Origin of the sequence: Neptunomonas phycophila (assembly GCF_001922575.1) — a bacterium.
GTDB lineage: Bacteria > Pseudomonadota > Gammaproteobacteria > Pseudomonadales > Balneatricaceae > Neptunomonas > Neptunomonas phycophila.
This window is the reverse complement of record NZ_MRCI01000001.1, coordinates 2191519-2306861: the sequence shown is the minus strand read 5'-3', so window position 1 is coordinate 2306861 and position 115343 is coordinate 2191519. Positions and strand designations below refer to the sequence as shown.

100 protein-coding genes, 1 other RNA gene and 2 pseudogenes (2 of these 103 only partly in view) are annotated in these 115343 nt (G+C 45.3%); 64 read left to right on the top strand and 39 right to left on the bottom strand.

Annotated elements, in window-relative coordinates:
* Nucleotides 1–323, top strand: the 3' end of a protein-coding gene (locus BS617_RS10440) for a hypothetical protein (protein ID WP_075172745.1). It extends 868 nt beyond the left edge of the window; the window shows 323 of its 1191 coding nt (coding positions 869–1191); its start codon lies off the left edge, out of view; it ends in the stop codon at nt 321–323.
* A gap of 84 nt (nt 324–407) precedes the next feature.
* Here BS617_RS10440 and nhaD read toward each other — a convergent pair whose 3' ends face one another.
* A complete protein-coding gene (nhaD, locus tag BS617_RS10435) occupies nt 408–1652 on the bottom strand; it encodes a sodium:proton antiporter NhaD (RefSeq protein ID WP_212667427.1) in 1245 nt (414 codons plus the stop codon).
* A 168-nt stretch (nt 1653–1820) separates the two neighbouring features.
* On the opposite strand from nhaD, the gene BS617_RS10430 reads away from it, so the two are divergent.
* The 9 genes and pseudogenes from BS617_RS10430 to BS617_RS10395 all read left to right on the top strand — a co-directional run bounded on the left by BS617_RS10430 (nt 1821) and on the right by BS617_RS10395 (nt 9288).
* Entirely contained in the window at nt 1821–2108 is a 288-nt protein-coding gene (locus tag BS617_RS10430) for a GIY-YIG nuclease family protein (protein WP_075172743.1), read from the top strand.
* 133 nt (nt 2109–2241) lie between these two features.
* Nucleotides 2242–2958 (top strand): ZrgA family zinc uptake protein, encoded by a 717-nt coding sequence (locus BS617_RS10425; protein WP_075172742.1) that lies wholly within the window; start codon nt 2242–2244, stop codon nt 2956–2958.
* A gap of 23 nt (nt 2959–2981) precedes the next feature.
* Nucleotides 2982–3707: an ABC transporter ATP-binding protein gene (locus BS617_RS10420; protein ID WP_075172741.1), complete on the top strand. Its 726-nt coding sequence runs from the start codon at nt 2982–2984 to the stop codon at nt 3705–3707.
* A complete protein-coding gene (locus tag BS617_RS10415) occupies nt 3697–4950 on the top strand; it encodes an ABC transporter permease (RefSeq protein WP_075172740.1) in 1254 nt (417 codons plus the stop codon). The genes BS617_RS10420 and BS617_RS10415 overlap by 11 nt, the downstream gene beginning before the upstream one ends.
* 30 nt (nt 4951–4980) lie before the next feature.
* Nucleotides 4981–5580 carry a DUF3299 domain-containing protein gene (locus tag BS617_RS10410; RefSeq protein WP_249263594.1) on the top strand — a complete coding sequence of 200 codons (600 nt, stop codon included), beginning with the start codon at nt 4981–4983 and terminating at the stop codon, nt 5578–5580.
* Nucleotides 5581–5762: 182 nt separating this feature from the next.
* Nucleotides 5763–6161, top strand: a pseudogene (locus BS617_RS18405) (ATP-dependent zinc protease family protein); the annotation flags it as partial.
* A gap of 81 nt (nt 6162–6242) precedes the next feature.
* Nucleotides 6243–7166, top strand: a complete 924-nt coding sequence (gene rimK, locus BS617_RS10405) for a 30S ribosomal protein S6--L-glutamate ligase (protein WP_246283359.1) — start codon at nt 6243–6245, stop codon at nt 7164–7166.
* Between the two features lie 132 nt (nt 7167–7298).
* A complete protein-coding gene (locus BS617_RS10400; RefSeq protein ID WP_075172737.1) occupies nt 7299–8447 on the top strand; it encodes a pyridoxal phosphate-dependent aminotransferase in 1149 nt (382 codons plus the stop codon).
* 52 nt (nt 8448–8499) lie between these two features.
* The gene (locus BS617_RS10395; protein WP_075172736.1) at nt 8500–9288 is read left to right on the top strand and encodes an amidohydrolase; all 789 of its coding nucleotides are present in this window, start codon (nt 8500–8502) and stop codon (nt 9286–9288) included.
* 6 nt (nt 9289–9294) lie between these two features.
* Here the strand turns inward: BS617_RS10395 and BS617_RS10390 are convergent, their stop codons facing one another.
* The 3 genes from BS617_RS10390 to BS617_RS10380 all read right to left on the bottom strand — a co-directional run bounded on the left by BS617_RS10390 (nt 9295) and on the right by BS617_RS10380 (nt 11240).
* Entirely contained in the window at nt 9295–10257 is a 963-nt protein-coding gene (locus BS617_RS10390; protein ID WP_083609998.1) for a ChaN family lipoprotein, read from the bottom strand.
* Between the two features lie 60 nt (nt 10258–10317).
* Nucleotides 10318–10719 (bottom strand): ribosome hibernation-promoting factor, HPF/YfiA family, encoded by a 402-nt coding sequence (gene hpf, locus BS617_RS10385; RefSeq protein ID WP_075172734.1) that lies wholly within the window; start codon nt 10717–10719, stop codon nt 10318–10320.
* A gap of 197 nt (nt 10720–10916) precedes the next feature.
* Complete coding sequence (locus BS617_RS10380; protein ID WP_075172733.1) at nt 10917–11240, bottom strand: hypothetical protein; 324 nt, start codon at nt 11238–11240, stop codon at nt 10917–10919.
* A gap of 113 nt (nt 11241–11353) precedes the next feature.
* Between BS617_RS10380 and BS617_RS10375 the strand changes: the two genes are divergently transcribed.
* On the top strand, nt 11354–11830 hold the full coding sequence (locus BS617_RS10375; RefSeq protein WP_075172732.1) for a DUF2947 domain-containing protein: 477 nt from the start codon (nt 11354–11356) through the stop codon (nt 11828–11830).
* Between the two features lie 90 nt (nt 11831–11920).
* Here the strand turns inward: BS617_RS10375 and BS617_RS10370 are convergent, their stop codons facing one another.
* Nucleotides 11921–12292, bottom strand: a complete 372-nt coding sequence (locus BS617_RS10370) for a SpoIIAA family protein (RefSeq protein ID WP_075172731.1) — start codon at nt 12290–12292, stop codon at nt 11921–11923.
* A gap of 57 nt (nt 12293–12349) precedes the next feature.
* Nucleotides 12350–12973, bottom strand: a complete 624-nt coding sequence (locus BS617_RS10365) for a TetR/AcrR family transcriptional regulator (RefSeq protein ID WP_075172730.1) — start codon at nt 12971–12973, stop codon at nt 12350–12352.
* 82 nt (nt 12974–13055) lie between these two features.
* Here BS617_RS10365 and BS617_RS10360 point away from each other — a divergent pair, with 82 nt between their 5' ends.
* The 3 genes from BS617_RS10360 to BS617_RS10350 all read left to right on the top strand — a co-directional run bounded on the left by BS617_RS10360 (nt 13056) and on the right by BS617_RS10350 (nt 18137).
* On the top strand, nt 13056–14126 hold the full coding sequence (locus BS617_RS10360; protein WP_075172729.1) for an efflux RND transporter periplasmic adaptor subunit: 1071 nt from the start codon (nt 13056–13058) through the stop codon (nt 14124–14126).
* Nucleotides 14127–14140: 14 nt separating this feature from the next.
* Entirely contained in the window at nt 14141–17197 is a 3057-nt protein-coding gene (locus tag BS617_RS10355; RefSeq protein ID WP_075172728.1) for an efflux RND transporter permease subunit, read from the top strand.
* 64 nt (nt 17198–17261) lie between these two features.
* The gene (locus tag BS617_RS10350; protein WP_075172727.1) at nt 17262–18137 is read left to right on the top strand and encodes a DNA ligase; all 876 of its coding nucleotides are present in this window, start codon (nt 17262–17264) and stop codon (nt 18135–18137) included.
* 43 nt (nt 18138–18180) lie between these two features.
* Here the strand turns inward: BS617_RS10350 and BS617_RS10345 are convergent, their stop codons facing one another.
* On the bottom strand, nt 18181–18801 hold the full coding sequence (locus BS617_RS10345) for a DNA-J related domain-containing protein (RefSeq protein WP_170870340.1): 621 nt from the start codon (nt 18799–18801) through the stop codon (nt 18181–18183).
* 134 nt (nt 18802–18935) lie between these two features.
* On the opposite strand from BS617_RS10345, the gene BS617_RS10340 reads away from it, so the two are divergent.
* Both BS617_RS10340 and BS617_RS10335 read left to right on the top strand, forming a co-directional pair.
* Nucleotides 18936–19466: a DUF3465 domain-containing protein gene (locus tag BS617_RS10340; RefSeq protein WP_212667426.1), complete on the top strand. Its 531-nt coding sequence runs from the start codon at nt 18936–18938 to the stop codon at nt 19464–19466.
* Nucleotides 19467–19564: 98 nt separating this feature from the next.
* On the top strand, nt 19565–20038 hold the full coding sequence (locus BS617_RS10335; protein ID WP_075172726.1) for a peroxiredoxin: 474 nt from the start codon (nt 19565–19567) through the stop codon (nt 20036–20038).
* Nucleotides 20039–20165: 127 nt separating this feature from the next.
* On the opposite strand, the gene BS617_RS10330 is transcribed toward BS617_RS10335, so the two are convergent.
* Together BS617_RS10330 and BS617_RS10325 are read right to left on the bottom strand one after the other, a co-directional pair.
* A complete protein-coding gene (locus BS617_RS10330; protein ID WP_075172725.1) occupies nt 20166–20750 on the bottom strand; it encodes a YceI family protein in 585 nt (194 codons plus the stop codon).
* Nucleotides 20747–21316, bottom strand: coding sequence for a cytochrome b (locus BS617_RS10325; RefSeq protein WP_075172724.1), 570 nt, complete (start codon nt 21314–21316; stop codon nt 20747–20749). The genes BS617_RS10330 and BS617_RS10325 overlap by 4 nt, the downstream gene beginning before the upstream one ends.
* 86 nt (nt 21317–21402) lie before the next feature.
* Between BS617_RS10325 and BS617_RS10320 the strand changes: the two genes are divergently transcribed.
* From BS617_RS10320 to BS617_RS18270, 7 genes are all read left to right on the top strand, one after another.
* On the top strand, nt 21403–22338 hold the full coding sequence (locus BS617_RS10320) for a LysR family transcriptional regulator (protein WP_075172723.1): 936 nt from the start codon (nt 21403–21405) through the stop codon (nt 22336–22338).
* Between the two features lie 100 nt (nt 22339–22438).
* Nucleotides 22439–22535: signal recognition particle sRNA small type (ffs, locus tag BS617_RS10315), an RNA gene on the top strand.
* A gap of 508 nt (nt 22536–23043) precedes the next feature.
* Nucleotides 23044–23409: a DUF6232 family protein gene (locus tag BS617_RS10310; protein ID WP_075172722.1), complete on the top strand. Its 366-nt coding sequence runs from the start codon at nt 23044–23046 to the stop codon at nt 23407–23409.
* 264 nt (nt 23410–23673) lie between these two features.
* Complete coding sequence (locus BS617_RS10305) at nt 23674–24090, top strand: hypothetical protein (protein WP_075172721.1); 417 nt, start codon at nt 23674–23676, stop codon at nt 24088–24090.
* 217 nt (nt 24091–24307) lie between these two features.
* Nucleotides 24308–26473 carry an ATP-dependent nuclease gene (locus BS617_RS10300; RefSeq protein ID WP_075172720.1) on the top strand — a complete coding sequence of 722 codons (2166 nt, stop codon included), beginning with the start codon at nt 24308–24310 and terminating at the stop codon, nt 26471–26473.
* A gap of 10 nt (nt 26474–26483) precedes the next feature.
* Nucleotides 26484–28409, top strand: coding sequence for a UvrD-helicase domain-containing protein (locus BS617_RS10295; RefSeq protein ID WP_075173538.1), 1926 nt, complete (start codon nt 26484–26486; stop codon nt 28407–28409).
* Between the two features lie 223 nt (nt 28410–28632).
* Entirely contained in the window at nt 28633–28770 is a 138-nt protein-coding gene (locus BS617_RS18270) for a hypothetical protein (protein WP_170870339.1), read from the top strand.
* An 83-nt stretch (nt 28771–28853) separates the two neighbouring features.
* Here the strand turns inward: BS617_RS18270 and BS617_RS10290 are convergent, their stop codons facing one another.
* Both BS617_RS10290 and BS617_RS10285 read right to left on the bottom strand, forming a co-directional pair.
* The gene (locus tag BS617_RS10290) at nt 28854–29240 is read right to left on the bottom strand and encodes a hypothetical protein (protein WP_075172719.1); all 387 of its coding nucleotides are present in this window, start codon (nt 29238–29240) and stop codon (nt 28854–28856) included.
* On the bottom strand, nt 29227–29895 hold the full coding sequence (locus BS617_RS10285) for a DUF4056 domain-containing protein (RefSeq protein WP_075172718.1): 669 nt from the start codon (nt 29893–29895) through the stop codon (nt 29227–29229). The genes BS617_RS10290 and BS617_RS10285 overlap by 14 nt, the downstream gene beginning before the upstream one ends.
* A 164-nt stretch (nt 29896–30059) precedes the next feature.
* Here BS617_RS10285 and BS617_RS10280 point away from each other — a divergent pair, with 164 nt between their 5' ends.
* Nucleotides 30060–30467 (top strand): hypothetical protein, encoded by a 408-nt coding sequence (locus BS617_RS10280; protein ID WP_075172717.1) that lies wholly within the window; start codon nt 30060–30062, stop codon nt 30465–30467.
* A 26-nt stretch (nt 30468–30493) separates the two neighbouring features.
* On the opposite strand, the gene BS617_RS10275 is transcribed toward BS617_RS10280, so the two are convergent.
* Nucleotides 30494–31069 (bottom strand): TetR/AcrR family transcriptional regulator, encoded by a 576-nt coding sequence (locus BS617_RS10275; protein WP_075172716.1) that lies wholly within the window; start codon nt 31067–31069, stop codon nt 30494–30496.
* 91 nt (nt 31070–31160) lie between these two features.
* Between BS617_RS10275 and BS617_RS10270 the strand changes: the two genes are divergently transcribed.
* Nucleotides 31161–31568 (top strand): MAPEG family protein, encoded by a 408-nt coding sequence (locus BS617_RS10270; protein WP_075172715.1) that lies wholly within the window; start codon nt 31161–31163, stop codon nt 31566–31568.
* A gap of 38 nt (nt 31569–31606) precedes the next feature.
* Here BS617_RS10270 and BS617_RS10265 read toward each other — a convergent pair whose 3' ends face one another.
* From BS617_RS10265 to BS617_RS10235, 7 genes are all read right to left on the bottom strand, one after another.
* Complete coding sequence (locus BS617_RS10265) at nt 31607–33382, bottom strand: SLC13 family permease (RefSeq protein ID WP_075172714.1); 1776 nt, start codon at nt 33380–33382, stop codon at nt 31607–31609.
* A 247-nt stretch (nt 33383–33629) separates the two neighbouring features.
* Nucleotides 33630–34994, bottom strand: a complete 1365-nt coding sequence (locus BS617_RS10260; RefSeq protein ID WP_075172713.1) for a hypothetical protein — start codon at nt 34992–34994, stop codon at nt 33630–33632.
* Between the two features lie 83 nt (nt 34995–35077).
* Entirely contained in the window at nt 35078–36232 is a 1155-nt protein-coding gene (locus BS617_RS10255) for an iron-containing alcohol dehydrogenase (RefSeq protein ID WP_371264551.1), read from the bottom strand.
* A 29-nt stretch (nt 36233–36261) separates the two neighbouring features.
* Nucleotides 36262–37701, bottom strand: coding sequence for an NAD-dependent succinate-semialdehyde dehydrogenase (locus BS617_RS10250; RefSeq protein WP_212667425.1), 1440 nt, complete (start codon nt 37699–37701; stop codon nt 36262–36264).
* Between the two features lie 326 nt (nt 37702–38027).
* The gene (locus BS617_RS10245) at nt 38028–39284 is read right to left on the bottom strand and encodes an ABC transporter substrate-binding protein (protein WP_246283243.1); all 1257 of its coding nucleotides are present in this window, start codon (nt 39282–39284) and stop codon (nt 38028–38030) included.
* 5 nt (nt 39285–39289) lie between these two features.
* On the bottom strand, nt 39290–40642 hold the full coding sequence (locus BS617_RS10240; protein ID WP_075172710.1) for a sigma-54-dependent transcriptional regulator: 1353 nt from the start codon (nt 40640–40642) through the stop codon (nt 39290–39292).
* On the bottom strand, nt 40635–42326 hold the full coding sequence (locus BS617_RS10235) for a sensor histidine kinase (protein WP_075172709.1): 1692 nt from the start codon (nt 42324–42326) through the stop codon (nt 40635–40637). The genes BS617_RS10240 and BS617_RS10235 overlap by 8 nt, the downstream gene beginning before the upstream one ends.
* A gap of 226 nt (nt 42327–42552) precedes the next feature.
* On the opposite strand from BS617_RS10235, the gene BS617_RS10230 reads away from it, so the two are divergent.
* Together BS617_RS10230 and rho are read left to right on the top strand one after the other, a co-directional pair.
* Nucleotides 42553–43182: a pseudouridine synthase gene (locus BS617_RS10230; RefSeq protein WP_306460946.1), complete on the top strand. Its 630-nt coding sequence runs from the start codon at nt 42553–42555 to the stop codon at nt 43180–43182.
* A 53-nt stretch (nt 43183–43235) separates the two neighbouring features.
* Nucleotides 43236–44198 carry a transcription termination factor Rho gene (gene rho, locus BS617_RS10225; RefSeq protein WP_075172707.1) on the top strand — a complete coding sequence of 321 codons (963 nt, stop codon included), beginning with the start codon at nt 43236–43238 and terminating at the stop codon, nt 44196–44198.
* Nucleotides 44199–44240: 42 nt separating this feature from the next.
* On the opposite strand, the gene BS617_RS10220 is transcribed toward rho, so the two are convergent.
* On the bottom strand, nt 44241–45179 hold the full coding sequence (locus tag BS617_RS10220) for a LysR family transcriptional regulator (RefSeq protein WP_075172706.1): 939 nt from the start codon (nt 45177–45179) through the stop codon (nt 44241–44243).
* A 134-nt stretch (nt 45180–45313) separates the two neighbouring features.
* Here BS617_RS10220 and BS617_RS10215 point away from each other — a divergent pair, with 134 nt between their 5' ends.
* Both BS617_RS10215 and BS617_RS10210 read left to right on the top strand, forming a co-directional pair.
* Nucleotides 45314–46339: a zinc-binding alcohol dehydrogenase family protein gene (locus BS617_RS10215; RefSeq protein ID WP_075172705.1), complete on the top strand. Its 1026-nt coding sequence runs from the start codon at nt 45314–45316 to the stop codon at nt 46337–46339.
* 47 nt (nt 46340–46386) lie between these two features.
* On the top strand, nt 46387–46674 hold the full coding sequence (locus tag BS617_RS10210) for a putative quinol monooxygenase (protein ID WP_075172704.1): 288 nt from the start codon (nt 46387–46389) through the stop codon (nt 46672–46674).
* A gap of 54 nt (nt 46675–46728) precedes the next feature.
* Here BS617_RS10210 and BS617_RS10205 read toward each other — a convergent pair whose 3' ends face one another.
* The 4 genes from BS617_RS10205 to BS617_RS10190 form a co-directional block, all read right to left on the bottom strand.
* A complete protein-coding gene (locus BS617_RS10205; protein ID WP_075172703.1) occupies nt 46729–46887 on the bottom strand; it encodes a DUF2256 domain-containing protein in 159 nt (52 codons plus the stop codon).
* A 3-nt stretch (nt 46888–46890) separates the two neighbouring features.
* Complete coding sequence (locus BS617_RS10200) at nt 46891–48285, bottom strand: DASH family cryptochrome (protein WP_075172702.1); 1395 nt, start codon at nt 48283–48285, stop codon at nt 46891–46893.
* Nucleotides 48286–48354: 69 nt separating this feature from the next.
* Nucleotides 48355–49053: a response regulator gene (locus tag BS617_RS10195; protein ID WP_075172701.1), complete on the bottom strand. Its 699-nt coding sequence runs from the start codon at nt 49051–49053 to the stop codon at nt 48355–48357.
* Nucleotides 49050–50723 carry an ATP-binding protein gene (locus BS617_RS10190; protein WP_306460945.1) on the bottom strand — a complete coding sequence of 558 codons (1674 nt, stop codon included), beginning with the start codon at nt 50721–50723 and terminating at the stop codon, nt 49050–49052. Before BS617_RS10190 ends, BS617_RS10195 begins: the two co-directional genes overlap by 4 nt.
* A 231-nt stretch (nt 50724–50954) precedes the next feature.
* Between BS617_RS10190 and BS617_RS10185 the strand changes: the two genes are divergently transcribed.
* The 3 genes from BS617_RS10185 to BS617_RS10175 all read left to right on the top strand — a co-directional run bounded on the left by BS617_RS10185 (nt 50955) and on the right by BS617_RS10175 (nt 54075).
* Nucleotides 50955–51938, top strand: coding sequence for a tripartite tricarboxylate transporter substrate binding protein (locus tag BS617_RS10185; protein WP_075172700.1), 984 nt, complete (start codon nt 50955–50957; stop codon nt 51936–51938).
* 117 nt (nt 51939–52055) lie between these two features.
* Nucleotides 52056–52529 carry a tripartite tricarboxylate transporter TctB family protein gene (locus BS617_RS10180; RefSeq protein WP_075172699.1) on the top strand — a complete coding sequence of 158 codons (474 nt, stop codon included), beginning with the start codon at nt 52056–52058 and terminating at the stop codon, nt 52527–52529.
* Between the two features lie 4 nt (nt 52530–52533).
* Nucleotides 52534–54075: a tripartite tricarboxylate transporter permease gene (locus BS617_RS10175; protein ID WP_075172698.1), complete on the top strand. Its 1542-nt coding sequence runs from the start codon at nt 52534–52536 to the stop codon at nt 54073–54075.
* Between the two features lie 63 nt (nt 54076–54138).
* Here the strand turns inward: BS617_RS10175 and BS617_RS10170 are convergent, their stop codons facing one another.
* The 3 genes from BS617_RS10170 to BS617_RS10160 form a co-directional block, all read right to left on the bottom strand.
* A complete protein-coding gene (locus BS617_RS10170) occupies nt 54139–57663 on the bottom strand; it encodes an ATP-binding protein (protein WP_075172697.1) in 3525 nt (1174 codons plus the stop codon).
* Nucleotides 57660–59486, bottom strand: a complete 1827-nt coding sequence (locus BS617_RS10165) for a two-component system response regulator (protein ID WP_075172696.1) — start codon at nt 59484–59486, stop codon at nt 57660–57662. Before BS617_RS10165 ends, BS617_RS10170 begins: the two co-directional genes overlap by 4 nt.
* Nucleotides 59487–59653: 167 nt before the next feature.
* A complete protein-coding gene (locus tag BS617_RS10160) occupies nt 59654–60154 on the bottom strand; it encodes a GNAT family N-acetyltransferase (protein WP_075172695.1) in 501 nt (166 codons plus the stop codon).
* Between the two features lie 136 nt (nt 60155–60290).
* Between BS617_RS10160 and BS617_RS10155 the strand changes: the two genes are divergently transcribed.
* The 7 genes from BS617_RS10155 (at nt 60291) to BS617_RS10125 (ending at nt 65914) form a co-directional block, all read left to right on the top strand.
* Nucleotides 60291–60815 carry a DUF411 domain-containing protein gene (locus BS617_RS10155; RefSeq protein ID WP_075172694.1) on the top strand — a complete coding sequence of 175 codons (525 nt, stop codon included), beginning with the start codon at nt 60291–60293 and terminating at the stop codon, nt 60813–60815.
* 113 nt (nt 60816–60928) lie between these two features.
* Nucleotides 60929–63025: a DNA polymerase III subunit gamma/tau gene (gene dnaX, locus BS617_RS10150; RefSeq protein WP_075172693.1), complete on the top strand. Its 2097-nt coding sequence runs from the start codon at nt 60929–60931 to the stop codon at nt 63023–63025.
* Nucleotides 63026–63070: 45 nt separating this feature from the next.
* Nucleotides 63071–63397 (top strand): YbaB/EbfC family nucleoid-associated protein, encoded by a 327-nt coding sequence (locus tag BS617_RS10145; RefSeq protein ID WP_075172692.1) that lies wholly within the window; start codon nt 63071–63073, stop codon nt 63395–63397.
* Between the two features lie 3 nt (nt 63398–63400).
* Nucleotides 63401–63997, top strand: coding sequence for a recombination mediator RecR (recR, locus tag BS617_RS10140; RefSeq protein ID WP_075172691.1), 597 nt, complete (start codon nt 63401–63403; stop codon nt 63995–63997).
* 8 nt (nt 63998–64005) lie between these two features.
* Nucleotides 64006–65178, top strand: a complete 1173-nt coding sequence (gene rnd, locus BS617_RS10135) for a ribonuclease D (RefSeq protein WP_075172690.1) — start codon at nt 64006–64008, stop codon at nt 65176–65178.
* An 8-nt stretch (nt 65179–65186) separates the two neighbouring features.
* Nucleotides 65187–65474, top strand: a complete 288-nt coding sequence (locus tag BS617_RS10130; RefSeq protein WP_075172689.1) for a YcgL domain-containing protein — start codon at nt 65187–65189, stop codon at nt 65472–65474.
* Nucleotides 65474–65914 carry a YcgN family cysteine cluster protein gene (locus BS617_RS10125; protein ID WP_075172688.1) on the top strand — a complete coding sequence of 147 codons (441 nt, stop codon included), beginning with the start codon at nt 65474–65476 and terminating at the stop codon, nt 65912–65914. The genes BS617_RS10130 and BS617_RS10125 overlap by 1 nt, the downstream gene beginning before the upstream one ends.
* A 117-nt stretch (nt 65915–66031) precedes the next feature.
* On the opposite strand, the gene rpsA is transcribed toward BS617_RS10125, so the two are convergent.
* From rpsA to BS617_RS10110, 3 genes are all read right to left on the bottom strand, one after another.
* On the bottom strand, nt 66032–67714 hold the full coding sequence (rpsA, locus tag BS617_RS10120; RefSeq protein WP_075172687.1) for a 30S ribosomal protein S1: 1683 nt from the start codon (nt 67712–67714) through the stop codon (nt 66032–66034).
* Between the two features lie 208 nt (nt 67715–67922).
* Nucleotides 67923–68741 carry a hypothetical protein gene (locus tag BS617_RS10115; RefSeq protein ID WP_075172686.1) on the bottom strand — a complete coding sequence of 273 codons (819 nt, stop codon included), beginning with the start codon at nt 68739–68741 and terminating at the stop codon, nt 67923–67925.
* 26 nt (nt 68742–68767) lie between these two features.
* Complete coding sequence (locus BS617_RS10110) at nt 68768–70843, bottom strand: carboxy terminal-processing peptidase (RefSeq protein ID WP_075172685.1); 2076 nt, start codon at nt 70841–70843, stop codon at nt 68768–68770.
* A gap of 166 nt (nt 70844–71009) precedes the next feature.
* On the opposite strand from BS617_RS10110, the gene bamJ reads away from it, so the two are divergent.
* Together bamJ and BS617_RS10100 are read left to right on the top strand one after the other, a co-directional pair.
* Nucleotides 71010–71564 (top strand): BamJ family beta-barrel-assembly machinery protein, encoded by a 555-nt coding sequence (bamJ, locus tag BS617_RS10105; RefSeq protein ID WP_075172684.1) that lies wholly within the window; start codon nt 71010–71012, stop codon nt 71562–71564.
* Between the two features lie 4 nt (nt 71565–71568).
* A complete protein-coding gene (locus tag BS617_RS10100) occupies nt 71569–72858 on the top strand; it encodes a M18 family aminopeptidase (RefSeq protein WP_075172683.1) in 1290 nt (429 codons plus the stop codon).
* Nucleotides 72859–72974: 116 nt separating this feature from the next.
* Here the strand turns inward: BS617_RS10100 and BS617_RS10095 are convergent, their stop codons facing one another.
* The gene (locus tag BS617_RS10095) at nt 72975–73193 is read right to left on the bottom strand and encodes a hypothetical protein (RefSeq protein ID WP_075172682.1); all 219 of its coding nucleotides are present in this window, start codon (nt 73191–73193) and stop codon (nt 72975–72977) included.
* A 205-nt stretch (nt 73194–73398) separates the two neighbouring features.
* Here BS617_RS10095 and BS617_RS10090 point away from each other — a divergent pair, with 205 nt between their 5' ends.
* From BS617_RS10090 to BS617_RS10060, 7 genes are all read left to right on the top strand, one after another.
* A complete protein-coding gene (locus BS617_RS10090) occupies nt 73399–74373 on the top strand; it encodes a hypothetical protein (RefSeq protein ID WP_075172681.1) in 975 nt (324 codons plus the stop codon).
* 134 nt (nt 74374–74507) lie between these two features.
* The gene (slyD, locus tag BS617_RS10085) at nt 74508–74990 is read left to right on the top strand and encodes a peptidylprolyl isomerase (protein WP_075172680.1); all 483 of its coding nucleotides are present in this window, start codon (nt 74508–74510) and stop codon (nt 74988–74990) included.
* A 134-nt stretch (nt 74991–75124) separates the two neighbouring features.
* Complete coding sequence (locus tag BS617_RS10080; protein ID WP_075172679.1) at nt 75125–76039, top strand: AAA family ATPase; 915 nt, start codon at nt 75125–75127, stop codon at nt 76037–76039.
* 11 nt (nt 76040–76050) lie between these two features.
* Nucleotides 76051–76986: a DUF58 domain-containing protein gene (locus BS617_RS10075; protein WP_083609996.1), complete on the top strand. Its 936-nt coding sequence runs from the start codon at nt 76051–76053 to the stop codon at nt 76984–76986.
* The gene (locus tag BS617_RS10070; RefSeq protein WP_075172678.1) at nt 76986–79019 is read left to right on the top strand and encodes a transglutaminase TgpA family protein; all 2034 of its coding nucleotides are present in this window, start codon (nt 76986–76988) and stop codon (nt 79017–79019) included. Before BS617_RS10075 ends, BS617_RS10070 begins: the two co-directional genes overlap by 1 nt.
* A 71-nt stretch (nt 79020–79090) precedes the next feature.
* Entirely contained in the window at nt 79091–79828 is a 738-nt protein-coding gene (locus BS617_RS10065; RefSeq protein WP_075172677.1) for a M48 family metallopeptidase, read from the top strand.
* A gap of 222 nt (nt 79829–80050) precedes the next feature.
* The gene (locus BS617_RS10060) at nt 80051–81844 is read left to right on the top strand and encodes a methyl-accepting chemotaxis protein (RefSeq protein WP_075172676.1); all 1794 of its coding nucleotides are present in this window, start codon (nt 80051–80053) and stop codon (nt 81842–81844) included.
* Between the two features lie 107 nt (nt 81845–81951).
* On the opposite strand, the gene BS617_RS10055 is transcribed toward BS617_RS10060, so the two are convergent.
* Together BS617_RS10055 and ptsP are read right to left on the bottom strand one after the other, a co-directional pair.
* Nucleotides 81952–82758 carry a response regulator gene (locus BS617_RS10055; protein ID WP_075172675.1) on the bottom strand — a complete coding sequence of 269 codons (807 nt, stop codon included), beginning with the start codon at nt 82756–82758 and terminating at the stop codon, nt 81952–81954.
* A gap of 176 nt (nt 82759–82934) precedes the next feature.
* Complete coding sequence (gene ptsP, locus BS617_RS10050; RefSeq protein WP_075172674.1) at nt 82935–85184, bottom strand: phosphoenolpyruvate--protein phosphotransferase; 2250 nt, start codon at nt 85182–85184, stop codon at nt 82935–82937.
* Nucleotides 85185–85334: 150 nt separating this feature from the next.
* Here ptsP and BS617_RS10045 point away from each other — a divergent pair, with 150 nt between their 5' ends.
* Genes BS617_RS10045 through recD form a run of 4 tightly spaced genes read left to right on the top strand, consistent with a single transcriptional unit; the run spans nt 85335 to nt 94348 of the window.
* Nucleotides 85335–85541: a hypothetical protein gene (locus BS617_RS10045; RefSeq protein WP_075172673.1), complete on the top strand. Its 207-nt coding sequence runs from the start codon at nt 85335–85337 to the stop codon at nt 85539–85541.
* Nucleotides 85542–85597: 56 nt separating this feature from the next.
* The gene (gene recC, locus BS617_RS10040) at nt 85598–88870 is read left to right on the top strand and encodes an exodeoxyribonuclease V subunit gamma (RefSeq protein WP_075172672.1); all 3273 of its coding nucleotides are present in this window, start codon (nt 85598–85600) and stop codon (nt 88868–88870) included.
* Nucleotides 88867–92502 (top strand): exodeoxyribonuclease V subunit beta, encoded by a 3636-nt coding sequence (gene recB / locus BS617_RS10035; RefSeq protein WP_075172671.1) that lies wholly within the window; start codon nt 88867–88869, stop codon nt 92500–92502. Before recC ends, recB begins: the two co-directional genes overlap by 4 nt.
* Nucleotides 92486–94348 carry an exodeoxyribonuclease V subunit alpha gene (recD, locus tag BS617_RS10030; protein ID WP_075172670.1) on the top strand — a complete coding sequence of 621 codons (1863 nt, stop codon included), beginning with the start codon at nt 92486–92488 and terminating at the stop codon, nt 94346–94348. The genes recB and recD overlap by 17 nt, the downstream gene beginning before the upstream one ends.
* A gap of 151 nt (nt 94349–94499) precedes the next feature.
* Here recD and BS617_RS18265 read toward each other — a convergent pair whose 3' ends face one another.
* Together BS617_RS18265 and BS617_RS10025 are read right to left on the bottom strand one after the other, a co-directional pair.
* Nucleotides 94500–94655, bottom strand: coding sequence for a hypothetical protein (locus tag BS617_RS18265; RefSeq protein WP_170870338.1), 156 nt, complete (start codon nt 94653–94655; stop codon nt 94500–94502).
* 42 nt (nt 94656–94697) lie between these two features.
* Complete coding sequence (locus BS617_RS10025) at nt 94698–94940, bottom strand: GrxA family glutaredoxin (protein WP_075172669.1); 243 nt, start codon at nt 94938–94940, stop codon at nt 94698–94700.
* A gap of 529 nt (nt 94941–95469) precedes the next feature.
* On the opposite strand from BS617_RS10025, the gene mqo reads away from it, so the two are divergent.
* A complete protein-coding gene (mqo, locus tag BS617_RS10020; RefSeq protein ID WP_075173534.1) occupies nt 95470–96963 on the top strand; it encodes a malate dehydrogenase (quinone) in 1494 nt (497 codons plus the stop codon).
* Nucleotides 96964–97032: 69 nt separating this feature from the next.
* On the opposite strand, the gene BS617_RS10015 is transcribed toward mqo, so the two are convergent.
* Nucleotides 97033–97605 carry a TIGR04211 family SH3 domain-containing protein gene (locus BS617_RS10015; protein ID WP_075172668.1) on the bottom strand — a complete coding sequence of 191 codons (573 nt, stop codon included), beginning with the start codon at nt 97603–97605 and terminating at the stop codon, nt 97033–97035.
* A 182-nt stretch (nt 97606–97787) separates the two neighbouring features.
* Between BS617_RS10015 and BS617_RS10010 the strand changes: the two genes are divergently transcribed.
* Nucleotides 97788–98651, top strand: a complete 864-nt coding sequence (locus tag BS617_RS10010) for a mechanosensitive ion channel family protein (RefSeq protein ID WP_075172667.1) — start codon at nt 97788–97790, stop codon at nt 98649–98651.
* Nucleotides 98652–98697: 46 nt separating this feature from the next.
* Here the strand turns inward: BS617_RS10010 and BS617_RS10005 are convergent, their stop codons facing one another.
* The 3 genes from BS617_RS10005 to BS617_RS09995 all read right to left on the bottom strand — a co-directional run bounded on the left by BS617_RS10005 (nt 98698) and on the right by BS617_RS09995 (nt 102781).
* A complete protein-coding gene (locus BS617_RS10005; protein ID WP_075172666.1) occupies nt 98698–100896 on the bottom strand; it encodes a sodium:solute symporter family protein in 2199 nt (732 codons plus the stop codon).
* 40 nt (nt 100897–100936) lie between these two features.
* Nucleotides 100937–101218, bottom strand: coding sequence for a membrane protein insertion efficiency factor YidD (gene yidD / locus BS617_RS10000; RefSeq protein WP_075173533.1), 282 nt, complete (start codon nt 101216–101218; stop codon nt 100937–100939).
* Between the two features lie 174 nt (nt 101219–101392).
* Complete coding sequence (locus BS617_RS09995; RefSeq protein ID WP_075172665.1) at nt 101393–102781, bottom strand: PhoH family protein; 1389 nt, start codon at nt 102779–102781, stop codon at nt 101393–101395.
* A gap of 142 nt (nt 102782–102923) precedes the next feature.
* Here BS617_RS09995 and cobB point away from each other — a divergent pair.
* From cobB to BS617_RS09945, 10 genes and pseudogenes are all read left to right on the top strand, one after another.
* A pseudogene (gene cobB, locus BS617_RS09990) lies at nt 102924–103667 on the top strand (Sir2 family NAD+-dependent deacetylase); the annotation flags it as partial.
* Between the two features lie 118 nt (nt 103668–103785).
* Complete coding sequence (gene ppnN, locus BS617_RS09985) at nt 103786–105156, top strand: nucleotide 5'-monophosphate nucleosidase PpnN (RefSeq protein ID WP_075172663.1); 1371 nt, start codon at nt 103786–103788, stop codon at nt 105154–105156.
* Between the two features lie 183 nt (nt 105157–105339).
* A complete protein-coding gene (locus BS617_RS09980; RefSeq protein WP_075172662.1) occupies nt 105340–106284 on the top strand; it encodes a peptidoglycan DD-metalloendopeptidase family protein in 945 nt (314 codons plus the stop codon).
* Nucleotides 106233–106679 (top strand): bactofilin family protein, encoded by a 447-nt coding sequence (locus BS617_RS09975; RefSeq protein WP_075172661.1) that lies wholly within the window; start codon nt 106233–106235, stop codon nt 106677–106679. The genes BS617_RS09980 and BS617_RS09975 overlap by 52 nt, the downstream gene beginning before the upstream one ends.
* Before the next feature lie 13 nt (nt 106680–106692).
* On the top strand, nt 106693–107490 hold the full coding sequence (locus BS617_RS09970; protein WP_075172660.1) for a class II glutamine amidotransferase: 798 nt from the start codon (nt 106693–106695) through the stop codon (nt 107488–107490).
* Between the two features lie 8 nt (nt 107491–107498).
* A complete protein-coding gene (locus BS617_RS09965; protein WP_075172659.1) occupies nt 107499–109157 on the top strand; it encodes an AMP-binding protein in 1659 nt (552 codons plus the stop codon).
* Between the two features lie 50 nt (nt 109158–109207).
* The gene (gene hrpA / locus BS617_RS09960) at nt 109208–113131 is read left to right on the top strand and encodes an ATP-dependent RNA helicase HrpA (protein ID WP_083609993.1); all 3924 of its coding nucleotides are present in this window, start codon (nt 109208–109210) and stop codon (nt 113129–113131) included.
* Between the two features lie 327 nt (nt 113132–113458).
* Nucleotides 113459–114421, top strand: a complete 963-nt coding sequence (locus tag BS617_RS09955) for a porin (RefSeq protein ID WP_075172657.1) — start codon at nt 113459–113461, stop codon at nt 114419–114421.
* Between the two features lie 129 nt (nt 114422–114550).
* Nucleotides 114551–115276, top strand: a complete 726-nt coding sequence (locus BS617_RS09950) for an MlaA family lipoprotein (protein ID WP_075172656.1) — start codon at nt 114551–114553, stop codon at nt 115274–115276.
* A gap of 37 nt (nt 115277–115313) precedes the next feature.
* A protein-coding gene (locus tag BS617_RS09945; RefSeq protein ID WP_075172655.1) for a PP2C family protein-serine/threonine phosphatase crosses the window boundary here: on the top strand, nt 115314–115343 show its start. It continues 1167 nt past the right edge of the window; 30 of the gene's 1197 nt are visible here — the first part of the coding sequence; the start codon lies at nt 115314–115316; the stop codon falls past the right edge of the window.

Here is a 115343-nt window from a genome sequence, read left to right as displayed (position 1 = left end):
GTCGTCGATTACATTTGATGCTGGGAGGGGATGTGACCGATAGCTTGCAGTTATACACCTCTTACGAGCATGTGAATGATAGTTTGTTAGTTGGTCAACCTGATAGCCGACCCGCAGGTATGGCTTTGAGTGCTTCATATCAATTTGATGAAATGTTAACGGGGTTGCGCACCATTGTTGAAGGTGACAGTGCGTTAACAGGGCTGTTTATGAGTTGGGATGTATCACGTTTATTTAATGTGAAAGCGCACTTTAACCATCTGGATTCTGGTGCGGGCGATGATCAAAGCCTAGTTAGGTTGTCGATAGATTCCCTTTTCTAATGACTAACGCATAGCGTGGGCCAGGAACTAACCCAGTCAACTTTAAGGCACTACTTAAAATTGACTGGGTTATACGTTTAATGCTTATCCAAACACTATATCGCCAATCACCAAGCTACCGGCATAGCCCACCAAATAAGCAATGAGTAAGAAGAGCGTGTATTTGAGGTAACTAATAAAGGTAACCTCTGCAACTTTACTCATAGCGACAATGCCGGCGGCAGAGCCTATGACTAGCAAAGAACCGCCAACCCCCACCGCGTAAGTTAACGATAACCAACTGGCTTCAGTCATGGCTGGGTCTGCTTTTAGTAAGGCAGCTGTTAATGGCACGTTATCGACTAATGATGACAGTAGCCCCATTACAAAGTTTGCATGAATCGGCGGTAGCACTTCGTAAATAGTAACGAGGTTATCCAATACCCCAATTTCTTTGAGCATACCAACTAGTAATAAAATCCCTAAAAAGAAGAGCAGCGTATCAAACTCAATGGCGCGGATGTAATCAAGCATGTCTTCTCGACTGTCTTGCTTATGAAAAAAACGGCCAATCAAGAACATGATCGATAAACCAAAGAGGAAGGTTAAAACCGGAGGAACTCCTGCAATTATATTCAGTAAAATAGTAGAAATAATGGTGGCCAAAAAGATGATGGCAATCGACATGCCCACTCTGTCATGCGTGCGGGCACCGCCATCAATTAAGAGCTCGCCGCTGAGCCCAAATGACAGCATAGAGGCGAGTAACATCACACTCACGAATGAGGGGAGTGACAACCACAGCAAATCTTGAATGGCCACTTTGTTATCTAAAAAAATCATTAATGTGGTTACATCACCAGTGATTAACGATACACCACCAGAGTTAACGGCAAACACCACCATCACGGCAAATTTAAGCGTTTTATGAGGGGGGAGTTTAAGTGATAACACTAATGCGACAGAGACCAATGTGGCAGTGATGTTGTCAGATAACGAAGAAAAGATGAAAGAAAAAATCGCCACCATAAAAATTAAGCTTTTCTCACCAATACGTGAAGGTAAAAACTTATAGATGAGGGTTTCTATCAAGCCGTGATGGTTTAGGTAGGCAACAAAGGTCATCGCGGCCATAAGGAAAAGCCATAAGCTGGCGATTTCTAGTAGGTTCTCATTGAGCATGAGTTGTATATCAGCTGCTTCTACGCCTTGATCCGGGAATAGAAATAACAGCAACCAAGCCAGCGTACCTAAGAATAAAGTGGATTTAGCTTTGTTAAGATGGATGACATCTTCCAGCACAATCATCAAAAAGGCGATGCCTGCCAGTAATAGTAAAAGCGTATGCATCAAACGGACTCCTTGTAAGCGGCCGTGATTAAATTTTGGGGTGGTAAGATAATAAGGTAGAACAACTTCAATGGCTCGATAAGCCTTGAAAATTAGCCTTGTACTTGATCTGAACTAATAGCAAAGTACCTAGCCGATTCATAATGATTAGTGCAGCGGACTCTATCAATGACTGACAACAGTAGCCATTCCCAAAATTGGTATGTTTATATACTGCTTTGTGCGGATGCTAGCCTATACACAGGTATTACAACTAACTGCGAGCGTCGGGTTAATGAACATAACAGCAACGATAAGTTGGCTGCGAAATACACACGTGTGCGGCGCCCAGTAACCTTGGTGTGGAGCGAGCCGCATCAGGATAGGTCGGCGGCTTCATCGCGCGAATATCATATAAAGCGCTTAAGTCGTGCTCAAAAGTTGCAACTAATCCACAGTCATCAATCTTGCCAATAAAGTTCGGTAGCAGGAGCGCAAGTGTACGTTTATTAAGTGTTATAAGGTAACAGTAATTTACGGCTTGGTGCTGTTATGATATAACGTATTTAAAACTCAGTTTTAAATAATCGTATGAGAAAAGGGTAGTGAGATGGGTTCATTAAAAGTAAATGCGCTAAGAAACAATACAGCGAAAGTACGTCATCTGCTTGCAATACTGGGTGTAGCTGTCTCTGCGGGTGCGGTAGCTGGCGAGGCACATGAGCATGGTAAAGTAGCACTCACATTGGCCATCGAAGAGGGTAACGTAGAAGTGAGTTGGCGCTCTCCTGCTGTTAACCTTGTTGGCTTTGAGCATCAGCCAAAAACTCCTGAAGAAAAGCAGAAAGTTGAGCAAACCTTATTAAACTTAAAACAAGGTTACGAACAAATCGTACTACCTGAGTCAGCACTGTGTTTATTAAAAGAGGCTGATATCGACACCACCTTAGCCGCTCATACTGAAGGTCACGATCACGACGACCACGACCATGAGGAGCATGACGACCACGATCACGACGACCATGACCATGAGGAGCATGACGACCACGGTCACGACGACCATGACCATGAAAAGCATGATGACCATGACCACGACGATCATGACCATGAAAAGCATGACGACCACGAGGAGCATGATCACGATGGCCATGCCGATTTTTCAGCTAAATATACTTTTGAGTGTCGTTACCCTGAACATCTGAAGCAAATTGAGGTCAATTTGATGCCGAGTTACCCTGGTATTGATGAAATTCGTTATCAAGCCATTACTCCCGCAGGTCAAACTGGCGGGTCATTAACTCAAGGTAATACGGTTATCGTTTTTTAATTGACATGTAGTAAGGATGTTTAATGCCAGCGGTAGTGGTTAAGGATTTGAAGTTCTCGTGGCGCGGCGGATCTAATCTGTTAGATATACCGCGTTTCGATCTGGACACAGGTGATAGGGTATTTTTGCACGGCCCATCGGGGAGTGGAAAAAGCACCTTACTTAATCTGCTAACCGGCATGCTGCTACCGCAGCAAGGAAGCATTCACATTAGTGGAACAGATATAGCCAGTTTGTCAGGGGCACGGCGTGATCAATATCGTGCGGATAAAATTGGCTTTATCTTTCAAACCTTAAATTTATTACCGTACTTATCCCTAACTGATAATGTTGCAATGGCTTGTCGTTTCTCGGAAACGAAAGAAGCTTACGCTGTAAGTCAGCACGGTTCTGTGGGCAAGGCTGCCGCTTATTTTTTAGAGCGTTTAGGCTTAGCCGAGCCACTGCAGCGTAATGCCAAAGTAACCGAACTGTCTGTAGGGCAGCAGCAGCGTGTAGCTGTCGCACGGGCGCTGATTGGTTCACCATCGTTAATTATCGCTGACGAACCGACGTCTGCGCTTGATAAGCAAGCGCGTGAGCAGTTTGTTGCAATACTCAATGAGCTCGTCAGTGATTTAAACACTACGTTAATTATGGTGAGTCATGATGAAGCGCTAGCCTCTTCGTTTAAGCGCAGCGTACCTCTTACCCAATTAAATGAAGTAACACGGCTTGAGTCTAAGGTAGGTCAATCGTATGTTGGTTAAGATTGCATTGGCTAGTAGTTGGAGCCGTCGTCATGTTTTATCCATGATTGTTTTATCGATAGCCCTGTCTGTCGCGCTTTTATTGGCCGTTGAACAAGTACGCTCAGAAGTACGCAATAGTTTTAATCGCTCAGTTGCCGGCACCGATCTCATCGTAGGGGCTCGTGGTGGTGAGTTGCAGTTGATGCTTTACTCTATTTTTCATATTGGCCAAGCCTCCAACACAATTTCGTGGAAATCCTTTGAGTTAATTCGAGATAACCCCAATGTAGAGTGGGCATTGCCTATATCGCTGGGCGACTCCCACAAAGGATTTAGAGTGGTGGGTACGGACGCCAAGCTATTTGATTATTTTAAAGTTGGTCGCGATGAGGCGTTAGTTTTTAAAGAGGGCAAGCGGTTTTCAGACCTATTCGATACGGTCATCGGAGCCGATGTGGCCAAAAAATTGAATTACCGCATTGGCCAATCCATTACTCTTTCTCATGGTATGGGAGCAACCAGCTTTTCTGAACATGACGACCGACCGTTTACTATTGTTGGGATTTTAGAATCGACAGGCACCCCTGTTGATCAATCTGTTTATGTCAGTTCCGAGGCAATAGAAGCCATTCATGTTGGGTGGCAATCCGGCACTCGCATTCGAGGGCAAACGGTGAGTGAGTCTGATATTCGTGATATGTCATTGACGCCTAAACTCATTACCGCTGTCTTAGTTGGTGTGAAGTCTAAGCTGAGCACTTTTACGTTACAGCGTCTTATCAACGACTATAAAGGTGAGCCGCTTCAAGCTGTATTACCGGGTGTTGCGTTACAACAGTTGTGGCAACTGATCCGCATTGCTGAAAACGCGCTGTTTGTCGTGTCTATTTGTGTGGTTATCAGTGGATTTGTGGGTATGCTCTCGGTATTGTTAACCAGCTTATCTTCCCGTCGTAAAGAAATGGCCATTTTACGAGCCGTAGGGGCTAAGCCAAGGCATCTAGTTGGTTTGTTAATGATGGAATCGGCGATGGTAACCTTGTTAGGAACTGTTCTCGGGACGGTTATGGCCGCCATTGGGTTGCTCGTAAGCGCGCCGTGGCTGGAATCACAATTTGGCTTTCACTTAGGTGGGGTTTCATCCATTGTCTCTACGTTGCCTATGCTGGCGCTTGTGTTAGCCTTGGGGGCTTTAATCGGTATATGGCCTGGCTATCGAGCGTATCGTCAAACAGCGCACGATGGATTAACTGAACGATAGATACCATCGTTCTAATAAAGTACAGATTACGTGAGTAAATCAATAATGCTAAGTAGTTTAACGCGCTTACGAGCGCGAGGTCTGGTGGCAGTTCTTGCCTTGTTACTTGCTTCTTTTGTCGGGGTTTCTTCGGCAACCGCAGAGGCTGTCTCTTCAGTCAATGGTGAAACCGTTGAAACGCTTGATTGGGAAGTCTTGATGCCCCCCGGTTACACGCTCGATGGTTTATTAGACGACGAATCGTTTGCAGGCATCGGTACTTTAGAAGATGGAGACCCTCAAGCTGACCTCATGATGAGTAAGCTGCAAGAAGCGCTTAACTCGGCACCTGTTGTACCTGAGATGGATGGCAAAATGGTGCGCTTACCCGGTTTTGTTGTACCGCTAGAAGGTGAAGACCAAACGATCTATACCTTTTTCTTAGTGCCATACTTTGGGGCGTGTATCCATGTTCCTCCACCGCCATCTAACCAGATTGTCTATGTGCATTATGAGCCCGGTGTAAAATTGGAAAGCTTATACGATGCGGTCTGGATTACCGGTAAATTACGTACTGAAAACTTCAGTAACGAGATGGCGTCTTCCGGATATTCGATGGAAGCATTCCGTATCGAGCCTTATGACGGGTAACTAAAAAATAAATACTAAAAAAGGGTGATTTTTCATAATTACCTTCTATTATGCGCGTTATTAGCAGCCTATAATCGGCGACCCTAAAACGCGCCCATCGATGTTTTTCCCGTTGCAAATGTGGATCTCCTTGGCGTAGGGTAGGTTAATCTTTTACTCAGTATTATCTGCAGGACACTACGTTGAATAAAACTATTATCGGTGCCGAAGAGTGGTTGAGCTTTCCGACACTGGGCATTCATGCCATAAAAGCCCGTGTAGACTCTGGTGCTAAAGTTTCCGCGATTCATGCCTTTAACGTGCAGGAGTTCCGTCGCGAAAGCCAGTTATGGGTCAGTTTTGAAGTGCACCCTTTGCAAGGTAATAGATCAACGATGGTTCGTTGTGAGCTGCCCGTGCATGCTAAACGCCGAATTAAAAGCTCCAGTGGCGAGTCTGAGCAGCGCTATATCGTTATCGCTCCCATGAAGCTTGGTGATCATCAATGGGATATTGAGCTATCGCTATCTAATCGAGATTCCATGGAGTACAGGATGTTACTGGGCCGTGAGGCGATGGAAGGGCGTGCGTTAGTAGACCCTTCGCAAAGTTTTGCTGTCGGGGAAATGGAAGATGAAATCATTCAAACGTTATACGGGAAAGTAGAAAAACCCAAAAACGGTTTGAAGATTGGGGTGTTGGCAAGCAACCCTGACCTCTACAGTAACCAACGGTTACTAGAGGCTGGTGCTGAGCGCGGGCACGAGATGGTGTTTCTTAACTTGCAGCAGTGCTATATGAAAGTGGACGACATCAATCCCGATGTACACTTTCGCGGTGGAGCAACGCTAAGCGACTTAGATGCTGTGATTACCCGTATTAAGCCAAGCCAAACATTTTATGGCTGTGCATTGGCGCGCCAGTTTGACAGCATGGGGATTTATACCGTTAACTCGTCTGAGGCGATAGCGCAATCTCGTGATAAATTGTTTGCGTTACAGCTAATGCTAAAAAGCGGTATTAGCATTCCAACTACTGGCTTTGCTAGCTCGCCAATGGACACTAATGACCTCATTGAAATGGTCGGCGGTGCTCCGTTAATTGTTAAGCTGTTGGAAGGTACGCAAGGCAGTGGTGTCGTTTTGGCTGAAACTAAAAAAGCGGCCGAAAGTGTGATTAACGCCTTTAAAGCGGTGAGTGCTAATTTGTTAGTACAAGAGTTTATTAAAGAAGCAGATGGCAAAGATCTACGCTGCTTCGTTATTGATGGAAAAGTAGTCGCTTCTATACAACGCACGGCAGCGCCGGGTGAGTTCCGAGCTAACTTGCACAAAGGCGGTAGCGCCTCCATTGTTAAGATTACGCCCGAAGAGCGCAAATTATCAATCAAGGCAGCAAAAGCGCTTGGTCTTCAGATAGCGGGTGTTGATTTAATCCGCTCGAAAAAAGGTCCGCTGTTGCTTGAAGTGAACTCATCTCCTGGTTTAGAAGGCATAGAGACTGCTACGGGTAAAGACGTGGCGGGTATGATCATTTCATCGATTGAGAATAAACTGAACTGGAAGCAGCCAGTAGCAGGAGCCACCGCCGATCAGGCGAGTGAGTAAACCGGTTATAACAGCAAGCTAAACCTGATGAAGGGCTTAGCTTGCTCTTGTTTGGCCTCGTTAGACAATGAACTCCCTGCCTTGAAGCCGTTAATGCGCTCAACATAGCCAGTATGGATTGTATTAAACGTTATGATTTATCCACACACTAAACTCCCCAAAGTCGGTACGACTATCTTTTCAGTGATGTCGCAAATGGCGGCGGAACATAACGCAATTAACCTGTCACAAGGCTTCCCCGATTTTGATGGGCCGTCAGCGCTTCTGGAGGCCGTTGGTCGTTATATCGCGCAGGGTGCTAACCAATATGCACCTATGACGGGTGTACCTGCATTAAGAGAACAAATCGCCCAAAAGGTCGCTTTGCTTTACGGCCGCGAGGTATCGGTAGACCATGAAATTACCGTTACCTCGGGTGCTACCGAAGCCTTGTTTGCTGCCATAGCGGCGGTGGTGCGTGCGGATGATGAGGTGATAATTTTTGATCCCGCTTACGACAGTTATGAACCAGCGATAGAGTTGAATGGTGCCAAGGCAGTACGTTTACAGTTGCAAGCCCCAGACTTTAGGGTGAACTGGGATGAAGTAAGCGCGCAAATTACCGACAAAACACGCCTGATTATTCTTAACTCACCCCATAACCCAACCGGTACTACATTAGATGCGGATGATTTAGAAAGGCTAGCTGAGCTAGTTGAGGGCACTGATATTCTCTTATTGGGCGATGAGGTGTATGAGCATATTGTTTTTGATAACGCACCACACCATAGCTTGTTAACACATGCGCAGCTGTATGAACGCAGTTTTGTTGTTTCATCGTTTGGTAAAACGTACCACACAACGGGTTGGAAAGTGGGCTACTGTATCGCGCCGCCGGCTTTAAGTGTCGAATTGCGAAAGGTGCACCAGTACCTTACCTTTTCGACCTCAACTCCTATGCAACTCGCGTTGGCTGATATTATGCGCGATGAGCCTCAACATGTGAGTGAGTTACCGGCATTTTATCAGCATAAAAGGGATCTTTTTTGTGATTTGATTCAACCCAGCTGCTTTAAATTTACACCGACGTCGGGTACCTATTTTCAGTGTGTTGATTACAGTGCGATTAGTGATTTGCCGGATGTCGAGTTTTGTAAATGGCTGATTGAAAAAGCTGGTGTCGCGGCCATACCTGTTTCCGTTTTTTGCGAAGCGCCACCGGATATCCGCTTAGTGCGTTTTTGTTTTGCGAAAAGTGATGAAACCTTGCGAGCAGCAGCCGAGCGCATTTGTGCCATTTAAACGCCCTCAAGAAACCCTATAAAATGTTAACTGGCTATGTGAAGGAGGTGAAATGGAAACGTTAAACTCATTAAGAGTCTCATTGGTGCAAACCCAGCTACATTGGGAAAATGCAGCAGAAAATAGAACCCAATTCACGGCTTTATTAGCGCCTTTAGCCGGCCAAACAGACTTGGTTGTGTTACCTGAAATGTTCACAACGGGGTTCATGATGCAACCCGAAGTACAGGCAGAGCCCGCTGATGGGCCTACGTTAGCTTGGATGAAGCAGCAAGCCTGTCAACTCGATGCCGCTATCTGCGGGTCTATTGCGGTAGAAGAAGGCGGACTGTATTTTAACCGCTTTCTGCTGGTTACCCCGCAAGCGCATGTGATGAGCTACGACAAACGCCACTTATTCCGAATGGGAAGCGAGCCAGACCATTACACAGCGGGGCAAGAGCGCAAAGTTTTCGAATACCGTGGATGGCGTATATTACCTCAAGTGTGCTACGACCTACGTTTTCCTGTGTTTCTACGTAACCGCAATGACTACGATTTGGCTATATTTGTAGCCAACTGGCCTGCTGCCCGTGCGCGGGTTTGGCGTACGTTGCTAGAGGCGCGAGCACTCGAAAACCAAAGCTATGTAGTTGGGGTTAACCGCATTGGCCAAGACGGAATGAACCTTGATTACCGCGGGGATAGTATGCTGATTGATTACAGTGGTACCGCGTTAATTGATCACAGCCCGAATGAGGCGTTTGTAGAAACGGCAACAATCAACCGTGATCGCCTTAATGACTTTAAAGCCAAGTTCCCTGCGTGGATGGATGGAGATGAGTTTACGTTAGCGACTTAGCCGTCTTTACTTTACGTGTGAGGGCGATTTTTTCTGCCACTGCTGGCGAAGATCGTCACAATAGTTAGTGTTGTTGGCTTTGGGCGTAAACCAAACATAATCAGCTTTGGACAGCGTTGTGTAGTCTTTCGCTTGCTCGTGTGTGGCGTCTACTTCCACTAAGAGTATCGTGCGTGTGTGTTGCTGTTCGAGCGGCGACAAATGTAACGGAACGCCCACGCTTTTATCCGTGTGAAAACCTCCTGCCACTAAAATGACGTTATCGGTAGAGCGCTGTTTAATGGCGTAAGCTAAGCTCGCATCTCGTGCCAGTTGAACGCTAACCATAGGCGCGAGCTGGTTGCGCTGCATGAGCTGGCAGTGGCTTTCGTACACTTGGTCAAGCACCTGATCTTTAACTGCCTGAGTGATACCCTGCGTGCTAGCAAACCGCTGTGTTTTGGGGACTCCCGCTTTATAAATAGTATGAATAGCATCTCGGCTAATGTTGCCGCTGTGTACAGGCATGTTTTGCTCAAGCGCCGCTTTGATTAATGGCCCATAATCTTGCCAAGGCCAGCTATCGTCCTGCCAGTTTAGCCGCTGTTTTAAATCCGAATCGCTCATGCCCGAAATGATAGTGTTAGTCGTTTGGCTGTCATCTAACATTTCGAGCACAAGACTTGTGTTGGCAGAGTCGGAAGGGTAGAGCTGTTGTATTAGCCACGTTTCTATTTGGTGGTGATCAGCGTTGTCGTGCTTTTCACCAATAAGCACAATAGGGTATTGAGACAGCTCGCTAACAAGCTCTGTAGGCGATAGAGATCTTTGGCTCTCAAGGGCTATGATATGGCCAACTAACGGATGGTCTTTAAGCAGGGGCGATTGCCAGGTTACGGGCATAAATGTGTTAGGTGTTTGGCTAGCAGGTGCGGCAGCTGCCAAAAAAAGAGAAAGTGAGGTAATTAGGCTAGCTAGATGTTTCATCATGAGTGTTAGTCGTAAAAAAGACCCCGAAGGGCCTTTCTAATAAGAGGAAAAAGGGAAATATTAGCTTACTTTTTCGAGTAGCTCGTCAATATCTTCATAGCCTTCTAGCTCTATCTCTTCATCAGGCACTGCGCTTTCGGGCTCAACTAAGAACGCTTCTTTTTTAGGTAGCCCTTTTTTGTGAACCATTTTACCGTGCATTTTATCGAGCTGACGGTCTATTTTTTGTGAAACGGCGTCGAGCGCAGCATAAAGGTTTTGCCCTTCAGCTTTAGCGGTGACTTCTTTACCACCGGCGTGGAGTATGGCTTCGACTTCGTCTAGGTGATCGTGTTTAGACAGGGTGACTTGCGCGCTGGTTATCATATCAAAACGCTCCTGAGCGTGTTCTAACCAACTTTCAATTTTTTCGCGTACGGCTGGGGAAACTTTATCTTGGCGATGTGTGACATTAATGATCATCTTTTTATTTCCTTACTGTCCTATGACAGGCGTTAGCAAAACAGGGGTAAATGTAAATCCTTCCTCCAATGGGAATCTCCAAATGAGATTCATTATCAAATGTGACTGTAAGATTACTATAGACCTGTTTTGCTCGCTTTGGAAACAACTTTTTTCGTTGATCTGTGCAACAGTTGTTTTAGCTCAGCGAAAGGAACTTATTCCTCTAGCCATACCTCACGAACAGGTTCCCCAAAGTCGTCGTAAATAATTTTCTTTTTGGGTTTACGTGAAAAAGAATGAGAAGGTTTAGAGACCGTTTTGGCACGTCGGCGCGCATCGATAGCTGCCATTTCTTTTGTGGTAGGCGTGCGCTCTTCTTTGGGGTAGCCAAATACAAAGCTATTACGATTGTAGTTGCCGTCTTCTAAACCAGAGGCTCCACTTTCGACGGACTTGATTTCACCGCCTTGCTGGATGAACTCTTCGATCTTAGATTCAAGCTGTTGGCGGGTTTCCGCTTTTGTTGGACGTTTATTCATAGTTGAAATTATGCCGGATAAAGCAGCACGATGTCTTGTTTTATACGTTAAGAGTGTGGGTTGCTGACCCGAGGTTGGCTATACTAGTCTATATTTACACGCAGAGTTACTGAATGAACTACTTAACTATAGACCAGTATCGACATGCTTGGTTCTATCGCCATCAAGATATGCCTGTTCCAGCCTCCGATTTGGAGCAGATAAAACCCATGACACCAGCGCGCTCGCGTACCTTATGGGAAACTTTTATCAGTAAAGAAGCCGACTTCCCCGAAGATTTTGGCAAAGGCGAGTGGGTCACTCATGGCAATACGTGGTTAGAAACAGACTGCGATTGGCAGACACCCTGGGAAAGTGAAGATCAAGAGTTGCCCAGTAGCATACTCGAGCACCTGTTATGGGATGACGGCACTGTTGTCTACTTTTGTTATGCGGCGGATCATGTCGTAGAAACGCGCTGGGGCGTCTTTAAAAAATACTGGAAGAACTTCTTATTTATGGATGACGGCCCGTTACTGATAGGTAAACGGCGTAAAGAAGTTGTCCAGTTTTTCCAGACGGGCCGGTGCCGTATAGGGAACCAGCCTTAGTCCATTTAGCTTACAGTCTTTGCTTAAACGCTTGATAGCGGGTCAACAGCGCAATGCTTATGGCCCGCCCTATATTGCTTAGCAAACGTACTACACTTCGCCGTCATTGCTCCAATGCAACGCGTGCAGAAACTGGCTTTCACTAAAATGCTGAACTTCACCCTTTGTTAGGGCATTTCCAAACGTAGCAGCCCAGTCCATCCATTGAGGACCACCGACAATTGCAATGCGTATAAAATCTTGTGCGTGGTTGATGCCGAGTTTTGCATCTTCCCAGATAGCACCGACCTCAAAGCCCGTAAAAGTTTGGTCAAAGTAAATAACCATGCGTAACGGGCCAAATTTTTGTACTTTGTCTTCAATTAAAGGTACTAAAATTTCTTGGTAATCTTGGGTGCTGAGCTTTTCTGAGGCTTGTACACAAATGAAATCGCCAGCAGTATCGGGTAGGACAGATAGCATAATTAGCCTTATAAAATGAGGTAAATAACATTGAATAAGGCTAATTGTACGGGAGCTTTATGCCGTGAACCAGTTCTCAAGGAAGAGATCGATCAGTGCATCGCCATCTTTAATGAGGTTAATTCGGTTGCAACGATCCTGCATATTAATATCAATCAGGCCGTGGGCATAACTCCAGAGCGCACTGGCAAGCAGCTCCGGGGAGTAATCTTTGCGTAGCTTTTGCTTATCCGCTAAATTTTGAATAGCGATCAATAAATGGCTGTATATGCTCTGGGCTTTGTCTTCGAGGAAGGTTTGAAGGTCAGTCTGTTGTGTTGTAGCTTCGACAGAGTTCATCACAATGCGAACGGCCTGGCTGGCTTTTTCGTCTTCGGCTATAGTGCTAATCATACGTTTTATTGTTGATTTGAAATACTCAACCGGTTCTGGCTCATTGAGTTGTAACAAGGCATTAAACGTATTTTTTAATAAGTGTGAAGCGTCGCGCTGCCACAAGGCTCTGATCACGTCTTCTTTGTTATCAAAGTGCCAATAGACAGCACCACGAGTCATCCCTGTGTACTTGGCAATATCATTCAGGGTGGTGTGGCTGGCGCCTTGCTTGTTGAATAGCACTGCGGATGCATCGAGAATGGCATGGTAGGTTTTAAGCGCTTCTTCTTTAGTTTTTCTAGCCATATTAATTAGTTTCTATTTTAACAAGTGTATTTACAGGGTATTATACATACAAACAAGAATGTATAAAGGTGGTGGGTAAAATATGTATCGTCTTATGATGTTGATTACATCGGTTCTGATTTTGACCGCCTGTGGAGAAGAGGCAGAGTCCCAATCTACACAAGAGCCAGTCATCAGACCTGCAAAAATCGCAGTAGTTCAGGGTGCAGAGCAGCAAGCAAGACGAATTTTTCCGGGTACTATCGAGGCGGCTCAACATTCTGCATTAAGCTTTAGGGTATCAGGGGAGTTAACAAAGTTACCAGTTCAAGCCGGTGCCCGTGTCGTTAAGGGACAAGTCTTGGCTGAATTGGACCAATCCGATTACAAAAATACCTTGGCTGACCGTCAGGCTAAGTATGACTTAGCCAATATCCAGTATAAGCAGATTAAATCGCTGCTAGAGAAAAACTATGCCAGCCAAACCAAACTAGATGAAGTACGCGCTAACTTAAAAGCGGCACAGTCGGCCCTTGCGATTGCACGTGACAATTTAAGCTACACAAAGCTGGTGGCGCCATTTGATGGTGTAGTAGCACGTGTTGATGTTGAAAATTACCAGTCTATTCAGGCATTAAACCCTATTATAGAGCTACAAGATGTAGGCGATGTCGATATTGTATTTAATGTTCCCGAAGCCTTGTTAACACAAATTAATCCGCAAACCGCACGTGATCTGTGCGGCGTGGTCCGCTTCGATAGTCGGCCTGATCAGGAGTTCCCCGCCTGCTATAAAAAGCATGACTCAGTACCCGATACATTAACTCGGACTTATCAAGTTGTGTTTACTATGCCTCAAGGGAGCAGTTTTTCGGTATTACCGGGCATGTCTGTGAGTATCGAGGTTAATCTGGCTCCGGCTTTATTACAAGCGGCTGAAACCGTCGTGAGTGTGCCGCTAGAGTCGGTTTTTGAACGGGGTGGTAAAGAGTACGTTTGGTTGCTGGATGAAGCGCTTGTTGCCTCTTTGCATCCGGTTAGTGTGATCAGCATCGTCGATGATCATATGTTGGTTGAAGGGGTAGCCTCGGGAAGTAAAGTGATTGCCGCCGGTGTGAGTTACGTGCAAGAAGGGCAGCAAGTTCGTCCTCTCGCTAAAGAACGTGGGCTGTAAGCTGAGGCAATTTCATGAATTTAGTTGATTACACCGTACGCCACCGCTCAGTGTCTTGGATGGTTATTGTCCTATTAATTGGGGGAGGCATTCTCTCATTCCTAGGGCTGGGCCGTTTAGAAGACCCCGCATTTACGATAAAGCAAGCGTTGATCAATACCCAATACCCTGGGGCATCTCCACAAGAAGTCGAAGAGGAAGTGACGCTAGTACTCGAAGATGCGATTCAACGTTTACCTTACGTTGACCACATAGAGTCGACCTCCAGTGCGGGGCTCTCTCAAATTAAAGTAGAGATGAAAAGCATTTACCGTAAGGATGATCTCGCGCAAATTTGGGATGAGATGAGGCGTAAAATTAATGACAACGCCATGTATTTGCCGCCCGGTGCCGAATCACCGATGGTGATTGATGACTTTAGCGATGTTTATGGAATATTTTTAGCCGTTACCGGAGAGGGGTTCGATTACCAGCAGCTTGCCGATTACACGGATTTTTTAAAGCGGGAGCTCGTTCTGGTGCCTGGCGTTGGCAAGGTTACCGCCGGTGGTGAGCGTAGCGAACAAATCCAGTTGGAAATTGACCGCGCGAAACTAGCGGCATCTGGCTTTTCGGTCGCTGCTTTACAGCAGGTACTCAGTAATCATAATTTGGTTAATGATGCCGGTAAAATCCAAGTTGGCAGCGAATATATCCGTATATCTCCCAAAGCGAGTGAAAACTCAGCTGTTTCGGGGCTGTCCAGCATCCTCTTAGGGCAGGCTAACGGTGAGTTGGTTTACCTGACTGATATAGCCAAGATCAAAAAGAACTATGTTGATCCCCCCACGCATTTATACCGTTTTAATGGCGATTCGGCCCTCACACTCAACATCTCGTTTGCTAACAATGTCAACGTAGTAGAGGTTGGCAAGGCCGTAAACAAGCGTATGGCCGAGCTGGAATACGCGCGTCCTGTTGGGGTTGAGCTCAATTATATTTATAACCAACCGCAGCGTGTTGAAGAGTCTGTAAATAACTTTTTAATCAGTCTTGGGCAAGCGGTAGCGATCGTAGTTATTGTTTTGCTGCTCTCGATGGGGCTGCGACCCGGCATATTAATGAGTGGCGTATTACTGCTGACAATTCTCGGTACGTTTATTGTGATGCGTATTATGGATATTGAGCTGCATCGAATATCGCTGGGGGCATTAATTATTGCATTGGGTATGTTGGTGGATAATGCGATTGTGATCACCGAAGGCGTGCTCATAGGTATGCAGCGCGGGCTATCGCGGTTGGCGGCGGCAAAACAAATCGTGTCGAACACCTCGTGGCCACTGTTGGGCGCAACGGTTATAGCTATTACAGCGTTCGCGCCTATCGGCCTGTCGCCCGATGCCAGCGGTGAGTTCACCAATAGCTTGTTTTGGGTGCTATTAATCTCACTGTTTTTGAGCTGGATACTGGCCATTACCATTACCCCTTTCTTTTGCTATCTGCTGTTTCGTGATCAAGTCGCAAATGGGAAGCAGGCAGAACCAAACGACCCGTATCGTGGCATCGTCTATCGAGTGTTTCGCCACATGCTGCGCTTTACTCTCCGTTTTAGGGTACTCACGATGCTGTGCATGTTGGCGATTTTAGCCACATCGCTTTGGGGCTTTAAATTTGTTAAGCAAGGCTTTTTCCCAACCACATCACTTCCGATTGTATTGGTAGATTACTGGCTACCCGAAGGGACTGATATCAGGGCTACAGAGCGTGATATAGAGCAGTTAGAACAACGCATTTTATCGCTCGACAATGTAGCGAAGGTTACTAGCACAATAGGCCAAGGCGCCGAACGTTTTATGCTGACTTACAACCCAGAGCGTAACTTTGCGAACTACGCTCAATTGATATTAGAAACCCACAGTTACGAACAAATAAAGCCAACACTGAATACCATCACTGATATTTTGAATGATGAGTTCCCGCAGGCATTCACTAAATTCACCCGTATTTCGATTGGCCCCTCGACAAAAGCTAAAATTGAGGCCCGCCTAAAAGGGGCGGATCCCGATGTCCTGCGCGAGTTGGCGTTAAAGGTGACTGCGGTATTTAATGCAGAACCCGAAGCGGTTACGGTAGATCAAGATTGGCACAATCGCACGAAAGTGCTGCGTCCTATATATGATGAGGCAGAGGGGCGACGTTTAGGCGTGAGCGAAGCCGATTTGAGCGATGCGCTTAAAATACACGTTAATGGTTTGCGCATTGGCGTGTTTCGCGATGGCTCTGAGTTGCTACCCATTGTGCTGCAAGCACCAGAAAGCGAGCGTAATGGCGTAGAGTCGCTCCAAAACATACAAGTGTACAGCTCAACCCAAGGGGCTTATGTCAGTATTGGGCAGTTGGTTAAGTTTATAGACATCGATTGGGAAGACCCGCTCATTAAGCGCCGCGATCGTAAACGAACCTTGGCCGTGTTGGCCGACCCCAACCCGGAAACGGGGATTACAGCAACTGATCTATTCGCTAAATTACGTGATAAGGTCGAGGCGATCGAACTACCTCATGGCTATGAGCTTGAATGGGGTGGTGAATACGAAAGCCAACAAAAAGCGAACAAAGCCGTATTTACTCCTTTCCCTCTGGGTATCTTAGTAATGTTCGTTATTACCGTATTCATGTTTAACTCCATCAAACAAACACTCGCTATTTGGCTAACGGTTCCATTGGCTATTATCGGCGTTACCTTTGGCTTAATTGTGATGGGCGCGCCTTTTAGCTTTACAGCGCTGCTGGCTATTCTTAGTTTGGTGGGCATGCAAATTAAAAATGGCATTGTATTAGTCGAAGAAATTAAGCGCTTGCAAGAGGTGGAGTCTTACGGCTGGTTAGAAGCCATTGAAGAAGCCGCTGTCAGCCGGGTACGCCCTGTAACAATGGCTGCTATCACCACTATTTTAGGTATGATCCCGCTGCTGGCAGATGTGTTTTTCGAGCCGATGGCTGTCACCATTATGTACGGTTTAGGGTTTGCGACTGTGCTAACGTTGTTTGTGGTACCCGTGTTATTCGCGCTCTTTTATCGTGTTAAGGCGTGATAAATGGGAATCTAATAGACTGTTTGCTTAATATGGATTGATTAAAAACTAACCAGGGACGGTTATGAATACTACGCTTATTACTCGTGCGTTTTTTTCCGCTGTATTGGTACAAAGTACTTTAACTTTACCTAGCACCGTTGGTTATGCCTTCGCCGATCACCAGCCCCCACTGCAATTGGCCGAAACACTCGATGTAGCCGATATCGATGTCGATTTAAGCCGCTATTATTATGCTGAAAAGTTAGATGGAGTTAGGGGATTTTGGAATGGCCAGTCTTTACTCACGCGTCAAGGTAACCCCATTCAGGCTCCGGAATGGTTTTTAGATCAGTTGCCTTGGTTCCCTGTTGAAGGCGAGTTGTGGCTAGGGCGAGGGTTATTTGATGAGCTATCAGGCTTGGTGCGTCAACAGACGCCAGATGACCACGAATGGCGCAAGGTTCGCTTTATGTTATTTGATTTGCCCGGGCATGCAGGTCGTTTTGTTGATCGCCGCAGTGCGTTGGAAAACTGGGTGCGGCTGCATCCGCGAGACAATGTACATTTGGTAGAGCTGCACCGGTATCAATCAAATGATCAGCTGTTAGATACACTCGAACAATGGCAGTCTGACGGTGCCGAAGGCATCATGCTCTACAATGGCGACGGGTATTATCACAGCCGACGCAGCCAAGATTTGCTTAAGCTAAAAGGTTATCAAGATGATGAGGCCGTTGTCGTTGGCTACCTTCCCGGTAAAGGGAAGTACGAAGGGGTCGTCGGCTCGTTATTAGTCGAGAACAGCGAAGGCGTTCAGTTTAAGGTCGGCTCCGGATTAACCGATAACGATCGAGCTAACCCGCCCGATATCGGGGCAACAATTACTTACCGTTATAATGGCCTCACCACCTACGGTAAACCGCGCTTTGCACGTTACGAGCGCCTATATCGCCCTTAAGCCATCAGCTAAGGGCGCAGGAAACCAGCCAGCAGGACTGAGGCTAGGCTGGTAACGCGCCTGTTAAATACTCGTATGCTTCTCGTAACTCAATAAAGTCGTGTGGGTTGCCCCCTTTATCCGGGTGGCACCTCGCCGCCATACGTTGAAATTGGCGTTTAGCCGAGTGTTGAGTTGCCAGAGCAGGGTCCAGCGCTAATAGTTCGCAGCATTGGGTTATTTTATGGGGCGATAAGCACCGCGCCCAAAACTGGTTGAGTAGGGTGTTCACCGCTTGTTCGTTGGTGTTGTCGTAATGTTGCCAATCGAGATAATAATCCGCTAGCGCCGAATCACGAGTGTTGCAGGGTAGTTGGGTCGATTGAACGGTTTGAGCGGATACGCTAGCCGTAGTATTAGGGGCCAAATAATTACGTAAAGGCGAAATGTGCAAATAACCGATGCCTTCTTGCCATAAAATGCGTTGGGCTTGGTATAAAGCATTCATGGCTAAAAAGTTCTTTTTAAACAAGATGACTTCGTGAGGCTCGTGAGACAGATCATCAAAAATACCCGCCTCTTGGCACTCGCGTATCAGGTCTAAAAGGCTAAACCCCGCGCACGAGTTGGCTGAGTCGGCTTTTAAAATACCAAGCGCTAAAGGCAAAGCGGGGTTGTTAATCAAAACCAGTTAAGCTCCTGTGATTGAGTACCCCTGTGCGGCGGGCTGAGGCTACGTAAGAAGCTATCGGCTTGGCACATCGAATGTTTAACCGTATGCTGCACGTCATTATTGTTTGATAGACCTAAGGACCCCGTGTGAAGAACTTATCTAAAATGCATCGACGTATCTTACTAGTCTTAATTTTAGGCGCAGTTTGGCTGGTTAATGAGTATAACGATGGTCGTTTATTCAATAACCCGACCGTGAAGGCAATGCTGGATAGCCAAAGCCAGCAAAGTAATAACACCTCATCTTCTTCGGCCAATACATCGTCGGTTACCGCCGCATTACAAGGTCAAGCACAAGTCGATCAGGCTTTTGCACAACAGCGTAGTGATCTAATTGTTACGTTAGATGCCGAAGTCATTAAAGTGCTGCCAGACGATAACAAAGGCTCGCGCCATCAGCGTTTTTTGCTCAAACTGGATTCGGGCTTAACGGTGCTTGTAGCACATAATATTGATTTAGCCCCGCGTGTGGCTGATCTGAGCCGTGGCGATGTAATCCGCATTAAAGGTGAATACGAATGGACCGATAAAGGCGGCGTCATTCACTGGACACACCACGACCCGGCTGGTCGCCACGTTGGCGGCTGGATCGAACGCAATGGGCAGCGCTACGAGTAGTATTTACAGCCGCATGTTAGCGTTTAACCTTAGTGTTTATCTGTGTTAGTTGCTGCAAAAGGCGACTACACTGGACGTAATTAATAGGAGACTTTTACATGATCAGTATTGGAAGTGAAATCCCAGCAGTTAACGTCACTGTTGTAACACCAGAAGGTCAAGAAGCCGTTGTAGCTAGCGAGCTATTTGCCGGTAAAAAAGTCGTTTTGTTTGCGGTTCCCGGTGCCTTTACACCGACGTGTTCTGCGCATCACTTGCCGGGCTACGTTGTTTTGGCAGATGAGATCAAAGCCAAAGGCGTGGATATGATTGCATGCATCTCTGTTAACGATGCATTTGTGATGAAAACATGGGGTGAGCAGCAAAATGCAGAAGCAATCACTATGATTGCTGATGGCGGCGCGGCGTTTACAAAAGCCCTAGGCCTAACTATGGAAACAGGTGACTTTGGGGGAACACGCTCGCAACGTTACGCCATGATTATTGAAGACGGCAAGGTAACAACATTGAATGTTGAAGAGCCTAAGCAGTTTGAAGTCAGCAAAGCGGAAACGATCCTAGCGGCTCTTTAACACCGCTTGCACGAGCCATAGCTACAAAAGCTACAAAAAAAGTTACAAAAAACTATAAAAAAAGCCCTAAGTGATTATCAGCTTAGGGCTTTTTTATGCGCTGTATCAATAGGGGATATTGACCAACTTATTGGCTAACGCGAATACCTTCAACGTAAAGCTCAAGGTAAACCGTTTCAGCCGCAGGGCCTAGGTTGTAATCGATACCAAAGTCTTTCAGTTTGATTTCCGCTGTGCCTTCAAAGCCCATACGGTAATCGCCCCAAGGGCTATCACCTTCGCCCATTTTTGTAACAGCCATCGTTACAGGCTTAGTGACACCGTGCAGTGTTAAATCGCCTTGTACTGTAGCCGTGTTATCGCTGCCTGGCTCAAACGATGTGCTCACAAATTTCGCCATTGGGAATTCGCTTACATCTAAAAAGTCTTTGCTACGTAAATGCTTATCACGCTCGGCGTGGTTAGAATCTACGCTTTCTGTATCGATTTCTACCGCAACAGTCGATGCTGATGGGTTGGCCGGATCATAACTGAAAGTCCCTTCGAAGTTATTAAAGCGGCCGTTTAACCAGCTAAAGCCTAAATGATTAATCTTAAACTCAACAGCCGCGTGAGCACCTTGCGAGTCAATGACGTACTCGGCAGCAAATAATGGCGAACTGGCCAGTACAAGGCTGCCAACGGCTAAAGTTTTAGTCATAACGTTTTTCATGGAGTCTCCTGTTTCCCCAACATGCGGTTGAGGGTTTCATCTTTATCAATAAAGTGGTGTTTAAGCGACGCTACCGCATGCAAACCAGCCAAAATAACCAGTGAGGTGGCGGCGTACCAATGTACAGAACCGGCGATATCTTCTTGGTGCTCGATAAGTTCGGGAATAGCCGGCACCATAAACCAATTAAACACTTCAATACCGCGCCCATCGGCGGTAGAAATTAAGTAACCGGATGCCAAGACAGTCAAAATAAGAGCATACAGCGCAATGTGTGCAGCATGAGCGCCTAAACGCACCAGTGGGCTGTGCGTTGCGATAGCCGACGGCGTTTTGTTCGCCAAGCGCCACACAATACGTATGCCAACAACAGCGGCCAGAATCAGGCCAATGCTTTTGTGAATATGGGGGATAGTGCGGTATTCAGGGTCGTAATAGGTGAGGGTATCAATGTACCAGCCTAACGGATACATGCCGATTACTGCTAGCGCAACAATCCAGTGCAATGCAATTGCTCCCCAACCATACGTATCTGTTTGATTAGTGAGTGTGTTAACCATTGGCATTCTCATTTCCCTTTATAACCATAATTGATATGACCAGTGTAGAGGGATATAGTTCTTTCATATAATGCATTTTGGTGAATCTAACTATGCGCGAAGTGAATTTGCGATCCATTGACTTGAATCTGCTGGTGGTCCTAGAGGCTTTATTAGAAGAGCGACAAGTCACCAAAGCCGCTGAACGATTACACATGAGCCAGCCCGCCGTGAGCCGAGCATTACAACGCTTGCGCCATACCTTCTCGGACCCTTTGCTGGTCCGATCCGGCGATGGTTATGATCTGTCCGAAAGAGCCAAACAGATCAGCACCGATGTGAAATCAGTGTTGGCTAACATCAAACAGATTATTGCTGAGCCGCAGTTTGATCCCTCCACATCCAAACAGATCATTCAAATAGCGGGCCCTGATCTCGAAATGGCGCTGTATTTGTCGGATCTTTTAGGCGTGCTGCAAGAGGCCGCACCCTTGATGCAAGTAGAGCTCGATTCGCGCCCCGCCGATTACTTCGAAATGCTCGCACGTGACGATATCCACTTTGCGGTGTCTGGCTTTGGACCAAACGTAGGTGAAGACCAGTTCCATCGAACGCTTCTTGGTCAAACGGGCTTAGCCATCGTGATGGGAGCCAACAACCCACTGGCCAATAAAGAAATAACATTAGATGAGTACCTAAACGCGCGTCATGGGTATGTGTCATTAACGGGGCAAGGCCCTGCATTTATGGATACCCACTTAAAAGAACTACGCCGTAAGCGAACAACTGTACTGCGCCTAACCAGCTTTATGGGAGTGGCCGATTTTTGCGAAACCACCGATCTGCTTTTTATGTTGCCTGTCTCGCTTATAGAACGCCTAGCGATAGGGCGCAATGTAGTAACACGGCCTTTACCCACCGATTTAAAATTACCTGACTTAAATATTTATCTGTACTGGCACGCCCGACACCACAATGACCCTATGCACCGTTGGGTTCGAGAGCAAATTGCTCATACTTTAAACAAAAAAGTTCCCAACAGGAGATAGCTGGCCACTTAGTTAAGGAATTTTTTGCAATCCATTTTCATGCTGTTATACTTCGCGCCAGCTAACGAGTTAACCACTCTGATTGCCGTTATGGTAGTCCTGCTGGTCCTCTCGCAATGATAAACCGTGAACCTGGTCAGGCCCGGAAGGGAGCAGCCACAGCGGTGGATTCATGTGCCGGGATGTGGCTGGTGGGGCTGCCCCCATACCTTCCTCTTTGTTATTTTTAAGCCTCATCCAGCAGGCTTGTACAATTCTTCTTTTCTATATTTCTAAAGCAACATTCTTTGCGTCTTAACAGTAGCTTGTCTTCAACTACGCGCCTTGTGGATAGCTATGTCTTATTGTTTGTGCGCTTATACCGCGCATTTGGGATAAGTATAAAATATGGCTTGGTTTGCAAAGCGAGCATACACTTTTTGATACTGGACAACGGCTAGAAACGATCTAGAATCAATAAACTATCGTTATCAACAAGGAAGATAACGCGCATAGCCAAGAATGATCATGCGCAAGCGCGTTTACAGGGAACCGTACTTTTTGAATAAATCCACTTTTTTACTATTAAGCAATACCTTAAGTGCCATTTCTGATCTTAGAGTCAGGGGTGTGTACGCGCATGCGCATGAATAAAATGTTAGGCAGCCACCATACTTGTTAGGTCAAAAATTTAATTATCTTCTACTCAAATAATATGGAGTTCCTATGGAAGAAAAAATGTTCTATGAAACTAGTAATGTTTCTGTATCAAATAGTCGTTTTATTGTTGATGGACAAACATATGCAATGAGTAATGTTACTTCTGTTAAAACAGGAAAAGAGGAGGCTAAAAAAGGTGCGGGGATCGTTATTGCTATAATTGGCTTGGTTGTCTTATTTGGTGTTCCATCATATTTATGGGGAATCATTATTATAATTGTCGGAGTCTTAGCTTTTTTAGGTGCTAAAGATAAATACTCAGTTATATTGAGTACCTCGGCAGGAGAAAATCAAGCACTAACAAGTGAAGATAAAAATTATATTGAAAGTGTTGTTTCCGCTCTAAATGAATCAATAGTGAGCAGAGGATAACCTAACCTAACAAGGCGTCTCAATTGACAAAATGTAGTGCCATATATCTTGCAACTGAACTTTGCGTTAGTGGCGTGTCGGGTTACGAAGTTTGAAGTGCTTGGTGAATCGAAGTGTAGAATCCCTATGGAGTTAATAGGCTATTTGTTGATTAATAAAACGCATAGTAGTCATGTGTTGTAATATTGTATATGTGACAAAATTTTTTATCTAATAAAATTAGAATTATCAGGATTTAATCGGAAATTTTAAAAGGAGTATTAAATGAGAGTAGTAACTGTTTTGATGACCACTGTTTTGTTAGCAGGCTGTAGCGTTCAAGGATTAAAACAGACAAAACCAGAGCTTAAATATGGATCGCAAATTAATTTTCTTGATGAGAGTTTTTCTGCAAATTACCAGTATTTGTCAAAGTGCTGGGATGAAAATCGTCAAAAAAATTCATATGTAGGCGATAGTACAGTTTATTCAAATGTGTATACAGAGTTAAATATGGCTGAAATGTTTGTACGCCTTTATAACAATCAATATGCAGTTTTGATAGAGATGAAGAAAAAAAATGAAAACGAGACAATAGTCAATGCATGGGGCTCTAGTCAGTTTGGTATAGCGCTGGTGCCGCAATGGATGGGGGTTTTACGTGAGTGTGAGACGAAAAATATCGGTTTGAGATATAAATAATACTTGTGAGTTTTTTATAAAAACATGCAGCACTAACAAGAGCAAACACTTGACCTATAAAAGCTACGCTTTTTCGGTCAAGTGTTACAGGCGTTATACGGCATCGCTCGAGTGTGCGTTTTCTACCGTAAGCGGGCATCGCTCGAAAAGTAGCAAAAAGAAATAATATTAAATGTAAGCCCCCTTGTCTTTGGTCCGTTTTTTAAGGTCTTGATATATGAAAATTACTTCATTCGCTTTAAAGAATTATCGGCGGCTAGCCGATGTAACCTTAGTGCTTGATGATAAAACAGCGGTTCTTGTAGGTGCTAACAATAGTGGAAAAACGTCTTGCATTGGTGCTCTGCATACATTTCTAAAAAGTCCGGACAATCTCAAGGTTAGAGATATATCTAAAAAGAATTGGAAGCACATCCAAAATCTGGGTAAACAAGTCGAACATGAGTTTCCCTCCATAGAGAAAATGCAGGAGCTCTCTGATGCTCTTGTCGGGTTATTACCAAGTTTAGATATCGAGATAACAGCGGAAACGAGTGAGGCATACAAGGTTCGTGACATCCTACCAGACTTAGAGTGGAAAGGTGGAGCTCTATCCGTTCGCATAAATTATGAAGTGATTGATGTATACAAACTATTTCGTGAGTTTATTGATACGAGAGCGGTAGTATCCAAGCATCAAGGTGAGGTAAGCCTATGGCCAAAAGATCTCTGTGATTTCTTAGAGAAAGGCCGGAACTTCAGTAAGTTCATAAAGCAAAAGCACTATGTTTTGAGCAAAGAGGCTGAACCTAGTTCGAACGAAGTTTTACAGCCGCTAAAATCTGAAGCTTTGAAAAAGTTAATTCGAGTAGACGTTATCTCCGAGCAGCGGGGGCTAGGTGCTGAAGATAACGCAGATCAAAAAGGGCCATATTCAGAAAAGCAGCGGCTCAATAAGTTACTTCGAGACTATTATGAGCGTATTTTGAACCCAGAAGATTGCCCAGAGGCTGACGATCTCAAAGTCTTGGGGCAACAGCAAAATTTAGAAAATGACTTCACCAAAAGATTGAACGATCAGTTTGAGGCTCCTTTCGAAGAATTGAAAAGTATGGGTTATCCTGGTATCGGTGGTAATCCAACTGTTGAAATTTCCGCGCAAATCAGCGGAATGGATGCGTTGCAAAAATCATCATCGGTACGATACCGTTTTGATAAAAAAGATGAAGAGTTTCTTCCCGAAAGCTATTTGGGGCTCGGATACCAGAATCTTATCTATCTGACCTTTAGGCTTCTAGAATTCCGCGACAAATGGATGCGTGTTGGTAAATCGGCTTCTTCAGGAAGCAATGTCGAAGAGCCCATTGAGCCAATTCACCTGGTTTTACTTGAAGAACCGGAAGTTAATCTTCACGCCCAAGTTCAGCGTGTTTTTGTATCGAAAGCTTACGATACTTTGCGGAATCATCCCGATTTGCGCGACAAGGATACCAAAAAAGATAAGTCTGAATACCAGACACAGCTCGTGATTAGTACCCACTCCAGTCATATTATTAATGATATCGACTTCAAAAATTTACGTTACTTCCGCCGGAATGATGCGAATACGTCCATCGCAATGGACCATACAACAATTGCAAACATGTCAGAGCTTTTTGCGAATGCGAAAGATGAGCTTTTGTTTGTAAGTAAACACTTGAAGCTCACTCATTGTGACATCTTCTTTGCCGACGGCGTTATATTCGTGGAGGGGCAAGCAGAACGTCTTTTGGTACCAGAGTTCATTTCCAATAGTTTCCCAGATTTATCTAACCGGTACATCTCGATGCTCGAAGTGAACGGTGCTCACACGCACAAATACAAAGCGTTAATCGAGAAGCTTGGGGTTACGACTTTAGTGTTGACGGATCTTGACTCTGTTGATAGCAACGGGAAATCTTGTTTCCCGCAAAGAAACTCTGATCAAAAGAGCAACAATGATACTTTGAAGACCTGGCACCCACAGAAAGAAACGTTAGATGAGTTAGTAGATTTGACCAAACCGGAACATATAACAACAAGCGAAGGTGCGCCGCTTTACGTTGCTTTTCAGAAGCCGACCCAGATTTATGAACAGGAGGTTTTATCCCGAACATTTGAAGACGCTTTGATTTTGGCTAATTTTGACCAAGAGTATTTTCAGAAGGACACCAAACTCAAAGCTGCGAAATCGGCCCATGAAGATGGAAGTAAGTCGTCTTTGTCTGAGTCACTTTATGAATATGTGAAAGGTTTAAATAAGGGGAGCTTTGCTTTTGGTTGCCTATTCCATCTCGCGGAGAATGAGTCGAACAGCTTCAATCCCCCTGAATACATGAGCGATGGTCTTAAATGGCTGTCAGATCAGCTTTCACCAAAAAAATAGTGGGGACGTTATGTCAGAAGAATTCTACTTGGCGGAAACCAAACCCATAGATCATGACAGTGATGTTGATGAAGCTATTAAGGCGTGCCTGCGTATAGGGTCAGGAAAAAGCTTTATTACCTTCGCTGGGGCGGGATCAGGAAAAACCTACTCTCTAAAAAATGCTCTAGACTTCCTTAAAAATCAACATGTTGACGACTTTTCTCGACGAGGAAAGCAAATCGCCGTTGTAACCTTTACTAACAACGCTGCTGACGAAATCAAGGACCGAATCGAGCAGAACCCGATCTTCGCGGTTTCCACGATTCATAGCTTTTGCTGGGATGCAATTGGCGGCTTCAATGAGGACATACGGAAGTGGTACTTGGAAAAAATTCCCACAGAGTTAGACAGTCTCAAGGAAAAAGAAGCTAAAGGCCGAAAAGGCAAGGCATCTGATGCTCGAAAAAGGGATATCATCCGCCTAACTCAGAAATTGGAATGGTTAGCGCAACCTCGCTCATTTGATTACGATCCAAACGGAATAAATTCCTCTCCAAATGCCCTTTCGCACGCGGATGTTTTGAACATTTTCTCTAAATTATTGACCTCCAAACCGATGATGGATGAAATCATAATAAATAAATTTCCGTTCATATTTATCGACGAAAGCCAAGATACTAATAAAGACGTAGTTAGTGCATTCTTTGAGCTGCAAAAAGCCAAATCGGATAAAGTTGTTATTGGCCTGTTTGGAGATACGATGCAGCGTATCTTTGGTGGGGGAGAACCTGAGCTGGGTAAGACTCAGCCTAGCGGTTGGACTACTTTCGACAAGGAAATGAATCATCGATCAGCACGGCGCATCGTTGGATTAGGGAATCAAGTTCGTAGTGAGGATGATAAACGTAAACAGTTTGCCCGAGATGGAGCCGCGGAAGGTTATGTTCGATATTTTTTATTGTCGCACGGTGTTTCAGACAAAGACCAAGTCGAAGAGAAAATTCGTGCGAATATGGCGGAAATTACGGGTGACACGGACTGGACAGATACTCAATCCAAAGAAACCGCTATTTTACTTTTGGAACATAAAATGGCTGGACGTCGACTTGGCTTTGGTGAGCTTTGGGACACGCTTTCAAGATCAGACAAAATTAAAGATCGGATTGCTGAAGGTGAAAATACCGAACTTAACTTCTTCTCTGGCATTGTTTTTCCTTTGGCTGAGGCGAGCCGGAAGGAAAGACGAGCGGAATTGATGTATATATTGAGAGAAAACAAGTCTCCGCTGTTGGAAGCGATTGTGTTTGATGCAAACAAGGACGACCCCCTCACGCTTGCTCGAGACGCGGAACATGCATTTAGAGGTGTGGTTTCAAATGATATGGTCAGCTTTCGTGAAGTTCTAGAAGTAATTGCCGAGCATAAGCTACTTAGAATCCCTGAAAAACTGCAGTCGTTTGTAGCGGGTTTAGAAGAGGCGGAGACTAAATCAGACTCAGGCCAAATTGGAGCTGGCCCGGAGGCTGAACCAGAACCTAAGGAGCGGGATGACAGCGAAATTGCTGCTTGGGCTGAAGCCTTGGAAACTGGTTTCTTCCAGATTAAAAACTATAAAGACTACATCGATGAGAACTCAATTTTTCGAACCCATCAAGGTGTGAAGGGTAACGAATTCGAGCGTGTAATGGTTGTCATGGATGATGATGAAGCTGGCGGATTCTTATTTTCCTACGAGCAGTATTTTGGCGCGAAGGAGCTTTCTAAAGCAAGCCAAATAAAACGGGATGCAGGGGAAGAAACTGGTTTGGATCGAACTCGAAGGTTATTTTATGTTACATCTACTCGTGCGAAGAATAGCCTCGCCCATGTGATTTATACGTCAGATGTGACTAAGGTAAAGGAAAGTCTTATGGAAAAAAAATTAGCGAGAGAATGTGAAATTATCAAGTTATAAAGTCATCATTGAAACCGTATTTAATATTGAGTTTCGCACTTAATAGTCAATAGGAACGAATGTGATCCGCAGAATTATGATGTTCTCGGAAATTTAGTGAATGTCTGCTTTCGGCCAAATAAGGGCAGCGTGGGGCTACTGCATAAGCCCTGCATCTTTCGACCTACATTCAAAAGCTCGATTAAACTGCCACAAACAAACTTTACCCTGCTTGGTGTAACGGATGGCGCGATTCAAACACTACAATTACGAGCAAGCCAAGGTGATCCCACTTCGTTTTGCGGATCAGGTACAACCGAGTATGTTTGAATACACCCTCAGCCACGTTGTTGATATTGAACGCGGCCTCATTTTTTGGTGATCATGAAGCTAATGGTTGTCTGCCGGTTTTCAATACATTAAAGAAGGCTCTTGATCCCAAAAAAACCATGCTAATCCCGAATATTAGTAGTGATACATTTCAACAGATATGTATTCTGGATAATTGGTTCGAGTAATAACATTATTGTCTAGAACGTATTCGTTGTTAACTAGTTTATAACCATTACCTGAAAGATAGATATCTATCTTTTGAAGCGCGCCAGCTTTACATGCACGCATTTCAACTTTTTGAATTTCTGGTGAAACACCGTCTGCAGGTATGTACGAAAATATAGAACGGCAATCAGAAATTTCACTCACTTCCTTTATAAGATTGTCAACTAATAAAAAGTAGGTTATTGAATTTTTCTTTATGTTGTTATGCTCTTGTAAGGAGGTGTAAAGAAAATAAAATAGAAATAGAATTATTAGCGTTAAAACCGCTGGTAAAACTATTTTAGCGTACTTCATTAAAATAGCTTCCTTCTTGGGTAGGTTTGATTGTGTTCAATATTGCAGGTAAGACACTTTTCCTCGGGTATGTCGTCGACTCATCTTGAAGAGGGTATAAATAGGGAGAAAGCGTTCTGTTTTTTAATGCTCCTACTGCACCAAATTTATCCCAAATATAAGTGGATTCTGATTTAGAGACAGGTTGACATATTTCTAAGAAGTTAATGGTAGGATAAATTGCTCTATATACGCCAATAATATTAGATATTAAATCCTCAGAGCTAAACCCACTATCAGTAATTAGTGAGTAAAACCAGTTGCTTTGCATGGTTTCGAATTCCAAAGAAACCTTTAAAATTATGCTTAGAGCAATAGATTTTTTTATATCTAATGATAAGCCTTTCTGTATTTCAAATTTTTTTCTTTTACCCACAAAAGTATTGGCGTTGTATTTTTTGCTTCCCATGCTTTGCGAATATTCTACGGTGAAGTTATTTTGTGAACTCGAGTCATTGTGTTGACTCCTTTCATTCAAGATGCTTTCCCAAAGCTTACTAGCCGAGTCAGGGTAGGCATGGCCTAGATCTATCCAGCCGCACTTTTTAGTATAGATTAATCCGAATCTTTTATTCGCAAGATTGTTGTTATCAATAATATGATGGCGTTTGGACATATTCTCAACTTCCTTGTTGTAGATTTAAAGATGATCCGTGTGTGATGGTATTCCAGAGGTCTGATGCGATCAAGTTAAAGTACTACCTATCTTAAAGACAGTGTTACATCGAAAAGTATAAAGCATTACTATGGGGCTGCGGAATCTAAGGTAATACATTGAAAATGGAAGGTTTATCATCCTCAAATAATGCTTTAATACTGCATTTATCCAGTGGTAAAGCTTCCCATCAAGAGATAGCTAACTTAGAGAACATCTACTGTCTACTGGTTGGTAGTGATGTACAGTCAAATGATTCAATCTGTTTTATGTTCAAGTTCAAGAATGAATTATGGGTTGTTCCTGAATCAAGTCAGTATAGGTCGCTCAAAGAAGTGTTAGCTAAAGAACCATACAATGGCATGGTTGTTGTGGCTCAAGCTGACTATTTGCCATTTACATGGCGCAGAAACAAGTTTCTTTTTGGAATGGAGGGGAATTTAGCTATTAAGGATATTTCGAAATTTTCTGAAATTGAAAATGAATTGACGATATTGAATGACTGCACGTTAGATAGTGTTTTTAACCACTAGGAAAATGCTAGTCAATAATGGGGGCGTTAAACACCGCCCAGTTTTGCACCGGCTTCCCTTCGGCATGCTGCTAGTAGGTTTTCTATAGCGCCTTGGTCTTTTAGCGTTCTAGCGATAGCGACCGCCCCAATAATCATTGCAGTGACCGACAAAATATCTTGCTCATCACAACGAGTGTAACTCTTTGCGTACTCCATAATTGCGGTATTCATACCCTGGTAAGTGTTCGCGTATGCGGTGTTTACTTCGTCATTTTTGATATTGATATCGGTAGCCAAGAATGCCAAAGGGCAGGGGTGTTTTCCTTGGACATGTTCTACACTCAGGTACTCATTGAGCAATAGACACAGCCATTGTTGGTCCGATAGGTGGTTAGGTTTGAGGTTAGCGAGTTTAGTGCTAGTGGCAGCGAATTTTAAGGCTTCACTGTACAGCTCTGCTTTACTCGAAAAATGTGCATAAAAACCGCCTCGGGTCAGTCCGCCGTTATTCATGACTTCATCTATTGTCACGCCGTTAAAACCCTTTATGGCAAATAGTCTGAAGGCGCATTCAAGAATTTTATTACGGGTTTTGCTTTTGTGCGTCTTAGTATAGGGCATAGAAAGGGTTCGCATTATTTTTATATATGTTCTTTATCATATATAAAGATAACTTTAAGATGAAGCCTAATTGTTGGAGAGGCAAAGTCGCATGAGCATTATCTATCCTATGTTTGCTTTAGTTGTTGTAACGTTTGTGGTGGGGTTGAGTATGGGGGCTGCTAGGCTGATCAGTGTTAAAAAAGGCCAAGTAAACCCGAAATATTACAAATTACTTACAGGGTATGAGGCACCCGAAAATATTATAAAATTGAGTAATAACTTTAGTAACCTCTTAGAAGTACCTATTTTATTTTATATTTTGGGAGTGTTATTGGTTGCCTTGGATATAAATAACTTCGTTATTCTTATTCTGGCGTGGTGTTTTGTCGCTTTACGCATTGTGCACTCTGTTATTCATATTACCTATAACCACCCTAAACACCGGTTTTATGCTTTTTTAACATCCAGCTTAATTGTGTTAGCTATGTGGGTTCAGCTCATCATTTTAATTAGCTAAATATAAAAAAGATGATTCATTGAATCCTGCCTTTAGCGTTACAAAGGCCAAACCAGCAAAATAAGCGGCACGGCGAGCAGTACGATCATTATTTCAAGTGGTAAACCCATGCGCCAGTAGTCCCCAAAGGCGTACCCGCCTGGGCCCAGTACTAGTGTGTTGGACTGATGGCCGATAGGGGTGAGGAATGCGCAAGAGGCACCTACAGCAACCGCCATGAAAAACGGGTCCGCACTGACGCCTAGCCCCATCGCAATACCATACGCCAATGGCGCCATGATCACGGCCGTGGCGGCATTATTAATGATGTCCGATAAAAACATGGTAACGACTAACACCAGGCCAATAATAAGATAGACGGGCATCCCTTGGGTGAGCGTTAATACTTGCGTGGCGAGTAACTCTGTTAGGCCTGTGCTTTGTAGGGCAGAGCCTACAGGGATCATGGCGGATAGCAGGATAATAACCGGCCAGTCGATGGCATCGTAAAGGTTACGAACAGGCAAAATATCCAGTAACAGATAGACGATAACGGCAAGGCAAAATACGATCGCCAGTGGCAGTATTTTGGCCATACCCAGAGCGATGGCGACGGTAAAGATAGCCAATGAAATGGCAATTTTTTTCGGCTGACCTAAGTTGATATTGCGCTCGGCAAGGGGAATCATACCTAGCTCGCTAAGCCGTTCGTTGATGTCATCTACAGCGCCTTGTAATAACAAGATGTCGCCTGCTTTAAACTGTTTACGTCGCAGCCTGCGAATATGCTGCCCTTCACGCGCTAGGCCAACCAATGCGAGGGAGCCACCACTTCGCCTACGTAAAAAGGGTACATCGCGGCCTTCTAGTACCGAGCCTTTTTTGATTACACCTTCTACTAATGTGAGTTCGCCTTGGGTTAGCTTAGAAAACTTTTTATCGGCACTGGTGATCAGTTCTAGCTCGTTCTTGTCGAGCAGGGGTTGGACTTCTGAGGGATCAGCCTGCAAGAGTAAAATGTCGCCAGCATTAAGCAATTGTCCTGCACGCATCGACATCGTTTTACCATGTCGGTGGGCTATGCCCACAATTTCGATGCTAGCGTCTTGTAAGCCATCTATCTCGTCTACTGATTTACCCACTAAGCTTGAGTCGGCGGTGATGATGACTTCGGTGAGGTACTCGTCTATAGCAAATAGTTGATCGGGCGAGCTGCTTTTAAGTCGAGCGGCGGGGATTAATCGCCATCCAACTAGTGTAATAAAGAGAACGCCCATGATGGCGATAGCAACACCGACTGGCGAAAAATCAAACATGCTAAATGATTCACCGCTTGCTTCAGCTCGCATCATGGCAATAATGATATTGGGCGGAGTGCCTATGGCGGTTGTCATGCCGCCCAAAATACTGCCAAAAGCTAGAGGCATCAAAATTAGCGCTGGCGAGCGTTGATGTTTGCTACAGGTGGCGAGCGCCACAGGTAACATGAGCGCGAGGGCTCCTACGTTATTCATAAAGGCGGAGGCCACGGTGACGACCGTTGTCATGATCAGAATATGGCTGAGTGGGCTTTCGGTGTAGGGTAGGATTTTTTGTACAATCACATCTACCACACCTGAGCGGCGCAGTGCATCGGATATGACCAGTACGGCCGCTACGGTGATGACCGCTGGGTGGCTAAAGCCTACAAAAGCTTCATCAGCCGCGACCAAACCTGCCAGTACACACAGCCCCAAGGCGATGGCAGCCACAATATCATGGCGATACTTTCCCCACACAAAGAGAACCAGCGTTAACATCAAAATTGCAGTAATCAGCCATTGATCGGTATTCAAATGCAGCTCCCTATAAAAGCCTTAGACGGTGAGAAACAGTGCCGCTTACTATTCAGAATACGTAGGTAAGCCCAAAAAAACTACTGGCTTTTCAAAGCATATGATTAATGGGAGTGTAGCGAACCATACAAAGTGTGATGTGTTGATCGGAGATAAAGGTCTATGGAATTATTCATAACTGCACAGGCATGAGAAGCGCTAAATTAAAAACGGCGCCCTTAAGAGCGCCGTTATTGATGGTTACTGACTAGTCTTGGTCTTTTACAAAGGTCTTATCTTTTTCACCTGCAAAGAAGTCGCGGCCATAGACCAGTATGCATAGCACTACACCCACGGCGAATGCCCATGTAGCACCTCGGGTGGCTAGAACAGCGGCCACTATACCGGCAATACCCAAGTCTCTTTGAGAGCGTGCTTCCATAATGCCTATTTTGACCGATACATAACCTTGGATCAGCAGTGTTAGTGCTAGCGCTACGCCTAAGATCGGCTGTACTAGGGTTACGATTGGCATAAACAATAAGCCAGTATTGGTACCCCAGCGGAACGAGCCTGCACCGCCAAAAATAGAGTACATGGCTTTTTTACCTTGGCTAAAACGCTCCACAATAACGACATGCATTGCTGCCCATAATGGACCGCACATGGTGACATCTGGACCTAAGATAGACATAGCTGAGTTACGTGCACCAAAGATCATGTGAGCACGGTCTGGGCTGTAATCAATCTTCTCATCGGGGCGTGCTTGGTCTGCTTCTTCTAGAATGGCGCGGCTTTGTAAAACATCACCAAATAGAACGATGTAGGCTGCTAGTACCGTAGGAATAGCGCTGATAAACATAGCGATTGGAGGGAAGCCAATACCAAACACTGTGTACTCATTCCACAGTGTGACAAAGTCAGGAGAAGAGAAGCCCCATTCAAGCGTAGGCCAGTTTGTTTCACCGACGGTAGGCGCAATGATGATCGCTAAGACAATGATCGGGAATACACCTAATTTTCCGATGAGGTTGAACAGTGCATTGCTCTGTTTTAGCTCGGCAAAGTGACGAGAAAAAATGACATAGAATGCGATACCAACCGCTAGGGTAATGGTGATTGGGTATAAGTCAAAGCGACCATCTACCTTAAATACGGCCATTACGGCGGCGATACCGGCACCAATAATGATCCCTGATTTGATCGCTTGCGGGATAAGCGATACGACTCGGTGCGCGAGCCCCGAGGCGCCAATGAAGATGGCAAATACCCCTAAGAGCAATTGGAATGAGACGAGTGCGTGTATTCGTTCGGGGCCTTCAGGGAAGGCGGCGCAGTAAGCCATGAGTAGTGGGATAGCAGGTGTGATCCAACCTGGCACCACAGGGTCACCTAACAGGTGATGTAGTAAGTAGAATAGACCGTTAAGCATAACAACAGCCAATGCGACTTCAAACGGCATGCCTAATAGTTCGGTCATCAGTGGTATTGCCGCTAAATCTACGGCACACATCAATAAGCCTTGAAAGTAATCTGGCCATTCAAAGCGGTAATGTATAAAGGGCAAGCGCACCTTGAAAGGTCCCATAGACCAATACGGTGTTTCTTGGCTGTCTATGCGTTCTTCTCTCATTATTATTTCCTTTATTTTTTTAATAATGTAGGAGCCTCAGCGTTGATGGCTGAGGCAATCAGGGCCTGTTAAAACAGGGTTTATTAAAAGGCTTCTCGGTATAAGTTAAGGGCGTCTTCTTCTGTCACTGGCACAGGGTTGTTGCCAAGTAGACGAGTTTGAAGCATGGCGTCTTTCGCTAAGGTAGGCAGGCTCTCTTCTGTCACATCAACTTCCCTCAGCTTTTGTGGCGCGCCAGATGCGTTCATTAACGATTGCATGTGGTCTACGAACCGGCTTGCTTTAGTGGCCGTATCTTCTTGGCTTTCGCCTAACAAGACATCGGCTAGCTCGGCATACAACTCGGCGGCTGCTTTCATGTTGAAGCGAAGCACAGGGCCAAGCATTAAGGCGTTAGTTAGGCCGTGAGGTAAGTGATAGTGGCCACCTAATGGGTAAGCTAATGCGTGAACGGCCGCTACAGGGCTGTTCGAAAAGGCTTGGCCAGCTAGGTTGGCTCCCAATAACATTGCTTCGCGTGCCGCTCGGTTTGTTCCGTCTGTGCAGGCGGTAATGAGGTTGTTAGCTAGCAAGCGTAGAGCTTCTTTCGCTAACGCATCCGATACGGGGTTTTTTAGGTGCGCTGAAGTGTAGGCTTCAATTGCATGGACCATGGCATCGATACCTGTCGCCGCCGTCGGTAGGGCAGGTAAGCCGACGGTGAGTTCGGCATCCAGCAGTACTCTGTCTGCATAAAGCTGTTGTGCCACTACACCCATTTTGGTCGTTTCGCCGGTCGTCAAAATCGTAATATTGGTCACTTCGGAGCCTGTGCCCGCTGTTGTCGGCACTTGGATCAGCGGCGTTCGAGAACCTTGAACGTTTCCAATGCCGTAGAGTTCTGACAATGGCTGCTCTGATGTCAGCATGACGGCGACCAATTTGGCGATATCCATTGACGAGCCGCCACCCAGCCCTAAAACAATATCGGCCTGCTGGGATTTACCCAGTTCAACACATGACATGAGTACGTGTTCTGGTGGGTCCGCAACAACATCATCAAAGATAATGGTATGAAAGCCGTGCGCTTTTAATGAGGCTTTGGTTTCTTCTAATAAGCCACTTTCGTTTAGGAACTTGTCGGTAACGATTAATAAGTTACGCTCTTTGAACCAGCCTGAAAGCAGCTCTCCTAACCGTTTTGCGCCACCCCATTCAACATGCATTGATCCGGGCGTGTTAAAAGAAAAAGGTTTAATGCCGTTGTTCATAGTGATCTTCCTAAAGATTAAAGAGCGCTGCAGATGTATTTCAGCTCTAGATACTCATCGATGCCGTATTTAGAGCCTTCACGGCCTAAACCTGACTGTTTTACACCGCCAAACGGGGCAACTTCGTTTGAAATGATGCCGGTGTTGTGGCCAACCATTCCGTATTCCAGTGCTTCGGCAACGCGTATGCTGCGGGCGTAGTCTTTGGTAAAGAAGTAAGCGGCGAGGCCAAAAATGGTATCGTTTGCCATGGCTACGGCTTCTTCTTCGGTGTCAAACGGGAATAAAGGAGCCATTGGGCCAAAGGTTTCTTCTTGGGCGACTTTCATGTCTGGTGTGACGTCGGTCAGGATAGAGGGCTTTAGAAAGAGTCCGCCTAGACGCTCGCCACCATAGAGCAGGGTAGCGCCTTTACTCACGGCGTCTTGGATATGCTCTTCGACTTTGGCTATGGCTTTTTCTTCGATCATAGGGCCAATATCGGTGCCAGGCTGTGTGCCATCTCCAACGTTAAGCGCTTTGACTTTCTCAAGTAGTTTTTCTGAAAAAGCTTTATAAACCCCGCGTTGTACCAAAATACGGTTTGCGCACACGCATGTTTGGCCAGCGTTACGGTATTTAGAAGCCATGGCTCCTTCTACCGCTTTATCTAGGTCGGCATCGTCAAACACAATAAAAGGGGCGTTACCGCCAAGCTCTAGTGACATTTTTTTAATGGTCTCGGCGCATTGAGCCATTAATAACCGGCCCACTTCGGTCGATCCTGTGAATGACAATTTAGTTACCGTTGTGCTGTCGGTGAGTACCTTGCCGATTTTGCTAGCTGAACCGGTAACGACTTGGAACACACCGTCAGGAATACCCGCTCGCTGTGCTAACTCACCTATTGCTAAGGCGGTGAGCGGTGTGAGGTCGGCAGGTCGTACAATCATTGAGCAGCCCGCGGCTAATGCCGGTGCCGCTTTGCGTGTGATCATGGCGGCTGGGAAGTTCCATGGAGTAATGGCCGCAGTTACGCCGATAGGCTGTTTGATGACGGTTAAGCGCTGGTTAGCCAGCGGAGCTGGAATCGTATCACCGTAGATTCGTTTCGCTTCTTCGGCGAACCATTCAATAAACGAGGCTGCGTAAGCGATCTCGCCTTTGGCTTCGGCTAGGGGCTTACCTTGTTCAGTCGTCATGAGTAACGCTAAATCATCGGCATTTTCTAATAGCAGCTCGAACCAACGTCGCAGAATTTTTGAGCGTTCTTTGGCGGCCATCGCAGCCCACTCGCGCTGAGCCACTTGTGAGGCCGAAATGACGGCAGGGATTTCAGAGGCTGATAAATGAGGGATGCTGGTGATGACATCGCCTGTGGCTGGGTTGATGACATCGATTGTGCTTTTGTTTTCAGCTTCTACCCACTGTCCATTGACTAAACAACGGTCTTTGAGGAGGGACATGTCTTTTAACATGAGTGCTACCATTTATTATATTAAGTTTTGCTCTGCCCAACGAAGGTGTAAACGTAAGGAGTTAGCAGAGCACCAACAGAACTGTCTTTTCAGATGAGATTAACGATGAGTAGAGTGGCCGTACGAGCGCCGATCATCTTCGTTTTATTGTTGTTCTGAAGAGAGCAGTGTTGTTTAGAGATAGCAAGCGAAGTGCCAGTTTTTTGATTGCAGGTAAGTTGCTGAAAGTATTGAATAAAAATAGATGTTGGGTGAGGCGTGGTAAATTATTGAGCGGAAACCGCTCATCAAATTTTGAAAAGCGAGCGCTAAGCGCTCGTTATCGGTTAGCGCTCAGGATAATAGATCTTCCAGTGGCTGAGTAAACGGGGAAGGGATAGCTTGCTGTTTGAACCTGTGGTTGTTCCTATCGCTATGACCTGTTGCAACTGGTGGGTCTTTGGGTCCATGAAAGAAGAGAAACCTTCGGGGTCTTCGGGTAAGCGTAATGAGAGGTGTTCCAGTGCCGTCTTTAATGCGTCGTTAGAAGCATCGACCCCTGTTAAGTGTACGGCCTCGGCTATTGCCATGATTCCAGAGTAGGCACCTTCAGCGGCATAAGAAGGGTATCGGCCACTGAGTTCATAAAAACGTGATACAAACCATTGATTTAGCGGTGTATGAGGCCAGTTATTATGATGTCTGGCTGACATGATAAGCCCTTCGGGGAGGTCTTTACCCAGCTCGACTAATACTTCGTAGTTACCGCCTGTATCAAAGTTTGCAAACTTTGCGTGGCTAAACAGCGATGTATTGTTGGCCTGTTGAATGAAGGCGACTAGGTCGCCACCCCACATGGAATTAATCACTAAGTCCGTAGGCTTTTCTAATAGCGCTTTAATAAATGCGCTGTAATTAGGTTCGTAAAGCCGTGGCCAGAGGGTCGTCACTACCTGATAGTGCACGCCGAGTGAGTCTAATGCGTCTACAAGATCTTGCCATATGGTATAGCCGTAGTCGTAATCAGGCGCTATATGCGAGATGCGAATAGGTTTTTCGGCGCTGTTTGGGAAATACTCTTTAATGTATTTAGCACCGGCTATAGCGCTCTGTTGGGTGTTGTTGTTCACTCTAAAATAATAGGGGCTTACCAGCGGCGATGTCATTCGGGAGGACGCATGGTCTGTCCCGATAAAAAATACCTCTTCTTGGGCGGCGACTTTGGCAACTTGCCAAGCAACCGACGAGTTCACCACGCCACAGATGAACCGGCTACGGCCTTTTTCGACAAAGTCTTTCACTATGCGTGTTGCTCGTGAAGCCTTTGAGCGCGTATCTTCAATAACGACTTTTAGCGTTGGATACACATCGGGGCTTTGTGCAAGTTTTTCCAAGGCTATTTGAATACCTATCTGGCTATCGCGGCCGTATAGACCTCCGCGGCCTGTCAGTGGAAAAAGGCAGCCCACATTGATATCAGCATCGTTTTGCTCGCCCAACACAATAGCGCCAGCTACTGTTGAGGGGTGCAGTAATGTGCTGAGTAAAATGATAAGTACATATCTATGTGTCAGATTTTTGATCATCATTGTTGTGCGTATCATGTCGGTTAACTTTCAATGTTAAGGCGCTGTAAGCGTCTTTTAAGTGCGTGCCTAGAAATGCCCAGTTTTTCAGCCGCCACACTCTTTCGTCCATTACTGTCGCTCAGTGCTTTAAGAATGATTTCTCGCTCTTTGCTCTCTACTTGAGAGGTAAGCTCAGGTGTATTGGACTCGGGTGTTTGTATCGCCTGTTGCGGGGCGTACTCGGGCGGTAAATGCTGCGCTGTTGCCGTGATACCCGGGTAAAGAATCGTAAATCGCTCTACAAGGTTTTTCAATTCGCGTATGTTGCCCGGCCAAGCGTATGTTTGTAATAGCTGGATGAGCGCAGGGTCCCACAATGGTGCTTTGGAGCCTTCTTTGCTGGAAAATTGCTCGGTAAAGTACTTAATCAGTAATGGGATATCTTTGGGTCTTTCACGCAATGCGGGTGCGTGAATGGGGAGTACATTTAATCGGTAAAATAAATCTTCCCTGAAAGCACCGTCTGTTACCGCTTGTTTTAGATCGCGGTTGGTGGCTGCTATTACCACGACATTTGCTTGTTTTATGCGATTACCGCCGATGGGGCGATAACTCCTGTTTTCTAAAAAGCTGAGTAATTTTGTTTGAGCTGATAGTGGCATTTCTCCAATCTCATCAAGAAATAAGGTGCCAGTATCCGCCAGAGCGATCAGCCCATCCCTTTTTTGAGAGGCCCCAGTATAAGCGCCACGTTCAGCGCCAAACAGTTCGGCTTCGATAAGTTGCTCAGGTAAGGCGGCACAATTAATTTCGATGAAAGGGGCGTCTTTAAAGCGCGTGTCATGGACACAACGGGCAATAAGTGATTTGCCCGTACCAGACTCTCCGGTAATAAGGACCGTTTTCGCCGAACTATTCCCTATTTGTTCAATAAAGGCTTTGAGTTGTGTTGTAGTGGCGTCCAGCCCAACAATGGATTGTGTTTCGCCTTGTTTGGCACGTAAAAACGATAGTTCTTTTTGTGTGCGTTGTTGCTCTGCACAGCGGTGGATTAATACTTCTAATTCATCAATATCAAAAGGCTTAGTGAGATAATCCACGGCGCCATCTTTAACGGCTTGAACAGCTGTACGCGTATCACCATGTGCCGAGATCATAATGACGGGGGTGTCGGCATTGAGTGTTTTTAGCTGATGCAATACGTCTAATCCGGACATGTCGGGCAGGCCTAAATCCAGCAACACTACATCGGGGCGACTCTTTTGAAACTGCTCAACCCCATCTTTACCGGTGTGTGCCGCGGCTACTTCGATGGAAGGGTCGCTCAAAGAAAAGATAATACTGCGTATTAGGTTTTTCTCATCATCAATAATTAAAACCGATAAGTTACTCATGGGTATCTGCTTGCTTTGGAGGAAGGTTAAAGGAGAGGTGAACGCTTGTACCGACACCTATTTCACTTTCGATCGTTAATTCTGCATGGTTTGCATTTAATAAGGTTTTACAAATTGAAAGGCCTAACCCTGTTCCTGCTGTTTTAGTGGTAAAGAATGGTTCAAAGACTCTCGCTAGCTCTGTATCACTGATACCTGGACCGTTATCGATAACCGATAAAACGATGTGGTGCTCCTGCTTTTGCCCGCTTAATAATATCTCCCCGCCTGCAGGCGGCATCGCTTGAATGGCGTTAAGGATCAGGTTCATCAACACTTGGCGAACATGTGAAGGGTCGGCGAGTATGGTGAGATCCTGCGGACATTCTATTTTGAGGATAACATGTTGCTTTCTTGCGGAGGCATCCACAAGAGCCGCTATGCTATCTAATTCATCAGAAAGTTGTAGGTATTCCTGTTTGGGGGGATTAGGCCGCGCATAATTTAATAAATTATTGACGACTTGCTCAACCCGATCGATTTCTTCTTCAACCATATGCAGCATTTCTACATGCTTGGGTTTGGCTTCGCGTTTTATCAGCGTTTTTATTGTCATGCCGACAATCGTTAATGGGTTTCGTATATCGTGAGCTAGCCCAGCAGCGAGTTGACCCAAAGAGGCTTGCCGCTCTATATCGATGGTGGCTTTAATGGTTTGGTTGAGTTGTCCTCTCATGCGCTCGATAGCATGCGTTAGACGCTCTACTTCGGTGCCCGGCTGTAAGGGCACGGGGGAGTCTAAATCGCCAGCGGCAACTCGCTCTACGCCTTTAATAAGGCTGTCCAGTTGTCTTTCTAAATGTTTAGAAACGTAGAAATGCAGAATCAGTAAAAGGCCAGCGGTTAGGAGCACTAAGCTAATCAGACCATTACGCATGGCTGCACTGGGTGGGCTGACTAAATCTTTATTTTGAATAAGTTGTAAGTTCCACTCGGGGATTAACGGATAGCCTTTAACGGCTTTAGTGTGGTGTTCTACCGGCTGCCCGACAATATCGAATAACCGGTGGCCAGGCACTTCAAGCAATGGAGTGTAGATACCTTCTGCACCTAAGTTTTTAGGGAGAGAAGCCAGCGAGTTAAACCGAAGTACTAACCCGATATAGTATTGTTCAGATGCGTTAAAGCTTGCGGCAATGGGTTTGAGCATCAATACCGCCGGTGGGTGATTAAAACTGTATGGCTCAGGCCCGTAGAGTTCTGTGTCGTCAAAGGCGATTGGGCCATAACGTAGTGATGATTGATAACGTTCAGCCGAGTAAGCATTGTCCGGAAAGCTCCATAAAAAACGTCGCTGTTTATCAAAAAACACAATGCCATACACATTGTGTAAGTCGGTTTGTAGCCGTAACAGGGTTTGCAGTTCGGTTGATAGCGAGTTGACTCCCGATTCGCTGTAAATGACGGGGGAGTCTAGTTCGTCGGCGAGCACATCTAACTGATAGGCTCGCTCTCGTAAATGTACCTGAAATTCATTCTGAACCGCGGCTACTCGACTGCCTAATTGGGCGTTAGTCACTTTGCCTAGCAACTGAAAAAAGTAAGAGTCATAAATACTGGCAAACAGCAGCAATGGAACGAGCGCAACCAGCAAGGATAAAAGCAAATATCTATTGGTGAGGCGGCTACTGCGTTTGGGATTCAAGTGGAGACTCTTGCTGGTATGTTTTGTTTATTATGCGAGTAATAATGGCGAAGTTTTCTTGTTCAATCCAGTATTGTATGACTTAGTTGTTATCTAATGCAGTCAGAGTTAATAACGGCTCCCGCTGTAATCCATAGTAGGCAGGTAAATGCGTCTCGATAAATACATTTGTAAAAGCACCCAGCTCTCTAAAGCTGAGGCCGTTTGTTCTATACAGGCGGGGAGGGTGAGTGTTAATGCAACCGTAGCGATTGATGCCGCGCTACAAGTACATGAAAACAACACAATTGAATTAGACGGGGTACAGCTTAAACCCAGAGCATTTCGTTATCTTTTGATGCATAAACCCGCTGGTTTGGTCTGCTCTAATGTGGATGAGGCCTACCCATCGCTTTTTAATCTATTGGATATCGACCGAGTGTCAGAGCTACATATTGTTGGGCGTTTAGATGTAGATACCACAGGTTTAGTGCTAATAACTGACGATGGTCGATGGTCTTTTCATATAACGCAACCAACTAATGCTTGCCCTAAAGTGTATCGCGTTGGTTTAGCGCGGGCTTTATCGGCAGGGGATATCGATGAATTAGTTGCGCAATTTAAGCAAGGGATTCGGCTACAAGGTGAACAACGCTTAACATTACCTGCTACCCTAGAGGTCATATCCTCCAAAGATGTGCGTTTAACGATTACCGAAGGTCGGTTCCATCAGGTGAAGCGTATGTTTGCTGCCGTGGGTAACCGAGTCGCTTCGCTGCATCGTGAGCAAATAGGTGATGTTCTCGTCGATGTTGATGAAGGCCAGTGGCGTTATTTACATGATACCGAAGTTCAGTCCTTTAGCCTGGCTCAATAAGCTTTATGTAGGCTATTAATCCATTGATTTAACCAGAGTAATAAAGCGATACCATGACAAGAAAGACACTCAGCTTGAAGGTAAAACGTACCCCCGTCGAGCCAATTGATACAGCGCAAGATTTGTATCCCAATGACCCTAAACAGCGTTTTTTGAATGGTGTAGCTATACACCCTTCACCCTGTATTCGTTTGGAGTTGGGCTCTCAGGAATATTCTACCCGTGCGATGGACTTAATAACGCCCATCGGTATGGGGCAGCGCGGTTTGGTCGTTGCGCCACCCGGATCAGGAAAAACAACAACCCTAAAACATATCTGCCAAGCCGTTGGTAAGGCGTATCCTGATATCAAGCTTTATGCATTGTTAATTGATGAGCGCCCAGAAGAGGTTACAGACTTTACTCGGGGCGTAGCGGCCGAAGTGCATGCATCATCGTCAGATCAAAGCTATGCCCACCATGCGCGGTTAGCGGATGAGTTACTCGATAAAGCCTGTAAAGAGGCTGGAGAAGGTAACAATGTCATGATTGTTATTGATTCACTAACGCGTTTGGCGCGTGTCCACAATGCCGAACGCAAAAGCAGTGGCCGCACTATGTCGGGCGGCGTTGATGCCAGAGCGCTGGAGATACCGCGCAAGTTGTTTGGTGCTGCTCGTAAAATTGAAAACGGTGGCTCGCTAACGATCTTAGCGACTATTTTAGTGGATACCGGCAGCCGCATGGATCAAGTGATTTTTGAGGAGTTTAAAGGCACAGGTAACATGGAGTTGGTATTGTCACGCGAGATTGCGAACCATCGTATATTCCCCGCGATCGATATCGCAAAAAGCAGCACACGCCGTGAAGAGTTCTTATTAGACGCTAAAAGTATTGATCAGGTAAGAAGCTTAAGGCGTGCTTTAACTTTACTTAAGCCAATCGAAGGTGCAAAGCGATTAGCCGAATTACTTGAAAAATACCCGACCAATACTGAGTTGTTAGATGCGTTTAAACCGAGTATCTCATCAACGTGAAAAGCTGTTTTTGTCGCTGCTCCGGCGTATGTGTTTTGTATTTTAGTTGAGTAACGCATCTTGGCTGATGACTCCTTTTGCGATCAACTGCTTTAATACTTGGGTGCTTTTTTCTTTTAATAAATCCCGTAAAAGGCGTGCGGCGGGTGTGATAGATTGCCTGCTAGGGAAGATAAGCCACATCTCTGTGGCGGCGGGTTTAAAGCCTGGCATTAGGCTAACGACTCTATCCGCCAATAAATCATTAGCCATATCAAAACACGATTTGGCCGCTAGCCCTTTACCACTTGTGCACCAACGCCGCACTAAATCACTGTCGTTTGTTATGCGATTACCGCTGACTTTTATCTTGTGCTGAGTTTCGCCTTCATAAAATGTCCATACGTCATGGGTGATGTCATGTAACTGATAAAGTAACGCATTGTGAGAGGGTAAATCTTGAGGATGTTTTGGGGTGCCATGTTTTTTTAGATAGCTGGGTGTGGCGCACAATAACCGAGGAACATTACATATTTTGAAGCCATACAAGTTAGCGTCATTGGGGGATCCGTAACGAATCGCCATGTCTAATGAATCTCTATAAAAATCGATATTGCTATCACTCATGTGGGTCCGAATGCTTAAGTTCGGGTGCTGTTCCATAAACTCATCTAGCCAGGGGATCGCCAAGTTGCGTCCAAAATCAGAGGACAATGCAATGCGTAGTTCTCCGTCAATAATCGCCTGATCGTTTTTAATATTTTGTTTTGCGCTGTCCAGCATGAGCAATGCTTGCTCACACTGCGGAATGTACTTTTCGCCTGAGCTGGATAACCTTAGCTGGCGAGTTGTTCGTATGAACAGTTCTGTACCTAGCTGTGCCTCGACTCGTTTTAAGGCGGCGCTGGCGGTGGCGACCTGCATATCTAGGTGTAAGGCTGCCGCTGTAATGCTGCGAAACTCCGCTACCTTAAGGACCACTTGAAGATCTTCTATCTGCATTTTCTCAAATTATTTTTGATAATGTTTCAATCATTATGCGCTTACAGGCATGTAAATCAAGGCGTACTATCGCTTTCATCCGATGTTGATGAGCCAGACTCACATCATCACCCTTATCAAAGTGGAGCGTTATTATGAAAGCGATTGGTTATTTAACATCTTTACCTATTACGAAAACTGATTCATTAGTCGATGTGGAACTACCGCAGCCTAGCGCTAAAGGCCGCGACTTACTTGTTAAAGTAAACGCGATAGCAGTGAACCCGGTTGACTATAAAGTGCGTCAAAATACGGCACCTGCTGAAGGTGAATATAAAGTATTAGGATGGGATGCCGTTGGCGAAGTGGTTGCAATCGGTGAGGGGGTAACCCAATTCAAGCCCGGTGATCAGGTATTTTACGCCGGTGATGTGACTCGACAAGGAAGCAATGCTGAATATCAATTAGTGGATGAGCGTATTGTTGGTTTCAAACCAACAAGCTTGTCTAATGCGCAAGCTGCCGCTTTGCCTTTGACGACGATTACTGCGTGGGAAATTTTGTTTGAACATCTAGCTTTGAAGCAAACGGCTCCCGGATCAACTGACCGTTCTAAAGAGGTAGTGCTAGTGGTGGGAGCCGCTGGTGGTGTAGGCTCCATACTCATTCAACTGGCTAAGGCATTGACGGGAGCGACGATTATTGCAACGGCATCGCGTGAAAGCTCTCAGGCGTGGGTTACGCAATTAGGGGCTGATTATGTGGTTGACCATACACAAGCATTAGCAACGCAGATTGATGCATTAGGCATTGGACCCGTAACGCACGTGGCTAGTTTAAACAGTACAGATAGTTACTTTGATACCTATACCCAACTATTAGCTCCCTTTGGTCGCATCGCTATGATTGACGACCCTAAAAATATGGACGTGACAGCGCTGAAAAGAAAAAGCTTATCGCTGCACTGGGAATTTATGTTTGCTCGCTCCATGTTCCAAGCGGAAGATATGCAAGAGCAAGGCAACTTATTGAATCGCGTAGCTGAGCTAATTGACCAAGGTTATGTAAAAACGACGGTTGGTCAGCACTTGGGTTTAATTAATGCCGCTAATTTGCGTACGGCACACGAAGCGCTCGAGAGTGGTCGTTCTATCGGAAAAATTGTTTTGGAAGGATTCTGATAGACGAAAATTAGTGTAAATAGCGTTTTTAATAAAAGGAAAAGATCATGTCTCGACTAACCGTAGTTGCCAATATTGTAGCCAAGCCCGATAAAATTGATTTAGTGAAAGCTCAGTTGCTGAAACTTATTGACGTTACGCGCGCCGAAGAAGGCTGCATTAATTACGATCTGCATCAGGATAATGATGTGCCAGCGCATTTTATGTTTTATGAAAACTGGGAAAGCCGTGATTTGTGGCTTGCTCATATGGATAGCCAACACCTAAAGTATTATGTGGCAGCTACAGAGGGTGCGGTGGAAGAGTTTGTGTTAAATGAGATGACTCAGCTGTAGTTGTTCTGGTGTTGCATGTCTATAAGGCCAAGCGTTATCCGTGATTATAAAGCCCTACGGTTTGTCCGTCGGGCTTTGTGCTTTAGGGCTAAGTGACGCGCATCGTTTGGAGCAATACTTAACGTTGGGCCAGTCTCGCTCCCATTTTTTTCGCCATGTAAAAGGGCGGTTGCAGGTACGGCATATTTTGCTGGGAAGCTGCGATTTTTTCATATGTCATTTCATACCAATGGGCCAGCCAGACGCATCAAGCGAGTCCAAAGCGGCGGTGTGCTCATCGCCTTGCCATTTGTGAATAAATTCATGGTGTGGATCAAACATTTGAGTTTGTTTTTCAAGGTTAAAATGACGTCCGCCGCGCGGGTCGGTTCCCACTCCGGCAATGTATTGCCAATTGCCCCAATTGGAAGCGACATCGTGGTCAATTAACCTTTCTTGAAAATAGGCAGCGCCATATCGCCAATCAATACCCAACTCGTTGATTAAGCAGCTAGCGGTTAGTTGTCGGCCTCTATTTGACATATAGCCTGTGGCATTTAATTGCTTCATGCAGGCATTTACTAGTGGGTAAGGGGTACTACCTTGGCACCATTTGGTAAATCGTTCGGCAAAGAAACTTGTGAGCGGAGGTGAGCTTGCCATACCTCTAAAGCGGAAAAGTGTAGACCCTATCTTGAGGGCTACCCAATTAAAGTACTCACGCCAGAGTAGCTCAAACTTAATCCAATAAGTGTCATCATTTTTAATATTGATCGCTTCGTAGGTGTTTACAGCCTTCCATATTTGGCGAGGCGATAAGTTACCATGGGCAAGGTAGGGGCTAAATTTTGTAGAATTATCCCATCCGTCCAGCGCGTTACGGGTGTGTTTATAGGTGCTTGGTGAGCTTGTACCGAAATAATCATTCAGGTGACACTGAGCCGCTAACTCTCCGGGAATGAAAGATAAGTTTTGAGCATTCTCAAGTCTCGATAACTTATTGTCATTCATTTTTAGAAAATCGGATAAATCCTGCACTTTTTTGAAAAGCCCTTTAAGGTCTAGTGGCTCTGGTAAGTTTAATGGCTGTTCTGTTTGGGCTGGTGTGGGAAGGATATCGCGTTGCTCAACGAATTGCCGGAAGGTCGAAAAGGATTTTAATATCGAGAGGCTTTCCTTTTTTGTGCTGCTTTGCTGATGGCTGTTTAACTGTTCTGGGCTATACAGGTAGTTATTCCATCTTGTGTGTAAACTATTGGGTGTAAGCTTTTGTTGAATACTGTGGTGAGTTTTACGCTCGTACCAACCGCTGTGAGCGTTACAGCCCATGATATCAATTCCGTTTTGCTGAACTATGGTGGGTATGATATCGACAGGGTTGCCGAAAAGAATATGGAAGCGGTGCCCCATTGCGCGGAGCTGTTGTTCCAAATCGACTAAGGATTCAATAATAAATTGCAGGCTGAATTCACCAATTAATCGGTGTTGATAATTTCTTGGGGCAATCCATGCTGGGTTAAAAACATAGAGAAAGGCCAAACGTTGACTCTGACGAGCCACATGTTCCAGTGCCATATTGTCTTTAAGTCGTAGGTCGTTAGTAAACCAGTACAGCGCTGTTTTATCAGACAAAACGAATTTCCCGTATTCGAAAATGTGTTCTATCTCTACGAGCTCTAGGCGTGTTTAGTTCATGTAGGCTTAACTGGTTTGGTTGAGGTAACGGCGCTCGGGACGGCCGACACTGCCGTAACTTACTTCGGCCGTTAATTCTCCGCAGCTCACTAAATATTCTAGGTAACGTCGCGCGGTAGTACGGCTGGCTTCAATTTGTGAGCCGACTTCCTCGGCATTGCGCGAGCTATCGGCTTCTAACAAGACTTTGCGTACTTTGTCTAAGGTGAGGGCATCAATCCCCTTAGGTAGGTTTGTATTCATTACCGGTTGGCTGGTGTTGGGGGTGGCATTACGAGGTAATAGGCGGTCGACATCGCCTTGGACAAGGGATTCCATATTACGCAGTTTATCTAAGTGCTCGGCGTAATGGTTAAGTGCATCTCGGAGACGCTCAAATACCAGCGGTTTTAAAATATAGTCGAACACGCCCCCATGCATGGCGGCTTTTAAGGTGTCTACCTCGCGGGCAGCCGTAATCAATATAACATCTGTTGAGCTGTTGCCAGAGCGCAGTTCCCGTAGTAAATCTAAGCCCGTGCCTTTTGGAAAGTGAACATCCAACAACAGCAGTTCGGGTTTAAGTATGTCCACCAGATCGCGAGCTTCATCTAGGCCGTGGGCTAGGCCCACTAGTTCAAATCCTTCGATGCGTTCTAAGAAACGTTGTTGAATTTCGGCTATTTGGTGGTCATCTTCGGCGATCACTACACGAATGCTGCTCATGCAGGGCTTCCTTTTGTGGACTTGGGTGTATGGTTTGGATTTATTTTTGGTATATACACGGTAAAACGGCTGCCGCCTCGTTCAGTGGGGTCTATGGTAACGGTTCCGGCTAAGCGATGCAGCAATGTCTCAACTAAGTGTAGGCCAATGCCGTGTCCGGGTTCATGCTTGCTCGACACGCCTTTTTCGAAAATACGTGCTTGTTCGTCTAAGGGGATTCCCGCGCCTTGGTCTTCAATTTCGAAGATAAGGTCGTTGCCGAGATCCGTCATCGTTAAGAAAACTTCACCGCCAGCGCCGGTGTGCGCCAATGTGGCATCAAAGGCATTATCAAGTAGGTTACCAATAATACTGACAAGTTGATCACGCGGCAGGCGCTCAGGTAAGTCGGTCATTCGGCTTTCGGTATCCACTTTTAAGTGAAGCCCCAACTCGCGAGCACGGTTGTACTTCCCTAGCAAACAGCCTGCTAATACGGGGTCGGGTACAGCTTCTACCAAAAGGTGAATGAGCGTTTGGTGGTTTTCTGTCTCTTGCCCAATCAGGTTAAGCGCTTCATTGTTCGCCCCTATTTGAATGAGCCCCGCTATGGTGTGGAGTTTATTGGAGTATTCGTGAGTTTGACTGCGCAAGCTGTCAGCATACTGCTGGATGCGGGTTAGTTTTCGGCTAACCATATCGAGTTCATCTTTACGACGAAAACTCGACACCACACCGATGATTTGATCGTTTTGGCATACGGGAATACGGTTTGCAATGAGGCAGGTTTCACCGACCCAAAATTCTTGGTCAAATTGAGGCTCACCGTTGGCGAGTACTTCTAATAGCTGGCTGCCAGGCAAGATTGTTTGGATAGGCTTACCTAGCAAAGGGGTCTTATCGGTTAGCTCTAAGGTGTGTAGCGCTGCTCGGTTGAAGGTGGTGATCAACCCTTGGGAATTAATGGCGATTATGCCTTCACGGATAGATTCGAGAGTCGCATTGCGCTCCTCAAATAATAGCCCGATTTGTTCTGGCTCTAGGCCAAAAATAGCTTTTTTAAAGTGGTTAGCAAACCAAATAGCCGTAAGGACGCTAAGCAAAAACGCAGATAAAATGGCGACAGTGAGGGTGGTGCGATAACGTGCAATGATGGAGTCTACGTTGTCCAGTAAAAAGCCGACTGATACGACGCCTATGACTGTTTCTCCTGTGGAATCAAATATAGGCGATTTCCCGCGGATCGATGCTCCTAAGCTACCAATGGCTTTTTGTACGTAAGGCCTTCCTTCCAGCAGCGCAGGCTCGTTGTAGTCGCCATCATCGTCATACATTGGCTGTCCAACCCGTTCGTAGTTAGGGTGTGCTAAGCGTATGCTGTTGATATCACCAATGACGACAAAGCGAGCATCAATGGTGTCTGCTAATTGCAGGCTAGTCGGTTGTAGAAAGTCGCTGTCCCTTTGTTCCACTGCGCTGATTATTTGCGGTATGACTGCGATGGTTTTAGCGACATGAACAGCTTGCTGCCCCATTTGCTCTTCAAGCGAGTTATCAAGGTAATTGAGAGCAAATATGCCAAGTAGCCCTGTTTGCAAAAGGGCCATAAGCCCTAAGACTAGCGACATACGAGTTCTGATTTTTAACTTACGAAGCGTAAGGTGCTGTAATGTTTTTTTTATTATGGTCACGCGATTGCTCTTTGATACGGCGGTATTGATGTAGGTAAAGGATACCAATGCCCAATAATTCTTATGCCATCTTAGCTAAGAAATAGCACGAATGCCTGTGAACTAAATGAACAAAATGCATTTAAAGATTTTTATAGCCTTTAAATGCACAATATTTTTTAAAAATAGCTTGGCGTCTATATTGATCCTCAGTAACTACAAAAAAATATAAAAACAAATTGAGGATACGTCATGTTATCTAAATTTTTCTCCCGCAATCGCTCTACGTTATTGGCTGCTGCATTAGTTTCTACATTAGGAGCTGGAACAGTTCAGGCTGAAGTTGATGAAATCCACTTCCTTATTCCCGGTGGCGCAGGTGGTGGCTGGGATGGTACCGCTCGTGGTGTGGGTGAAGCATTGACAAAATCGGGTTTGGTTGAGAGTGCGTCATACGAAAACCTTTCTGGCGGTGGTGGCGGTAAAGCAATCGCTCATTTAATCGAAATGGCCGATCAAAGCCACAACACGCTCATGGTTAACTCTACACCTATCGTTATTCGTTCATTGTCTAAAGTTTTTCCACAGTCCTTCCGTGACTTAACGCCTATCGCGGCGGTTGTTGGTGACTATGGCGCGTTTGTGGTCCCAACGGATTCTAAATATAAGAGCTTTACCGACGTTGTAAAAGATTACAGTGAGAACCCTCGTTCGGTTGCTATTGCTGGTGGTTCGGCACGCGGCAGTATGGATCACTTGGTTGCTGCCATGGCCTTTAAGGCAGCTGGCGGTGATGCGCGTAAATTAAAGTACGTTGCTTATGATGCTGGTGGTAAAGCCATGGCCGGTATTTTGTCAGGTGAAGCACATTTGTTATCTACAGGTTTTAGTGAGGCATTAGCGCTGGCCGAAGCGGGTGAAGTACGTATTTTGGCAATCACAGGCGATGAGCGTTCTGCGACAGCTCCAGACGTTCCTACACTAAAAGAACTCGGCTATGACGCGACGTTTGTGAACTGGCGTGGTTTCTTCGGTGCACCAGGATTACCTGATGCCGAAGCTGACGAGTACGCAGCTACTCTAGGAAAAATGTACGAAACAGGTGAGTGGGAAGTGGTTCGTGACCGTAACGGCTGGACTGAAATATTCAAGCCACGTGCTGAGTTTGTAGCTTTCCTAGAAAACCAAGAAGAAGTTGTAGGCAACCTGATGCGTGAGCTTGGCTTCTTGAAATAATCGCGCTTTCGTAGCGGTTATCTTTGAGCTTCAAATGAGCCTCGGTGGCTGGTTTGAAGCTCTTTAATCATTCCCTTATTTAGATAGGCGGGCGTAGTACCGTCAAAGGTGAACCCTATGATTATTACTAAAGATCATATTGGCGGTTTGGTATTTCTGTGCCTGTCTGCTGCCTATGGATATTACATTGGTGATATCTCGATGTTGCCAGGTGATGAGTATGAACCTTTCAACGCGCAAACCGTACCGACGGCTTTAGCTTATATGGGTGGCGTGTTATCGATTGCGCTGATCGTAACGGCTAGTCGCGATGCGGCTGATCGGCTTTCTCTTAAAGGTTACGACTTTGCCATCGTCGTTAAGTTGCTGGCGTTGGTGGTGCTCTTCGGTTTAGCCCTTGAGTGGGTAGGCTTTTTAGTGTCGACCATCCTCTTTTTGATTGGCGGCTATTGGTTATTAGGCGAGCGCCGAATTAAAACACTCTTGATTGCGTCCGTTCCTTTTGCCGTTTTCATTTGGTTCGCGCTTTCTCAATTACTTGATATCTATCTTGCCCCTGGGCGATTGATCACTACGTTGTTTGGAGGTTAGTGCCATGTTAGATGGAATCTTTACAGGGCTTGGTACGGCGTTAATGCCGTTTAACATTATGATGGTTGTAGTGGGCTGTTTTGCCGGTACTTTCATCGGAATGCTGCCTGGGCTGGGGCCTATCTCTGCTGTTGCTTTGATGATCCCTATTACTTACGGGCTTGACCCCGCATCCGGTATTATCTTGATGGCCGGTGTTTATTACGGTGCCGTGTTTGGCGGTTCGACCTCTTCTATTTTGATTAACGCGCCTGGGTGCGCCAGTACAGTGGTTACCTCGTTTGATGGCTACCCGTTAGCGCAGAAAGGACAAGCCGGTAAAGCCTTAGCATTGGCCGCTTACTGCTCATTTACGGGGGGGACTGTCGGTGCGATTATTCTGTTGTTTGCTGCACCGGCCTTAGCGAAAGTCTCTCTCAGTTTCCAATCGGGCGATTATTTTGCATTGATGGTGTTAGGTTTGACGGCTGTGGCTGCTTTTTCAGGTAAAGGGCAAGTCATAAAAGCCATGATTATGACGGTTTTTGGTTTGATGATTGCTACCGTCGGTGCTGATGCAATGACAGGAGCGCCACGCTTTACGTTTGGCAGTGTTGATTTGTTAGACGGCGTTAGCTTTTTGCTGTTGGCGATGGCGACGTTTGCGTTAACCGAAGTAGTGATGTCCGTCATGAAACGTCAGCATTTGGAAGAAGACCCCGAAATTGATATGGCTGCGTTGGGTAGCATGAAGTTAAATAAAGAAGAAGTAAAAGAGATAGCCCCTACGGTGGCTCGTTCTTCGGTGTTTGGCTTTATCATTGGTGTGTTACCCGGTGCAGGTGCAACCATTGCCTCTTTCTTGGCCTATGGTATGGAGCGTAACTTCGCATCCGCTAAAGAGAAGCTGAAATTTGGTAAAGGGGCATTACGTGGTTTGGCGGCGCCTGAAACCGCAAATAATGCGGCGTCTACTGGCTCGTTTGTACCGCTACTAACTTTGGGGATTCCAGGCTCGGGTACAACCGCTATTATGTTGGGGGCGCTTATTGCTGCCGGAGTTCAGCCAGGGCCTCGTTTATTTGTTGATAACCCAGATGTGTTTTGGTCTGTAATTATATCAATGTACTTTGGTAACTTGGTGCTACTAATCCTAAATTTACCATTGATTCCTTACATTTCACGCTTATTGGCTATCCCACGTCCGATCTTAATTCCGCTGATTCTGTTTTTCTCAGTGACGGGTGTGTATTTGGTGAGCTTTAACACCTTTGATATTCAGATGATGGTCTTTATTACCGCGATAGCGATCTTCCTTAAATTGTTGGAATTTCCAATGGCACCTATGCTGCTAGGTTACATCCTGGGTGGGATTATGGAGCAAAATTTGAGTCGCTCACTGGTGATGTCTGATGGGAGCTTATCTTTTATCTGGGAGCGACCGTTAACGTTATCCATCATCGTGATTGCCGCTATCCTATTGTTTTTGCCACTGATCAGTAAATTGTTTGCTGCTAAAGGGCAAAAAGGCATGGAGCAAGCGGTAAACGAAGGCGAGGGTGGTTAACCTCTATCAACTAACACATCTTTTTTTGTCGAGGGCAGTGGTGTAAAAGCGCTACTGCCTTTTTTATGTTGGGGATTCGGTAGCGGATTCTAAGACCGCAACGACCTGTTCCAAATCATACTGCTTTAAAGCATGTTGTATATTTTGATAAAGGGGATCGTGTTCATCAAAGGAGGCTTGGCAAAGTTGGGCCACGGCATCGAAATCGCCTTCTTGTGCGGATACTTTGATGCGGCTGATCAGGGTGGGGGACAGTGTTTGTCTGATCGATGAGGTAGAAGACGCCGCAACGGGCTTAACTTCGTGTTCTACTGACATCTCTTGGCTCGCTTGAGGGCTTACTAAGCTTGTGCTCAATTGCTCTTCAATAACGGTTATTAGCCAGTTAAAGTCTATGGGTTTGCCAACAAAGTCACTAAATCCCTGTTGTAAGTAATAGCGGCGTTCATGCTCTAGGCTAGAAGCCGTCACTGCTACGATGGGGATTCTCGCTAAACTGTAATATTGTCTCAGTTTATTGAGCAAGCTTACACCGTCCATGGCGGGCATGCGTATATCGGTGAATACGATATCGGGTTTTAGCTCGCAGGCTTTGCTGAGCCCTTCTAGGCCGTCTTCTGCTAGGATAATGTTAAAGCCGGTATCCAGCAGAAATTGTTTGAGTATGTCGCGGCTCATAGCGTCATCTTCAACGATGAGCGCTGTAAATTGTTGATCAGGGGGCAGTATCAAGCCCTGCTCAAAGCTAACAAGGCTTTTATCAACTGGCGTTAATGGCTGCTTAGGCAAGGGTAAATTGATGTGTACTTGAGTACCTTGGTGAAGGACACTCTCCATAGTCAACGTGCCGCCAAGCGCTTCAACGATATGGCGTGAGAGTACAAGCCCTAGGCCAGTCCCGCCGTTTTGGTTACCCGAGCGTCCTTGCACAAAAGGCTGAAATAACTGGTTGAGTTCTTGTGATGATATGCCCGCGCCAGTATCGCTGATACAAATACTGACTTCGTGTTTAGTGCGATGAGCTTCGACACGCACTTCACCTTGTTGTGTAAATTTGATGGCGTTGTTGATGAGGTTGATAATGACTTGCCCAAATTTAGTTTTGTCTGTGGTGACCCAGTCGTTTTTATCTATGTTTATGTCAGCGATTAAGGATAGGTGTTTAGCATCCGCTTTTTCTTTATGAAGCGTTATAAGCTCAGTCAGTTCATCGGTTAAGTTAATAGAGTCTTGGTTTAGCGTGAATTTACCGGCTTCAATTTTTGATAGATCTAACACATCGTTGATCAAACTCAGCAACCGTTGCCCCGCATTATTAATACGCCGCACTTGCTCTTTGCATTCGCTGTTAAGGTCTGGTTCCTTCATGAGCAACTGAGAATAACCCAGCACAGCATTGAGCGGTGTCCTTATTTCGTGACTCATGTTGGTTAAAAAGGTTGATTTACTGGCGTTAGCTCGGTCAGCTTCTTGTTTTGCGTGTTCTAGAGCCAGCTGAGTTTCTTTTTCAGCCGAGATGTCGATGATCACATCCCCAATGTATAAAGGTTCGTTATCTGGGCCTAAAACTAAAAAGAAAGTTTCGAGTGTCGGTATGGTTTTGCCATCCGGCGTTAAGAGCTCAAGCTCGCCTCGCCATAGCCCGTGATTGAGTACAGCTGGCAAAATTTCTTCGGCTATTTGGGTGTGGTACTCAACAGGATAAAAATCATAAAAAGACCGATTCAAGTACTCGGCTTCGTCATTACCTAAGAGCCAGCGACAAAGGGTAGGGTTTAGATAACACATAGTTGTATCAAAGTGTGCCATTCCCATGCCCTGTTCGGAATACTCTGCAAAGAGTTTAAACTGCTCAAGTTCTTGAGTCAGTTGATAACGCTCGGTGCTGTTACGGGAAACGGAGAGTATGCCGGATACATCACCGTTCTCATCAAAGACGGGCGTTTTTATTATTTCAAAATAGGACGGGTTGCCATATGAGTCGGTCGCCCAAGTTGAATACGCTTTCTTCTCTGTCGTTGCTATTACTTGTTGCTCAATGTCTGCTATCGCTTCACTCAGCTCTGGGTTTAATAGGCCTTGGTCGCTATACCCAATAAGGCTTTCACTTGGACAGAAAAAGTTCTGAAAAGCGTTGTTAGTGAATACATATTTTCGATCCAACCCTTTAAGCGAGACTAAATCTGGCATGGTATCTAGCAGGGAGGCGAGCAGTTGATCTTTTTGTTTCAGCTCCGTAGATGAGCGTCTGAGCTCTGTGATGTCTTCAATTGTACCTGCCAGCTTACGTTGGCTAGTGATCGAGCCTTTTTGAATACCTCGGCCTTTAATCGAAATCCAAATAGGCGTGGTATCGGATAACGGGTTTTTGAGTCTGCACTGGATATCGAGCAAGTTGATATCAGTGGGTAGTGCGTCGCTAAATACCTCGATTGGCCCAAAGTCAGGAGCTTCTAGCAGTGACGTAAAGGCTTCAATAACGTGAGGTTGGTCTTCGGGTTCAATCCAGTTGTAGAGATCATTTAAATGATGCGTAGCCGATTGCCCCGTGATACCTACGTTTTCGAGGAAGGCGGGGGATAAGTATAATTTTAAGGTGTGTTTATTGAGTTCCCATTCTCCGGCATTAATAGCGGCTAGCGCTTGTGCATAACGTTGCTCTCGGCGTTCAAGCCGTTTTTGCTGACGCCTAGCCATGATGATCCATATAAATAACACGACAACGACGGAAACCGATAAGCCTATTAGGCGCCATAAATCTCGGTTGTCTTGAAAGTAGTCGCTGTTCTGAAGGTACCAAGATTCAGCAATTTGATATCGTTGCTCGGGTGATAGCGAAGCAATGGCTTTGTTGAGAATACTAACGAGTTCTGGCCAGTCTTTTCTGACAGCTAAACCTAATTCAATATTGATAGGAAGCTGGCCTCGTAAATGCAAATGAGCTGAGTTATTGGCTTTCGCAATGTGAAATTGACCAACCGTCTGCGAGATCACCAGGTAGTCTATTTGCTGGGTATTCAGCTTTTCGAGACCGTCTTGTATGGTGTCCACATCGATCATATTGGCTTGAGGGTAAGCCTCCCATAAATCCCAAACGTATCCATATTCTTTGACAATACCGATGGGGGCGTCGCCTAGCTCATTTAGATCCCTGATGGGGGTGCCTACTTCGCGAGAGAGGACAACCAACGGGCTGGTTATGTAAGGGGCAGTAAAAGAGTGCGTTCGGCTGACCGTTTCGTTAGCGAGCACATCTGAAATGACATCAACCTGGCCTTGTTCTGCCATTTCTATCGCTTGTTGCCAGCTGGTGTTCTGTTTTATTACGAAATGGATGCCAAGCTGCTTTTCTATTGTTGCTAAGTAATTGGCAACTAAGCCTATGTAGGTGCCGTTTGTGTCAAAAGCCTCAAAAGGCAGCCAGTTAGGGTCACCCGTGAAGGTTATTTCAGGATGATCAGCAAGCCAGGCTGCTTCATCGGCGGATAAGGTAAGTGGTGTGACTCTCACTTGCGCAATGAGCGACGGGTTACTAAATAGTAGTAATATGCAGGCGGTCAGTATGAGCTGTGAAGTCTTTCTGATCACACCACTTCCTTTATTTGAGATAAGCGTTCGATACAGGCCGGTGTCAGCAGTTCGGGGCGATGGAAGTGGTAGCCTTGCCCCCAGTGTACGCCAATGCTTTTAAGGAGTGTGGCAATGGATTCGCGCTCAACGAATTCAGCCACCACCGGTTTGTTGAGCTTGGCAGCAATATCAACAATGGAGCGAACCATTTCGTAGTTAGCCTCAATGTGTTCCATATCACGGATAAAGACGCCGTCTATTTTTATTTGGTCGAACGGCAATTCTCGTAAATAGTTGAATGAAGCGTAGCCGCTACCAAAGTCATCAATAGAGATCTGGCAACCTAAATGACTGATGTCTAACAGCATGTTGGCAGCACTTTCTATATTGACAAAGCGCTCGGTTTCAGTGATTTCAAAGACGAGAAGCTTGGCTGGCAGTTGATACTTTTTAAGTACGCTGGCGATGTATTGACATAAGTCGGGTTCGCCTAGAGTTAGTGCTGATAAATTGATCGAAATTGATGATATTTGTTGATGTAAGCTTGGATGATCGTGCAAAAAAAGACAAACATGTTCTATCATCCACCGATCAATACTCGGGGTAAGATGGAAGCGCTCAGCTGAGGGCATAAATTGATCGGGTGTGAGTATTTGGTCGTTACTTGCATCATATAAGCGAACTAGCGCTTCCATTTTTATGGGCTCATGTAGACCAAGAGGGTTGTCTTTAAGCGAATTTATTTTTTGGACAAAGATACGAAAGTGATCAAACTTTAGCGCATCGACTAAGCGTAGCGCCCAGTTGATACGAGTGCGGTTTACGACAGCTAAAGGTGTGTTCTCATTATAGGTGGATATTGCTTTTCCGCCTTCCTTTTTCGCTAAATACATGACTTCATCTGCCATAATTAATAGCTGGTCGAAGCTGTAAATGTCTAAATTGAAGGGCACAATTGCAATGCTAACGCCTACGTTAAAAGAGCGCTCATCCCATTCAAATGAAAACTCCGAAAACTGTTGGTAAATAAGATGCGCTAACGACTGTGCTGCTTGGTTGCTCTGTCTATTACTGACTATGGCAAAACGGTCACCACCTATACGAGCAAAAAAGTCGTCCTTCGTTAGACAGTTAGCTATGAGTTCTCCACATTCTTTAAGTAGCTCATCACCAGCAATACATCCGCAGCTTTCATTAATTAAGCGAAACCGATCAAGGTCAATCTGTAAAAAATTAGCCGGTTGGCTACGGAGCTGAAACGCTTCAATGGTATCTGCAATGTGTGCGTCCAAGGCGTTGCGGTTATAAAGCCGCGTTACGAAGTCGTGCTCTGCTAGGTATCTCAACCTATCCTGCATATATCGCCGTTCGTTAATTTCTTCACGTAGCTGCTGATTAGCGACCGCTAGTTTTGCTGTCCGATCTCGCACTTTCTGCTCAAGTTCGTTGTTTAGTGCTTGCATCTCGCGTAACAGCGACAGACGCTCGAGTTGATGCTTAACACGTGCGACCACTTCATCGGTGTTGATTGGTTTAGTAATGTAGTCATTTCCACCGACGCTAAAGCCTAAACTAATATCATCTTGGCGTCCGGTAACGAAAATTATGGGTAGGTCCGCTGTCTTTGGATTTTGCCTTAATTGCGTACAAACCTCAAAGCCATCAATACCAGGCATCATAACGTCCAGCAACACTAAATCCGGCGGGTTCTTATTGATGAGTGATAGCGCGCGTTCGCCTGACGTGGCGACTAGAACTGTACAGTCTAGTGATGAGACGACCCGTCGTAATATATCTATGTTGTCGGGTGTATCGTCGACGACTAGAACTTTTAAAGACATCCGTGCCGCTCCTAAAGTCGAAAAATAGTGCGAAAGTACGTTCTCTTTTTTATGGTTTGCAAAGAGTAGGCTTGTGTTCCTAAAGCCAAGGAAGGCGTACCGTTATATGCTTAATTATTAAGCAATATATAGTTAACTGGCGCCAATTTATAGGTTTAATCGCGGGTTTAGTTCTGCGCTAGCTTCAGCCCCCAGATATCGAGGCTGTATTTGTTGTTATCCATTTCGGCTATTCCAGGAAGATGCCCCCACTGCGTAAAACCATGATTCTCTAATAGTGAAATGCTAGCGCGATTGTGAGAAAAGACAAAACCGAGCAGGTTCGAAATGTTCAGTGTGGGTGCTAGGTCAATGCAGTATGCTACTAATTGCTTGCCTAGCCCTTGGCCTTGGTAGGCAGAGTCGATGTATATGCTGAGTTCAACAGTGGCATAATATGCAGGGCGGCCGTAAAAATCGTTTAGACTGGCCCAGCCAGCAATTTGATTGTCGATTTCAGCGACTAGCAATGGGCGCTTTTCGTGGTGAGCTGTAAACCAGTTATGGCGGCTTTCGACACTCACAATGTGTGTATCGGCTGTTGCTAGGCGACTTGGAATAGTTTGATTGTAAATGTTAACAATATCAGCTAAATCATCGATAACTGCGCGGCGGATGTTGATAGCCATAAAAGTGACCCTTGTAAGGTGAGGCTTAGGATTGTTTATACGGGTAATATAGTAAAGATGAAGGCGCAACGTGGATGCTAAAAACGAATGCGCTTGCTATAACACTGTATAGTTCATTAATGAGTTAGGATAGATTATGCGAAAATTGGAGCGTGCATTAAAGTGCTTTGTTACCGCCTGTACTTTGTTAACATTGAGTGTTTATGCTCAAGAGGACAAAAACCTCGGTAATCCTGAATCAACCCATCAAGTGGGTACGATACCCGTAGCTCTAAGTGTCTATAAGAGCCCAACGTGTGGCTGCTGTGCCGAATGGATTACACACGTCGAAGAACGTCATTTTTCAACCCAAATACACCACCCTAGTAGCCTAGCTGATACTAAGTCCCAGTTAGGTATCGACGCTAAGTATCGTTCGTGCCATACGGCTGTTGATGCTCAGGGGTTTGTCTTCGAAGGCCATGTACCCGCCAAGTTGATTTCTCAGTTTTTAGCTAACCCACCCGCGAATGCTTTGGGGTTGTCGGTGCCAGGTATGCCTGCCGGAAGCCCCGGAATGGAAATGGCGAATACATTTACGCCGTATCCCGTTTTGCTCTTAATGAAGGATGGCTCAGCGCAGATTTATGCCACGATAAAAGATCAGGCACAGCAGTATTAATTAAGCCCTCCATTAGGGGAGTTGGTCGCAAGTGCCGCGCTTGTTTTGGGTAGCTATATAGAGCAGTTATCGGTAGCATTAGCGTTTGATTTTTAGTGTGGTATGAGCGGTTTATGAGTTACCAGGTACTCGCAAGAAAATGGCGTCCAAAACGTTTTACCGAGATGGTAGGGCAGGAACATGTTCTCAAGGCGTTAGTTAATGCGTTGGATGAAGATCGGTTGCATCATGCATACCTCTTTACAGGGACGCGTGGTGTAGGTAAAACATCAATAGCGCGTCTATTTGCAAAGTCTTTAAACTGCGAGACCGGTGTATCTTCTGAGCCTTGCGGCGTCTGTAGTGCATGTCGTGAAATTGCCGAAGGTCGTTTTGTTGATTTAATTGAAGTTGATGCCGCTTCGCGAACCAAAGTAGAAGATACCCGAGAGCTGCTCGAAAACGTTCAATATGCGCCGACACATGGGCGCTTTAAAGTGTACCTCATAGACGAAGTACATATGTTATCCAGCCACTCTTTCAATGCGCTGTTAAAAACACTAGAAGAGCCGCCTCCACACGTAAAGTTTTTATTAGCCACTACCGACCCACAAAAACTGCCAGTAACCATTTTGTCGCGCTGCTTGCAGTTCAACCTTAAAAACTTGATCCCTGAGCGTATCGTTCACCATCTGCAGTTTGTTCTGGGTGAAGAGCAAATTGCGTTTGAAGATCCAGCATTATGGTTACTGGCGCGCTCGGCTGATGGCTCTATGCGTGATGCTTTGAGTTTGACAGATCAAGCAATTGCGTTCGGTGCCGGAAGCGTTAACGAAAACGACGTGCGAGCTATGCTCGGAACGATTGATCAGCGTTTGGTGTACCGTATGCTGGATGCGCTTGTAGCGCATGATGCTAAGCTGCTTTTAAGTTCGGTAGCGGAGTTGTCTCGTTTTTCTCCGGATTATATGACTGTCCTCGGTGATATGATCAGCTTGCTGCACCGTGTAGCTGTCGCGCAAACGCTCCCCGAAGCGGTTGATAATAGTATGGGAGACCAACAACAGGTCACGACATTAGCGGGCCAGTTAACCGCTGAAGATGTGCAGCTGTTTTATCAAATTGCATTGATGGGGCGTAAAGACTTACCGTATGTGCCGGATGCACGGGAAGGTCTTGAAATGGTGTTGCTGCGTATGTTGGCTTTCCGTCCAGCCGATACGGCCGCGCGCCCGGTAACATTGAATCCCTCTTCAGACAGTAAACCGACAGAAAGCCAAGAAGCACCTGCTGGGTTAGCTCCGGTAACTGATCAACCAGCACCGGTCGAGCCTCAAGCTGAATCAGCTCCTATCGCTGCGCAGTCTGTCGAACCAATGCAAGCATCAGAGACGTCAAACTCTCGTACTGAAGATACGCCTCCATGGGAAGAGCAGCCGTTAGATAAACCGCAAGAGGCTTCCCAGCCTTCAGTTACAGCAGTACCATCACGAATAAACGCGCCGGTAGAGCCTTCTGCTCCTTCAGCATCCGATTTAGCACCGCCGTTTTATGATGAAAGTGATATTCCAGCTCAGGAGGCTGATGAGAACTACGCATCAAAAAAGCCTTCTAATGCGAGTGAGCAACTCTCGCAGAATGTATCCCCTGCGGAGCATAAAGCACCAGTAGTGGCTGCTTCTCAGCAACCCAGTGTGGCTGTACCCCAGCGCCAACCAATGATGGACGCTGCTGCTAACGCGATTGGAACGCCAGACTCATCAGCCGAAGCGCACATCGTCAAAACAGCCGATATGCCGCCGGCAACGTTAGATAAGAAAATTGCATTCAACGAATTTTCGCTCGATTTGTGGGTCTCAGTCGTAAGCCAGTTAGGCTTGACAGGTATGACAGCCAGTTTGGCCAATACGTTATCGCTAGAAGAGGTCGGTAGTGCTGAGCTGGTTTATCATTACACAGCCGACCAAGAAGCGTTACTTAGTGGTGTTCATAAAGAACGCATTCAAGATGCTATCTTGGACTATTTTAATGCCTCTATTGAGGTAAAATTTGTTAAGAATACGCAAACAAGAGAGACCCCCAGCCAATATTTTTCGCGGAAAAAGGCTGAGCGTTTAGAAGAAGCGATAGTCTCCTTTGAGCAAGATCTTGTTGTTCAAACGTTAGTAGAAGAGTTTCAAGGAGTGGTGATACGCGACTCTATTGTTCCGATTGATACGAACGGCTTATAAATATCCTATGATAGCCAGTCTATAGACAAGAAAAGGTGATTGAAAATGATGAAAGGTGGAATGGGCAATATCATGAAGCAAGCCCAAAAAATGCAAGAAGATTTGCAAAAGGCGCAAGCTGAAATCGCTATGGCAGAAATCACCGGCGAATCAGGTGCGGGGCTTGTTAAAGTTCAGATGAATGGCCGTCACGATGTTAAGCGTGTCTCTATCGATGACAGCTTGATGGAAGAAGATAAAGAGATTTTAGAAGATTTGATTACGGCAGCGGTCAACGATGCTGTTCGTAAAGTTGAATCTCACACTAAAGAAAAAATGGCTTCAATTACCGGCGGCATGGGTATGCCACCGGGCTTTAATATGCCTTTTTAAATTATGTCATTAAGTCCACTTATTCAGCAGTTGGTAACGTCTTTACGCTGCTTGCCGGGTGTTGGGCCTAAGTCCGCGCAGCGTATGGCGTTTCACTTATTAGAGCGTGACCGTGAAGCCGCTATGGAGTTGTCGCAGGCGTTGCAACAGGCTGCTGAAAACGTGGCTCATTGTGAACGTTGTCATACTCTCAGTGAGGCCAAGATATGTGCTTTGTGCTCGTCCTCTCAGCGGGATGAGTCAACGCTATGTGTCTTAGAATCCCCAATGGATGTTATGGCTATCGAGCAAACCAGTGGTTTTTCGGGGTTGTATTATGTGTTGGGCGGTCATTTATCGCCAATTGATGGCATAGGGCCAGAAGATTTGGGGATCGACGAGCTATTAGCGCGTGTGCGCAGTGGCGAAGTTAAAGAAATGATATTAGCGACTAACCCTACTGTTGAAGGGGAGGCAACAGCACATTACATCGCTCAACAGCTTAAAGGTACAGATGTAAAAGTAACACGTATAGCGCACGGGGTGCCTGTGGGCGGCGAGTTAGAATATGTCGATGGCGGCACGTTAGCGCATGCACTAGCAGGCCGCCGCTTATTATGAGAGAGCCGATGAACGAAAAAGCCTATGATTGGTCGTTATTAGAAGCGGCAGCTCATGATCCTGTATACGTAACAACCAATGAAGAGTTAGCCGCCTATTGCGATCATTGGCTGTCGTTACCGATGATTGCACTCGATACCGAATTCCAGCGTGTAGATACTTTTTATCCTATTCCCGGTTTGATACAAATCGCGGATGATCAGCGTTGCTACTTGATTGATCCATTAGAAGTCACTGATTTTGAGCCGTTGGTTAATGTCTTTAACAAACCCGATTTGCTCAAAATTATTCATGCAGGCAGTGAAGACTTAGAGCTGTTTAATCATACGTTAGGTGCTTTACCTAGCCCTATCTTTGACACGCAATTGGCAGCTGCTTTTGCGGGTTGGGGTTTTACGATGGGGTTGTTGCGCTTGGTTGAGCATGCCTTGGGGGTGCAGCTGGGCAAAGGAGAGACAACATCGGACTGGTTACGTCGTCCGCTTAGCCGTGATCAAGAGGTGTATGCGGCCTTGGATGTTGCATATTTGCCCGCGATTTGTCAGCAGTTAACGACTATTTTGCTAGAAAAAGGCTCATTAGACTGGCTGATGAGTGAGTCGATAGATGTACTGGATAATGTAATAGATAAGGATCCAGAAGGGCACGTATATTATCAGCGCTTTAGCCAAGTGTGGGGGCTGCCTCCTCATAAGCTAGCTGGCTTGCGTGACTTGACTAGCTGGCGTGAGCAACAAAGCCGAAAGCGTAATGTGCCACGTAACCGGATATTACGTAACCAAACGTTGATTACGTTAATAGAGCGTTGGCCACGTAACTCGCTAGAGCTATCACGAGTACCAGATATGCGGTCTAAAATAATCCGTGAAGACGGCGATACTATTTTAGAGATTTTGGCTAATGCGAAAGACAGTGCTGAAAAGAACCCTGCAGAGCCGATCAATAGGCCTTTACCTATAATTTGGAATAGTCGCTTAAAAAAGCTCAAAGCAATATCGAGATCGGTAGCTCAAAAGCGTGGTATAGCTCCGGAAATTCTATTGCGTAAGAAGGATTTGGACGCGCTGGTGCGGAGTAAGGAGCTTACAGGTGAATATCAGTTGCCCCCCGCTCTATGTGGGTGGCGTCGAGAGTTGATAGGTGAAGCGCTATTAGCTCAACTCAAACAATTTGAGCAGTAGGGTGTTGTATGTTGATTTGTAGTATTTATAAAAGCTCTAAAAAAGATGAAATGTACCTCTATGTAGATAAACGTGATGTACTAACGGCTGTCCCTGAAGAGCTAATGGCTATGTTTGGTACTGCTATACACGTGATGGACATGCCAATGAAAGAAGGGCGAAAGTTAGCTCGTGTGGACGTACAAAAGGTGTTGGCAGGTATTGCTGATAAAGGGTATTTTTTGCAAATGCCGCCGCCTAAAGATGATTACATGCTTGATCTTTTTAAAGGCCGGCCTGAGTCAGGTGTGCGCTAGTGGTTGCCCAAGAAGTCTTTTGGCGTAGTAAAACACTTGAGCAAATGACTCCTATGGAGTGGGAGTCTTTATGTGACGGTTGTGCGTTATGTTGTTTGCATAAAATAGAAGACGAAGATACGGACGAAGTATTTTATACAACGGTAGTGTGTCATCTCATGGATGATAACTGTCGTTGCACTCAATACGAGAAGCGTACCGAGTTAGTGCCTAGTTGTGTAAAGCTACGTCCTGAGGATGTGTCGGAGTTTCACTGGTTACCGCCGACATGTGCATATAGGCTTGTTTATGAAGGGAAGGATTTACCTGAATGGCATCCATTGTTGTCAGGGCGTGATGATTCAGTCATTAAGGCGAATGCCTCTGTATTAAGTATTTATGAAGTGAAAGATAATGAAATCAGTGAGGACCAGCTGATTGATTATGTTTTAGCTGACTAATAGGTAGTGTAGATAGCGAACGGCGCTAATCAGATGTCGTTTGTGTTAAGACTAAAAGAAAGGGCATTAAAAAAGGAGCGCTAAGCGCTCCTTTTTTGTGGTTACTCAAAACACGTCTTAGTTGTTTTGGTTAGCCATTTGAGCTTTGATCAGATCACCGATAGTCGTTGGACCAGCGGTTTCAACTTCTTGACTGCGAACAGCGGCGATAGCTGCTTTTTCGTCTGCCTGATCTTTAGCACGGATAGAAAGAGCGATAGCGCGGTTACGACGATCGATGTTAACGATCTTCGCTTCAACTTCTTCGCCTTCTTTCAGTGCAGTAGTTGCGTCTTCGATGCGCTCAGCGCTGATCTCAGAAACTTTCAGGTAGCCTTCGATGCCTTCAGCCAGTTCAATTGTAGCGCCTTTAGCGTCTACAGCTTTAACTGTACCTTTAACGATAGTGTTTTTATCGTTTGCAGCAGCGTATTCAGCAAATGGATCGCTGTCTAATTGTTTAACGCCCAAAGAGATACGCTCTTTTTCTGCGTCGATAGACAGGATAACCGCTTCAACTTCGTCACCTTTCTTGAATTGACGTAATGCAGCTTCTGCATCGCCTTCCCAAGTAATGTCAGACATGTGAACCAGACCGTCAAGGTCGTTTTCTAGGCCAACAAAGATACCGAAATCAGTGATCGTTTTGATCTGACCAGATACTTTATCGTTAGTAGCGTATTGCTCAGCGAAAGCAACCCATGGGTTGATTGTGCACTGTTTAATACCTAGAGAAATACGACGACGCTCTTCGTCAACGTCTAAGATCATAACTTCAACTTCTTCACCGATCTGAACAACTTTAGATGGGTGGATGTTTTTGTTAGTCCAAGACATTTCAGAAACGTGTACTAAGCCTTCTACGCCGTCTTCGATTGATGCGAAGCAGCCGTAATCAGTCAGGTTGGTGATGCGCGCGTTGCACTTCGTGCCTGCTGGGTAACGGTTTTTGATAGCTTCCCATGGATCTTCAGACAACTGCTTAAGACCTAGAGAGATACGGCTAGTTTCTTTGTCAAACTTGATGATCTTAACAGAGATCTCGTCACCTGGGTTTAGCATTTCGCTAGGGTGAGAGATGCGCTTCCACGCCATGTCAGTGATGTGTAGCAAGCCGTCAACACCGCCTAGGTCGATGAATGCACCGTAGTTAGTTAGGTTCTTAACGAAACCTTTAACTACTTGGCCTTCTTCTAGCGTAGCTAGAATTTCATCGCGCTGAGCGCTGTTAGCTTCTTGAAGAACAGCACGACGAGAAACAACAACGTTGTTACGCTTCTGGTCTAGCTTGATCAGTTTGAATTCAAGTTCTTTGCCTTCAAGGTGGTCAACATCACGTACTGGGCGAACATCTACCAATGAACCAGGTAGGAAGCCTTGAATGTTGTTGATGCTAACAGTGAAACCACCTTTAACTTTACCGCTGATGAAACCGTTAACTGTCTCTTCTGCATCGAACTTAGCTTGTAAGATTTCCCAAGCTTCAGCACGCTTAGCTTTTTCGCGAGATAGTTTAGTTTCACCGAAACCGTCTTCAACGGCTTCAAGAGATACTTTAACGCTGTCGCCGATCTTGATTTCAAGTTCGTTGGCATCGTTCAAGAACTGAGAACGAGGAATAACCGCTTCAGATTTAAGGCCTGCGTTAACAGTAACCCAGTCGCTATCGATATCAATAACTTCACCAGTTACAAGTGTACCTGGAGTCATGTCTACGTTCTGAAGGGATTCTTCAAACAGTTCAGCAAAGCTTTCGCTCATGAAAGTGTCCTATAGTTTGGCCAGCTAGCCGAGGAATAAGTGGCTTGACCGGCACAGTCCTACAACACCAGCTTGTAGGGTCAGTTATAAAGGCTAGTACATTGTGAAGGCTGGTGCACAATGAGATGCCTTGGAATTTAGTGTGCGTATTGTACAGTAATTGACAGAAATAAAGTAGTGCTATGTCAGATAGCCTTAAAAAGCTAATTTAGCCCTGGCTTGTGTCGGTAGAATTGTTGTCAAGACGTGTGCGAATAGCCAGCTGACAAGGGGCCACAACGCTCGATAGATCTTGCGCTAAGGCTTGGGGGAGTATGCTTCCATCATCGGTGCGGAAGTAAGTGGCTAGCAGGCGCTCTTCTTGTGGGGAATTAGCCGCTATGTCTACACCATCGCCTACACAAAAAGCGTAAGCGGGTAGATAATCGCTAATAACTTGCTGCTTCTGGTCGGCTGAAAGCATTAAACGGTTTCTTGTAATGTAAGCTTTATATTCAGCAGCACTGGCCGCCGCCATAATTTCTATTTGTAGCGTGCTAAAGCGTTCAGCATCTGAGCTTCGAATTAAAAAAGCTTTAACGCGACGTTCAACTTCGTTGAGCTCATCCGCTAAGCGATTAGGTGCAAAATGTTCATTAAGTTGTTTGTACTCTTCTAAGTCAGCAATACGAGCTTTGAGCGATTCTATCTCTTGTTGCAGCGCTTCATTATTTTGGATGAGAGTGTCTTTATCGTTCAATAAGCCGCGTATGACTTTTTGAGTTGGAGGGATCTTTCCTTCGTCAAAGGTCGATGGGAGTTGTTTCTCGCCGAGTTCGCCGGTTGACTCAAAGCTCCGTGAAGAGGCAACCATTTGGTAACCAAACTGCTCCAGCTCTTTTGCATTGATGGCAGTTTGTTGAGTTATATTGGTGTAGGCAAAATAACCGGCTATCGCAGCAATTACGATAGCTAGAAGGGTTATTATGCCGATCACTAGCCCTTTTTTTGATGATTTTACAGCTGGGCTAGTTTCTTGATCGGTCATAATAGCGGTTGCCTTCAATAACGAAATTACTGGTTAGATGCGGTTTTAAATGACTGCTCTAAAGTAGCTAAGTCTAATAAAATACGTGCACTTTCTTCCAGTATAGCCTCTGATTCTGTCGTTATTGGTCGTCCTGACTTATCTTTTTGCAGTTCATCGTCAATTTCGGATAATTTGCTAATAGGTTTTTCTCCTTTAGCGAGTCGACGGCGGTTTTCTGCGTCTAATTGCCATTGTTCGGCAGCATCACGTTTAGCTTTTAGTTGCTCTTTGTTAAGCGGTAAAAGCTCATCATCTTTGGTCGCTAAAACGCGAGCGATTTGTTCGCGCATATAGTTGAAGTCGGGTTGGCTTTTCACACGCTGGTTATGCAAGGTTACAAGCTCTTTTTTTACCGGAGGGAGGTCTGTATAAATGCCGTGGCGTGCTTGTTTGACAGTGTCCCATGGTAAAGCGCCGTCGAGCGCACTCTCGCCGATTTCAGTCGGATCGTAGAGACTCGGGAATTCGATATCGGGTATAACCCCTTTATTTTGGGTGCTTTCCCCTGAGATTCGGTAAAATTTAGCGTGGGTTAACTTAAGTTGGCCATGCTCAAGTGGCTGTAGAGTTTGCACTGTGCCTTTACCAAAGGTTTGGCCGCCCAAAATAACACCTCGGTCATAATCCTGAATTGCGCCGGCAAATATCTCAGAAGCCGATGCGCTAAGGCGATTAACAACTACCGCGAGCGGGCCGTCGTAAGCGACTTTAGGGTTGAAATCACCCATGATATCCACTCGACCATTAGGGTCCCGTATTTGTACTGTCGGGCCTCGATCAATAAAGAGTCCCACTAGTTCGTTGGCTTCACGCAATGAACCACCGCCGTTGTTTCGAAGGTCAATGACAAGTCCTTCAATGTTTTCGGTTTTGAGTTCGTTAATTAGTTTCTCTACGTCACGTGTAGTGCTTTTATACTGAGGGTCACCTTTTTGGAGGGCAGCAAAATCAATATAGAAGGCAGGTATGTCGATGATGCCTACCTTATGAGGAATACCTTTAGGGTCTTCTATGTTGAGAACGCGCTTTTGTGCTGCTTGTTCTTCTAGTTTGACGGTGTTGCGCTCGATGGAGACTACTTTGCGAATCGTTTTGTCTTCGCCATCAGAGGGGATGATTTCTAAACGGACGGTTGATCCTTTTGGACCACGAATGAGATCAACCACGTCGTCTAAACGCCACCCTACAACGTCTTCTATCTCTCCTGTTTTACCTTGGCCTACACCCACGATAACGTCGGCTGGTTTTAACTGACCGTTCTTATCAGCAGGCCCAGCAGGCACTAAACGAACCACTTTGGTATTTTCATTTTCACTCTGAAGCACGGCACCAATGCCTTCGAGCGACAAACTCATGTTGATCTTAAAGTTTTCGCTGCCTCGTGGCGAAAAGTAAGAGGTATGCGGATCAAAGTGTTCTGTAAAGATGTTGGCAAAGCGCTGAAATACGTCTTCACTTTTGGTTTGCGATAAACGCGCTTGTTGGTTTTTGTAACGCTTAAGAAGCGTTTCGCGCGCTTGGGCTTCGGTTTTGTCGGCTAGAACTAGGTTGAGCAGGCCGCTTTTAATGCGTTTGCGCCATAAATCATCCATGTCTTGCTCTGTCGCTATCCACGGATCATTGGAGCGGTCGGTGTCTATTGATTCATCTAACTCAAAATTAAAGGGCGTTGGGTCTTCAAGGCGAGCAATTACTTTTTCTAGGCGTTCGTTAATGCGTTGTTGTATACGGTTGAAGATAATATACGCAGGGTGCAAGTCGCCTTTGATGATGCTGTCGTCTAATTGGTCTTTGTATGCCGAAAACTCATCAATATCTGATTGGTAAAAGTAACTGCGGGCAGGGTCAAGTGCATCTAAATACTTAGAGAGGATTTCTTCAGAGAGGGCATCATCGATGGTAACTTTGTTGTAATGCCCAGCCGTTAGACGAGCCGTAATTTCTTGAATCGTTTTGGCGTGGACTTTTTCCGGTTGTAAGGCCGTCAACTCTGCGTTGGCAAAAGCCAAGGTTGGCGCTAGTGCCAAAGCAATTAACGATGAACGTAATGTGATCTTCATAACAACTCTACTTCCGGTTCCGTTTCATGTGAATTAAGACAGGCAGTTGCGTTAGTTGTTCCCTCTAACCTGCACTGTGAGTGTAGCTATCGGCTTGGTTAATGTAAAATCAATACCTTATTACGTTTGTTTTGTAACGTAGGATCACCATTAGGATTTAGAATTGATGAAAAAACGCACTGTATTTAAGCATTTAGGTGCTGTTTTCTGCGCTTGCGTGTTACTGGTGGGCTGCAGTGATGCACAAGAAGAGCGCCAACGAGAGGCATTTAGACAGTCTTTGGTTGATAAAGCGGTCAATGATGATACGCGTAAACAAGGGGATGCTTTTTTAGCAGAAAACAAGGAACGAGATGGCATTATCGAAATGCCATCTGGTTTGCAGTATCGCATTTTGAAAACGGGTGATGGTCACGTATCTCCATCGTTTGATCAGGCTGTTGTCGTTCATTATCAAGGGCGACGAATTGATGGTTTTATATTTGATGGTACAGCCCAGCGAGGAGAACCTTCCGTTTTTCCCGTGAATAAAGTGATAAGGGGATGGCAGCAAGCGTTAATCAAAATGCATGTGGGCGATCAATGGGAGTTATATGTTCCAGCAGATTTGGCATATGGAGCGACAAGCCCATCAACCGATATTCCTGCTAATTCTGTTTTGATTTTTACCGTTGAGTTACTCGATATTCAATCACACGACGGCCGTTCTATAGAAGGATAGTAAGATGAACCAATCCAATGCACCGTTAGAGAGTTTGATCCGCTTTTTAAATGAATCGCCAACACCGTTTCATGCAGTGGCCGCCATGAGTACACGTCTTGAGTCTGCTGGGTTTGAGTACTTAAACGAGCGTGATACATGGAATGTTAAAGCAGGCGGTCGCTATTACACCCAACGGAATGGTTCGTCTATTATAGCTTGGACAATGCCAACCACACGCTCTTTAGTGGATTCTGGTTTTCGTATGGTTGGTGCACATACTGATTCACCGTGTCTGCGGGTTAAGCCTAATCCAGAGATGCATCGTCACGGCTATTCTCAATTGGGAGTTGAGGTTTATGGCGGTGTATTATTAGCGCCATGGTTTGATCGTGATCTTTCTATTGCCGGCCGTGTGAGCTTTAAAAATACTGAAGGCGAACTGGACGCTGCGCTGATCAATTTTGAGAGACCCATCGCCATTATTCCAAGTTTAGCCATTCATCTGGACCGTGAAGCAAACAGTGGGCGTGCCATTAATGCACAAACATTCCTGCCACCTATACTAGGACAATCGGATGAGAAAGCCGATTTTAGGGCCTTGCTCAAAACGCAGTTAGAGGAGGGCGGGCATTCAGTGAGTGAAGTCTTAAACTATGAATTGAGCTTTTATGATACGCAGTCAGCTGCTTTGATTGGTTTGGACGAAGCGTTTTTGGTGTCGGCTCGCTTAGATAACTTGCTGAGCTGCTACATGGGGCTAACAGCGCTTATCAACGGGAATAGCGACGAGGGCATGTTGTTGGTCTGTAATGATCATGAGGAAGTCGGCAGTATGAGTGCCGTTGGTGCGCAAGGTCCAATGTTGGAGCACCTGTTGGAGCGTTTAGTAGTAAAGAGTGAAGACCGGAGCCGGATGTTAGCGCGGTCTATGATGATTTCCGCTGATAACGCCCATGGAATCCATCCTAACTTTGCAGATAAGCATGATGCTAACCATGGCCCTTTGTTGAACAAAGGGCCCGTGATTAAGATTAACGCCAACCAGCGTTACGCAACAACAGACGTGACCAGTTCTCAGTTCCGTTTGTTAGCACAAGCTGTTGGGGCCAATGTGCAGGAGTTCGTGGTACGCTCGGATATGGCATGCGGCAGTACGATAGGGCCAATCACTTCGGCTGAAATAGGGGTTAAAACGATCGATATCGGTGTGCCACAGTTTGCCATGCACTCTATTCGCGAAATGGCAGGTACTTCAGACGTGATGGATACTATAGAGATCTTTAAAGCATTCTATCGATTAGAAAATGTGTAATAAGCAAATGGGCTTGTGTTCCTCAAAGGATTAAGCCCATTACACAACAGCGAAAGTACGTCGATTAAATGTGAGATGTACTTCTGACGGGTATCTCTAGATCTGTTGAGTGTGAGCTAGGCCACTCTTTGAGTCTGAGCAGATTGATTGTCAGTGTTGTAAAAGCCTTCTAAAAGCATTTCCCACATGTTCTCGTGGAAGTGCAGGTAGCTGTCACACGCTTTACATTTAAAAAGATGACTGCCCGGAATTTTGCTGATTAGGTTTAATTGCTGATGTGCAGGCTTGTTGTGTTGATCAATTAATTTATTGCACTCGGGGCATGTAGTTGACATGGGATAGCATCCTTGCTGGTTTCAAACTAAAAAATATATTAGTAGAAATTAATACGTGAAAAAATAGGACTTATTCCTATTTTTGATCGCGATTCATTTTTTTGATTGTAATGTCTCGCTACTTGTGTGATTGCTCATCTTCTTGAGATGGACAAGAAAAGGGGCTGGCGGTCGGCGTTTACATCAATTTACTAACGGAAATTCTATGCTACATATTACAAATGGTGATTTTGCTTCTCAGCGTATTCGAGAGCTGGATATTGAGGGCGGGCAACTGGCATGGTCGGATGTGCTGCACGAAGGCCCTGTACCTGGCAACCTGACATTAGAAGAAATGTCGATGGTGAGAGCGAGTTTTATTGCTGATTGCGGTTGGGCAACGAATATGGAGGCTCAGTTTCACTTTCAGACCCGTGACGCTGTTTTTTTAAGTGCAGCAAACACCGGTGATGTTGTGCTGTGGGTAACCCATGAGTTATACGATCAACTGCATATGATGCAGGTATTGGCATGGTATGCGACAGAAGGTGCGGACAAAGCAAAGCCCGAACTCGTGTTTATTGATCAGCATTTAAGCCCTGATACACCCGCCGCAGCAGTTACCGAAGCGTTTTCTAATCGTCGACAAGCGACACAGGATGATATTCAGCAGGCTTATCAGGCATGGGTCGCTTTTACGGCTTTAAATCCTCGTAGCTTAGAGTCAATTGCTGCATTTGACACCAGGCTTCCGTTCCTTAAAGCAGGTATTGAACGGCTTAAACATGAGTATCCTGATCAGCAAGGCATATCGTTAACTGAGCGACATGCGTTAACTGTATTAGCCGACAGTGTGTCAGCTGCACCGTATGAATTATTTGGCAACGTTCGTCTTAAAGAAGCCGTTCCTTTTATGGGGGATGCGAGTTTTTGGCGAATTCTACAGGCAATGACTGAATCCGCGCAGCCACTCATGACCTGTGATGATCAAGCACGTTTTGAGCTGCCAGGCTTATATCAACATGCCGATAACTTTAATGAACGCCGTTTAGCAATTACTGATGCGGGCAGGGCTGTTTTGGCTGGGGAGTTGGATTGGCTAGATGAACACGTGATTCACCGATGGGTTGGGGGTGTTAGATTGCAATCACCGGGTTGTTGGCGCTTTGATACAAATACACAAAGTTTTGTACGTAAATAAGCGATCCGGTAGTTTTTTTAAACTGTGCAGGTTAGGATGTCGACCACGTTCTGTCAGGTTTTGGGTTTTGTTGGTTTGCTAACTGATTCGGACCCTTTCAGTGAAGCAAATAGACATTGATATGGGAGATTCTCATGCAGGTTGCTGACAAATCCGTTGTCTCAATCCATTACACTCTGACTAACAGCGCAGGCGAGACACTTGACTCATCTGTTGGTCAGGCTCCATTAGCTTATCTGCATGGAGCTAGCAACATCGTTCCCGGTTTAGAGAACGCATTAGTGGGTAAAGCAGTAGGCGATAAACTTGATGTGCAAGTGACCGCTGAAGAAGGTTATGGGCCGTTACGTGAAGAGCTGGTACAAAAAGTACCGCATGAAAACTTTCAAGGCGTAGAAGACTTGCAAGTTGGCATGCAGTTTATGGCGCAAGCCCCGTGGGGCGAGCAGCCAGTTACAGTGGTAAAGGTTGAAGAAGACGGCGTAACATTGGATGGTAACCATCCATTAGCGGGCCAAGATCTCACTTTTGCTGTTGAAATCGTTGAAATTCGCGATGCAACAGAAGAAGAAATGACTCATGGTCATGCGCATGGCGAAGGTGGTCACCACCACTAAGCTAAGCAATAGCTTTAAAAACGCAGCACTGAAAAGTGGCTGCGTTTTTTTTGTCTTAAAATTGAGTGATTGGCCGATACTTAATGTCTGAGCTGTATAAACTATACTTTTAGTCCACCTGTAAGGAGTAGGGAATGCAAGATCGCGTAATGCAAGCGATTGAAACTATATCGTCAGTTATTTACGGTAAAGAACATACGGTAAAACTAGCAGTAACTTGCCTGTTAGCTAAAGGCCATTTGTTGTTAGAAGATCTGCCAGGAATGGGCAAAACGACTTTAGCGCATACTCTTGCGCATGTTTTTGGGTTGGACTACCGTCGTGTGCAGTTTACAAGTGACTTACTGCCTGCAGATGTGTTGGGGAGTATGGTGTTTGAGCCTGGCACAGGTACTTTTCGGTTTCACGCAGGCCCGGTTTTCACGCAATTGTTGTTGGCCGATGAGGTGAATCGCGCTACAGCAAAAACACAGAGTGCGTTGTTAGAAGCAATGGAAGAGCGCCAAGTCTCTCTCGATGGAACTACCCGCGAACTACCGTCGCCTTTTTTTGTGATCGCCACACAAAACCCAATCACCCAATTAGGCACTTACCCCTTGCCTGAATCACAGTTAGACCGCTTTTTAATGAGGCTTTCTATGGGGTACCCCGACGCAGAGACGGAGCGCCGTTTATTAATGCACGGCGATACTCGGCATGACATTGCTGCTTTACCTGCCTGTTTGTTGGCGGAGGACTTGTTAGCACTGCAGCAGGCGTGCGATCAGGTATCGTTATCCGATGCGGTGGTAAATTATGTACAACGGTTGGCTGAAGCCTCTCGTCAATCAGATTTCATCAGTTTAGGCTTATCTCCACGAGGAGCATTGGCAGTAATCCAATCGGCTAAAGCATGGGCATTTTTGAGTGGTCGTGACTATTTGCTACCTGATGATATACAAGCCGTATTTCCGAGTGTTGTGTCTCACCGTCTGCTGGTTCGTACTGAGTTAGGTACCGGTAAAGATCCAGCTACAGAGCTTTTGTCTCAAGTCGATGTTCTTCAGTAAAGGGTCGTTTTTTGAAAAAGCATTTACAACAATGGTTGGATCAACGATTCCCTGCCAGCAACAATATTAAACTTACACAGAATCGCATCTATATCTTGCCCACAAAAGCGGGCATTGGATATTTAATCGTTGCCTGTGCGGTTTTATTGTTAGGTATCAATTATCAGAATAACCTCGCTTATGCTGTCTGCTTTTTGATGGTTTCAATGCTGATTACAGCGATATTGCATACTTTTTCAAACTTATCGGGCTTACACATTAATACAGGTGCTGTCATGCCTGTGTTCGCAGGACAAAATGCTCATGTATCCGTTGTCTTAGCATCGGTTCGAGACCAGCAGCAATTATCGATTGGATTTTTGCGTGAAGCATTTCAAACGACTGATGTCCCTGTGAGCAACCCCGTAACCGTTGTTATATCTCGCTCTACTCGTTGGCGAGGCTGGTTGGAACCGGGGCTTTTAGTGATATCCACGGTTTATCCATTTGGTCTTTTAAAGTCATGGAGCCGTGTTCGTATCGATCAGAAAATATTAGTTTACCCTCGGCCAATTCAAGGCGGCGACATTCAATCTCTGACATCGGGAATCCTCGATGATACGGGTAGTGGGCGCTCCGATGAGAACCTAGACGCGCTAAAAAGTTATGAAACGGGTGAGTCGATTAGCCGTATTGCTTGGAAAGTTTACGCCAAAGGGCAGGGGTTACATTCATTAAACTTTGAGCGAGAATCACAAGATAATATCTGGTTACATTGGGCCTTGTGGCCCGAGCTGACAAGGGAAGCTCGCCTGTCCCGTCTGGCATATTGGGCCGTTGAACTTAGCCGTCAAAATCTATCTTTTGGTTTGCAAATACCTGGTGCGCGCGTGGAAATAAACCAGGGTGACGAGCATATGCATGCAGTGCTAACGTGCTTGGCTCTGTATGAAGGGAAGGAACAGTAATGAAAAAGACTTTGGTTCCTTTGCCTTTTTATGCCGGTTGCTGGCTGGTCATTATGGTGGCAGTGATGAGTATTGCGCATGTGCCCCAGTTGCCACTTTGGTCAATTATTTTTTCGGTTATGACGCTGGCTTGGTCTTGGTTAGTGCTACAGCAAAAAGTGAAGCCGATCTCTGCACTGATGAAGCATCTTGTGATGGCTATTGTGGTAATCGCCACGCTTGCCTCAGCTATTTCTGCCGATGGGCTTGCCGGTTTGTCCACCTTGCTGGTGACAGGCTCTATGTTAAAGCTTTTGGAAACTAGAACTAGGCGCGATGGTTGGGTACTAGTGCTCGCTAGTTGCTTTGCTACCGCCGTGAGTTTTTTGTTTAACCAAACCATGTTATCGGCTTTATTGGGTTTGATATCTATAGTGGTCATCTTTTGTGCGTTGGTTTCGATGCACTCGTCTGGCGAATACAAAAAACAGCCCTTTAATGCCGCTTTTGTTAAGCCGCTAAGACGCAGTAGCGCGCTATTGGTCCAATCACTTCCGATGATGATTGTTCTCTTCGTTGTGTTTCCCCGGATAGGTCCTTTGTGGAGCGTGGAATATAAAAATGGTGCTGCTAAAACTGGGCTTTCGGAGAGTATATCGCCCGGTCAAGTGGGGCGTTTAACCCGCTCAGACGCTGTCGCCTTTCGAGTGTCTTTTGAAGGAGACCAGCCCCCGCCGCGTCAAGATCGTTATTGGCGGGCCATGACGTTGAGCCGCTTTGACGGTGAACAGTGGTTTATGGATGATTTTTTACGACGTGAAGCCACCGTTGCGCCCAGTGGAACTAGGTCAGAAAATCGCTATCAGTACCAAGTGATAGCGGAGCCATCAGCTAACCCATGGTTATTTTTATTGGACTACCCCACACAGGTGAGTGGTGAGCAAATACAGCTGGCTAGCAATAAAACCACACGCGCAATTAAACCCTTGGACAACCGCTTTACGTATCAGGCAAGTAGTGTAGTAAGTGACCGTTTCTTTCAAACAGAGCTCAAATGGGCTGAACGTTATACCGCGGTGCCCAATGGTGGGAATCCTAAGACGCGTGCATTGGTGGCTCAGTGGCGTGAACAGCGTTTGAGTCATTCCGAAATTATTGAGCAGATTTACAATTTATTTAATCGTTCGTTTCGTTACACCCTATCGCCACCTGTATTAGTCGCCGATCAGCAAGATGCTTTTCTGTTCGATACACAAGCTGGTTTTTGTGAGCATTTCGCATCGGCCACCGCTTATATGTTGCGCCTAGCGGGTATTCCAGCGCGATTGGTTGGGGGATACCAAGGTGGTGAGTGGAATGCCTACGAGTCATATATGTTGGTTCGCCAATTTGAGGCGCATGCGTGGGTCGAGTATTGGCAGCAGGGAGAAGGGTGGATTCGATTAGACCCGACAGCCTTTGTTGCTCCTGAGCGTATTGAGCAATCTTTCGACCAACTTTTTGGCGACGATACAAATTTTGCGGCTGACTCTGCTGCATCTCTCATTCGTTGGGAAAAGCGTTGGTCGTGGGTAGGGGACTTGCGATTACGCTATGATGCGGTTAACTATCGTTGGCACAGGTGGATTTTGGGGTATCATGAAACACAACAATTACTGTTGAGTGATTGGCTGAGCGGTAAAAATCGTCTTGCGTTAATCGCCTTGGTTGTCCTGCCTGTTAGTGTGTTTCTTGCGGTAACGCTATGGTGGTTATTACGTAAAAAAGATCACTACCTAAACGCTAGGAGTCGCGATATTGAAAAGGTGTCACGTCTTCTAGAGCAAAAGGACGGACGCTTACGGCGTAAAAAAGAGGAAACATTGCGCCGCTATTTAGAGCGGGTTGTGGCTTATTACCCCGAGTTGGCAGCTGTTGCGCCAGCATGGTTAACTGCTTACGAGCGCTTAGAATATTTGCCTCAAGGTAAAACGGCGTCACCCCTGCAAAAAACGTATACTTTTGCCTATCGACACTTTTACCGTGGTGCAAAGCGTTTGTCTGCTAAACGGTAGCAACAGTTAACTGCATCATCTTTATTCATCATGTGTTTGAATCACACACTCAAGGACGTACCATATTTTATATGAACGCGCGCGTGCTTAAACAGCCCATCACAATTATGGTTAATGGTGAACCATACGAGCCTGATGTGCGATTTAGCCGACGAAAAACAGCAGCGTTGGAAATTCGCCACGGTGAGTTGCTAGTGCGTGTTCCGCTAAGAACATCCAGAGCATGGGTGCTAAGCTTTATCCAATCGCGAATTGAATGGATAGAAAAGCACTTAACCAATCAGTGTGAGCAAATGAGGCTGCATTTGCCTGACCCTGTTGAACAAAGCCGCGTGCTGCTAAGAGGCCAGTCTTTACACTTCAGTTTCTCGGTTGCGCCGGTGGCTAAGTCATATGTTGAGCTAACCGATGAGGGGGTTGATGCATTGATTAGCACGCGGGTAAAAAAAGCCCCTGAAGAGGCGGCTGTTTTGATCCTGAAGGCATGGTTGCATGAGCAAGCCGAGCTGTTTTTTCAACAGCGTACTCATTTTTGGGCAGGGCAGATGCAGCTTACTCCCCATTGCGTAAAAACAGCCAATTTCAGACGTATGTGGGGGCGCTGTTCATCGAAAGGGGAAATAGCTTTAAATTGGCGGCTCATTATGGCCCCGGAAGAGGCGATTGATTACGTCATTATTCATGAACTTGCTCACCTAGTTGAGTTTAACCATTCTCCAGCATTTTGGGAAAATGTGGCTAAGTTTTGTCCCGAATACCGTCAGTGGAAGCAGTTTTTTCAAGATCGATCATCTTGGTTGCTTTGGTGATTTTCAATATTGATGCCCCAAAATATTTGATTTAGGTCATACCAGTTAGTGCTTTGGTCTTGTTTTGCCGTGACGCCTAGAAAAAGGCGCCTTTTAAACTACACTTTTTCAATGTTAAGCCGATGGAACAAGTAACCATAAAAATAACGGCTACATTGATAACGTCCTTTCCTCGGCTTTACTGAAGTAGCTAGATACCCATCACAACTTTCAGGATTTATTATGAGTTTATACGCATCGGTTGAGCGCACGTTTTTTAACTCGTTAACTAAGAAAATAGTCGGTAATGTTATTTTTTTATTATCTCCTCATTTCGTCATGTTGCTGATCGGTTGGCATTATGTAAATGAAATGAAGTCTTTATTGGTCAGCGCTGAGTTAGCTAATCCATTACGTATGAGTTTAGTTGGGCAAATCGACAGCTTCATGACGTGGGGGCTGGTGACGATTGGGTTTGCGGTAGCAGCCGCTGTGTTCACTATCTTTTTTATGCGGCATTTATTTTTAAGGCCAATCAAAGCAATAACTGGCGTATTAAAGCAAATTAAAGACAACGATGGGGACATTTCCGTTACGTTGCCCGAGTTTACCTACGATGAAATTCGTGACATGGCTCGTAACTATAATGAATTTTCTTCGCGCCTTAAAAAAATGATTTCGGAATCTCGACGTCGCACGGTGAGTGTTGCTTTGTGCGCCACCAAAATGCAGAAGGTACTTTCCCAGGCCAGCCAATCGGTTACCAAACAAGAAGAGCAGGCCCAGCTTGTCTTCCAGTCAAGCCAGGAAGCCTCTCAGGCTGTACAAGAAGTGGCCGCCACAACTATGCGTATCAGTGAACAGAATAGTTCAAACATGACTGACGTACGCCGTTCTAGTGATGAGTTAATGAAAGTTCAGGATCAAGTTAGGTCAATAAGCGAACTGGTAACTAATTTCCAAGATACGGTTCAGCAGTTGAATGATAACTCGGACAACATCACTAAAATTTTATCTATGGTTCAAGACTTCTCTGACCAGACAAACTTGCTAGCCCTTAACGCGTCCATTGAGGCGGCAAGAGCCGGTGATGCAGGGCGAGGGTTTGCAGTGGTGGCCGATGAAGTTCGTACACTGTCACAAAAAGTGAGCGTCGCGACCAGTGAAATAGATAAGAACATCAGCCAAATGGGGAGCCTCATGGAATACACTCGCTCTCGTGCTGATAATATCCGGGAGTATGTGCATAACACAGAGGGCTTTATTGAGAATACAAACTCACAGTTTATGAGTTTGGTTAAAGACTTTGAGGCGGTCAATGGGGAGTTGTCAGGCATTAGTGCGGCAATTGATGAGCTTTCTTATAGTAATAAACAATCTCATGGCCATGTAACTGAAATCACCTCTATCGCTCGTGATATTGATAATGAAATGAGGGAGTCACAGAAGCACTCATCTGATCTTGAAGTGGCTACTGAGGAAACGCAAGAGCTGCTTTCTCGCTTTATTATCGGTTATGGCGGTTTTGAAAGTATGATTCAGGCCGGACGGGGCTGGGCGCAGAAAACGCAACAGACACTACAGCAGCTAGCCGATTCTGGGCAGAACATATTTGATACGAATTACAAACGACTCAACCCGCAGCAATTGCCCGAGAAGTTTGACGTGTCTTATGCCTCGGCTTATGAAGGGGTGATGCGTCCTCTGTTTGATAGCTTTATCGCTGAGCGGTCAGAGTTTATTTATGCCATAGCCGTAGATAGAAATGGCTATGCAGCAGCGCATCACACAAAAGTATCCAACGCAATGACCGGCAATTTTGAGGTGGATAACTTGAAAAGTCGTCATCGCCGTAAATTTGATGGCAATAGAGCTGAGCAGCGCAGGGCCTCCCACACTAGCCCGTTTTTGCTGCAGACGTTTATACGAGATACGGGTGAAGTGCTTAATGATCTTTCTATTCCTTTATATGTGAATGGGCAGCATTGGGGGGCATTGATCATGGGCTTTAATCCGGATGCCCTTTTAAGCGAGTGATAAGCTATTGTTGTAGGCATTTAGAACGCGAATAATGCTAGTGAAACACAAAAAAGCCGGCTCTTAAACGAGCCGGCTTTTTTCGTATTTAATTGAATAAAGGGGCGTTAATAATCGTTTTTATCTAGCACAAGCCGCTCAATAATGCGTTTGGCCATCTCATAGGAAAGAGGCTTTGAACACAAAGCGGATACTCCGGATTTTTGAATAGCGGTTAGCTGCTCTGGGTTTTGCTCGGATGTGATCATAATAATAGGGACGCTTGCTTGGTCGCTATTTTGTCTGATTTTTTCGACCATTTCTCGGCCGTCTAAATTAGGCATGTTGTAGTCGGTGATTATGAGGTCAAATGCTTGGTTTTCGACTTGAGAAATCGCCTCATTGCCATCGTTGGCTTCTAGAATAGTTTCTACACCTATATTACGTAAAATTTTACATACATAGTTGCGTGAGAGTTTGCTGTCATCTACGACTAGAATACGTAGTTCCTCAAACTCTTCTTCGGTATAGCTGGCTTCTGTGTCTTGATCCGATAGGTAGAGCAGTGTGCTTTGCAATGCAGAAAGTAGGTCTTTACGGCTAAAGGGTTTAGGCAAGATTGCAATAGCCCCAGATTGACGTATTGGCTCTAAGTACCGGTAATGCGTTTCAGACGAGATTAATAAAAAAGTTATGTGCGCCAATTGCTCATCTTTGCGCATCAGTGTTACAACATCAGTTCCAGTCATATCAGGGAGGTGCATAGATGAAACTACCAAGTCAGGTAGTTGAGTCTGCATGCCCTCTAATGCTTGTGCAGCACCATCGTATTCATCGATTTTATGAATACCAAAACTTTTAAGATGATTAACAATAATGGTCCTTTGTACTTTTGATGGTTCGATGACCAGTACAAAAAGATCTTCGTAATTCATAATCGGTCTCTAATATTAGATGTTGCTGTCTTGCTTAATCAGTTTAACACCGATTCGAAATTCTGCTGTGAATGTCGATGTTTTAACAGTTTTAATGAAAACGAGCTAATAGATTTATATATCGTCCAAGTTGTTGATTTCTTGAGACGATTATAAAAGCTATCAAAATTAATTGTTTACAGGCCTAGCTCTTTCAGTTTCTTGTTGAGCACTTTACGTATTTCGCTCTCATCTTCAGCAGACTCTACTTTAGCGAGCAGTTTTTTAGCGTCGGCGCGGCTAATATTGCGGATAAGCCACTTAATTTTAGGGATTCGATGTGCGCTTAAGCTCAAGCGATCAAACCCCATAGCGACTAATAAAAGTACAGACGCAGGATCTGCCGCCATTTCACCACATAATGAAACCGGCAGCTGTAAGGCTGCACACTTTTTACGAATGAAATACAAAGCACTTAAGACCGCAGGGTTGAGGTTGTCAAACAGCCGCGATACTTTGGGATTGTTACGATCGACGGCTAACAAGTATTGAGTTAAATCGTTAGAACCGATGGAAACGAAGTCGATATAGGGCGCTATTTTATCTAAGAGCAAGAGAACTGATGGCACTTCAATCATAATGCCTAGCTTGGGCATGATGGCTTGTTTACCTTCGGCAACGAGTTCAGAGATGACCTGATTAAGCAGCTCCTTAATCGTTTTGACTTCATCTATCCGGCTAACCATAGGGATCAAGATTTTTAAGTTCTCGCGCCCATGCGCAGCCCTGACCATAGCCCTCAATTGAGTGACTTGTAGTGTGGTGTTGTCGAGTGTGAAGCGGATACCGCGCCACCCTAAATAAGGGTTTTCTTCTTTGAAATCAAAGTAAGGCAGCTGTTTGTCACCACCAATATCAAGCGTTCGCATTGATACTGGACGAGGGCTGTAGGCATCGATAACCTCTTTATAGACGAGGTATTGTTCCTCTTCTGTTGGGAAATTATCGTGGATCATAAAAGGGATCTCAGAGCGGTAAAGCCCAATACCTTCGGCACCATTACGCAATCCTGGCGAGACGTCAGCCAATAAACCGGTATTGGTGAATAAGCTGACGTGGAAATCGTCAGTCGTGACGGCAGGTAAGTCTTTTAGACCAGCCAGCGATTGGTTGAATTGCTGCTCTGTATCTTTGATTCGCTGGTATTCAGCGACCATCTCTTCAGGCGGTGCAATAATAATCTCACCGCGGCCTGCGTCGATGACGATTTGTTTACCCTTGTAGCGTTTTATATCTAGGTCAGATACGCCCATTATGGCAGGAATACCTAGCGCGTTTGCAACGATTGACGTATGCGATAAAGCTGAGCCTGACCGGCATACAATCCCTTGGATTTGATCCGATGGATACGCTGATAAATCGGCAATACTAATGAGCTCACCCGCCAAAATTACAGGCGTTGTTTTGTCGGGTGATTCGGTTTGTTCTTTGCGGGCCATTTGGGTCATGAGTTTAATGGCGATGTTACGCACATCTTCCCCGCGAGCCTTCAAATATGGGTCGTCAGCTTGCTCAAAAGAGCTCGCTAACTTGAGCGCTGTTTCTCGAACGGCCCACTGAGCACTGCAGCCTTGAGCAATTAAATCCCGCGTACTATCAAGTAACTCAGGGCTTTCGAGCATCATTCGATAAACGCCAAAGAGCGATAGGATATCTTCAGGCAGCTCTTTCTCAATTCGGTTAGCGCCTAAGTCAAGATCATCCCGAACAGAGTCTAGAGCGCTGTCGAATTGTTTACGTTCTTTTGAAATTCCCGCCCCTTGCATTTCGGGCGCTTGTTTAAGATCGATATGCGTATGCAGCGGTGTTAACTCACCTATGCCAATCCCAGCAGAGCCTGCAATACCTGAGTAGCGTTTGAAAAGCCTTTTGGGCTTACGTGTAGTGATCCACTCGCCAGATTTCTGAATATTGTATAAGGTGCCAGCTAGCTGAGAGGCGATGGTCACTAAAAATGCTTCAGCTTCTTGTGAAAAAGGCTTCTTAGCTGTGCCTTGAACTACAAGTACACCAATGAGCTGGCGTAGGTGAATGAGCGGAACCCCCATAAATTGGCGGTACGGGGTTTCTTGTGCTTGTGGGAAAAACGCATACTTTTCATGCGCGGGAGCATTCGCTAAGTTTAACGTATGCTTCGTAGCGGCGATGGTGCCAACTAAGCCTTCGTCTATACTCAGTTTGATTTTTCCTATGGAAGATTCGGCAAGGCCCTGGGTTGCCGCTAATATTAGCTTAGAGCGTGTAGGTGACTTAAGGTACAAGCTGCACACCGGTACTTCCATGATGTGGCTTAGGCGCGCGACAATAACTTGCATGGCGCTCATGGCGTTTTCAGCCCCAGAGATTTCTTGGACCAGAGTCGTTAAGGTGGTTAGCGAATGCTGCATGGGCGGTGGCCTGCTAAGAAGAATCGTTCACGTAAGTTTCATATTCGCACACAAAACAAGGATTTACCAATGGCTGAAAGTAGCAAGTTTCAGTAAAATAAGTTGCAGAATTCGATTGTATTTATTGAGTTATAAAAGGTTAACGCGGACATGAAAAGTTATTTATTTACGACAGAAAACGACCGCGGCGGTGTAATGCTTTGCGATATAGATACATTAGAAGATGCGGTCGTTTATTTACAAGATCGTTTTGCGGGCGTTATTCGTGTTGAGCAGGGCAAAGACTTTTGGTCACAAGAAGAAGGCTATCACTTTGTAGAGTCTCCCACACCGAGCGTGGATAGTCCGCCGTCCTAGCATCACGCTGTTACATACCACCTTAACTTGTATTGTTAGCTTCAAAGGGATCTTGCATGTTGTATGTTTATCACTCTAACGCGCTCGATCACTTACGTGATTTATTGGTTGAAATGGTCAAGCGTTCGCCGCTTGATGATCCATTTTTACCTGATCAAATTCTTGTGCAAAGTCCAGGCATGGCGCAGTGGCTCAAGTTGGAGTTGGCGGAGCAACTGGGCATAGCCGCCAATATAGAGTTTCCGTTACCGGCAAGCTTTCTGTGGAAAGTTTTTGTTAGTGTTTTGGACGATGTTCCTAAACGTTCGGCGTACAATAAAGATTCGATGACGTGGGTTTTGATGCGCATTTTACCAAATGTGATTAAAGACTCAGGTTTTGAAGTCCTGCATTCGTATTTGGAACAAGATAGCAACCCGCTTAGACACTATCATCTGTGTGCCAAAATAGCGGACCTTTACGATCAATACCTTGTATACCGTCCAGACTGGATAGCTAGCTGGGAATCAGGTAGTAGCGAACCGGCAACCGGTGATGATGCGTGGCAGCCTATTTTATGGCGGGCTCTTGTTGCTGATACGCAAGCTCGGGGCTTGCCTCATTGGCATCGAGCCAATATGTATGAAACCTTTGTTAAAGCATTGTCGGCTCGCACATCAGACTTGGCAGGTATTCCTCCTCGCATTTTTGTTTTTGGTATATCGGCATTGCCGCAAAACTACTTGGAAGCTTTAGTGGCATTGGGGAACACGGTTGATGTTCATCTGATGATTGCCAATCCGTGCCGGCATTACTGGGGTGATATTATCGACCCAGGTTATCTCGCTAAGCTAAACCGGCTTTGGTTAGGGAAAGGGGTTGATCCTGAGAGTCATCATTATGATTCTGGGCATCCATTACTCAGTTCGATGGGTAAGTTAGGCCGGGATTATCTCCATATGATCCAGCAGATGTCTTTAGAGGAAGTAGGGTTGTTCGGTGAGCCGAATTACGATTCGCTATTACATGCAGTGCAATCGGATATTCTTGAGTTACACAACCGCACTTGTGCATCCGAAAGTGACGATTTTAGCTTTCAAAGCTTTGCCAAGGATAAAAGCATTCAAGTCCATTCAAACTACAGTGCTATGCGAGAGGTTGAAGTCTTGCAGGATCAATTGCTGGCCATGTTTGAAGCTGATGACTCACTGAAACCTCGCGATATTATTGTGATGATGCCAGATGTGGCCAGTTATGCTCCTTATATCGATGCGGTGTTTGGTAATGCTTCTGAGCATGCGTATTTGCCGTATTCCATTTCGGATCGCTCTGCAGATCAAGAAATTCCTCTTATCGCAAATTTTTTGAGTGTTATATCACTTAATCAAAGCCGTTTCGGTGCGCCTGAAATTTTAGACTTACTAGAGCTTCCAGCGACGTTACGTTGCTTTGATTTATCTGCTGCGGAGTTCGAACAGCTTCGCCGTTGGGTTGATGAGTCTGGTATTCATTGGGGGTTAGATGCACAATCCCGCGAAGACTTAGACGGGGTATCTTTTCATCAAAACAGCTGGCAATTTGGTATGGATCGGTTGTTTGGTGGGTATGCCATGGGAGGTGTTGAGGATCTCTGGCAGTCCATTGCGCCTTACGGTGGGGTCACAGGGATATCATCGGCTGCATTAGGTCAATTAGCGGCTTTTCTACAGGTATTGTCTGATGTTCGCTTGTTATTCGCTCAGTCTTTAACGGCAAATGAGTGGATTGAACAGGTTCATGCGCTAACTCATCGTTTATACGTGGCAGATGAACGAGACCAAGAAGCACTCGAATTGATCTATAAAGCGTTAGAATCATTGCGTGAAACGATCAGTGAAGTGCACTACCAAGCTGCTATACCAGCTGAAGTGATTCAAGATTACTTGAAGGAACAGCTAGGTAGCCAACGATCGACACAGCGTTTCTTATCAGGGCAGGTTAACTTTTGTACGTTAATGCCAATGCGCGCCATTCCGTTTAAAGTGGTGTGTCTTTTGGGTATGAATGATAGCGATTACCCTCGTGCGCTGCCGCCAATGGGGTTTGATTTAATGGTTGAACACCCGCGCAAAGGGGATCGTTCGCGCCGAGATGATGACCGTTACCTCTTTTTAGAAGCGATGCTGTCCGCGCGCGATATTCTGTATATCAGTTATGTTGGCCGTTCTATTGCTGATAATAGCCCTCGGGTTCCTTCTGTGCTTGTGAGTGAGTTGTTGGAATATTGTGATCAGGCGTATGGTGCGGCATCAGACTCCCACATTACCTCGGGTGATCTCATCAAGGAGATCACGACGGTGCATCCATTAACCGCTTATAGCGCATCGTATTTTCTGCCCGACGAGAGTGAGCGCTTGTTCAGCTATAACGAACGATGGCTGTCGGCCCACGAAAGTTCTCCTGTGACGTCTTTTCTGACACGAAAATTAGATCCCCCCGAGCTAGAGGTAGTAGAACTATCTGACTTAATACGTTTTTATCGTGACCCCATCCGCTTCTTCTTTGAGAGGCGATTGCAAATTTTCTTTAGTACAGAGGCCGATGTGCTGAGTGAAGAAGAGCCTTTTGAGTCCGCCGGCTTGTCTAACTATCTACTCAGAAAACAACTTTTGACGGCATCATTAAATCAAAATGACTTAGCCAAGGTTGGCGAGTTTGTTACACAAACGGGTCTGCTACCGGTGGGTATTGCCGGACAACGAGAGTTAGCCCAGCGGATTAAAGATGTCAGTGAACTACACGAAAAGCTTCAACCGTTCATGACAACTTCTCAACCGACTCGGGTTGAGGTTGACTTAAATTTGCAAATAACAAGCCTGCAATCACTCACGCTTCAGGGATGGATAGATCAATCGTACCCTGATCATTTTCTAAAGTTTGATGTGGTTAAAGTGTCAGGAAAGCATGTTTTTGCTAGCTGGATTCAACATTTGGCAACCTGTGCTGCAGGCTATGACAAGCCTACTTATTTTCGAGGGTTAAGCGATCTAGTTAAGTTGCAACCCGTTCCTAGTGCCGAAGCGAAAGAGCAATTAGTTCGTTTGTTAACAACGTATGTTGATGGCTTGTGCTTTCCGGTTAGCTGGCTACCTGATTCGGGTTATTTTCTCTTAGATTTGGCCGGTAAGGGGGAAGAGTTTGTACTTAAAAAGGCCCGTGAAAAATTTGAAAGTACGCAATCCGGTGAATGGGCGAGCCTTTATGTTCAACGTACTTACCCTGAATGGGCGCATTTCGAGCCGGGGTTATTGAAAAACCAACGAGCCTTGTTTGATGGGATGGCGCGCTATTTGGAGCTAAACCAAGAATGAAAACCCAACTGTTAGATCCCATTACACTGCCTATTCAGGGGCAATGCTTAATAGAAGCCAGTGCTGGAACGGGCAAAACGTTTACACTAGCGGCACTGTATCTTCGATTATTACTTGGCTTGGGTAAACGAGGCGAACAAGCGCAAGAAAATACCCCGTTGGGCGTTGAGCAAATTCTAGTAGTGACTTTTACAGAAGCCGCTACTCAAGAACTGAGAGACCGTATACGACAACGCATACGTGAAGCGCGTATAGCGTTTATGAGTGGTGAAACATCGGACCCTTTTTTGCAAAGCGTGCTTGCACAAACTGATAATCATCGTGAAAAAGCTAGGTTAATGGAGCTGGCTGCGGCTGAAATGGATCAAGCGGCCATTTTTACCATACATGGTTTTTGTCAGCGCATGCTCAAACAGCATGCTTTTGAGAGTGGGGCACTCTTTAATCAAGAGCTTACTCCCGATGATGCACCCTTAGTGCGCCAAGCTCTACTCGATGTATGGCGTAATTTGGTGTATCCGCTTACAGGTAGCTTAGCTAATGCGGTATTAGATGAATTTAAAACCCCTGAGGCCTTATTAAAGTCGATAAAGAGCTTATTGGGCATGAGCAATGTGACTGTAGAGCCAGACTATAGTCATTTTGATCTTGAAGCGGAGTGGGCAGTTTCTCAGCAAGCCCGAGAGGCTTTTAAACAGGTTTGGCGCAGTAATACTGATGATCTAGCTGAGATTATCGCCACCTCTGGCATTAAAAAAGCAAAATACAGATCTAATCATGTTCCCGGGCGTTTAGAGAAAATAGCGTTTTTTGTGGATAATGAGTTCGCAAAGCTGCCGTTAAATGAATTGAATTATTTTAGAACTAGCGAGCTACACGCGAATACACCTGAAGGGAAAACAGCCCCAACCCATCCCGTATTCGATAGCATTGAGCACATGCTAACGGCAGAAGTCCCTATCAAAGGGGTGATTGAGTCGATCGCATTGGAGCGTATCCGGGGCCGTTTACAATACGAAAAAGCAAGGCATCAGCTGTTGGCCTTTGATGATTTGTTGACTCGGCTTGCCAGTGCGCTAAAAGCTTCTGGAGGAAGCAAACTGGCGGAGACCATTCGTCATCAGTATCCCATTGCAATGATCGATGAATTTCAAGACACCGATCCCCTGCAGTACCAAATTTTTAGTGATATTTATACCGACCCAGCGACTGCACTCTTAATGATTGGTGACCCCAAACAATCGATTTATGCGTTTCGCGGGGGAGATATTTTTACCTATATGCAAGCGCGACGAGCGGTAGATGCGCATTACACGTTAGAAACGAATTGGCGTTCATCAAGCGCCATGGTGTGCGCAACCAATACACTGTTTGAGCAGTCAGACGCTCCCTTCATCTACTCGGATGATATTCCTTTTGTGCCAGTAAGAGCTGCCGGTAAAGCTGACAAACAACCGTTTCTGTTTGATGGTCAGCCACAACCTGCGTTAACCGCGTGGTTAAGCTCAGAGTTGTTACAGACTCGCGATTATTTATCAATTTTTGCAGAGTCTACGGCCAGCCATATTGCAACTGTATTGAACGATCAGCGCTACACAATAGGTGACAAGCAAGTTAAACCGGGCGATATAGCAGTGCTGGTAAGGGATCGCCGAGAAGCGGGCGAAATTCAATCGGCTCTTCGTAACAAAGGTGTCGCCTCTGTTTTTTTGTCGAACCGCGACAGTGTGTATACCACAGTAGAAGCCAGCGAAATGCTGTTTATTTTGCAAGCCGTATTAGAGCCTACTGACGAGCGTAAACTACGAGCAGCGATAGCCACTGGGTTGTTTTGTTTGTCCATGACTGATATCGATCAACTTATCCGAGACGAGTTGGCGTGGGAGCAACTCGTTGACGAGTTTATTGAGTATCGTCAGTTATGGCTGCGTTTAGGTGTATTGCCTATGGTGCACCATTTGTTAGCCACACGAGGCCTCACTTCCCGATTAATGCAAGCTGACCAAGGAGAACGGCGCTTGACAGACTTTTTGCATTTGGCTGAGCTTTTGCAGCAGGCAAGTCAGGAGGTTGAAGGGGAGCAAGGTATTATTCGTTGGCTTACTGAGCATCTGCATAGCCCAAACCATAATTCAGCTGAGCAGCAGCTGCGTCTAGAAAGCGACCGTTCTCGCGTTACCGTCATTACGATTCATAAGTCCAAAGGCTTAGAGTATGAGCTCGTGTATCTTCCTTTTATCTGCCGTTATCGAGCCGCCAGTGGTGCCTTGTACCACAATGACGCTGGGCAAACTATTTTTGACTTAGCGCCGGATGACGATGTTAAAGAGCAAGTTGAAAAAGAGCGCTTAGCGGAAGATTTACGTCTACTTTATGTGGCTGTGACTCGGGCTGTGCATGCCTGCTTTTTAGGCGTTAGCAATATACGCTATGGCAATGCTAAGCAGGGCACTACTGAAAAAAGTGCTCTGGGATATCTTTTAATGTCTCAATCCAGCCTTGAAGAAGGCTTAGAGCAATTGTCCAATGCTGAAAAAGGCTTCAGGGTTGATTCTCCTCCCGAGATGGTACAGATACCTAGCACGCAGGATATGTTTGCCGACAACGATTCCTCCAAGCCTGTCTTTCAAGCGCGAATATTCAGTGCGCCCGTAGAACGAGATTGGCGGATGAGCAGTTATTCGGCACTGAGTCGTTTTCATGATCATGTGGGGCATGAAGCGCCGCCTTCGAATCACTTTGAGCCAATATCAGAGTTGCATCTAGATTTGGAGGTGATTCATGAGTCTGAAAACGACAACACTGACGGGGCATACTCACCAGAAAACGTGGCATCGGAGCAGAGGTCGGCCTCATCGTTTGATGCAGAATTAGAAGATTTGATTGAGGCGCCGGACAGTATCTTCACCTTTCCCAGAGGTGCCACAGCGGGTACGTTTTTACATACTTTATTTGAAGAAATTGATTTCAGCCAACTAACGGCTGAAGCCGCCGAGGCGGTGTTAACCGATCAATTGCCGCTGGCAGGCTATGATGAGCGCTGGGTGCCTGTGCTGAGGGATTATTTGTTAGCCGCCGTGCGTATACCGCTTAACCCCGATCATTTTTGCCTTGCAGATATTAGTTTGGAAAACCGCCTGGTCGAAATGGAATTTATTATTCCCTTTAAACCTATTCATGCCGGCGCAGTTAATCGTTTACTCGCAAAGTATGACCCACTTGCGAGGCAGGCGGGAGATCTCCGGTTTGAAACCGTACAAGGCATGCTCAAAGGTTATATCGATTTAACGTTACGCCACTGTGGACAGTATTATGTATTGGACTATAAATCGAACCATTTAGGTGACCGGGTAGAGGAGTATTCAACAGCGGCGATGGAGGAGGCAATGTGCGAGCATCGGTATGATTTTCAATATGTGCTCTATACGTTGGCACTGCATCGATTGCTCAAAGTGCGCTTGTCCGGCTATGACTATGATCGTGACGTAGGCGGTGTATATTACCTCTTTTTACGGGGGCTACACGCTGAGCACCCCGGGAATGGTGTATTTTTCACCAAGCCTAAAAAGGCGCTTATAGAGGCTTTGGATCAACTGTTTACAGAAGGTGTAACACATGCAATTGCTGGATGAGTTATTAGAGCTAAGGCTCATACGCCCAGTTGATTTACACTTTTCTCGTTGGTTGAAGCAACAACATCCTAGCGTCAATCAGTCATTGCTTGCTCTGGCCGCTATTGTAAGTCGACATTTAGGGGACGGTCACATTTGTGTTCGGATTGACTCGCTGATGGGACTCATTGCGTATTGGCCGATGAGTGTTAGAGAGCCTTTGAGAGCGCTTTTACCTTCAGATACGGCGAGTATGTCGGCGTTAGTGGATGAAACCGTTTTAGGCACTGGCGACGCGCTGACTCCTTTAGTGTTGAATCAAGACCGAGTGTATTTGTACCAGTATTTTCAGTATGAGTGCCAAGTAGCACGTAAACTGCTTTCTCTAGCAGGTGAGGGGGATGTTAATCCTGAGCAACTGACGGTGCATTTACAGGCATTATTTGCTCAATCAAATGAGCAGCCTGATTGGCAAAAAGTAGCGGCGACAACGGCTGTAGCACAGCGTGTCTCTGTTATTAGTGGTGGGCCGGGAACAGGGAAAACAACCACTGTAACACGTATGTTGGCGATCTATCTGCAAAGTATGCTTGAGCACAACCCTGATGTTCACCCCGTTATTCGACTAGCCGCTCCAACGGGTAAAGCGGCGGCCCGTTTGTCAGAATCTATTGCACAGGCGAAGCACCAGTTATCTGTTCCTGAAAGTGTTACCAGCCTGATACCCGATGTAGGGGTCACATTGCATCGATTACTCGGCGCCAGACCTAATGTGCATCATTATCAATATAATGCTGATAACCCGCTGCACTTAGATTTGTTAGTGGTCGATGAGGCCTCCATGATTGACCTTCCATTAATGGCGAGCCTGCTAGAGGCATTACCTGAGCAGGCACGCTTAGTTCTGATAGGGGATAAAGAGCAGCTGGCCTCAGTTGAAGCGGGCAGCGTGATGGGCGATTTATGCGCAAGGCCAGCCGGATGTGTTAAAACCCCTGCAATGCAGCAATTGTTACTGCAAACGTGTGGTGTTCCGGTTGAACAAGGTATGCCTTCAACGTTTGCAGATGCCGTATCGTTATTACAGCGCAGTTATCGTTTTTCAGCGAACAGCGGTATAGGTGCCTTGGCTAGAGCGGTTAACAGCGGTGACCGTCGTGCGGTGCGTCAGGCTTTTGCGCAAGGGTATGATGATATTCATTTATTACCTATGCAGGATGATCATGTAAAACCGTTGCTTCAACATATGCAGCAAGGTTACACCGACTATTTAAAAGCCGTGAGCGAGCAGCAAGCACCAGCTTCTGTGCTATTGGCTTTCAATCGTTTTAAAGTACTGTGTGGCCTAAGACGTGGCCCATGGGGTGTAGAAGCGATTAACCAAGCCTTTGAGCTACAACTTGAAGCATTACAACGCATTAGCAGAAAGGGACGCTGGTATGCGGGGCGTCCCGTTATGATTACCCGGAATGAGCCCGCGTTAAACTTATTTAATGGCGACATAGGTGTCGCCTTACCGGATGAGTCAACTGGCCGCTTAAAAGTTTGGTTTGATTTAGGTGGTGAGCTGGTGCGCTTTTCAACCAGTCGCTTGCCGAGCCATGAAACGGTTTTTGCAATGACTGTACATAAAAGTCAGGGCTCAGAGTTCGATCAAGTGACGCTCGTGCTCACGCCCACTAGCCAAGGTAACAGTCGAGAGCTTGTCTATACCGGTATTACTCGCGCTAAAAAGCAATGTAATGTGTGGGGGGCTATTGAGACGTTAGAGAAAGCGGCGTGCTCACCTACAATTAGGATGAGCGGACTTGCTGCGAGATTGTGGAACGGCTCGGGTCCAACCGCGTCAATTGGGCCTACACCCTAGTAAAAAGGGTGCGAAGGGCATTAAAAAAGGTAACTGGCTGCCAGTTACCTTTAATTTATTTGTTATTTACTCAATGTCGAGCAACTAACGGGTGATAGTGAAATTATATATTCGCAAAAAGCGAAAAAAGTGCAATTAGTTCCGATTCCACTTAACGGCGACGCTTTACCGGCCTTTTTTCGTCACTTTTGATACGAATAGGCTGTAATGATCCTTGATGATTTTGATGTTCCGCAAACAATATTTTCCCTAAAAACGCCGCTATAGCTACGGAAGCGCCAATAAAAGCAATTGTTGCTAAGATCATGTCTTCACCTCGTTAGTATTTATTTAACTTACACTTTAGACCCTAGACACCCATTTCAGCAACTTTTTTTGCAAATTCGGTGTAGCCTCCGATAGGTTCCTTGCCAAGAAAAATTTGTGGCACTGTTTCTACCGGTTTGCCGACGCTTTTTTCCAAATCAGCTTTCGTGATGCCTTCTTCATGAATGTCTACATATCGGAAGTCAAAATTTTTATCTTTGCATAATTGCACTGCGCGTGTGCAAAAACCACAGCCTGGACGGCCAAAAATCGTAATACGTTCCATAATTGTCTCCTTTGAATTAATTCTATTAAAGCAGGAAACCTTTGGATGAGGCCAATGACTAATCTTTATACGGCTAATTGGAAAAACCTATGATGAAACTTATGCACTTATCTTGTGCATAAGTGTGTAGATAACTTATGGGCAAGTAGGGTAGAGCGTGGCATCATCAGTTATCTAAAAATTGATGAAAAAGTATTCAAAATTAATGGATTAGGTATTCGACTAGTACTTTTGTACCTATATTGTGTAGGGTTATATATACGACGAATGGTTAAATAGTTAGCAGATAAATTCATAAGACATTTATTTCAGATTGGGTATAATTCAGCGCCATTGAGCTTGAGTAATAGTAAGCATTTACTTGTTTACGCGCGTTTGATTGCGTATGAATATACTGAGGCAGTGCACATATCGCTGTGATGCCAAAAGCTTCGCTGCAGTGCAATATGACAAGGCTAATCCCTCACCATATTTCATGGATCTGTGTACATCGAATCCCATATTTATATCATAAATGGTGAAAATCGAGATGACGGCTAAATCGGTTGATGTATTGTTAGTAGGTGCAGGTGCAATGAGCACAGCACTTGGAACCCTCCTTAAACAGCTAGACCCTTCTCTTGACATGATGATGGTGGAACAACTGGATCATGTAGCACAAGAAAGTACAGACGGTTGGAACAACGCAGGTACAGGGCACGCCGCTTATTGCGAGCTGAACTACACACCGATGTTGAAAGACGGCTCAATTGACACCACAAAAGCGTTTAAGATTAATACGGCTTTTGAAGTCAGCTTACAATTTTGGGCATACCTTGTTAAACAAGGAGCACTTCCTACTCCACGTCAGTTTATCAATCCTACACCTCATCAAAGTTTCGTTTGGGGTGATGAGAATGTGGCCTTCCTTAAAAAGCGTTATGAAACGTTAAGCCAAACCGTAGCGTTTAAGGATATGGAATACAGCGAAGATCCAGAGGTATTGCGCCAATGGATGCCGTTGGTTATGCAAAACCGTAGCCCTGATGAGAAAGTAGCTGGTACGCGTGTACGCTATGGCTCAGATGTCGATTTTGGCTCGCTAGCGCGTAACATGGCTGAATGCCTGAATCGCTCAGAAAATTTTGCGATGAAGTTAGGTTGTAAAGTTAAAGATCTAGTCAAGCAACCTGACGGACAGTGGAAAGTAGAGATTAAGGATCTTAAATCCGGTCAGCATGAAACCGTGGTGGCTAAATTTGTCTTCTTAGGCGCGGGCGGTGGAGCATTGCCGCTGTTACAGAAGTCGAACATAGTTGAAGGGAACGGCTATGGTGGTTTCCCGGTAAGCGGTCAGTGGTTAGTCTGTAAAAAGCCAGAAATTGTTAGCAAGCATTTAGCGAAAGTTTACGGTAAAGCACCGATTGGTGCTCCACCAATGTCGGTTCCTCATTTAGATACTCGCATCATTAATGGTGAAAAAGCACTATTGTTTGGTCCTTTTGCAGGCTTTACTACGAAGTTCTTAAAACAGGGTTCTATTTTTGATCTTCCGAAAAGTGTGAAAATGGATAACATTAAATCTATGTTGTCTGTGGGTAAAAACAACATGGATTTAACCCGTTACCTGATTAGTGAAGTGTTGCAATCTCATGATTCTCGCGTTGACGCGCTACGTAAGTTTTTCCCTGACGCCAAAAATGAAGATTGGACGTTGTCTTATGCTGGTCAGCGCGTGCAGATCATCAAAAAAGACCCCGCTGGTGGCGGTAAATTAGAGTTTGGTACCGAAGTGATCATTGCTGAGGACGGATCTATCTCTGCTTTGCTAGGAGCTTCTCCAGGTGCATCTACTGCTGTGGATACGATGGTTACTTTGGTAGAGCGCTGCTTCGCTGACCGAATGGCATCGCCAGAGTGGCAAGCTAAGATGAAAGAGATGATACCTTCTTACGGACAATCTCTTATCGAGAATCCAGAGCTGCTTAGAACTGTTCGTAAATACTCACTGGAAACATTAAAGCTTGATGAGAATTACGAGTAATAACTTACAGCGGGTTGCCCCGTAACTAAAAAAGCCGACGTTACGTCGGCTTTTTTGTGCTTATAGCGATTAGTACCACTCGTCCTTCCGTTTTTTCTTTTTCGGGAAGTAAGGCAGTAATAGCCCCAGTAAAACGCCCCCTAATGCTACCATGCCGCCATAGGTGAACCAGCGCATAAGGTTGCTTTCGTCCATGTTATCAATTTGGTGATTCAGATCTTTGATTTCGGCTTGTAGTTTGCTTAGTTGGCCTGAGTACGTGCTGTTTTCGGATTCAAACATATCTAATTGAGACCGTAACGTCGCAATTTCAGTGGTTTGTTCGCTGATAAGTGATTGGTTTTTCTCTAGCTCACTTTCAAGTTTGGGCATACGAGCCAGTGTACTGTCACCCGTTTCAACATTGTTGGCATCCGCCCAGCCTACTTTGCCAGTGCTAGTGCGAATTTGAATAAATTTTCCATCACTGCTTTTTTTCAGTATGTCTATCGCAGAACCGCTGCGGACTCGTCCCGTAATACGGTATTGGTTGCTAGGTCCACCGTGAATAAATACATATACATCATCGGCAATATGCCCCGGTTGGGCATAGGAAGTGGAGGCCGCGAGTGCAAAGCACGCAGCTATCATTGTTTTCTTCATTCTGTAGAGCATCCTTTTAGAGGTCTAACATTGTACTGATTCCTCTGAAATGAGCCAGACCTTTACCTTTTCCGATACGTAAGAACATAAGATAAAAAAAAAGTTCCACGTATCTAGTTTGCTTAATTGGCCGTAAACAACGTGGTAAAGTGGTAATTATTTGAATTTAATATGGAGTTGGTATGGACGAGTTGTTTCAGAATTTTTTTGACCCGAGCACAATCGAAGGATTACAGAATGATTACATAGTGCCTTGGGCCATAAATATTGTGATGGCCTTAGCTGTTTTTATCATTGGCCGATTAGTTATCAGTATTATTTTGGCGGTGATCAATAAGCTGCTTGGCAAAACAAAAATGGATAGCATGCTAGTCAATTTTGTTATGTCTATTATGTATGCTTTGTTATTGCTCTTTGTAATAGTGGCATCGCTGGATCAGTTAGGTGTTAATACATCTTCATTAATTGCGTTAGTCGGTGCAGCCGGTTTAGCAATTGGTTTGTCCTTGCAAGATTCCCTCAAAAACTTTGCAGCGGGCGTTATGCTGGTAGTTTTCCGTCCCTTTAGAGAAGGTGAGTTTGTTGAGGTAAACGGTATCTCTGGTACGGCAGAGCGCATTACTATTTTTAATACAATCATGCGCACGGGTGATGGTCGTGAAGTAACCATTCCAAACGGCCCTATTTATGGCAACGTCATTACTAACTTTTCACGCCGTGATACGCGCCGTGTTGATATGGTTTTTGGGATTGGGTATGACTCTGATCTTCTAAAAGCTAAAGCAATTCTAAAAGAAATTGTAGAAACGGATGAGCGCGTACTATCTGAACCCGCTCCTCTTGTTGCTGTACAAGAGCTAGCCGATAGCAGTGTTAATTTTGTTGTACGTCCATGGGCTAAAACATCGGATTACTGGGATGTTTATCGAGATACTATGGAAAAAGTGAAATTACGTTTTGATGCAGAAGGCATCAGCATTCCATTTCCGCAAATGGATGTGCACTTAATCAAAGAAGAATCAGCAGCTAACTCACCTAAAGACTAGTCTGTGCATGGTTAAAAAACGGAGCTTTAGCTCCGTTTTTTTTACCTTAGCTTTCAGGGGTACGCGAAAGCGTCGTAAGTTGTTGCCGTAAATCTTCATTTTCTTTGCCTAAACGTTGTGCTTCCATTCGGTATTTAAAGATTTCCTCATAGCGAGATTCAAGTTTCGCTTCTAGTTCTATTAGCATTCTTTTTTGATCAGTTGATAAGGCTTCAAGCGAGTCTATTTGTTTTTGTAAATCGGAAATCATACCGAACCCGTTAGGTATTACGCTATCTTCTGGGTCTTTGGTTTCTGGGTCATAAGTAACTTGGTTGTTTAAGCCGGTAACAATATGACTGTATAGCGCTTTTAGTTCGCTGGATTCTCTGTCGCTATATCTGACTTGCTGTTCTATTGCACTGTGCGCACTGGCTGCGCCAATTGAGCCAGCGAGCATGTGCTCAAGCATACGGTGGAACTCCATGAGCTCGATGATTGTAATATGGCTTTTGTTTAACACTTGTAAATCATCAGCAATATTGAAAACGGCCTCGTGGGCCTTATTTCCGCTAATGTACTGCTTGAGCAGTGTTTGTGCTTCTTCTAATTTAACATTCAGTGGGATGTAAGCATCTAGGCCCGCAGGACGTGCTTTGCGATTGGGTTGTACAGGTCGCATCGCGGCCATAAATTCGGTCGTAAGAGTCCGCTCTTCTTTGTTAGGATGATAAATTAATGAGCCAATTACATAAACGCTGATATTGACGCCTAGCGTCCAGATAACGCTGTGCGTAACGGGCGTAAAGTGATCAAGCCCAAAGAGTGCTTCTGGCCGTAGCCAGTAAATATCCCATGGGCCATTTATTAGTATCTCTGGTGGTAGCCATCCTTGTTTAATAAACGTAGGTAAACCAAGGGTGTAGCACCAGACTAAAAAGCCGGCAAGTAGGCCAGAAAAAGCCCCCGCACTGTTAGCGCGGCTCCAGAAGATGCCGCCAAATACAGCCGGCGCGAACTGAAGTATGGCAACAAACGAGAGTAGTCCTATAGCCACAAGGATATAAGAGTCACTAAATTCAAGCTCGAACCAATAACTACCAAAAATAATGACAGCGACTAATAACCAGCGAATTTGTAATAAGTAGCTGCGCATAACTTGTGCTTTAGGCGTGAGCTCGATGATCGGCAAGATGAGATGGTTTGAGACCATTGTCGATAAAGTCATTGTGGTAATGATGATCATGCCGGTCGCTGCGGAAAACCCACCTATAAAGGCGAGCATCGTCAAAGGGTCGTTATCAATCAGTTGAGGTAGTAGCAGGACAAAAAAGTCAGCTTTCTCGCTAGGTAGGTCGAGCAATAAGCCAGCCGCCGCAATCGGAACCACAAATAAATTAATCAGTATCATGTAAGCAGGGAAAAGCCACATCGCTGTTTTGATGTGTTTTTGATCGGTATTCTCGATAACAGCAACGTGAAACTGACGGGGTAACAGTAAAATGCCCGAAAAACTTAAAATGATAAGCGTGAGCCACATGCTAGCGCTATTAGGTGTTGCCGTTGGGCTGGTTAGATAATCTAGACCGTTCATACGGATTTGGTTAGCAATATCGCTCCAGCCATCAAACATGACATAACAGACGAACAAGCCGACAGCAGCAAAAGCGACAATTTTGACGAATGCCTCAACGACCAATACCCCCACCATTCCTTGATGGCGCTCGGTTGGGTCTAAGCGTTTAACACCAAACACAATGGTGAAAGCTGTCATAAGTAGGGTTACAAATAATCCGCTATTAGCCCAAGGCGAATCATGGTCGTAAGTGATTATTTCAAATGAGTTGACGACTGCTTTCAGTTGAAGCGCAATGTAAGGAACGCTACCTATTAGTGCGATGAGGGTGACTAACCCGGCAATGCGTTGCGAGCGTCGGTATCGGGTTGAGATAAAATCAGCAATGCTGGTAATACGAAAATCTTCTTTAACGGCGACCATCTTACGTAAAGTTACCCACCAAAATAAAATGCCGATGAGTGCGCCTGCGTAAATCCCCATAAACAGCAACCCTGACGTAGTGGCGAAGCCAACGCTACCGTAAAAAGTCCAAGAAGTGTGGTATACAGCCAATGATAAGGCGAAAACCCAAGGGCTTTTAATCGCTCGGCCTGTTTTAGCGACACGATATTCAACGACTTGTGCAACTGCAAATAAGCAGAGCATATAAATGACGACAGCTGTTACAACAATGGCAGGTGAAAACATGTGTTTATCCAGTCAGCGATCATTGGTGTTGGTAACTAGTTTAGCTATCTAGCTTTGATTTTGTATGACAATCACATTGGTTTTTTTTCTCGGGGACGGGGTCCATCCCGCCTTCGTGCCATGGGCCACATTTGAGTAGGCGGACTGTACCAAGCCACAAGCCTTTCAAAATACCATGCTCTTCAATGGCTTGAATCATATAGCTAGAGCAACTGGGGTAAAAGCGGCAGTTATTGCCTAGCAATGGACTGATCGCAATTTGGTAAATGCGAACTAAGCCAACGAGCAAAGCCTTGATTGCCCAGCGAAATTTCGAAATCATGTACGTTAGACCTTTCTGCTGGTTAGGCAGAGCCTCAAAATGTTCATTAAGAAACTTTATTATACGTTGAAGATTAGCAATAGATATCGGCTTTTGCTCAAGCATCGATGATTGCTTTTTAAAGAGGGTGGGACCCTCTTTAAAAAGCGGTTGTTTAACTTGAAGAGTCTATCTTTAGAGATTTTTTTCGGCATATTCAGCCAGACGAGAGCGGAAGATCCCCTCAAGGTGAATATTGGCAGAGCCTTCAAAACCTCTAAAACGCTCAACGAGATACGTTAAGCCTGACGTTAAAGCGGTTAAGTAGTTAGAGTCTATTTGAGCTAAGTTGCCTAAACAGATCATTTTTGTGCCTTTACCGCAGCGTGTGATAATCGTTTTTAATTGAGAAGGCGTTAAGTTTTGTGCCTCATCAATAATAACTAAAGCGTCTTGAATACTGCGTCCGCGAATGAAGTTGAGAGACTTGAACTGAATGTTCGCTTTTTCAATGGCGTACTTTACGCTGCTTTGCGGTCTTTCATCGCCTTCATGCATGGCTTCTAAATTGTCATGGATAGCACTGAGCCAAGGTGTCATTTTTTCTTCTTCGGTTCCTGGTAAGAAACCGATGTCCTCAGCTACCGGCGGCGTTGATCGAGTCACGATTATCTTGTTAAAGCGCTGTTGCTCTATCACCATTTCTAGTGCGCACGCTAACGCCAGTAATGTTTTTCCCGAACCTGCGGCTCCGTTTATAACACACAAATCTATTTCCGGATCGACTAACGATTGCATAGCAAAAGCTTGGAAGATAGTAATGGGCGATATTCCCCAGCACTCTTGCTGCATTAACCGATCATAGTTTAAATCGATAAGTGTTATTTCATCGCTATCAATGCTGGTAACACGGGCAGCGAAGTCCTTTGTGTCATCATAAATATATTCATTGACGTAGGCGTTTGGTAAGAGGGAGCGGGCTACTTTGTGGTAAGTGTTCCCATCCTTTTGGAAACTATTCACTTCAGTGACTTGTTCCCAAAAAGTCCCATCTAAATGCATGTGACCTGCGGGTAACAGTTCGATATCAGAAACGAGCTGGTCGGTACGGTAATCCTCTACTTTTTCGAGACCTGCGCCCATGGCCTTAAGGCGCATGTTGATATCTTTGGTGACTAAAACGACTTCGCGGTGGGTGGTTGTTGATTGGAGGTGGAGAGCGCAGTTGATGATGAGGTTGTCTTTGTTTTTTATATCGGGCAAAAAACCTTGCCGGACGGTGAGCTCATGATCAGGAAACACACTGAGCTTACCCAGCTTTGTTTCTCGATCTTTTCCGGGGAGTGTGATCGGGACCCCTTTGGCTATTTGCGAGGGGGTTGTAGCAGTAGAGAGTATATCATCTATCGCTCTGATCACTACGCGTGCCTCTTGGGCAACATTTTTTTTGCGGTCTTTGATGTCATCCAATTCCTCTAGAACAGTCATGGGAATGCAGACATCTTGCTCTTTAAATTCGTACAAACACCGTGGATCGTGAAGGAGGACATTGGTATCGAGAATATAGAGTTTAGTAGCACTCATCGGCTATATCCTTATGCGGCCCTGAGGGGGTAAGTAATTATTTGCAAATCACTTACTCATGATAGTCTACTTTGGACAAGCGAAGGTCAATATGCCATTGCAATAAATTTAACAAAGGTTTAGAGAGTATCGATGTAAGTACCAAGAAAGGAGGAGCGCAAGTATGTCGCTTAAATCACCCCAGTCTATTGTCGTGTTAACAGGGGCGGGTATTTCGGCTGAGTCGGGTATTAAAACCTTTAGAGCCAGTGATGGACTATGGGAGGAGCATCGCATTGAGGATGTGGCTACCCCTGAAGGCTTCAAACGCGATGCGGGTTTGGTCCATCGTTTTTATAATGCTCGTCGGGCTCAATTGAGTGAGGATGAGCTGCAGCCTAATGCCGCTCATCATGCGTTGGCTTACCTAGAATCTGAGTGTGAATGCGATTTTTTATTGGTGACGCAAAATGTGGATGATCTTCACGAACGAGCGGGGAGTCATCACCTGATACATATGCATGGGGAGCTGCTTAATGTTAGATGCCAAGTGTCAGGGTTTGTTTATAAAACAACCGCTCCAATCAGCCCGTCAACACTGTGTATGTGTTGTGGGTTAGAAGGTACATTACGGCCTGATATAGTTTGGTTTGGTGAAATGCCAATGCGCATGGAGCATATCTACGAAGCGCTTGACCAGTGTGATTTGTTTTTGTCGATTGGTACGTCTGGTCATGTCTATCCCGCCGCAGGGTTTGTTGAAGTGGCTAATGCCGCTGGAGCACATACAGTAGAAATAAACTTGGAGCCTACTCATAAACAATCGTTATTTGATCAGCATATATACGGTTTAGCGAGTGAAGAAGTACCTCGTTTGGTTGAGCAAATATTAGACAGGTCGACATGATAAGTTTTAAGTTAATGTTATTAAAGGATATACCTGAGTCTAAATCTGTTCTATGTTGTAACTGGTTAGTTAAGTATTTTTCCCATATGTATCTCTTTAAGGATGGAGGTGGTGCTGTATGATCACCGAGCAGTTTATTAGTACCAGTGTAACGCCACTGGAAAGTTTAGATATTCTCTCCCCGCATGAAGTCGCTAAGTTACAGGATAAAAGCAACAGCGGCTTATATCGTTTGTTTCGTCAATGCTCATTAGCTGTACTCAACACAGGTAGTGAAATGGACAGTGCCAGCCAAGTACTGGATCGTTTCAAAGACTTTGATATTCATATCAAACATAAACACAAAGGGGTGCAGCTTGAGTTGATTAATGCACCAGCAACCGCGTTTGTAGAAGGCGAGCTTATTCAAGGTATACGTGAGCATTTGTTTACTGTGTTGCGAGACCTGCTGTATGTCGGTGATGAACTCGATTTGTGTTGTGACACAGATGATATTTCGGAAAGAACCACGAACACGGTTTTCCATATTTTACGCCATGCTGATGCAATGAAACCGCATGTTAAGCCGAACATGGTGGTGTGTTGGGGCGGCCACTCAATTAAGCGACCAGAATATCAGTACACGAAAAAAGTCGGTTACGAGCTTGGTTTACGCCGCTTAAATATTTGCACCGGTTGCGGTCCCGGAGCGATGAAGGGGCCGATGAAAGGTGCGACCATTGCGCATTCTAAACAGCGTGTGCTAAACCCACGCTATGTAGGCCTTACTGAGCCAGGCATTATTGCGGCTGAGTCACCCAACCCAATCGTAAACGAATTAATTACGTTGCCGGATATTGAAAAGCGTCTTGAGGCGTTTGTGCGATTAGGGCACGGTATTATAGTGTTTCCTGGCGGCGCAGGAACCGCAGAAGAAATCCTATATATGTTGGGTATTTTGCTGCACCCTCGTAATAAGGATATACCGTTTCCATTAATTTTTACTGGACCAGAAGGAAGCGAGGCTTATTTCGAAACCGTGGATAAGTTTATTCGCGAAACCATTGGTGAGAATGCAACTAAACGCTACGAAATCATTGTCGATGATCCGCACCAAGTTGCTGTAAGAATGCGAGAAGGCTTAGACCTTGTATTAGCTCATCGCAAAGAAACCGATGAATCATTTCACTATAATTGGCAGCTTTTTATTCCGCCAGAATTCCAGCTTCCCTTTGAGCCAACCCATGAGGCCATGGCTACTCTCAATCTTAAACGAGGGCAAGAGGATTATATTTTGGCTGCCCAATTAAGGCGGGCGCTATCAGGTATCGTGGCTGGTAATGTTAAGGAGCCTGGTGTGGAAGCGATTCGTAAACATGGCCCATTCGAGCTTACAGGCGACAAAGATATTATGGCGTCACTGGATCATCTACTGGAATCGTTCGTTGACCAACACCGCATGAAGATTAATCACGAAGAGTATGTCCCTTGCTATAAAGTTGTTCGCTAGGGCGCGCTAAGTGTCAATAATGAATAGGTTCTCAACGGGGGGATAGCTTGTCTATCGACTGGCGAGAGCCTTTTTTATTGCCCTTTATTGGTGCTTGTTTACTTATCTTGAGTGCGTATTTATGACAATTGGGGTGTTTACGGGTATATTTACCACGCCAGATGTGCATTAAGGGTTCAATGTGTGAAAAATAAACTTATCGTGACGCTAACCACCGTTTATGGCTCGCGTCAGTATTCGTTAGGACAAGTAGCTCGTTATCTGGTCGCGTTTTTCGTCATTGTTTCGGCGGTTAGTTTTTTTATCTCGAATTGGTTATTGGTGAAAACGAGTGATGATCTGGCCAGTTTGGAAGAAGATCATCAGCAATTAACTGATCAATACGAAATGATGTTGGGTACTCAAACACTCTATAAAAACGAATTAGATGAGTTGAGTAGTTCGTTATCAAAAGTTGCAAATGAACGCGATCAACTACAAGAAGAAAATGTCCGAATGGGGGAGCTTCAGCTTTCTCTAGGCGAGAATTTAAACGAATTAGAAACGTTGCTCAACGTCCCCGATACAGGGGATGTATCCGCCGATCGTTTAGAAACATTAACAATGATGGCTAACCAGCGTTTATTTATGTTGAACAGTATGCCCAATGGACTGCCGATACAGGCCATCCGCATAAATGATGGCTTTGGTATGCGTATGCATCCGTTGCGCAAGAAACCTGTTTTGCATAAAGGTATTGATTACAAAGCAGAAATCGGGACCCCAGTCTATGCAACGGCTGATGGTGTGGTCGAGTTTTCTGGAAATAAAGGAGATGGTTACGGTCGGCAGGTTATTTTGCTGCATAACTTTGGCTTTCGGACGGCGTACGCCCATTTAAATAAAATGGTGGTTAGCAGCGGAGAGTTTGTGCACAAAGGCCAGAAAATTGCTGAGAGTGGCAATACTGGACAATCGACAGGTCCACACCTTCACTATGAGGTGCGCCACCTGTATAAGCCGATAAATCCGGCACCGTTTGTGGCGTGGAATATCGCCAACTTCGATACAATATTTACAACAGTGAAGAGTGTGAAATGGGCATCCTTAAAAAATCTGTATCCTCTCAACCAAACCGTTCAGCCATAACGATTATTGCTGAAGGTAATAAGTTCTCAGGTGATATGAGCGTTGTAGGCAAGATGCACATTGACGGTATCTTTGAAGGCCAAATCAACTCTTTAGATCATATCTCGATTGGTAAATCGGGGTCTGTTAACGGCTCGATCAAAGCCAAGCAGCTCATTGTTAGCGGGGTGTTAGAAGGCGAAGTCGTTTGCGATGAGCTCCATATTGAAAAAGGTGGCAAAGTTCGTGCTACGGTTTTAAGTAAGGTAATGTCGATTGATCCTGCGGGCTGCTTCCTCGGTGAACGTAAACTGCATGAAAAATCGTCACTTCAAGTTATTTCGCCACCTGAAGCGTCAGGTGTCGATGCTATTGATACCTTACCGGACAAGATTACTTTAAAAGTTAATAAATAAAGAGCATACCCTGATGTGTGAACTGCTTGGCATGAGTGCGAATGTCCCCACTGATATTTGCTTTAGTTTCAGCGGCCTTATGCAGCGTGGTGGAGGTACAGGGCCACACAGGGATGGTTGGGGTATCGCTTTTTATGATGGTAAAGGGGTGCGTGCTTTTCATGACCCTAAACCCAGTATCGATTCAGAAATAGCGCATCTTATTAAAGAGCATCCCATAAAAAGCTTAGTGGTGATAAGCCATATTCGACAAGCCAATGTGGGGTCTGTCTGCCTAGAAAATACACATCCTTTTATCCGTGAGCTTTGGGGATATAGCTGGTCGTTCGCTCACAATGGCCAATTGGACCCGCGTTTATACGACGAGCTTACGCTGCGTTTTTATCGTCCCGTTGGGACGACAGATAGCGAATTTGCGTTTTGTTGGTTGTTAGGTGAAATCCGCGACGCTTTTCCTGAGCGTCCAGATGATATGACACCCGTCATTGATTTGATACATGAGCGGTGTGAGCGTTTACGAGGGTACGGCGTATTCAATATGTTGTTGTCGGAATCAAGCCTCTTAATAACCTATTGCACGTCGAAGCTGTCTTGGCTGACGCGTCGAACTCCTTTTGGCCAGGCTCGGTTGATGGATGAAGATATGATAGTTGATTTCTGCCACGAAACGACTGATAGCGACATAGTCACTGTCATAGCAACAGAACCTTTAACCCATGATGAGCCGTGGACACCTATTAAAACAGGGCAGCTAACCGTGTTTAAAGGTGGCATTGACGCCGAGTATCGATATAGCGCTCAGCAAGAGTAGGTCGTAGCATGCATACGCTGACAGGAGTAAACGTCTTATCTGATGTGCTGTTGCGATCGGCTCGGTTATTTCCTGAAAAGCCGGCCTTCACTCATGCCGGTTCGACGCTGACGTACGCTCAGCTTGATCGTTTAAGCACTCAAGTTGCTGGTTATTTGCAATTTACGGGTACTTTATCTCGCCAAGATAGGGTGGCTTTGATGCTACCCAATTTACTCCATTACCCAGTTGCTATGTTTGGCGCCATGAAAGCCGGCATGATTGTGGTGAATATTAATCCTAACTTTGGTGAGGTCGAACTTAGGCATATCCTACGAGATAGTGGCGCTCGGGTGTTGATCACACTGCAAGAGTGCTTAGACAGGGTTGAGGCAGTTATTAACGAAACTTCCATAGCCGAAGTTATCGCAGCTGATGTTTTGGACTTGCATCCACTCTCGCAACGAGCATTTACTCGATTTATGGGGCTCCCCAGAAAATACCGTCGCTTTAAATCGGTTTTACCTCATCTGATTAGCTTTCGAAAAGTATTGCGCATAGGGCAAGCCGAGCTGTACGTCCATGAATCAATCTCTCCGGATGATATAGCCCTTATACAGTATACAGGTGGTACAACTGGAGACGCTAAAGGCGCGATTCTAAAACACCGGCACTTAATAGCAAATATGAATCAGCTATGTGGGTTGTTTGAGAATGATTTAAATACGGGGAGCGAAGTGGTTGTGGCTCCTATGCCGCTTTACCATATTTATTCGTTTACGTTGCACTGCTTAATGATGATCGCTTTTGCCGCTCGTATGGTGTTGATCCCCGATTGGCGTGATCGAGACTTGCTGGTGGAAGAACTAGGCCGTTATCCGTGTACATTTTTTGCCGGACTCAATACGTTGTTTGTTGGTTTGTGCCATCATCCAAACTTTTTACAGCTTGATTTTAGTGCACTTAAAATTACTTGCTCGGGTGGTGCGCCATTAAGTGAATCTACCGCTATAGAGTGGCGACGTATAACCGGATGCCCATTAGTAGAAGGTTATGGTCTAACAGAGGCCTCGCCGGTTATCTCGGTGAACTATCCACCTAGTGATAAATTTACAGGCAGCGTAGGTAAGCCGCTAACCCAAACAGAGTGTAAAGTGCTGAGCGAAGAAGGAGATGTGCTTTCGTATGGCGAAAAAGGTGAACTCTGGGTGAAGGGGCCACAAGTTATTAATCGCTACTGGAATATGCCCAAAGAAACAGAGGTATCTATACAAGAAGGTTGGCTTGAGACAGGTGATATTGTTTTAATGAATCAAGCGGGTGAGATTCATATCATTGACCGAAAAAGCGATATTATTAATGTCTCGGGCTTCCCTGTTTATCCAAGCGAACTCGAAAAAGTGATAAGCTGCCATCCGGATATTAAAGAGTGCGCCGTGATTGGTTTGCCCGATGAGGCGACAGGTGAGCAAATTAAGCTCTATGTTGTATCATCCAACCCTCGGTTGAACGTGCGCGATATTCGCGAATATTGCCGTGAGCGCTTAACTTCATACAAAGTGCCGCGCCTAGTTGAGTTTAAGCAACACTTGCCGCACACCCCAGTGGGTAAGGTTTTACGCAGACAGTTGCGAGATGAAGCCTTAGCGGTGCATGTCAGCTCGCCATTATCAACATCTTATTTTTAGTATTAGCCTACCGCTGCGCCTTAAATCTACCATAAATACATGAGCTTATTTTGAAACCTAGTAACTCAGATACACACACATCCGTGCTTGAGCAATGTCAAACAAGTGATCGCTTTCGTATCGAAAAACGGTTGCAACAAATTGCTGCGCGTTCTGCTTCGGGCCAACCTACCTCTAAAATGCAGGCAGATTTAGAGCAAACTATCGAAAAAAGTACCGCTCTCACTCAGCAACGTCTAGACAGTATTGGTGTCGTTAATTATCCGGATTTACCGGTTGCGGAAAAAAAAGACGCTATTAAAGCTGCTATTTCTGAAAATCAGGTGGTTGTTATAGCCGGTGAGACGGGGTCGGGTAAAACGACGCAGCTACCTAAAATTTGTTTAGAACTTGGGTTGGGAGCAAAAGGGCTCATAGGGCATACCCAACCTAGAAGGCTCGCTGCTCGTACTGTAGCCAACCGTATAGCCGACGAGTTGAATACGACGATAGGCGATAAAGTGGGCTATCAGGTGCGTTTTACGGATCAGGTCAGCCAAGGCTCTCTTATTAAATTGATGACTGATGGTATTTTGCTAGCCGAGACCCAGCACGACCGTTACTTGTCAAAGTACGAAGTCATCATCATTGATGAAGCGCACGAACGCAGTCTGAACATAGATTTTCTATTAGGCTATATTAAGCGTATTTTACCGCAGCGCCCTGATCTTAAACTGATCATAACATCGGCAACTATCGACCTAGAGCGTTTCTCTAAGCACTTTGATGACGCGCCCGTAATTGAAGTCTCTGGCCGGACATTCCCCGTTGACGTGTTATATCGTCCTCTGGTGAGCGATGATGAAGATACTAAAGATAGAACAACACAGCAGGCCATTATTGATGCAGTGGAAGAGATCATAGCCTTAGACAGACAGACTAAGAACACAGGCCCAAAGGATGTACTTGTTTTTTTAAGCGGTGAGCGTGATATACGTGAGGCCGCTGATGTGCTTCGTAAAGCCCAGTTGCGTGATACAGAAATTATGCCTTTGTATGCGCGATTAAGCGCCGCAGAGCAAAACCGTATATTTGAGAACAAGCGTTCGAGTGGTCGTCGAATTGTATTGGCGACTAACGTAGCGGAAACGTCCGTTACTGTGCCCGGTATAGGCTATGTAATCGATACTGGGGTAGCGCGTATCTCGCGTTACAGTTATCGCTCTAAGGTGCAGCGCTTGCCGATTGAAGCGATATCCCAGGCCAGTGCTAATCAACGCGCGGGGCGTTGTGGACGAATAGCGCCGGGTGTGTGTATTCGCTTATACAGTGAAGAAGATTTTTTACAGCGACCGCTCTTTACGGATGCCGAAATTCGCCGTACCAATTTAGCCGCCGTTATTTTACAGATGCTGTCGCTGAAACTGGGTAGTATTGATCAGTTTCCGTTTATAGATCCACCTGATAGCCGCTTTATTAATGATGGCTTTAAGTTATTAGAAGAGCTTGGTGCGGTTGATGCGCATCGTAAAATGACATCGCTTGGTCGGCGCTTGTCGATGCTGCCTGTAGATCCGCGCATAGGCCGGATGATAATAGAGGCGGATAAGCAACAGGCATTAAGCGAGCTACTAATCATAGCTAGCGCCCTTAGTGTGCAAGACCCGAGGGAGCGCCCAGCCGATAAGCAACAGGCTGCCGATCAAAAACATCAAGAATATATCGATAAAGACTCTGATTTCCTCGGTTTTGTAAACTTATGGAATAGTTACGAAGAGCAGCGCCAGTCGTTGTCACAAAACCAATTACGCAATTATTGTAAAAAGCACTTTTTGTCATATATGCGCATGAGAGAATGGCGGGATGTGCACCGTCAGTTGCACCTCAGCATTCGACAAATGAATATGCGTGAGAATTCAGAACCTGCGAGCTATAAAGCAATCCATGTTTCGTTGCTAGCGGGTCTATTGAGCCAGTTGGGCTTTAAACAAGAGAATAAAGAATACTTGGGAGCGCGAAATCGGCGTTTCCATATTTTTCCTGCATCAGGTTTATTTAAAAAATCGCCTAAATGGATAATGGCTGCAGAGTTAGTAGAAACCTCAAAGGTTTTTGCTCGTTGTGTGGCGAAGATAGAGCCTGAATGGGCGGAGCCATTGGCTAGTCATCTAGTAAAGCGCACCTACCTTGAACCCGCATGGCATAAAAAGCGCGCTCAAGTTGTTGCTGTGGAACAAGTGACGTTATTCGGATTGTTGATTATTCCCAAGCGGATCATTAACTATGGGAAAATCGATCCGCAAGCCTCCCATGATATTTTTATACGTTCGGCATTGGTTGAAGGCGACTACCAAACAAAAGCTCCTTTCTTCACTCATAACCAGGCATTACTTGAGCAAGTTGAGGCACTAGAGGCAAAATCGCGTCGTAAAGATCTGCTTGTCGATGAAGATACGCTGTTCGACTTTTATTTCCGTAAATTGAACGAGCTCGGTGGCGAGAATGTAGTTAATGGTGCTGGATTTGAAAAATGGCGAAAAGACGTAGAGCAGGCCAACAGCCAAGTCTTATTTTTAACTCAAGCCGATATTCTTCAGCGCTCTGCTGATCATATCTCTAAGCAAGCTTACCCCGATGATTTAAAATGGAAGGGTGTAAAGTTATCCCTCCATTACCATTTTGAGCCAAGCGCTCAGGATGATGGCGTGACATTAGATGTACCGCTTCCTCTTTTAAAACAGCTCCCTCTGCAACGTTTAGAGTGGCTTGTGCCTGGTATGCTGCGAGAAAAGTGTGAGGCGATATTAAGATCATTACCAAAACAGACTCGAAAGCAGTTTGTGCCAGTACCAGACTATGCCCAAGCGGTAAGTCAGGCAATGGTCTTTGCTGATGGGGATCTTTACGAGGCAATGTCTCATCAACTTCTGCGTATGACAGGCCACCGGGTTACCAGTGAAGAGCTAAAGCAAGCCACATTAGAAGATCACTATCGTATCAACTTGCGTTTGCTGGACGCTAAAGGCAAACAGATAGCCCAAGGTCGGGACTGGGAAGCTCTGTGTGAGCAGTTTGGTGAATCGGCAGAGCAGGCTATTAATAGTGCGCCTGATGAAAAATGGGGGCGCACACAAATAATGCGCTGGGATTTTGGCGAGTTACCCGTAAAAATACAGACTCGGCAAGCAGGAGGGATCCAAGTTGATGCGTGGCCTATGCTTGTCGATCAAGGTACTCATGTCGATTTAAAGGTGGCGATGAATGCATCGTTTGCAGAGCAATCTTCTATATTAGGGATGGTTCGTTTAGCTCGCTTAGCACTAAATAGTGAAATCAAAAAGCAGCTCTCATCTATTTTTAAAATTAATGAAAGCGCTATTTATGTGGCTAAAGTGATGACTAAAAAACAACTAGAAGAGGGGATACTGACACTGGCGTTACGAAAAATCATGGATCTGGATGAAAAAATTCCTAGAACAGAGAAAGATTTTGAAAATCGATTGTTGTCTGTAAAAAAAGATTTACCCCAAGTTTTAAGAGACACAGCAGAACAAGTTTTTACTATTCACCAGTCTTATCATCGCATACAAAGTCATTTGAATGGGCGCGTATCTTTGGACGGCATCAGTATTTTAAATGATATAAAAAGTCAGCTTGGTGGTTTAATTAATAAGCAGTATTTATTCAATATGTCGTGGGTAGTGTTTGCAGAATACACTAGATATATGAATGCTATTGAAGTTCGTTTAGAAAAGTACCAACGAGAAATACCCAAACAACGTTTATTAAGTGATCAACTTCAAGGGTATTATCAGGCGTGTTACAAAGCGTTTGAAGTTAAAGAGAAGCGCGGTGAGTTTGATATACAACTGTCTGAATTTCGTTGGTACCTAGAAGAATACCGAGTTTCGCTCTTTGCACAGCAACTGGGTACTAAAGAACCGGTATCTGAAAAACGGGTAGTCCAGAGATGGCGGGCGTTAGAAGCTGATTGAGGTCATTAAAAGTAGCCTTGAAGAGGTAGTAACCCTAAAAACTATACGTTACTAAGTTTCAAGGGGTTGCGTGCTTAAGGGAGCTGTGCTGTAATGCACGCAAATTATGCGTAACTGGTTGCTTTTTGGTAGTTAACTGGTTATAAATTAAGCAAGTGTTTGAATTATTTTAAACATTGGACAGAAAGTGAAAGTTTTTTGATTCACATGTTTGAAATATTCGAGATGTATAGTATTTTCTTGATAGTACTAACGGCTTTGTCGGCTGGTACCTTAAGAAAAACTAGAATTCACTACTAGTATGTTGAATATTGAAGGGGAAATTTGATGAAAAAGTCACTGATCGCTCTAGCTGTCGCTGGTGCTTTGACTGCTCCAATGGTTGCTCAAGCTGACGCTACACTTTACGGTAAGCTAGAAGCAGTTTTGCAAGCTAAAGAAGACAATGACGTTAATCTGTTCATGGATGACGTTATCTTCGGTTTGAAAGGTTCGGCTGACACTTCTGTAGAAGGCTTAACAGCTATCTACAAAATGGAAGTTGAATTGAACGAAGCAGCTGGTCCAGAAGCTGTTGATTCTGAAGCTGCTTCAATCACTACTCGTTACGCTTACGTTGGTGCTACTGGTGCTTTCGGTACAGTACTGGCTGGTCGTGTTGCTAACCCAACTGACGTTGTTGAAGGTTACGGCGATGTATCTAACAAAGCTGGTGCATTGTACTTCAACCCAGACCGTCTAGGTTCTACACTTGCTTACTTGTCTCCTAGCTTCTCTGGCTTTGATTTCTACGTAGCTGGTATTATGGACGGCGCTGTATCTGGTGCTGGTACTAATGGCGACGACGTTGATGGTTACACTTTAGGTGCTAACTACATGGCTGGTCCTTTAAGCCTGTCTGTTGGTTACTGGGAAATGGAAGGCACATACGTAAACGGTTACGGTGCAGGTACTGATGGCGACCTAACTAACATCTTAGTAGGTGGTTCTTACGCTTTCGGTCCTTTGACTCTTGGCCTAGCTTACGAAAACAAAGAAGACGATTCTGACGAATACGAGTTGTACGGTGTTTCTGCTACATACTCTGCTGGCGCTGCTACTCCTTACATCCAGTACTCACAAGCTGATGAAGGTTCAGCTGATGCTGATGAGTGGGCTCTTGGTCTAAACTATGCTCTAGGCAAAAAAGCATCTGTAGGTGTTGAATACTCTACAGTTGACGCTGACACTGATTTCGCTAGCGCAGACGAAGGCGACCAGTTCAACGTATCTTACACAGTTAAGTTCTAATCTTATTTAAGATTAGCTCTTGCTAAGAAAAGGCTCCTTCGGGAGTCTTTTTTCGTTTACGTAAAGAATTTCTTTTTGCACTGCAGTATTTTAGAATGGGTAATTCTTTTAACTCTTTTGGAAGCACGAATGTCTTTGTTCACTAAGTCGCTGTCGAAAACATCTTTTCTAACACTGTGTCTTGGCTCGTCTATAGGCTTATACAGTAGTGCTGCTGTATCTGAAGTAGAATCAGACCCTTGGGAAGGTGTTAACCGTATTACCTACGGCTTTAACAAAGGAGTTGATTTGGTTGTTCTACGTCCTTTAGCTAAAGGTTATGAGTTTGTTACACCGGATCCTGTAGAGAAGGGCGTACATAACTTTTTTTCGAATCTGTCTGATGTTGGCTCGTTAGTTAATAACTTACTACAGCTTAAAGGCGATGCGTCTGCACATGATTTTGCGCGTATTATGTTGAATACGACGTTTGGTTTGGGTGGTATTCTCGATGTGGCAACGCCTATGGGTTCACCTAAGTCGGGTGAGGATTTTGGCCAAACGCTAGGTTACTGGGGAGTAGGCTCAGGACCTTACTTAGTTTTACCTTTTTTGGGGCCGTCTTCTGTTCGTGATGGTTTTGCTAAAATCCCTGACAGCTACACGAATGTATGGGGGCAAGCGGTGGATCATGTACCTACGCGCAATACGGGCTATGGTTTAGAAGTCTTGGATGCGCGGGTGGGATTGTTTCCTTTAGAGAAACTGATCAGCGGCGATGAATATAGTTTTGTTCGCGACGCCTATTTGCAACGCCGCGAATTTTCGGTGCGTGATGGTCGTATGGATACAGGCTTTGACGCAAGCGATTTTTAACCAAAACGTTGGCCCGTAAGGGGTGTTGGTTGTATGAATGTCGAGTGATGTAAGCGGGTTGATACAA

Excerpts from the sequence above, each read along its gene's own strand:
- BS617_RS10090 (WP_075172681.1), top strand. The coding sequence starts at position 73,399 with ATGCTACATATTACAAATGGTGATTTTGCTTCTCAGCGTATTCGAGAG.
- BS617_RS09995 (WP_075172665.1), bottom strand. The coding sequence starts at position 102,781 with ATGAGTGCTACTAAACTCTATATTCTCGATACCAATGTCCTCCTTCAC.
- BS617_RS09950 (WP_075172656.1), top strand. The coding sequence starts at position 114,551 with ATGTCTTTGTTCACTAAGTCGCTGTCGAAAACATCTTTTCTAACACTG.
- BS617_RS10065 (WP_075172677.1), top strand. The coding sequence starts at position 79,091 with ATGAACGCGCGCGTGCTTAAACAGCCCATCACAATTATGGTTAATGGT.
- BS617_RS10415 (WP_075172740.1), top strand. The coding sequence starts at position 3,697 with ATGTTGGTTAAGATTGCATTGGCTAGTAGTTGGAGCCGTCGTCATGTT.
- BS617_RS10295 (WP_075173538.1), top strand. The coding sequence starts at position 26,484 with ATGTCAGAAGAATTCTACTTGGCGGAAACCAAACCCATAGATCATGAC.
- rpsA (WP_075172687.1), bottom strand. The coding sequence starts at position 67,714 with ATGAGCGAAAGCTTTGCTGAACTGTTTGAAGAATCCCTTCAGAACGTA.
- BS617_RS10395 (WP_075172736.1), top strand. The coding sequence starts at position 8,500 with ATGGAAACGTTAAACTCATTAAGAGTCTCATTGGTGCAAACCCAGCTA.
- BS617_RS10335 (WP_075172726.1), top strand. The coding sequence starts at position 19,565 with ATGATCAGTATTGGAAGTGAAATCCCAGCAGTTAACGTCACTGTTGTA.
- dnaX (WP_075172693.1), top strand. The coding sequence starts at position 60,929 with ATGAGTTACCAGGTACTCGCAAGAAAATGGCGTCCAAAACGTTTTACC.
- BS617_RS10250 (WP_212667425.1), bottom strand. The coding sequence starts at position 37,701 with ATGTTAAAAGACATGTCCCTCCTCAAAGACCGTTGTTTAGTCAATGGA.
- BS617_RS10185 (WP_075172700.1), top strand. The coding sequence starts at position 50,955 with ATGTTATCTAAATTTTTCTCCCGCAATCGCTCTACGTTATTGGCTGCT.
- BS617_RS10245 (WP_246283243.1), bottom strand. The coding sequence starts at position 39,284 with ATGATACGCACAACAATGATGATCAAAAATCTGACACATAGATATGTA.
- slyD (WP_075172680.1), top strand. The coding sequence starts at position 74,508 with ATGCAGGTTGCTGACAAATCCGTTGTCTCAATCCATTACACTCTGACT.
- BS617_RS10115 (WP_075172686.1), bottom strand. The coding sequence starts at position 68,741 with ATGACCGATCAAGAAACTAGCCCAGCTGTAAAATCATCAAAAAAAGGG.
- BS617_RS10280 (WP_075172717.1), top strand. The coding sequence starts at position 30,060 with ATGGAAGGTTTATCATCCTCAAATAATGCTTTAATACTGCATTTATCC.
- BS617_RS10300 (WP_075172720.1), top strand. The coding sequence starts at position 24,308 with ATGAAAATTACTTCATTCGCTTTAAAGAATTATCGGCGGCTAGCCGAT.
- BS617_RS10330 (WP_075172725.1), bottom strand. The coding sequence starts at position 20,750 with ATGAAAAACGTTATGACTAAAACTTTAGCCGTTGGCAGCCTTGTACTG.
- BS617_RS10240 (WP_075172710.1), bottom strand. The coding sequence starts at position 40,642 with ATGAGTAACTTATCGGTTTTAATTATTGATGATGAGAAAAACCTAATA.
- BS617_RS18270 (WP_170870339.1), top strand. The coding sequence starts at position 28,633 with ATGGCGCGATTCAAACACTACAATTACGAGCAAGCCAAGGTGATCCCA.
- BS617_RS10430 (WP_075172743.1), top strand. The coding sequence starts at position 1,821 with ATGACTGACAACAGTAGCCATTCCCAAAATTGGTATGTTTATATACTG.
- BS617_RS10215 (WP_075172705.1), top strand. The coding sequence starts at position 45,314 with ATGAAAGCGATTGGTTATTTAACATCTTTACCTATTACGAAAACTGAT.
- BS617_RS10055 (WP_075172675.1), bottom strand. The coding sequence starts at position 82,758 with ATGAATTACGAAGATCTTTTTGTACTGGTCATCGAACCATCAAAAGTA.
- BS617_RS10080 (WP_075172679.1), top strand. The coding sequence starts at position 75,125 with ATGCAAGATCGCGTAATGCAAGCGATTGAAACTATATCGTCAGTTATT.
- BS617_RS10350 (WP_075172727.1), top strand. The coding sequence starts at position 17,262 with ATGAATACTACGCTTATTACTCGTGCGTTTTTTTCCGCTGTATTGGTA.
- BS617_RS10320 (WP_075172723.1), top strand. The coding sequence starts at position 21,403 with ATGCGCGAAGTGAATTTGCGATCCATTGACTTGAATCTGCTGGTGGTC.
- BS617_RS10400 (WP_075172737.1), top strand. The coding sequence starts at position 7,299 with ATGATTTATCCACACACTAAACTCCCCAAAGTCGGTACGACTATCTTT.
- BS617_RS18265 (WP_170870338.1), bottom strand. The coding sequence starts at position 94,655 with ATGATCTTAGCAACAATTGCTTTTATTGGCGCTTCCGTAGCTATAGCG.
- BS617_RS10380 (WP_075172733.1), bottom strand. The coding sequence starts at position 11,240 with ATGAATAAACGTCCAACAAAAGCGGAAACCCGCCAACAGCTTGAATCT.
- BS617_RS10070 (WP_075172678.1), top strand. The coding sequence starts at position 76,986 with ATGAAAAAGACTTTGGTTCCTTTGCCTTTTTATGCCGGTTGCTGGCTG.
- BS617_RS10155 (WP_075172694.1), top strand. The coding sequence starts at position 60,291 with ATGCGAAAATTGGAGCGTGCATTAAAGTGCTTTGTTACCGCCTGTACT.
- BS617_RS10005 (WP_075172666.1), bottom strand. The coding sequence starts at position 100,896 with ATGTTTTCACCTGCCATTGTTGTAACAGCTGTCGTCATTTATATGCTC.
- BS617_RS10390 (WP_083609998.1), bottom strand. The coding sequence starts at position 10,257 with ATGATGAAACATCTAGCTAGCCTAATTACCTCACTTTCTCTTTTTTTG.
- BS617_RS10010 (WP_075172667.1), top strand. The coding sequence starts at position 97,788 with ATGGACGAGTTGTTTCAGAATTTTTTTGACCCGAGCACAATCGAAGGA.
- recD (WP_075172670.1), top strand. The coding sequence starts at position 92,486 with ATGCAATTGCTGGATGAGTTATTAGAGCTAAGGCTCATACGCCCAGTT.
- BS617_RS10260 (WP_075172713.1), bottom strand. The coding sequence starts at position 34,994 with ATGAGAGAAGAACGCATAGACAGCCAAGAAACACCGTATTGGTCTATG.
- BS617_RS10425 (WP_075172742.1), top strand. The coding sequence starts at position 2,242 with ATGGGTTCATTAAAAGTAAATGCGCTAAGAAACAATACAGCGAAAGTA.
- BS617_RS10285 (WP_075172718.1), bottom strand. The coding sequence starts at position 29,895 with ATGTCCAAACGCCATCATATTATTGATAACAACAATCTTGCGAATAAA.
- BS617_RS10130 (WP_075172689.1), top strand. The coding sequence starts at position 65,187 with ATGTTGATTTGTAGTATTTATAAAAGCTCTAAAAAAGATGAAATGTAC.
- yidD (WP_075173533.1), bottom strand. The coding sequence starts at position 101,218 with ATGATTTCGAAATTTCGCTGGGCAATCAAGGCTTTGCTCGTTGGCTTA.
- ppnN (WP_075172663.1), top strand. The coding sequence starts at position 103,786 with ATGATCACCGAGCAGTTTATTAGTACCAGTGTAACGCCACTGGAAAGT.
- BS617_RS10325 (WP_075172724.1), bottom strand. The coding sequence starts at position 21,316 with ATGCCAATGGTTAACACACTCACTAATCAAACAGATACGTATGGTTGG.
- ptsP (WP_075172674.1), bottom strand. The coding sequence starts at position 85,184 with ATGCAGCATTCGCTAACCACCTTAACGACTCTGGTCCAAGAAATCTCT.
- BS617_RS09970 (WP_075172660.1), top strand. The coding sequence starts at position 106,693 with ATGTGTGAACTGCTTGGCATGAGTGCGAATGTCCCCACTGATATTTGC.
- BS617_RS10095 (WP_075172682.1), bottom strand. The coding sequence starts at position 73,193 with ATGTCAACTACATGCCCCGAGTGCAATAAATTAATTGATCAACACAAC.
- nhaD (WP_212667427.1), bottom strand. The coding sequence starts at position 1,652 with ATGCATACGCTTTTACTATTACTGGCAGGCATCGCCTTTTTGATGATT.
- BS617_RS10270 (WP_075172715.1), top strand. The coding sequence starts at position 31,161 with ATGAGCATTATCTATCCTATGTTTGCTTTAGTTGTTGTAACGTTTGTG.
- recB (WP_075172671.1), top strand. The coding sequence starts at position 88,867 with ATGAAAACCCAACTGTTAGATCCCATTACACTGCCTATTCAGGGGCAA.
- hpf (WP_075172734.1), bottom strand. The coding sequence starts at position 10,719 with ATGATCATTAATGTCACACATCGCCAAGATAAAGTTTCCCCAGCCGTA.
- BS617_RS10360 (WP_075172729.1), top strand. The coding sequence starts at position 13,056 with ATGTATCGTCTTATGATGTTGATTACATCGGTTCTGATTTTGACCGCC.
- rho (WP_075172707.1), top strand. The coding sequence starts at position 43,236 with ATGACAAGAAAGACACTCAGCTTGAAGGTAAAACGTACCCCCGTCGAG.
- BS617_RS09955 (WP_075172657.1), top strand. The coding sequence starts at position 113,459 with ATGAAAAAGTCACTGATCGCTCTAGCTGTCGCTGGTGCTTTGACTGCT.
- mqo (WP_075173534.1), top strand. The coding sequence starts at position 95,470 with ATGACGGCTAAATCGGTTGATGTATTGTTAGTAGGTGCAGGTGCAATG.
- rnd (WP_075172690.1), top strand. The coding sequence starts at position 64,006 with ATGAACGAAAAAGCCTATGATTGGTCGTTATTAGAAGCGGCAGCTCAT.
- BS617_RS10365 (WP_075172730.1), bottom strand. The coding sequence starts at position 12,973 with ATGGCTAGAAAAACTAAAGAAGAAGCGCTTAAAACCTACCATGCCATT.
- BS617_RS10370 (WP_075172731.1), bottom strand. The coding sequence starts at position 12,292 with ATGCTATCTGTCCTACCCGATACTGCTGGCGATTTCATTTGTGTACAA.
- BS617_RS10180 (WP_075172699.1), top strand. The coding sequence starts at position 52,056 with ATGATTATTACTAAAGATCATATTGGCGGTTTGGTATTTCTGTGCCTG.
- BS617_RS10220 (WP_075172706.1), bottom strand. The coding sequence starts at position 45,179 with ATGCAGATAGAAGATCTTCAAGTGGTCCTTAAGGTAGCGGAGTTTCGC.
- BS617_RS10100 (WP_075172683.1), top strand. The coding sequence starts at position 71,569 with ATGAACCAATCCAATGCACCGTTAGAGAGTTTGATCCGCTTTTTAAAT.
- BS617_RS10145 (WP_075172692.1), top strand. The coding sequence starts at position 63,071 with ATGATGAAAGGTGGAATGGGCAATATCATGAAGCAAGCCCAAAAAATG.
- recC (WP_075172672.1), top strand. The coding sequence starts at position 85,598 with ATGTTGTATGTTTATCACTCTAACGCGCTCGATCACTTACGTGATTTA.
- BS617_RS09975 (WP_075172661.1), top strand. The coding sequence starts at position 106,233 with ATGGGCATCCTTAAAAAATCTGTATCCTCTCAACCAAACCGTTCAGCC.
- BS617_RS10165 (WP_075172696.1), bottom strand. The coding sequence starts at position 59,486 with ATGTCTTTAAAAGTTCTAGTCGTCGACGATACACCCGACAACATAGAT.
- BS617_RS10355 (WP_075172728.1), top strand. The coding sequence starts at position 14,141 with ATGAATTTAGTTGATTACACCGTACGCCACCGCTCAGTGTCTTGGATG.
- BS617_RS10015 (WP_075172668.1), bottom strand. The coding sequence starts at position 97,605 with ATGAAGAAAACAATGATAGCTGCGTGCTTTGCACTCGCGGCCTCCACT.
- BS617_RS10275 (WP_075172716.1), bottom strand. The coding sequence starts at position 31,069 with ATGCCCTATACTAAGACGCACAAAAGCAAAACCCGTAATAAAATTCTT.
- BS617_RS10305 (WP_075172721.1), top strand. The coding sequence starts at position 23,674 with ATGAGAGTAGTAACTGTTTTGATGACCACTGTTTTGTTAGCAGGCTGT.
- BS617_RS10175 (WP_075172698.1), top strand. The coding sequence starts at position 52,534 with ATGTTAGATGGAATCTTTACAGGGCTTGGTACGGCGTTAATGCCGTTT.
- BS617_RS10025 (WP_075172669.1), bottom strand. The coding sequence starts at position 94,940 with ATGGAACGTATTACGATTTTTGGCCGTCCAGGCTGTGGTTTTTGCACA.
- bamJ (WP_075172684.1), top strand. The coding sequence starts at position 71,010 with ATGAAAAAACGCACTGTATTTAAGCATTTAGGTGCTGTTTTCTGCGCT.
- BS617_RS10420 (WP_075172741.1), top strand. The coding sequence starts at position 2,982 with ATGCCAGCGGTAGTGGTTAAGGATTTGAAGTTCTCGTGGCGCGGCGGA.
- BS617_RS10160 (WP_075172695.1), bottom strand. The coding sequence starts at position 60,154 with ATGGCTATCAACATCCGCCGCGCAGTTATCGATGATTTAGCTGATATT.
- BS617_RS10375 (WP_075172732.1), top strand. The coding sequence starts at position 11,354 with ATGAACTACTTAACTATAGACCAGTATCGACATGCTTGGTTCTATCGC.
- recR (WP_075172691.1), top strand. The coding sequence starts at position 63,401 with ATGTCATTAAGTCCACTTATTCAGCAGTTGGTAACGTCTTTACGCTGC.
- BS617_RS10110 (WP_075172685.1), bottom strand. The coding sequence starts at position 70,843 with ATGAAGATCACATTACGTTCATCGTTAATTGCTTTGGCACTAGCGCCA.
- BS617_RS10310 (WP_075172722.1), top strand. The coding sequence starts at position 23,044 with ATGGAAGAAAAAATGTTCTATGAAACTAGTAATGTTTCTGTATCAAAT.
- BS617_RS10205 (WP_075172703.1), bottom strand. The coding sequence starts at position 46,887 with ATGAAAAAATCGCAGCTTCCCAGCAAAATATGCCGTACCTGCAACCGC.
- BS617_RS09965 (WP_075172659.1), top strand. The coding sequence starts at position 107,499 with ATGCATACGCTGACAGGAGTAAACGTCTTATCTGATGTGCTGTTGCGA.
- BS617_RS10045 (WP_075172673.1), top strand. The coding sequence starts at position 85,335 with ATGAAAAGTTATTTATTTACGACAGAAAACGACCGCGGCGGTGTAATG.
- BS617_RS10290 (WP_075172719.1), bottom strand. The coding sequence starts at position 29,240 with ATGAAGTACGCTAAAATAGTTTTACCAGCGGTTTTAACGCTAATAATT.
- BS617_RS10060 (WP_075172676.1), top strand. The coding sequence starts at position 80,051 with ATGAGTTTATACGCATCGGTTGAGCGCACGTTTTTTAACTCGTTAACT.
- BS617_RS10210 (WP_075172704.1), top strand. The coding sequence starts at position 46,387 with ATGTCTCGACTAACCGTAGTTGCCAATATTGTAGCCAAGCCCGATAAA.
- BS617_RS10195 (WP_075172701.1), bottom strand. The coding sequence starts at position 49,053 with ATGAGCAGCATTCGTGTAGTGATCGCCGAAGATGACCACCAAATAGCC.